This window comes from Streptosporangium sp. NPDC023615, from assembly GCF_040640155.1.
GTDB lineage: Bacteria > Actinomycetota > Actinomycetes > Streptosporangiales > Streptosporangiaceae > Streptosporangium.
In genome coordinates, this window is record NZ_JBFABE010000008.1 from 1 (window position 1) to 115,343 (window position 115,343).

Genomic DNA, 115,343 nt, shown 5'->3' on the forward strand with positions numbered 1-115,343 from the left:
CCCGCTGGTGGTGGCGGCCCGGTGGGACGCGGCCGGGCTGCGGGCCCGCGCCGAGGCCGGCGAACTGCCGCCGATGCTGCGCGGACTGGTCCGCACCCCCCGCCGCACCGCCGGAACCGCCAACGGCACCGTCGCGACGGCCGGACCCGGCGCGCTCGCCGGACGCCTGGCCACGTTGCCCCGGCAGGACGCGCACCGCCTCCTCGTCGACACCGTCCGCGCCCAGGTCGCCTCCGTCCTCGCGCACGGCAGCCCCGACAGCGTCGAACTCGACCGCCCCTTCAACCAGCTCGGCTTCGACTCCCTCACCGCCGTCGAACTGCGCAACCGGCTCAACACCGACAGCGGACTGCGCCTGCCGCCCACCCTGGTCTTCGACCACCCCACCGTCAACGCCCTGGCCTCCTACCTGGCCGGAGTCCTCACCCCCGCGCCACCCTCGGCCGAGGACACGCTGCGCGGGGCGCTGGAACAGATCGACGACCTGCTCCTGAACGCCAACGGCGAGGGGGACGCCGTCCGCGCCCGGCTGGTGCCGATCCTGCAGGGCGCCCTCACCAGGCTCGGCGCCGCCCCCGCGGACGGCGGCGGGGTGATGGACAAGATCGACTCAGCCTCCGACGAGGAGATCTTCGCCCTCATCGACAACGAACTGTGACGACGACATGACCGCGACAGGAAAGGCTCCGCCGATGGGGACCGAGGACAAGCTGCGCGCCTACCTCAAGCGTGTGACCGTCGAACTGGCCCAGACCCGCCGCCACCTCGCCGAGGTGGAGGAGCGACGCGACGAGCCCATCGCCGTCATCGGCATGGCCTGCCGCTACCCCGGCGGCGCGGACACCCCCGAGGGCTTCTGGGACCTGCTCAAGGAAGGCCGGAACGCGGTCCGCGAGGTGCCGGCCACCCGGTGGGACATCGACGACTACTACGACCCCGACCCGGGCGTGCCCGGCGGCATCTACACCCGCTACGGCACCTTCCTGGAGGACGTCGCCGGCTGGGACGCCGAGTTCTTCGGCCTCTCCCCCCGCGAGGCCCTGCGCATGGACCCCCAGCAGCGCATGCTCCTGGAACTCGCCTGGGAGGGCCTGGAGAGCGCCGGACTGTCACCGTCGCGCCTCCGCGGCAGCCGCACCGGCGTCATGGTCGGCTACATGGACACCCTGCAGTACGGCAGGCTCCAGATGGAGTGGCAGGGCCGCGACGCCCTGTCCGACCCCTACCTCGGCCAGGGCGCCATCGCCAGCGTCGCCGCCGGGCGCATCGCCTACCAGCTCGACCTGATCGGACCCACCCTCACCGTCGACACCGCCTGCTCCTCCTCGCTCATCGCCGTCCACCTGGCCGCCGAGAGCCTGCGCAGGGGGGAGTGCGACCTCGCGCTGGCGGCCGGGGCGTCCCTGTCGCTGCACCCCACGCTCTACATCCAGGCGTGCGCCGGGCTCATGATGTGCTCCGACGGCCGGTGCAAGACCTTCGACGAGAACGCCGACGGCTACGTCATGGGCGAGGGCGGCGGCCTCGTCGTGCTCGAACCGCTGTCGAAGGCCCTGGCCAACGGCCGCCGCATCCGCGCCGTGCTGCGCGGCTCGGCCGTCAACCAGGACGGCCGCAGCAACGGGCTCACCGCCCCCAGCCGCAAGGCCCAGACCGACGTGATCACCCGCGCGCTCGCCGCCGCCCGCGTCACGCCCGACGAGATCGACTACGTCGAGGCGCACGGCTCCGGCACCCACCTCGGCGACGCCATCGAGCTGTCCGCGCTGCACGACGTCTTCGGCGGACGCCCCGCGGACCGCCCGCTCCGGGTCGGGGCCGTCAAGACCAACATCGGCCACACCCAGGCCGCCGCCGGGGTCGCCGGGTTGATCAAGACGGTGCTCATCCTGGAGAACGAGCTCATCCCGCCCAACCTCAACCTCACCACGCCGGCCGCCGCCATCCCCGGCGACGGCACCGTGCGGCCCGTCACCGATCCGCTGCCCCTGCCCCGCCGCGACACCCCCAGGCTCGCCGGCGTCAGCTCCTTCGGGCTGTCGGGCACCAACGCCCACCTCGTCGTGCAGGCGCCCCCCGCTCAGGAGAGCCCCGCGAGCCCGGCCCGCCCGGCAGGCGGGATCCCGGCGGCGCCGTACGTGCTGCCGCTGTCGGCGGGCGGCGAGGCGGCGCTGCGCGAGCAGGCGGGCCGGCTCGCCGGCTGGCTCCGGGAGCGGCCCGGCGCCGACCTCGCCGACGTCGCCCACACGCTCCGGGCCGGCCGCGCCGAGCTCGACCACCGCCACGCCGTCGTCTGCGCCGACACCGAGGAGGCCGTGCGGCGCCTGAGCTCCGCCGCCGAGGACGGCGCGGACGGCCGGCGCGTCAGGCGCCGCCCCCGCGTCGCGTTCCTGCTGCCCGGCGTCGGCGACCAGTACGCCGGCCTCGGCAGGGAGCTGTACGCCGCCGAACCCGTCTACGCCGAGGCCGTCGACCGGTGCGTCGAGCTCGTCCGGCGGCGCTCCGGCGTGGACCTGCGCCCCCTGTTCTTCCCCGGCGACGGCACCCCCGCCGCCCGGCCCGCCGCCGACCTGGCCGCCCTCCTCGGCCGCGCCCCCGAGGAGTCCCCCGCCGCCCCCGGCACCCACGACCCGCTCGACCAGGCCGCGATCGCCCACCCCTTCCTGTTCACCGTCGAGTACGCCCTCGCCCGCCTCCTCGCCCACTGGGGCGTCACCCCCGACCTGCTCGTCGGCTACAGCCTCGGCGAGTACGTCGCCGCCTGCCTGGCCGGGGTGTTCACCCTGGAGGACGCCCTGCACGTGGTCGTCGAGCGGGCCCACCTGATCAGCGCCGCGCCCGCCGGGCGCATGGTCGCGGTCGCCGCCCCGGAGGGCCGCGTCCGCGCCGTCCTCGCCGGAAGCGGGACCGACGTGGACGTCGCCGCCCGCAACGGGCCCGCGATGACCGTGCTCAGCGGCCTGCCCGCCGAGATCGACGCCGCGACCGCCGCGCTCGCGGCGGACGGCCTGGCCTGCCGCCCCCTGCGCTCCGCCCACGCCTTCCACTCCTCGCTGCTGCAGCCCGCCCGGGAGAAGCTCGCCGCCGTGCTGGAGGGCGTGACCCGGCGGCCCCCGGCCGTCGCCATCGTGTCCAACCTCACCGGCGGGCGCCTCACCGCCGAGCAGGCCACCAGCACCTCCTACTGGGCCGACCAGCTCGTCGGCACCGTCCGCTTCGCCGACGGCGTGCGGCACTGCCTGGAGCAGGAGGTGTCCGCGTTCGTCGAGCTCGGCCCCGGCCAGACGCTCGGCGGGCTGGTCCGCCAGAACCTCACCGGAAACGCCGGAGGCGGCGACGGCGGAGCCGCCGTCCTGGGCACGCTCGCCCCGCACTGGAACGCGACCGGGGACTCCGACGCCCACGGCGACCTCCTCGCCACCTGCGCCACGCTGTGGGAACTCGGCGCCGGCGTCACCTGGGACCTCGCCAGGCCGGGCGGCGGCCGCGTCCTCGACCTGCCCACCTACCCCTTCCAGCGCGTCCGCTTCTGGCCCGAGCCGACCCGGAGCCTGCCGGAGACGCCCCGGGCCGGGACGGCGGAACCCGCCGACCACCTCTTCACCCCCACCTGGCGGCGCGACCCGGCCGCCCGCGCCACCCCGCCCGCCGCCCGCCCGCTGCCCGGCCCGCTCGTCGTCTTCACCGACCCCGGCGGCACCGGTACGGCGCTCGCCGACCTGGCCGCCGCCTCCGGCACCCCCGTCGTCGAGGTCGTGCCCGGCCCCGGGCCGCGCCGCGACGGCCGCCGCGTCACCATCGACCCGGCCGACCCCGGGCAGTACGCCGAGGTGTTCGCCGGGCTCGGTGACGGGCCCGTGCACGTGGCCCACCTGTGGAGCCTGGCCGTCCCCGGCACGACCGAGGCGGGACCGCCCGGCGACGACGACCTGCGCGCCGCCGTCGAGCACGGCTTCGACAGCCTCATGCTCGCCCTCCAGGCGCTGGGGGAGCGGCCCGCCCGGCTGCTCACCGTGACGCGGGGCGCCGCCGACATCCTCGGCGGCGACGCCGTCGCGCCCCACCAGGCCCTGGCCCACGGGCTGGGCCGGGCGGCCCGGCACGAGTACCCCGGCCTGACCTGGTCCGGCGCCGACCTCGACCCGGGCGACCCGGGCGACCCGCTCGACGGCGCCGCCCGGCAGCTCCTCACCGAACTGCTCGTCGAACCCGGCGCGGGCGACACCCCCGAGTCACCCGACCCGCTCACCGGCTGGCGGCGCGGCCGCCGCTGGGTGCGCGGCTGGAGCCCGGTCCCCACCACGGACCCGGACACGGGAACGGAGCACGCCGGGCAGGACCGGCCCGTCTGGCGCCCCGACGGCGCCTACCTCATCACCGGCGGCACCCGCGGCCTCGGCCTGGCCCTGGCCGGGCACCTCGTCCGCTCGGGCGTCCGCCGCCTCGCCCTCCTGGCCCGTACCGCCCCGGCCGAAGGCGACGAGGGGGTCGCGCGGCTGAAGGCCGCGGGCGCCGAGGTGCTGCTGCTGACCGCCGACGCCGGGGAGCCCGCGCAACTGCGCGCCGCCCTCGGGCGGGCACGGGAGCACTTCGGCCGGCTGCACGGCGTGATCCACGCGGCCGGACTGCCCGCCGGCGGGCTGCTGCTGCGCCGCACTCCCGCCGAGACCGCCCGGGTGCTCGCCCCCAAGGTGCACGCCATGGGCCCGCTCGCCGAACTCGTCGGCCCCGCCACCCCCGAGAGCGAGCGGCCCGAACTGCTCGTCCTGTACTCCTCGGCCGTCACCGCGTTCGGCGGCATCGGCGAGGGTGACTACTGCGCCGCCAACACCCTGCTCGACGCCTACGGCCAGGCCCTGGCCGGCACCGCGCCCTCCACCCGGGTCGTCACCGTCGCCTGGGGACCCTGGCGGCACGACGTCTGGCAGTCGGAACGGCTCAGGACCGCCGGCGGCCTCGCCGACAAGGTCGCCGCCTACCGCGACCGCTTCGGCTTCGCCGACGACGCCGGATGCGCCCTGCTGGACCGGATCGTCGCCGGAGGTCACGGCTGCGTCATGGCCGTCAGGCAGCCGCTCCGCGAGGTGCTCGACGCCTGGACGAACATGCTCGACCTGGGCGGCCTCCTGGAGTCGGCCACGGCCGCGCCGCAGGGCGAGCGCTTCCCCAGGCCGCGCCTGCGCACCGACTACGCCGCCCCCAGGACCGAGGCCGAGACCCGGATGGCCGACCTGTGGGGCGCCTACCTCGGCATCGACCGGGTCGGCGTGCACGACCCGTTCTTCGACCTGGGAGGCAACTCCCTGACCGGCATGGCCATGGTGCTCGCCATCGAGAAGGACCTCGGCCGCCCCGTCGCGCCCGCCGTGCTGTTCGAGCACCCCACCGTCGCCGAGTTCGCCGCCGCCCTGGACGGCGACGACGACCCCGGCGCCCAGGAGGCGCTCGCCGGCAGTTCCGCACGGGGGCAACGGCGCCGCCGGGCCCGTTCCAGCAACCGCAAGTGAGACCGGACATGAGGACGGTAGACGTGATGGACGACATCGAGGGCCCGGGCACCGACATAGCGATCGTCGGCATGTCCGGCCGCTTCCCGGGGGCGTCCGGCGTCGCCGAGCTCTGGTCCGCGATCCGCGGCGGAGCCTCCGGGATCACCCGCTTCACCGACGACGAGCTGCGCGCCGCGGGCGTCCCCGACGACCTTCTCGACGACCCCGCGTACGTCAAGGCCGCGCCGGTCATCGACGGCGTCGAGGAGTTCGACGCGGCCTTCTTCGGGTTCGGCCCGAAGGAGGCCCAGATCCTCGACCCGCAGCACCGGCTGTTCCTGGAGCACAGCTGGGCGGCGCTGGAGGACGCCGGCTGCGACCCCAAGCGGTTCGACGGCTCCATCGGCGTGTTCGGCGGCTGCGCCCACAGCTCCTACATGCAGAACAACCTGCTGCCCAGCGGCATCAGCGCGATCATGGGTGACCTCGCCGTCGGCCTGGCCAACGACAAGGACTCCCTCACCACCCGGGTGGCGCACACGATCGGCCTGTCGGGCCCCAGCTACGGCGTGCAGAGCTACTGCTCCACCTCGCTCGTCGCGGTGTGCGCCGGCGCCTCCAGCCTGGCCGGCTACGAGTGCGACCTGGCCCTGGCCGGCGGCGTCGCGGTCAACGTGCCGCAGCGGGTCGGCTACCTGTACCAGCAGGGCGGCATCGCGCCGCCCGACGGACTGTGCCGCGCCTTCGACGCGCGAGGCCTGGGCAGCCCGCTCGGCAGCGGCGTCGGCGTCGTCGCCCTGCGGCGGCTGGAGGACGCCCTCGCCGACGGCGACCAGATCTACGCCGTCATCCGCGGCTGGGCGGTCAACAACGACGGCGGGCGCAAGGTGGGCTTCACCGCGCCCGGCGTACAGGGCCAGGCCGCCGTCATGGCCGAGGCGCTGGCCAGCGCCGACCTCTCACCGGCCGACATCGACTACGTCGAGGCGCACGGCACCGGCACCGCGCTCGGCGACGCCGCCGAGCTGGCCGCGCTCCAGCAGGTCTACGGCGGGCAGTCGCTGCTGATCGGCTCCGTCAAGCCCAACCTCGGCCACCTGGACCGTGCCGCCGGCGTCACCAACCTGATCAAGGCCGCGCTCTCCCTGCGCCACGACGAGATCCCGCCCACCCTCAACCTGTCGGAGCCCAACCCGCAGCTCGACGCCGGCGAGGCCCGCCTCGACGTGGTCACCCGGCTGCGGAGCTGGCCGCGCGAGGCCGGCCGCATCCGCCGGGCCGGGGTGAGCGCGTTCGGCATCGGCGGCACCAACGCCCACGTGGTGCTGGAGGAGGCGCCGCTGGTCCCCAGGACCGAGGAGACACCGCGCCCCGAACCGCTGATCTGGTCGGCGCGCACGGCCGCGGCGGCCGACGAGATGACCGCCCGCCTCGCCGATCACCTCGCCGGCGACGGCGGCGAGCACCGCCTCGCCGACGTGGCCCACACCCTCCAGGCCGGGCGGCAGCGGTTCGGCCACCGCAGGCTGCTGGTCGCCTCCTCCGCCGCCGAGGCCGCCGGAGCACTGGCCTCCGGGAGCGTGCTCGGCCGCGCCGAGAGCCGCGCCGACCGGCCCGTCGCCTTCCTCATCGCGGGCACCGGCGAGCAGTACCCCGGCATGGCCGCCGAGCTGTACGGGAGCGAGCCGGTCTTCCGCGAGGTGCTCGACGACTGCCGCGCCCGGCTGCGCCGCCTCATGGGCGGCACCGACCCGCTCACCGAGATGCTCGCCCCCCGCACGCCCCCGGCCGGCGGTGCCGACGGCACGCTCGGCGCGCTGCTCGGCCGCGCCCCCGAGCCCGCCGCCGCGACCCCGACCGCCCTCCTGCAACCGGCCCTGTTCGCGGTCGAGTACGCGCTCGCCATGCTCGTCCGGTCGTGGGGGATCCAGCCGGCGATGCTGGCCGGGTACAGCCTCGGCGAGTACGTGGCCGCCTGCCTGGCGGGCGTGCTCTCCCTGGAGTCGGCGCTCGCCCTCGTCGCCCACCGCGCCCGCCTCATCGACGAGCTGCCCGCCGGCGCCATGGCCGCGGTGCCGCTGGCCGCCGAGGACGTGCTGGAGCGCATCGCGCGGGCCGGCATCGCCGGCGTCGGCGTCGGCGCGATCAGCGGCCCCGAGCTCACCGTGCTGTCCGGCGAGCCGGAGGGCATCGCCGCCGTCAGGACGCTCCTGGGGGCCGACGCGGTGCCGTGCCGGCCGCTGGCCACCACCCACGCCTTCCACTCCGCCATGATGGAGCCGATCCGCGAGCGGCTCACCTCCTGGATCGCCGCCAACGTGGAACTGCACGCGCCGGGCGTCCCGTACGTGTCCAACGTCACGGGCGAGCAGGCCACCGCCGCGCAGGTCACCGACCCCGCCTACTGGGCCGAGCACATGTGCGCGCCCGTCCGCTTCCACGACGTGCTGGGTACCCTCCTGCGGCAGGAGGGCGAGCCCGCGCTCCTGGAGATCGGCCCCGGCCGGTCGCTGGGCGCGATGGCGCGCGGCCACGCCGACTGCCCGCCGGAGCGCTGGCCGCTCATCGTTCCGCTCCTGCCCGGCGCGAGCGACCCCGTCCCGGCGCAGGCCGTGCTCGCCGAGGCGGCCGGACGGCTCTGGCTGGCGGGCGTCCCGGTCGACTGGGCCGGCTACCGTCAGGACCGTCCCGTCGCCAAGGTCGGCCTCCCGACGTACCCCTTCCAGCGCGAGCGCTTCTGGGTGAACCCTCCCGCGCCCGGCACGACCTCCCTTCCCGGTGGGCCCGCCTCCTCCCCGAACGGGCGGGGGAACGGCACGTCCCCCGGCGGGACGCTCCCGGACGGCGTGTCCCTCGACGGCACGCCCTCCGCCGGCGGGGCGGCCGGCGACGCCTCACGGGCGGCGCACGTGACGCTGATGACCCCCCGCTGGATCCCCGGCACGCTCGGCGGGACCGGCGCGGCGGGGGAGCGGGCCGCGCGCTGCGTCATCCTGCCCGACGCCGCCGGAGCCGGCGAGGCGCTGGCCCGCACGCTGCGCGCCGAGGGCACCGAGGTGGTCGTCGTCACCGCCGGGGACGCCTTCGCCGAGACGCCGGACGGCTTCACCGTCGACCCCGCCTCGCCCGCCGACCACGCCGCCCTGGCGGGCCGGCTCAGCACCCCCGACGGCGTCACCGTGGTCGACCTGCGCCTCCTCGACCGTCCCGGCGACGGCGGCGACGGCGACGGCAGGGACACGCTGCCCGCCGTGGCGCGGCTGCTCGCCGCCTGGGGCGAGGAGGCCGCCGACTCCGTCCGCGTCATCCTCGTCACCCGGGGAGGCCAGGCCGTGACCGGCGACGAGCGCCCCGACCCCGGCCAGGCCGCCGCCGCGACGCTCCCCATGGTCGCCAACCAGGAGTACCTGAACCTCGACTGCGCCACCGTCGACGTGGCGGCCGGCACCGACGCCGCCGACGCCGCCGACGCCGCCGACGTGGCCCGCGCGCTCGCCACGGAGGTACGCCACCCGTCCGGTGACGTCTTCGTCGCCTACCGGAACGGCGCCCGCCTGACCCGCACCTACACCCCCGCCGACACCGGGACCGACACCGGGACCGACACCGGGACCGGGACCGGAGCCACGCCCGAGCCGGGGACCGCGTCCGGGGCCGAGCCCGGCGGGGGGACCGGGGACGGGGCGCCGATCCGGCAGGGCGGGACCTACCTCGTCACCGGCGGACTCGGGGACGTCGGCCTGCTGCTGGCCGCGCACCTGGCCGACGGCGGCGCCGGAAGACTGATCCTGCTGAGCCGGGGCGGCGTGCCCGACTCCGCCGACGGCGAGGCGCACCCGCGCCGCGCGGCCGTGGACGCGCTGCGCGAGCGGGGCGTCGAGGTGAGCACCCCCCGGGTGGACGTCACCGACGTGGCCGCCCTGCGCGCGCTGCTCGCCGGGGAGAGCCGCCTGGACGGCGTCGTGCACGCCGCCGCCGTGACCACCCCCGACACCTTCGGCCCGCTGCGCGACCTCGACGACGACAGCGTCGCCCGGCACTTCGACGCCAAGGTCACCGGCGCCCTGGCGCTGGAGCGGGCCCTGGCCGGGACGGGCCTCGCGCCGGACTTCTGCGTGCTGTTCTCCTCCACCTCCGCGCTGCTCGGCGGCATCACGTTCGGCAGCTACGCCGCCGCCAACGCCGCGCTGACCGCCGTCGCCCACCGCCACCACGGCGGGCCCGTCCGGTGGACGGCCGCGAGCTGGGACACCTGGTCGGTGACGCTGGAGCGCATCGAGGGCGGGCTGGGCGCGGCCATGGCCGCCCACTCCATGTCCGCCGGCGAGGCCCTGGCCGCCTTCGACCGGCTGCGGACCGGAGGCGACCCGCACGTCGTCGTGGCCGCGGGCGGCCTGGACGACCGGCTCCCCACGGCGGTGCCCGCGTCGCCGGGCACGGGATCCGGCCCCGGCGCCGGGGCCGCAGGCGGCGCCGACCGGTTCCCCCGGCCCGAGCTGCCGCAGCCCTACGCGGCGCCGCTCTCGCGGTCCGAGCGCGACCTCGCCGAGCTCTGGTCGGAGGTGCTCGGCGTCGAGCCCGTCGGCACCCGCGACAACTTCTTCGACCTGGGCGGCAACTCCCTGGTGGCGCTGCAGATGCTGGCGCTGGTGAGGAAGCGGCACGGCGTCGCGGTGCCGACCGTGACCCTGTTCGAGGCGCCGACCGTGCAGACGCTGGCGGCCGTCCTCGACGAGCGGCGCGCCGCCACCGCCCCGGACGCCCTTCCGCGGCACGCCCCCGCCCCGCGTCCCGTCCACCGGGCGCCCGTACGCGTCACCGAGCGGGCGGACGACGACCGGCGGATCGCGATCGTCGGCATGGCCGGCCGTTTCCCCGGCGCGCCCGACGTGTCCGCGTTCTGGCGCAACCTCCGCGACGGCGTCGAGTCGATCACCTTCTTCTCCGAGGAGGAGCTGATCGCCGCCGGGGCCGACCCCGAGCAGGTACGCGACCCCGCCTACGTGCCCGCCAGGCCGGTGCTCGACGACGTCGGCGGCTTCGACGCGTCGTTCTTCGGCATGAGCCCGCGCATGGCCGCGATCACCGACCCGCAGCAGCGGGCCTTCCTGGAGGTCTGCTGGGAGGCCCTGGAGCAGGCCGGTTACGCCGCGCCCGGGAACCGGGGCCGGGTCGGCGTGTTCGGCGGCGCCAACATCAGCACCTACCTGCTCAGGATGACCGACCACCTGCTCGGCGGCGGACAGAAGGACTTCAGCGACTTCGAAGTGATCATGGGCAACGACAAGGACGCCCTGCCCACCACCGTCTCCTACCTGCTCGACCTGCACGGGCCCAGCGTCGCGGTGCAGACGTTCTGCTCCACCTCGCTGGTCGCCGCCCACCTGGCGGTGCAGAGCCTGCGCAACGGCGAGTGCGAGCTCGCCCTGGCCGGCGGCGTCTCCATCCGCGTGCCCGACCGGGTGGGACACCTGTACGGGCCGGGCGGGCAGGAGTCGCCCGACGGGCACGTGCGCACCTTCGACGCCCTGGCCAAGGGCAGCATGTTCGGCGACGGCGCCGCCGCCGTCCTGCTCAAGCGGCTGCCCGACGCGGTACGCGACGGCGACCACATCTGGGCGGTGATCCGCGGTTCGGCCATGAACAACGACGGTGCTCTCAAGGTCGGCTACACCGCGCCGAGCGTCGTGGGCCAGTCCCGCGTGATCTCCGACGCGATGGCCGACGCCGGCGTCACCGGCGAGGACATCAGCTACGTCGAGGCGCACGGCACCGCCACCGAGCTGGGCGACCCGATCGAGGTGGCGGCGCTCGCCCGCGCCTTCGGGCCCACCCGCGACAACCGGTACTGCGCGATCGGCTCGGTCAAGACCAACGTCGGCCACCTCGACCGCGCGGCCGGGGCGAGCGGCCTGATCAAGACCGCCTTCTCGCTGCGCGACGGTGTGATCCCGGCCAGCCTGCACTACACCAGCCCCAACCCGGAGATCGACTTCGAGACCGGGCCCTTCTACGTCAACACCGAGCTGTCGCCGTGGCGGACCCGCGACGGCCGGCCGCGCATCGCCGGACTCAACTCGCTCGGCATGGGGGGCACCAACGTGCACATGGTGATCGAGGAGCCGCCCTCCCGCCCCGACGCGCCGCCGTCCGCCCGCCGCTACCAGGTGCTGCCGGTCTCGGCCCGCGCCGCCGCCGCCGCGGACGAGTCCTGCCGCCGCCTCGGCCGCCACCTGGCCGCCGAACCGGGCACGCGGCTCGCGGACGTGGCCTACACCCTGCAGGCCGGGCGGAAGACGTTCGAGCACCGGCGCGCGCTGGTCGCCGCCGACACCGGCACCGCCGCCGCCGCGCTGGAGGGCGGCACGGGCCTGCTCGGCCGGGTGGAGACCGCCCAGGACCGCAAGGTCGCCTTCCTGCTCGCCGGGGTCGGCGAGCAGTACCCCGGGCTCGCCGGTGACCTGCACCGGCACGAGCCCGCCTTCCGCCAGGCCCTCGACGAGTGCCTGCGCCTGCTGAACGAGACCCTGGACGGTCTCGACGGTGACGGGACCGGCGCGGGCGCCGGTGCCGCCGGTGCCGCCGGTGCCCGGGTGGACGTCGCCGACCTGCTGACCGGCGCCCGCGCCGCGGGCCCCGGCCTGGCGGCCCTGCTGGGACGCGACGGCTCCGCGAACGGCTCGAACGGTTCCGTGAACGGCTCCCGCAACGGTTCCGCGAACGGCTCGAACGCTTCAGCGAACGGTACCCGCGACGAGCGGGCCGCGGCGCTGGCGCGGACCGAGATCGCGCAGCCCGCGCTGTTCGCCGTGGAGTACGCGCTGGCGCGCACCCTCATGGCGTGGGGCCTGCAGCCGGAGATCATGCTCGGCTACAGCCTCGGCGAGTACGTCGCGGCCTGCCTGGCGGGCGTGCTCTCCCTCGGGGACGCCGTCGCCCTGGTCGCGTACCGGGCGCGGCTCATCGCCGCCCTGCCCGCCGGGTCCATGCTCGCCGTCTCGATGCCGGCCGCCACGCTGGGCCGCCGGTTCCGGCTGGAGGAGCGCGGGCTCGACGTCGCCGCGGTCAACGGCCCCCAGGTCACCGTCGTCGCCGGCCCCGCCGGGCCCGTCGCCGCCCTGGCGGCCGAGCTGCGCGAGGACGGGATCCCCTGCCGCCCCCTGGAGACCAGCCACGCCTTCCACTCCCGCATGCTGGAGCCCGCCGCCCACGACCTCACCCAGTGGATCAAGGCCAACGTCACGCTCAACCCGCCCGCCGTCCCGTACGTCTCGAACGTGACCGGCGACGTCGCCGACGCCGAGCTGGTGTGCGACCCCGGCTACTGGGCCCGGCACATGTGCGCGACCGTGCGGTTCGCCGACGGCGCCGACCGGCTGCTGGCCGACCCCGGGTCGGCCGTCGTGGAGATCGGGCCCGGCCAGTCGCTCGGCGCGCTGGTGCGCGGCGGCGGCTGCCCGCCGGAGCGGTGGCCGCTGATCACGCACACCATGCCCGCCGCGGGTGACGCCACGCCCGGCGACGAGACGCTGGCCGGCTGCCTGGCACGGCTGTGGCTGGCCGGCGTCACCCTCGACTGGGACGCCTACCACGGCCGCACCGAGGCCCTCGCCGAAGACCCCGCCGAAGACGCCGCCGAAGACGCCGCCGGCGATTCCGCCGAAGGTCCCGCCGGAGGTCCCGTCGCCGGGCGGCCCGGACGCGTCCCGCTGCCCACCTACCCCTTCCAGCGGCAGCGCCACTGGATCGACCCGCCCGCCCGCCGCGCCACGGTCGCCGCCGAGCCCGAGGACCTGTTCGAGGCCGTCGCGAGCCTGGCCAGGCTGCCCGAGGACGAGTGGCTCTACCTGCCCGTGTGGCGGCAGACCGCGGCCCCCGCGCCCGCCCTCCACGGCCCCGGCTCCTGGCTGGTCCTCACCCGCGACGGCCTCGCCGACGAGGCCGCGCGGCGCCTGACCGTCACCGCCGCCGCCGGTGCCGCCGATGCGACCGTGACCCTGGTGCGGCCGGGCGAGGCCTACGCCGCCACCGCCGACGGGTACACGATCCGGCCCGGCAGCGTCGCCGACGCCTCCGCCCTGCTGCGCGACCTGCGCGCCGCCGGGCGCCCCCTGGAGCGGGTCGTCCACCTGTGGACGCTGGAGCCGGGGCCGCACGACCTCACCGTCGCCCGCGGCCTGCACACGCTCGTCGCGCTCGCCCGCGCCGCCGGCGAGGCGGGCATCGGCGAATGGTCCCTCGACGTGGCCGTCTCCGGCACCCAGCAGGTGCTGGGCGAGGAGGTGACCGACCCCTCGGGCGCCACCCTGACCGGCCCCTGCCTGGTGATCCCGCTGGAGTACCCGGGCGTGACCACCCGCCTGGTCGACCTGCCCGCCGGTCCGGCCGCCGCCGACCTGGACGCGCTGGCCGCCGAGCTGGCCCGCCCGCACGGCGACCGCACCGTGGCGCTGCGCCGGGGCCGACGCTGGCTGCCCGGCCACGACCGGATGCCCGTACCGGCCGTCCCGGAGACGCTGCGCGACGGCGGCGTCTACCTGATCACCGGCGGGCTCGGCGGCATCGCCCTCGGCCTGGCCGGGCAGCTGGCGCGCGAGCGGCGCGCCCGGCTCGTGCTGCTCGCCAGGAACGGCCTGCCGCCCCGCGCCGAATGGCCCGCCGTCCTGGACGGCCGGCAGGCGGTCACCGAGAACACCCGGCGGCGCGTGGCCCAGGTCGCCGCGCTGGTCGAGCTCGGCGCCGAGGTCGAGGTCGTCACCGGCGACGCGGCGCGGGCCGAGGACGTGCGCCGCGCCGTGGAGACGGCCCTGGACCGCTTCGGCGCCCTGCACGGCGTCCTGCACGCCGCCGGCGTGCCCGCCATGGGGCTCATGCAGTTCAAGCGCCCCGAGGAGCTCGACGCGGTGCTCGCCCCCAAGGTCGAGGGCACGCTCGCCGTCGCCGAGGCGCTGCGCATCGGCCGTCCCGACGAGATCGAGCTGGACTTCCTCGTCCTGTTCTCCTCCATCACCTCCGCCACCGGCGGCGGGCCCGGCCAGGTCGACTACTGCGCCGCCAACGCCTACCTGGACGCCTACGCCTGCAAGCTCGCGGCCACCGGCCGCCGGGTGGTCGCCGTCGGCTGGGGCGAGTGGACGTGGAACGCCTGGGAGGCCGGCCTCGAAGGGTACGAGGAGGCGCTGCGCGACTTCTTCCGCGAGAACCGGGCCCGCATCGGCATCGACTTCGCCGACGGCTGGCGCGCCCTGCTGCGCGCCCTGGCCACCGGGGAGCCGCGCGTCGTCGTCTCCACCCAGGACTTCCCCACGCTGGTGGCCGGCAGCGCCCGGTTCACGCTGGAGGCGGTCACCTCGCCGGCGTTGGGCGGGAGCGGCGGCGAGCGGCACCCCCGCCCCGAACTGCTCACCCCCTACCAGGAACCGGCCGGTCCCGCCGAGGAGGCCATCGCCGCGATCTGGCAGGAGTCGCTGCGCCTGGAGCGCGTCGGCGCGTCCGACAACTTCTTCGAGCTGGGCGGCAACTCCCTGCTCGGCGTCTCCATCGTCGCCGCGGTGCGCCGCGCGTTCACGCTGGACGAGCTGCCGCCGCACATCCTCTACGAGTCCCCGACCGTGGCCGCGCTCGCCCGTACCGCCGAGGCCCTCGCCTCCGGTACGGCTCCCGAGGCCGCCGACACCGGGGGCAGCCAGGTCCGCGCCCAACTGCGCAGATCCGGCCTCGAAGCCTCGGCCGCCCGCAGGCGCGGCCGATGACGACCACAACCACCCCTCAAGGAATCCACGATGATCGGAACGGAGCGCACATGAGCGTGATCGGTGTGATCGGCGCCGGTGTGATGGGCGTCGGCGTGGCGCAGAACCTCGCCCAGACGGGCCACGACGTGGTCCTGGTCGACAAGGACGAGCGCGTCCTGCAGGAGGCCCTGAACACGATCGGCCGCAACACCCGGCTGAGCCGCCTCATGGGCGGCCCCGCCCTGGACCCCGGGGAGGTGCTGTCCAGGATCACCACCGCGGTCGGCGTCGCCAACGCCGCCAAGGCCGACCTCGTCATCGAGAACGTGACGGAGAACTGGGACGTCAAGCGGGAGGTGTACGAGACGCTCGACGCCGAGTGCGGTCCCGACACCGTCTTCGTCGTCAACACCTCCGCCATCCCCATCACCAAGGTCGCGGCCGTCACCGGGCGGCCCGACAAGGTGATCGGCGTCCACTTCATGAACCCGGTGCCCGCCAAGCCCGCCGTGGAGCTGATCCCCGGCTTCCACACCTCGCCCGACACCGTCCAGCGCACCCGCGACCTGCTGTCCGCCATGGGCAAGAAGGCCATCGACGTCAAGGACGCGTGCGGGTTCGTCTCCAACCGGGTGCTGATGCTCACCGTCAACGAGGCCGCCTACCTGGTGCACGAGGGCGTGGCCACCGCCGAGTCGGTGGACGAGGTCTTCCGAAGCTGCTTCGGCCACCCGATGGGCCCGCTGGAGACCGCCGACCTCATCGGCGTCGACACCATCCTCTACAGCGTCGAGGTGCTCTACGAGCACTACGCCGACAGCAAGTACCGCCCCTGCCCGCTGCTGAAGCAGATGACCGACGCCGGGCTGCACGGACGCAAGTCCGGCCGCGGCTTCTACACCTACGAGGCGCAGAACTGAACCCCCGGATCCCTCAGCACCCCGGGCACCCCGGGCACCCCGGAACCCACGTAACGCAGAACCGAAGGAGTCACCGCATGTCCACCACCGTCAAGGGCCAGATCCTCGAGTTCATCCGCGGCAGGTACCCGCAGGCGGAGATCGACGAGTCGCAGGACATCTTCGCGCTCGGCTTCGTCAACTCGCTGTTCGCCATGGAGCTGGTGATGTTCGTCGAGAAGACGTTCGAGGTCACCATCCCCAACGAGGAGCTGCGCATCGACAACTTCCGCACCGCCGACTCCATGTCGAAGCTGGTGGCGCGCCTCTCGCCCGACCTGGTCGTCGCGTGACGCTCACCAGCACGGCGCCCGCCACGGCGGCGGGCGCCGTGGCGGGCACCGCGCCCGTGGCCCTCCTGGACGCGGCGCCCGTCGCCCCCGTCGTCGACCGGAGCTCGGCCCGCGCGTTCGTCGACACCCACGTCGTGCCGCACGCGGACGACTACGACAGGAGCGGCCGCGTCCCCGAGGAGCTGCTGCGCCGGGTCGCCGAGGCCGGCCTGTGGGCCCCGTTCCTGCCGCCGGAGTCCGGCGGCGCCGGCATGGACATGGTCACCCTCGGCGAGGTCCACGAGGAGGTGGGCCGGGGCTGCTCGTCGCTGCGCAGCCTGCTCACCGTGCACACCATGCTGTCGTGGACCGTGCAGCGCTGGGGCACCGCCGAGCAGCGCGAGCGGTGGACGCCGGCGCTCGGCCGGGGGGACGCGCTCGGCGCGTTCTGCCTGTCGGAGCCCGGCGCCGGCAGCGACGCCGCCGGCATCGCCACCACCGCCGTCCAGGCGGGCGGCGGCTGGGTGATCAACGGGGTGAAGAAGTGGACGACCGGCGGCCAGCGGGCCGACGTGTTCCTCGTCTTCGCCCGCACCGCCGCCAGCATCGGAGCGTTCCTCGTGCCCAGGGACACCCCCGGGGTGGAGGTACGGCCGATCGACGACATGCTCGGCACCCGCGCCTCCATGCTGGCGGAGATCTCCTTCACCGACGTGGTCCTCGGTCCCGACGCGCTGCTCGGGCCGAGCGGCTTCACCGCCGGCATGGTCCTGACCGGCACCCTCGACCTCGGCCGCTACAGCGTGGCGGCCGGGTCGCTGGGCATCGTCCAGGCGTGCCTGGAGGCCTCCTCCGCCTACGCCGCCAAGCGGGAGGTGGGCGGCAGGCCGCTGGCGGAGCTGCCGCTGATCCAGGCCAAGCTCTCCGACATGGTGACCGACGCGCGGGCGGCCCGGCTGCTGATCGAGCAGGCCGGGCGGCTCAAGGACGCCGGCGAGTCCGCCACGCTCATGGCCACCTGGGTGGCCAAGTACTTCGCCTCCACCGCGGCGGCCCGGCACGCCTCCGAGGCCGTCCAGATCCACGGCGCGAACGGCTGCGCCCCCGGCTCCCCGGTGGCGCGCTTCTACCGCGACGCCAAGGTCATGGAGATCATCGAAGGCAGCAACGAGGTCCAGCGGATCACCATCGCGGGCCAGGCAGAACGGGAGACGACCAGATGACCGTGACCACCGAGCGGGCCGGCGCCCTCCCGGCCAAGCCCGTCCAGGGCCGCATCAAGTGCATCGTGTGGGACCTGGACAACACCGTGTGGGACGGGACGCTGCTGGAGGACGGCGAGGTCACCGTGCGGCCCGTCGTCGTCAAGCTGATCCACGAGCTCGACCGCAAGGGCGTGCTGCACTCCGTCGCCAGCAAGAACGACCGCGACGCGGCCATGGAGAAGCTGCGCGAGTTCGGGCTGGAGGAGATGTTCCTGCACCCGCAGATCAGCTGGAACGCCAAGTCCGACTCGATCAGGAACCTCGCCAAGGCGCTCAACCTCGGCCTGGACGCCTTCGCCTTCGTCGACGACCAGGAGTTCGAGCGGGCCGAGGTGGCCCACCAGGTCCCCGAGGTGACCTGCGTCGACGTCCTGGAGCTGGAGGAGACCCTCGCCCGGCCCGACTTCCACCCCCGGTTCGTCACCGACGAGTCGGCGCAGCGGCGCGCCATGTACCGCGGGCAGCTCGCCAGGGAGGAGCTGGAGCAGGAGTTCGTCGGCACCAACGAGGAGTTCCTGGCCGGCCTCGACATGACGTTCACCATCGCGCCCGCCCGCAGGGAGGACCTGCAGCGGGCCGAGGAGCTCACCGTCCGCACCAACCAGCTCAACTCCACCGGCCGCACGTACTCCTACGACGAGCTCGACGCGCTGCGCGAGTCGCCCGACCACCTTCTCCTCGTCGCCTCCCTCACCGACGTGTTCGGCAGCTACGGCAAGATCGGGCTGGCGCTGGTGGAGAAGGGCGAGGACGCCTGGCGGCTGCGCATGATGCTGATGTCGTGCCGGGTCATGTCGCGCGGCGTGGGGATGGTGCTGCTCAACCACATCATGCGGCTGGCCGGCGAGGCGGGCGCCGTCGTGCGGGCCGACTTCGTGGAGACGGGCCGCAACCGCATGATGCAGATCACCTACGCGTTCGCCGGGTTCAGGGAGGTGAGCAGGGACGGCGCCCACGTGGTGCTGGAGGCCGACCTGGGCGCCGTGCAGCCGCCGCCGGCGTACGTGAAGCTCGAGATCACCGAATGAGGGACCGACCATGACCGTCCATGACCTGACCGACGACGACGTCCTCGTCCGCTGGCTGCCGTTCCGGACGCTGACCGGCGCCGAGCCGGGGGCGCTGCCGCTGTACTGCCTGCCGCACGCCGGTGGCGCCGCGTCGGCGTTCCGCATGTGGCAGCGCAAGCTGCCGGGCGTCGCCGTCCAGCCGGTGCAGCCGCCGGGCAGGGAGGGCCGGCACAGGGAACCGCCCTACCTGCACATGTCCGAGCTGGTCTCGGACCTGGCCGACGTGGTGCTCGTCGACGTGGAGGTGTCCGCGGCCGGCCGCCGCTACGCCCTGTACGGGCACAGCCTGGGCGCCCTGGTGGCGTTCGAGCTGATCCGGGAGATCCGGAGGCGCGGCGGGCCGGAGCCGGTGCACCTGTTCGTCTCCGGCGCCGACGCCCCGCACGTCACCGACGAGCCGGGACCGCCGGTGTCGGGGATGACGCGGGCGGAGGTGGCCGCGCTGCTGCGGCGGCTCGGCGGCACCCCCGAGTGGCTGCTGGCCGACCCGGAGGCGCTGCAGATGATCCTGCCCGCCGTGCAGGCCGACTTCACCGTCAAGGAGACCTACCGCTACCGGCAGGAGGCGCCCCTGGACGTGCCGATCTCCGCGCTCCCGAGCGCCTCGGACCCGCGCGTCGCGCCTGCGAAGGTGGCGCGCTGGCGCGACCAGACCGCGACCGTGTTCGCGCTGCACCCGTTCGACGGCGGCCACTTCGCCGTGTTCGAGCAGGCCGAGCGGACCCACCGGCTGGTCGCCCAGGCGCTCGCGCCGTGGGTGTGAGGAGCCGCCGGAGGCTGTACGGGGGACGGGTGACGCCCGTCCCGCCGTACCCGGCGGGCGGCGCCGGCACCGGAGGGCTCGGGTCGTCCAGGGGCCCCGGGGGCGTGCGGGTGTGGCGGGTGCGGCTGGACGGGGCCGGTGCCCCCCGCGGGTGGCGCCTGCTGTCCGGCGCCGAGCGCGAGCGGGCGCTGGCCCTCGCCGACCCGGCCGAACGGCGCCGGTACGTGGTGGCGCACGCCGCCCTGCGCACCGTGCTGGCCGGGCCGTGCGGCGTGCCCCCCGGACGGCTCGGCTTCGGCCGCGACGACTCGGGCCGCCCGTGCCTGCTGTCCCCGGACGGGCGGCCGGTGCCCGACTTCAACCTCTCGCACTCCGACGCCTGGGCCCTGGTGGCGGTCGCGCCGCCGGGCGCCCGCGTGGGCGTGGACGTCGAGCGGGTCCGCGACGGCTTCGACCACCTGGAGATGGCCCGGCGCTTCTACCAGCCCGAGGAGGTCGCCCGGCTGCCGTCCGCCGGGCCCGAGGGCTTCTTCCGGCTGTGGACCGCCAAGGAGGCCTACATCAAGGCCTCCGGCGCCGGCCTGGCCGGCATGGGCGACGTCCTGGTACGCGAAGGGAGCGCGACGCACGCCACCGTGCTGTCGCGCTCCGCGCGTTTCCCCGAGTGCCGGGTCCGCTGGCTGGACGTCGCCCCCGGCTACACCGCCGCCCTGGTCACGCCACCGGGGTGACGACCGCCCCGGTCACCTCTCACGCGCCCCGGTCACCGATCCTCGGGCCACACCCCTCATGGAAGAACGGCCGCCCCGGTCACGATCACCGGGGCGGCCGTTCCTGTCACGGGGACCCCGTCACGACCGCTTCGAGGTCGGCACCACGTACCGGCTGAACACCAGCTCGCGCAGCACGTCGTCACCGCCCTCCACGATCGAGACGTAGCGCATGTCGCGCAGCAGCTTGCCGATCACGGACTCGTGCGTGTAGCCGAGCCCGCCGAACATCTCCGAGGCCGCCGAGGCGATCCGCCACCCCGTCTGGCCGCAGAACATCTTGGCCGTCAGCGCCTGCTTGAGCGTGCCGACGCGCAGGAACTCCTCGCCCGCGTCCGGCCGGGCCGCGATCGCGTCGTAGGCGCGCGCCGCGGCCAGGCACTGGCCGGCCATGACGTCGATCTCCATCTCGAACTGGCCCAGCCTGCCGGCGAACACCGCGTTGCCGGTCAGCGGGGCGCCCTTCACCGTCTTGGACGCCCCGTACTCCATGCACACGTCGCGCACGCGGCGGGCGATGCCGAGCGCGGTCGCGGCGATCAGGATGCGGCTGGCGTTCAGTCCCACCTCCAGCAGGCGCAGCCCGTTGCCGCGCAGCACGTTCCCCGCGGGGACGCGCACGCCCGACAGCGACACCTGGTAGGTCGCCGACGAGCGCAGCCCGATCACGTCCCACCGCTTGTCCACGGTGACGCCCGGCGTGTCGCGCGGCACCAGCACGGCCAGGTACCCGGAAGGGTCGTCCTGGGCGCGCGCCACCACCACGAGGAACCGGGCGAATTCGGTGTTGGTGGAGAACGCCTTGCGCCCGTCGAGGACGATCGTGTCGCCCTCGGCGCGCGCGGTCGTCGTGATCCTGGCCAGCTCGCTGCCGGCCTCGTGCTCGCTGCCCAGCGTGGCGCAGAAGCCGTTGCCGGCCACGAGGTCGCCCAGGTGGCGCTCCTTGAGCTCCTCGCTGCCGTACCACGTCACCATGCTCGTGGTCAGCACCGGGATGAACAGGGTGAACGCCACCCCGGCGTCGGCGTAGGCCAGCTCGGCGGCGATGCGCACGCTCTCCTCCAGGCCGAGACCCGGACCGCCGATCTCCTTGGGCAGCCACCAGTTGGCCAGGCCCGTGCCGGCGAACCGCTCGTAGAGGGGGAGCGGCGCGTCGGCGAGCGAGTCCAGGTAGGCGTCCTTGCCCGCCAGCTCGCGACGGGCGAACCCCTGCACGGACCGCAGGTACGCGGGCTGCTTCATCGCCGCCTCACCCCTCCTCGTCGTCGCGCGCGTCGAGCAGCTCGGCGAGCTGGCGCACCGTCGGGCACTCCAGCAGGCCGGTCACCGGCACCGACGCGTTCAGCGACCTGCGGATCCGGGTGGTGAGCTCGATGGCGAGCAGCGAGTGGCCGCCCAGCTCGAAGAAGTTGTCCAGGGCGCCGATCGGCTCGATGCCCAGCACCCGCGACCAGATCGAGGCCAGGGTGGCCTCGGTGCCCTCGCGCGGCTCCACGTAGGCGTTGTTCAGCTCGGGACGGGGGTGCCGCTCCCGGTCGTCGTCATCGTCGTCGCCGGTCTCGTGGATGTCGCCGGTGACCCACTGCGCGATCCGGGCGTCCAGCGAGCCCGTCGAGATGACGAGGTGACCGGCGCGGTCGGCGGCCGACAGCGCCCGCTCCAGCACGTCCACGCCCTCGGCCGGGGTCATCGCGAAGTCGACGACGGCGCCGCTGTGGCCCGCCACCCGGTCGGGGTCGATGTTCCAGGTGTCCCAGTCCACCGTGACCCACCGCCCGGCGCCCCGGGTGCGGGCGACACGGACGTAGGCGTCCAGGGCGGCGTTGGCGGCCGCGTACGGGCCCAGCGTCATGCCGCCGAGCACGGCGGCGATGGACGACAGAGTGACGCGCCGATCCGGGCAGTGGTCGCCGAGGACCTTCTGCAGGACGTGGAAGCCGCCGACCTTGGCGGCCAGGTGGGCGTCGCACTGCGGCCGGTCCATCAGGTGGGCGAAGTTGAAGTAGGCGCCGTCCTGCACGCCCGCGCCGTGAACCACCACGTCGATGCCGCCGAACCGGGCGACCGCCTCCGCCACGACGGCGGCCATCCGCTCCTCGTCGGCCACGTCGGCCGACAGGGCGAGCACGGTGGCGCCGCGTTCCTCCAGGTCGCGGATGTTGCGGATGTGCCGGGCGGTGCGCTCGCCGCCGGGCGGCACGTCCGCCAGGTGGGCGTCCCACTCCTGCCGGGGCGGCAGGGGGGAGCGGCCGGTCAGCACCAGGCGGCAGCCGTAGGTGTCGGCCAGGTGGCGCGCCAGGACCAGGCCGACGTCGCCGAGCCCGCCGGTGATGAGGACCGTGTCGCCGTCGCGGAACGGCCGCTCCCCCGGGCCGAGGTCGGCGATCGGGTAGGGCTCGTAGTGGCGCAGCCACGTCTCGCCCGCGCGGACCGCCATCGGGCCCTCGTGCGCGCAGACCGACGCCGCCAGCACCGCCTCCGCCAGCGCCTCCAGGCCGGGAGCGCCACCGGCGTCCGCGGTGCCGCCGGCTCCGGCACCGGAGCCGGCGGGGGCGTCGAGGTCGACGTGGCGGCAGCGCAGGCGCGGGTTCTCCTGCTGCAGGCTGGGCGCGAGCGCCGCCAGCGTGGCGTGCTCGGGGTGGCGCAGTTCGGCCCCGGCGACGTTCACCGCCAGGGAGGTGAGCAGGACCAGCTCGGCCCGGGGCGCCGAGCCGGTGTTGTCGACCAGCTCGCGGGCCAGCTCCATCGCCGAGTAGAGACCGCGGTCCTGCTCCGCGGCGAAGTGCGCCGCCGGGTCGCCGCCGGGCCCGGCCTCGGCGGAGGCGAGGCTGAAGCCGTGCACGATCGCGCGGGGGCCCACCACCAGCGAGTACATCAGCTCGGCCATGTCGCCCGCCCTGCCGGAGCGGATCGTGAAGGAGCCGTCGTCGTGCTGGGCGAACCGGTCGCCGTCGCGTACCGCGGTCACCTCGGCGCCGGCCCGCTCCAGCCGCGCGACCAGCGCCTCGCCGCGCTCGTCGGCGGTGAACACCAGCCAGGGGCCGGCCTCGCGCAGCCGTTCGTCCAGCCCGGCGACGGGCAGCGGGCGCTGCTTCCAGGACGGCAGGTGCGTCCACTGCGACCGGTCGAAGTTCTTGCCCTCTACGGCCTGCGGGCGCGCGGTGTCGGCGGGGGGATCGACCCAGAACCTGCGCCGCTGGAACGGGTAGGTCGGCAGCTCGACGCGGTGCCCGGCGCCGCCGTGCAGCTTCGCCCAGTCCAGGACGCTGCCCGCCAGCCACAGCCGCGCCAGCGTGGACAGCAGCCACGCGGCGGCGTCGGCGCCCTCCTCGGGCGCGACCGGCACCTCCTCGGCCTGCGTGTCGTCGTCGCCCACCAGCTGGACGCCGATCCCGGTCAGGCCGTCGGCCAGCGCGGCCAGCGCCTCCCTCCGGCCCACCGCCCCGGGCGCCGTCCCGGAGACCGTCGCGCCGGGGCGCAGCACCGCGTGGACGGCCGCGTGCAGCTCCGCCCACCAGGAGTCCGGCACCGCGCCGGCCCCCGCGGCGGCGGTCCCGCCGTCGTCCGCGGGCATGACGTCCGCCGGTACGGCCAGCCGCAGGCGGGGGTTGCGCCGCTGGGTCTTGCCGTCGATCCAGCGTGACGGGTCGGCCAGCGCGGCCACCGCGTCGTCGCGGTCGGCGCAGACGACCGCCCGGCGCAGCGCGAAGGCGCCCCGCGACATCTGCAGGGTGAACGCCACGTCCGCCAGGTCGGCGGAGCGCTCCTCGCCCAGGTGACGGCGGAGCCGCCCGGTCAGGTCGGTCAGGGCCTGCTCGTCGCCGGCGGAGAACACCAGCAGGTGCGGGCCGGGCCGGGCGGGCCGCGCCGGACGGGCCGGCGCCTGCTCCATCACCACGTGCGCGTTGGTGCCGCCGAGCCCGAAGGAGCTCACCCCGGCCCGCCGGGGGTGCGGGCCCGCCTTCCACGGCCGGTTCTCGGTCAGCACGGTGAACCGGTCGCGCGCCGTCGCCAGCGCCGGGTTGGGCGTCTCGTAGCCGGGCGTGCCCGGCAGCAGCTCGTGCTTGAGGACGAGCGCGGCACGCATCAGCCCGGTGACGCCGGAGGCGCGGTCGAGGTGGCCGAGACTCGGCTTGACCGACCCCAGCACGCACGGCGTCTCCGTGGCCTGGGTGAAGACCCGGCTCATGGCCGCCAGCTCGATCGAGTCGCCCAGCATGGTGCCGGTCGCGTGGCACTCGACGTAGCCGACGGTCTCGGGCTTGACCCCGGCCACGCCCAGCGCCGACTCGATCACCTCGGCCTGGCCGTCCACGCCGGGCGCGGTGTAGCCGGCGCGCAGGCGGCCGTCGTTGTTGGACGCCGACCCCAGGATGACCGCGTGGATGACGTCCCCGTCGGCGATCGCGTCGGACATGCGCTTGAGCGCCACCACCCCGGCGCCGCTGCCCATCACCGTGCCGCCCGCCTCGGCGTCGAAGCTGCGCACCCGGCCGTCGGGCGACATGATGCCGCCCTGCTCGTACAGGTAGCCCGACCCCTGGGGGAGGGGGGTGAAGGCGCCGCCGGCCACGGCCACGTCGCACTCGTAGGTGAGCAGGCTCTGGCAGGCCAGGTGGACCGAGACCAGCGAGGTCGAGCAGAACGTCTGCACCGACACCGACGGCCCGCGCAGCCCCAGCTTGTAGGAGACCAGCGAGGCCAGGGAGTCGCGCTCGTTGCCGATGGCCATCAGCATGGCGCCGCCCGGCTGGGAGGTGAGGTGCTGGATGTTCTGCACGATGTAGTCGGGGAAGCCGCAGCCGCCGAACACGGCGACCTGGCCGGGCACGTCCGTGGGGCAGTAGCCGGCGCTCTCCAGCGCCTCCCACGAGCACTCCAGGAACAGCCGGTGCTGCGGGTCCATCATCTCGGCCTCGCGCGGGTTGATGCCGAACACGCCGGCGTCGAACCGGTCGATGTCCTCCAGCGGGCCGCTGACGCGGACGTAGCGGGGGTCGGCCAGCGTGCCGGGGTTCACCCCGGCCTCGCGCAGCTCGTCCTCGGTCATCGTGCGCAGGCCCTTGACGCCCGCGAGCAGGTTGTCCCACAGCTCGGTGACGCCGCCGGCGCCCGGGAAGCGCCCGGACATGCCGATCAGCGCGACCGCGGACTCGTAGTCGGTTCCGGTCATGACGTCCTTCCGCTCCTGAGCATGTTGCGCCGCTGCGCGATCCTGGACCGCTGCTGCTCCCTGGCCTCGGCGGGCTGCCCGCCGGACTCCTGGTCGGCCGTGGCCGCCTCGGCCAGCGAGGCGATCGTCGGGGCCTGGTAGAGGATGTGCGGCGGCAGGTAGGACAACTCCAGCGCCTTCCTGACCTCGGCGATGATCTCCATGCCGAGCAGCGAGTTGCCGCCGAGTTCGAAGAAGTTGTCGTGCACGCCGACCTGTTCCAGGCCGAGCGCCTCGGTCCACACCCCGGCGATGGTCTCCTCGGTGGGCGACTGCGGCTCGACGTAGGCGGTCGACAGGTCGGGCCTGGGGTGGCGGCCGAAGGCGTCGCGGATCTTCTTCACCACCGCCTGGTGGCTCTCGATGGACGAGCGGCGGCTCATCGCCACCATCGGCGCGAAGTCCTGGGTGGAGGCCACCACGTGCGGCTCGCCGCTGGCCAGCACCCGCAGCAGCGTCTGCCAGCCCTGGTCGAAGGTGAGGCCGAAGTTCTCCCGGTACCACTCGAAGTACTGCCGGGAGCCCTCGTCGTAGTTGTCGAGCCCGTCGGTCCAGCCGTTCCACGTCCACTCGCACCAGTCGATGGAGGTGACGGTCACGCCGGGCAGCGGGTCGCTGAGCGCGAACGAGTCGAGGAAGGCGTTGGCCGCGCAGTAGTCGACCTGGCCCGCGCCGCCGCCCGTCGCCGACGTCGTGGACGAGAACAGCGCCAGGAAGTCGACCGGCCTCTCGCGCAGCACCTCGGCCAGCGCCAGCGTGCCGGCCACCTTGGGCGCCAGTACGCGGTCCATGTCGGCGACGGTCTTGAACTGCATCAGGCCCACCGCGGGCACGCCCGCGCAGTGCAGCACGCCGTGCAGCTCGCCGAAGTTCTCGATCGCGGCGTCCACGGCGCGCCGCACGTCCTCGACGCGGGAGACGTCCCCGGCGACGGTGACCACGCCGGAGCCGGCCGCCTCCAGGCGGCGCAGTCCCTCCAGCCGCCGCAGGACCTCGCCGGCGGCGTTCCCGCCGGCCAGGATCGACGCCCACTCCTCGCGGGGCGGGACCGGCGTGCGGCCCAGCAGGACCAGCCGCGCCCGGTACCGCTCGGCCAGCCTCTCGGCCATGGCCAGCCCGATGCCGCCGAGCCCGCCGGTCACCAGGTAGACGCCGCCCTCGCGGACCCGCGCCGCGGGCGGGGCCTGCTCGATGACGCCCGCGTCGAGCGTCTCGTAGTCGGGGATCCAGCGGCGGCCGCCGCGCAGCGCCACGACCTGGTCGGCGGGCTCGGCGCGCAGCTCGGCGAGCAGCGCCCCGGCCCCGATGCCGGTGCCGATGCCGGTGCCGAGGTCGATCAGCCGGGTACGCGTCCTGGGGTACTCGACGGGGATGAGCCGGGTGGGGCCGAGCAGGGTGCCGGCGGCGGCGTTCACGCGGTCGCCCGGGTGCACGCGGTGGGCGCCGCCGGTGACGATGTCGAGGGTCCAGCCGTGCAGCCCCAGGTCGCCGCAGGCGCGGGCGAACGCGACCAGCGTGTGCAGGCCGCGCCGCAGGGACTCGTCCATGGGCTCGTCGCCGGCGGCGTTCCACAGGTGCACGATCCGCTCGGGCACCCAGTCGCGGCCGGTCAGCTCGCGCAGCGCCGCGCCGGCGTCCTCGGGCGAGCCGGGCCGCACCCGCAGGCCGTCGGGGCCGCTGGAGAACTCCTCGCCCGGCCGTACCAGCACCGCCTGGCGGCCGGTGGCCTCCAGGTGCGCCAGCAGCGGCGCGGCCAGCTCGTCGGCGAGCCCTGTGTCGGTGTAGACCAGCCAGCGGTCCGCCTCCTGCGGCAGCGGCGCCCGCGGGGTGGTCTCGCGCCAGGTCGGCGCGTGGATCCAGGCGGTGTCGGGCAGCCGGGGGTAGGCCTTGGCGATGCTCTTGGGATCGCTCTCGTCGAACGCGGGCGTGCCGGCGCCGCCCAGCGCGGACGGGTCGATCTCCAGCCAGTACTTCTGGTGCTCGAACGGGTAGGAGGGCAGCGGGACACGGCCCGGCCTCCAGCCGTCGCCGTCGTCGTGCAGTGCGTCCCAGTCCACCGGCACGCCGGTCAGCCAGAGCTTGGCCACGGCCGTCGCCAGCGCGGCGCCCGCGTCCTGCTGTTCGCCGGCGGCGGGCAGCGTCGTCACGATGAGCGGCCAGCGCCCGCGCTCGCAGGCCTGGTGGCCGCGGGTCAGGGCGCCCAGCGACTGGCCGGGGCCGATCTCGGCGAGGGCCAGCTCGGGGATGCCCAGCACGTGGTCGAGGCCGGCGCCGAACTCGACGGTCTCGCACATGTGCCGCGCCCAGTACCCGGGGTCGGTGACGAGCTCGGCGGTGGCGGGCGCACCGGTCACGTTGCTCAGGTACGGCAGGACCGGCGGGTTCAGGGTGATGTTGTCGGTGATCCACGCGGTCAGCTCGCCGGCGACCGGCGCGAGCATCCGCGAGTGGAAGGCGTGCGTGGTCTCCAGCCGCCGGTGGCCGATCCTGGCCTCCAGCAGCCGGGCCGCCGCCACCTCGACCGCGGCCTCCGGCCCGGCGAGCACCACCTGGGCGCCCGCCCGGATCGCCACGTCCAGGTCGCGGGTGCCCTCCTCGCCGAGCACCGCGGTCAGGCGCCGCTCGTTGGCCGAGACGGCGAGCATCGCGCCCTCGGGCTGGGAGGTGATGAGCTTGGCCCGGTAGGCGACCAGCCGCAGCGCGTCGGGCAGCGACAGCACGCCCGCCAGGCAGGCCGCGACGTACTCGCCCAGGCTGTAACCGATCATGACCTCGGGGCGCAGGCCCCACCGCATGAGGCTGCGCGCCAGCGCGTACTCGGCGACGAAGACCGCGGGCTGCACCAGGTGGGCCTCGGTGGCCGAGAGCGGCGCCTGCCCGGCGCCGGCCCGGCCCAGCAGCCTGGCCAGGTCGCCCGCGCCGCCGGCGCCGTTCGAGGCGTTCGAGCCGTTCGAGGCGTCGGCGGCCGGCCCGGCGGGCGTGAACACGTCGGAGAGCTGCCCGGGTTCGGTGAGCCCGAGAACGGTCAGGCACTCGTCGACGTCCGCCCGGAAGCCCGGGTCCTCGGCGTAGAGCGCGGCCACCATGCCCGGGTACTGCTCGCCGACCCCGGCGAGCAGGAAGCCGACCTGGCGTCCCACGGTGGCGTCGTTGCGGCCCAGCGGCCCCGCCGGGTCGGCGAGCAGGGCCGCGGCCCTGCCGGTCGAGTCGGCGACGACGACCTTGCGGTGGTTGAACACCTTGCGCCCGGCCTGCAGCGTGTAGGCGACGTCCCCGAGGTCGGCGGCGGAGCCGGCGACGCCGAGGGAGGCGGTGGGGTCGGCGGTGCCCTCCAGGTGCTCGGCGAGCCGCGCGCAGGAGCGCTCGGCGGCCGCCGCCGAGCGGGCCGACACGGGCAGGATCTGCCAGCGGCGCGAGCGGGCCGGGCGCTCGGCGGGCAGCGGCGCCTCGGTGACGATCGCGTGCGCGTTCGTGCCGCCCATGCCCAGGGAGCTGATGCCCGCGATGCGGGGCCGGTCGCCGGTACGCGGCCACGGTGTCGGCTCGGCGGTGACACGGAACGGGCTGGCCTCGAAGTCGATCTCCGGGTTGGGGGAGCGGTAGTGCAGCGTGCCCGGGATCAGCTCGTGGCGCAGCGACTGCACCACCTTGATCAGCCCGGTCGCGCCGGAGGCCCTGTCGAGGTGGCCGACGTTCGGCTTGATCGAGCCGAGCACGCAGTACTGCCTGCGCTCGGTCGCGCCGAAGGCGCGGGTCAGCGCGGCCACCTCCATCGGGTCGCCGACCTCGGTGGCGGTGCCGTGCGCCTCGACGTAGGAGACGTCGGCCGGGTCGACGCCCGCGCGGGCGAGGGCCGCCGACACGCAGCGGCGCTGGCCGTCGATGCTGGGCGCCAGGTAGCTGAACTTCATCGCGCCGTCGTTGTTGATCGCCGAGGCGCGGATCACGGCGAACACGGTGTCGCGGTCGGCGACCGCGTCCGGCAGGCGCTTGAGCGTCACCACGGCGGCACCGTCGCCGAACATGCTGCCACGGCCCTCGGCGTCGAAGGTGCGCACGTGCCCGTCGGGCGACTCCTGGCCGCCCTCCTCCCACAGGTAGCCGATCCGGTCCGGGATGCGCACCGACACGCCGCCGGCCAGGGCCATGTCGCACTCGCCCCGGCGCAGGCTCTCGCTCGCCAGGTGCACCGCGACCAGCGACGTGGAGCAGAACGTCTGCACCGACAGGCTGGGCCCGTTCAGGTCGAGGCGGAAGGAGACGTTCGTGGCCAGCGAGTCCTTGTCGTTGCCGATCATCAGGGCGGAGGTGTCGACGCCCATCTGGAACGCCATGAGCCGGGTCAGCAGGTAGCCGCTGATGTTCATCCCGGCGAACACGCCCACGCTGCCCCGGCCCTGGGGGGCCGCGTAGCCGGCGATCTCCAGGGCCTCCCACATGCACTCCAGGAAGATGCGCTGCTGCGGGTCGGCGAGCGTGGCCTCGCGCGGGTTGTAGCCGAAGAACCCGGCGTCGAACCCCCGGATGTCCTCCAGGATCGGCCGCGACCTGACGTAGTTCGGCTGCTGGAACGTGGCCGGGTCGACGCCCGCGGCGATCAGTTCGTCGTCGGAGAAGCGCGTGAACGACTCGACGCCGGTGCTGATGTTGCGCCAGAACGTCCCGATGTCGGTCGCGCCGGGGAACCGACCGGCCATCCCGATGATCGCGATGTCGGTGTCGCCCGGTGGATGTCCGTGATCCATCAACCTGCCTCAATTCACTGGAGTTGGCTTGCGGTGCTCACCGCGGCGCGCACGAGGCGCTCGGGACGTCAGCGTCGGTGCTCACGTCAGGGGCTCACGCCGGTGTTCACGTCGGTGCTCATGTCGGTGTTCACGTCGGTGCTCACGTCAGGGGCTCACGTCGGGGGCTCACATCAGCCCGCCGCGGCCCCAGCCGCGCGCGAGCCTGCGGGCGGCGAACGTGCCCGCCAGGAGGCCGATCACCAGCAGCACGGCCGCCGGGCGCAGCGTGCCCGCCACGTTCCCGGAGACCGCCGACTGCATCAGGTTCAGGGCCCAGTAACCGGGCGACGCGGGCGCGACCGCCTGCGCCCACGCGGGCATGAGGCTCAGCGGCACCAGCGCCCCGCCCAGCGAGCTGAGCGTGAGCGCGCCCACGTCGGTGATGACGCTGAGCTCGCCGTGGCTGCGCACGAGCGTGGCCAGGGCCGCCCCGATCGCCAGCAGCGCGAACGCCCAGATCAGGATCGACGCGAACACGAGGAAGGGGTTGGGCGGGACGGGCAGCCCGATCGCCAGGCAGCCGTACACGAGCAGGATCGACTGCTGGGTGACCATCACCCCGAACAACGGCAGGGTCTTGCCGACGAGCAGCTCGGCCGCGGGGGCGCGGCTCACCCGCAGCCGGTCCCAGGTGCGCCAGGTGCGCTCGGACAGGATCGCGTTGCCCGCCAGGGAGATCGCGAAGACGGAGAACATGACCATCAGGCCGGTGGCCACCTGGGTGGCGCCGGCGTCCAGCGCCCTGACGTACAGGGGCCGCAGCACCAGCATGAGCACCATCGGCATGGCCACGTAACTGATCATCTGGCCGGGGTCGCGCAGCCGGAGGATCAGGTTGTGCCGGGCCAGGGCGGCGATCCGGTGCGCGGAGCCGAGCAGGTCCAGACCGGGCCGCGGGGCGTCAAGGAGCATCGTGGACCGCCAGGGATCGGTAGAGGTCGTCCAGGGACGGGTTGCGCACGTCCACCGAGCTGATCGGGCGCTTGGTGGTGTGCAGGAGGTCGATGAGCGTCGCCGCCGGGTCCGGGGTGGAGATCTTGATCTCCTCCTCGCCCTCCAGCGTCACCCGCACCTCGCCCGGCAGGTCCCTGGCCAGCTCCTCGTAGGAGCCGCGGGCGATGACCCGGCCGCCGCGCGCCACCGCGATCGTGGCCTGCAACTCGGTGAGCTCGGGCAGGTAGTGGGTGGTGTAGACGACGGCGGCGCCCTCGCCGGCGCGCTGCTTGACGACGTCGAGCATCGCCTGCCGGGTCTCCAGGTCCGCGCCCGCGGTGGGTTCGTCGAGGAGCAGCAGGCCCGGCCGGTGCACGAGCGCGGTCGCGGCCTGGGCGCGGCGCTGCTGGCCGCCCGAGAGCTTGCCGGCCCGCCTCTCCATGAGCTCGGTGAGCCGCAGCACGACCGACAGGTCCTCGATCTCCGAGCGCAGCGCCGCCCCGCGGAGCCCCGAGAGCCTGCCGTACAGCTCCAGATGCTCGCGCACGGTCGCCGACGGGTACAGGGCGATGTGCTGGGGAGCCACACCGATCCGGCCGCGCACGGCGGCGGGCGGCCTGCCGTCGATGGTCACCCTGCCGCCGTCCGGGCGGATCAGGTTCGACACGATCTCGACGAAGGTCGTCTTGCCCGCGCCGTTGTGCCCCAGGAGGCCGACGATCTCTCCGGCCGCCACGCTCAGAGTGAATCCGTCGAGGGCCTGGATGTCGCCATAACGCTTGACGAGATCGGTTGCTACCAGCAACGTGTCACCTCCCCATAATTAATGGAATAAACAGGTGAGCGGGGAATGAATCCATGTTCGACTCACGGTAGCGACAAATATCGCCTCTTCCGCTGGCAGGTAGTTACCGCCGGAAACGGTCACCGCATTGACGTATCGACGGATCGGCTTTACCGCCTAACCTGACTGGCATGCAGGTTGGATCGTTGATCGTCTCCGGCTACGACTGTGAGATCTTCGAGGCGGGACCCGGCCGGGTCGTCCGCCGCTCGCGTGACGGCCGCAGCCTCGAACGCGAGGCCGCGGTGATGCGGCACGTCCGGCGGCACGGCTTCCCCGCCCCGGAGATCTTCGACGCCGACGGGCCCGACATCCTCATGGAGCACGTGGACGGGCCGAGCCTCATCCAGGAGGCGGTCCGCGCCCCCCGGCGGGCGGCCGAGTACGGCGCGCTCCTGGCCGGCCTGCTGCGGACGCTGTCCGCCGTGCGGTCGCCCGGCTGGCTGCAGGCCGCCTTCGGCCGCCCCGGGAACCGGCTGCTCCACCTGGACCTGCACCCGGGCAACGTGCTCCTCACCGACGACGGCCCGCGCGTCATCGACTGGGCCAACGCCGCCAGGGGCACGCCCGCCGTGGACGTCGCGTGCACCTGGCTCATCCTGGCCACCGCCACCATCGCGGACCCGCCGCTGGCCGCCGAGCGGGCCGACCTGCTCGGCGCCTTCCTCGACGGCGTCGACCCGGTGACGGCCCGCCCCCACCTGAGGGCGGCGGCGGAGCGCCGGCGCGCGGAACGCGACCTCCCGGCCGAGGAACTGGCCGAGATCGACCGTTTCCTGGCCCGCGAGGCCGGAGAGACATCCCTGTAGCCCCCACAGGAGGTAGAGATGGCCGAGCACGGCGACGTACGGGCGTCGGACGACGACCGCGAGGCCGCCACCCGGCGGCTGCGGCTGGCCGTCGAGGAGGGCTGTCTCGACATGCCGGAGTTCGACGACCGGGTGGGCCGGGCCCTGTCCGCCACCACCCGCGGCGAGCTGGCCGTGCTGCTCGCCGACCTGCCCGCCGAACGACGGCAGGGCCCGCCACCGGTCCGCCGGGACGTGTCCCGGTGGCTGAGGATCCTGTGGGTCGTCTGGGGGGCGATCCTGGCGCTCAACGTCGTGGCCTGGGGCGTGGCCAGCGTGGTGGAGGCGTGCCCGCTGGAGTTCTGGCCCAAGGACATGCTCGGTCCCGCCGCCGTGCTGGCCGTGGTCACGGCGGTCCACGTGGCCCGCACCCGCTCCCTCCCGCCGGAGGGCCGGTCATGACCCTTCCCTCGAGCGGGCCCGCGGCCCTCGCGGGGGACGGGCGGCGGGCGGGGATGGACCTCCTGCGCGTGGCGGTGGTGGTCGGGCTGGTGCTCTTCCACTCGGCTCTGGTGTTCGACGCCCGCGACGACTTCTACGTCAAGAACGCCGAGACCACCGGCCTCACGATGGTCATCAGCGTGCTGGGCGTGCTGTGGGCGATGCCGCTGCTCTTCTACCTCGCCGGCCTGGCCGCGCGCCACTCGCTGGGCCGGCGCGGCCCGGCCGGCTACGCCGCGGAGCGCCTGCGCAGGATCGCCGTGCCGCTGGTGTTCGCCACGGTGGCCATCGTCCCGGTGCCGCAGTGGCTGCGCCTGCGCGCCGATCCCGCCTACCGGGAGTCGTACCCGGAGTTCCTGCCCCGGTTCTTCCACGTGGAGCTCGACCTCGCCGAGTTCCCGTTCGTGCTGCAGGGCGAGCACTTCGAGACGGGCCACCTGTGGTTCCTCGTCCTGCTGCTGACGTTCTCGCTGCTGCTGTCGCTCGCGGTCCGGTGGCCGCCGTCACCGGGGCTGGGCGAGCGGATCGCCGGGCTCGCCCGCGTGCGCGGCGCGATGCTGCTGCCCGCCCTGCCGCTCGTCCTGATCAGCATGGTCCTCGGGCTGGAGGAGGAGTACGCCGGGTGGAGCCGGTGGGCGTACCTGGTCTTCTTCTGCTGCGGGTTCGCGTTCGCCGCCGACGAGCGCTTCCGCCGGGCGGTGCGCCGCGACCTGCGCGTGGTCGCCGCGTGCGGGCTGGCGCTGTTCGCGGCCGGGGTGCCGGTGCTCCTGTCGGCGGGGGACGACGCCTTCACCTCCTCGGCGCCGCTGGCCGTCCTCGGCCGGGCACTGTACGGCGCCGCGGGGTGGTGCTGGATGCTGACGATCGTCGGCCTCCTCGACCGCGTCCCCGCGCGTTCCGGCACGGGTCCCTCCGGTACTCGTCCCGATGCCGCCTCCGAGGCCCGTCCCCCCGGGGACCCGCCCGATGTCCGGTACGCGGATCCGGCCGCTCGTCCCGACGCCCACCCCGGCGTCAGCCCGGACGCCCACCCCGGCGTCCGTCCGGCCGTCGGCTCCCGGAGGGGGGACGGCGGTCTGCGCGGGTACCTGGCCGAGGCCGTGCTGCCCCTGTACGTGCTGCACCAGCCCATCGTGGTCGCGGTCGCCTACCAGGTGGTGCGCTGGCAGGCGCCGATCGCGGTCAAGTACGTCGTCATCGTGGCGTGCTCGCTCGTCCTGATGGTCCTGGCCTACGACCTGCTGGTGCGGCGGACCCGCCTCACCCGCTTCCTGTTCGGGATGCGGCCCCGGAAGCCCGGCGCGCCGAATCGCGCGCCGGCCGCGGGAACGTCCCGTTCGCGGGGTGCGGAATGATTCACCACCGTCATCGGCGGGTCGCGTTCGCCCCGGTGAAATCCGATGGCCGCGAATGACTGCCGACGGTCGCCGATGAGGATTAACGCCGACCAATGGTTAATGCCACGAATGGTCGAACGGGATGTTCTCTCTCCGCCGTTCCGCCGTTCTTTCGCGGGCCGTCCGTGCCGGGAGAGGTGACGGGACGTGAGGACATGAGCCCGGGGACACGGGGTAGCTTCGGCCCGTGCCGCCTCACGAGACCTCCGATCCCTCTCACGTGCCCCCCGGCTCCCCTCGCAGGAGCCCCGGCCCGCCCGGCGCGGGCCCGCCCGGCGAGAACCCTCCCCGCGAGCACCCTCCCCGGGAGAGCCCGCCCCACGCGACCTCATCCCGCGAGGACCCGCTCCACCGCGGCCCGCTCCCCCGGGACCCGTCCCGGGGGAGCACGGGCTCGCGGGTCCGGCGTCCCAGTCCTGCCGACCTGGAGGCCGCCTCCGACAGGACGATCGAGGACGTGCTCGGCCCCCACCTGGACGTGCTCTTCTGCGGCATCAACCCCGGCCTGTACTCCGCCGCCACCGGCCTGCACTTCGCCCGTCCGGGCAACCGCTTCTGGCCCGCGCTGCACCGCTCCGGCTTCACGCCCCGGCTGCTCTCCCCGGCCGAGCAGGACCTGCTTCCCTCGTACGGGCTGGGCATCACCAACGTGGTGCGGCGCGCCACGGCGCAGGCGGCGGAGCTGTCCGCCGAGGAGTTCCGCGAGGGCGGGAGGAGGCTGGCGGCGCTGGTCGCCGAGGTCGGGCCGAAGGTGCTGGCGGTGGCGGGGGTGACCGCCTACCGGCAGGCGTTCGGCGCGCCCAAGGCGGTGATCGGGCCGCAGCGGTCCCGGATCGGGGGCGCCGCGGTCTGGGTCCTGCCCAACCCGAGCGGCCTGAACGCGCACTGGACGCTGGACGGCATCGCGGGGGAGATGCGGCGCATCCGCGACTTCCTCTCCGGCGGCCCGTGGCCCGGCCATTGCCCCGGTGCCGAACCGGATGCACTCTGGTGACGGATGATCAAGACGTGAGCGGCCGGAGGGGACGAGGATGCCACAGGTGACGGTCAGTACGGTGATCGGCGCGTCCGCCGACGAGGTGTGGGCGCTGCTGAGGGACTTCGAGCGCATGGACGCCTGGTTCGAGGGGATGCCCCCGTCCGTCATCGAGGACGGCCTGGCCTCGACCCAGGTCGGCTGCGTGCGCAGGATCGAGGTCGACGGCCAGGTGATGGCCCGCGAGCGGCTCGTCGCCCTGGACGACGCCGCCCGCAGGCAGGTGTACGCGGTCGTGGAGTCCGTCTTCGGCCTGAACGGCTACACCGGGACGATCACCGTCACCCCCGTCACCGACGGCGACCGGGCCCTCGTCGAGTGGACGGGCGTCTTCGAGGCCGACGCCGCCGACGCGGAGGCGACCGCCGCGATGCTCCGCGACTCCATCTACCTGCCCGGTCTGGAGTCGCTCAGAAAGCACCTGGAGGACTGAGGCGGGCGCGTCCTCCAGGGTGCTCCCGGTGCTCCCTGTGTGCCCGGTGCTCCCGCCTCCGGTGGACGAGGCTCACCACGGTCGCCACCAGCGCGATCGCCAGGAGGACCTTCAGCACCCCGAACCCGGTGAACGCCACCCCGGCCACCAGCAGCACGATCAGCGGCGGCGGGATCGGGGGCCCGCCCCGCCCCTTCCGGCCCCGGTACCCGGCGTCCCCGCGGTGACGCCTCCAGGCGTCGGGGTGGTGGCCGCCCCAGGGGTGCGCGTGCGCCCCGGGCCACCGGCCCTCCGGCCGCTCGAAGCCGTGCCCGCCCGGGCCCCGGCCGTGTCCCCGCGGTCCGGCGGCGTGCGCCCACGGCCCCGCGTACTCCCACGGAGCCCCGGCCCCGCCGGCGCGCCCGGCGTCCTCCGCGCTCCCGCCTCCGGAGGTGTGCGGGCCGGGCAGATCGGCGCCCACCAGGGCCAGCTCGCCGCTCGTCCGCGCGGACAGGGCCACTTCGAGCCGCTCGTCGAGCTCCTCGCGGGTCAGGCGGCCCTCGGCGTAGTGCTCGCGCAGGAACTCCATCGCCGCGTCACGCTCGGCGTCTCCGATGCGAAGTCCTTCTCGGGGCGTCATGGCAGGGTCACTCCTCGCCGTTGTCGCCGTCGGCCAGGATCTGGTAGAGCTTGCGGCGCGTCTCGACCAGCGCCTGCTTGGCCTCCCGGATCTGGGCGTCGCTGCCGGTCTGCAGGATCTGGAGCATGGCGAACCCCGACTGGCGGGTGATGTCCATCAGCTCCCAGGTGCTGTCGTCGACGTCGGGGGTCATCTCCTCCCACGGGGCGCGCACCTCCTCGGGGTGCTCGGCCACGTAGGCGCGCCCGGCGTCGGTGAGGCTGAAGGTCTTGCGGCCCTCGTTCTCCTCGGCCCGGACCAGGCCCTCGTCGGTGAGCTGCTGAAGCGCCGGGTAGACCGCACCCGGACTGGGCTTCCAGCCGCCCTCGCTGCGCCGCTCGATCTCCTGGATGATCTGGTAGCCGTTGCAGGAGGCCTCGGTCAGCAGGGCGAGGATCGCCGCGCGGACGTCGCCGCGCTTCGCCTTGCGCCCGCGGCCGAACGGCGGCCCGCCCCCGCCGAAGGGACCCCTGCGCCCCCAGCCGCCCCGGGGGAGGTCCCACGGGAACGCGCCGCCGGGGAAGGGGCCGCGGTGGCCGCGCCGGCGGTGCTCGCGCGGCCCGCCCTCGGCGTGCTCGTGCGGGTGGTGGTGTGCGTGGTGGTGCGAGTCGCGGCGCGACCCGCTCTCCTGCCAGCCCGCGGCCGCCTGCCGCCAGGCCTCCTTGGCCGCGCGCTTCATCTCGCGCCTGATCTCGTCGGGGCCGAAGCCCGCCCACGGGCCGCCCGATGCCGCTGATGTCATCTCTACCTCCATGTGACGATCGTCTTTCGATCGTTCTCGATGCTTCAAAGATATATCGAGAACATTCTGAGAGCAACCCTATGTCATGAAACGAGGTGATGAGCGAACGCGAACGGGGACGGGCCGGGCGGGTCAGGACAAGGCGATCTCCCCGGCCCGGTCCACGAAACGCCCGGAGCCCGCGCCGGGCCTCTCGGTCGCCAGGCCGACGGTCGCGTCCGTGCCCTCGGTGACGGTCTGGGGGCCGCTGTCGCCGTTGAGGTCCGTCGCGGTGTACCCGGGATCGACGGCGTTGACGCGGACGTCCGGCAGCGCCCTGGCGTACTGGGTGGTCAGCATCGTGAGCGCGGCCTTCGAGGCGGTGTAGAGCGGCGCGATCACCGAGGACTCGACCCGCGACGGGTCGTGGGTGAAGGCGAGCGAGCCCATCCCGCTGCTGACGTTGACGATGACCGGATCGGCCGACCGGCGCAGCAGCGGCAGGAAGGCGGTGGTCGTCCGGACCACGCCGACGAGGTTGACGTCGAGGACCCCGAGGGCGTCGGCGCCGGTCAGGGTCGCGGGATCGGCGGCGGGACCGGTGATGCCGGCGTTGTTGATCAGAACGTCGACCGAGCCCTCGTGGTCGGCGACGTCCGCGGCCGCGGCGGCGACGGAGGCGTCGTCGGTCACGTCGATACGGACGAACCGCGCGCCGAGCTCGGCGGCGGCCCGCGCGCCCCGCTCGGGGTCGCGGGCTCCGACGAGCACGGTGTGGCCGAGCCCGACGAGACGGCGGGCGGTCTCGCGGCCGAGACCCTTGTTGGCTCCGGTGATGAAGGTGACTGTCATGTACTCAGTGTCGCTCCACCTGCGAAAACACGACAAAGCAGGCTCGGTTGGGGAGGGGGCCTGGCCGTCGGCCTCGTGTTCGACGATCGCCGGAAAACGATCGACGACGGGTCCTCGCATGCGTAGGATGCAACCACCAAAGTGAGATAGGTGGTGTTGCATGCGGCGGAACGAGATCGTGCTCGTGGGGTTCACGGTGGCCACCAACCTGGCCGACGGAGTGGCGAAGATCACGCTTCCCCTGCTGGCGGTCGGCCTGACCGCCTCGCCGGGCCTGGTCGCGGGGGTCGGCTTCACCCTGACGCTGCCCTGGCTGCTGGCCTCGCTCCACGTCGGCGTGCTCGTCGACCGGGGAGACCGCAGAAAACTGGCGGCCTGGGCCAATCTGGTCAGGCTCGCCGCCGCGCTGGCCCTGCTGGCGGCCTTCGGCGCGGACGCGCTGTCGCTGCCCCTGATCTACCTCGCGGGCCTGACCATCGGGATCGCCGAGGTGGTGGCCAACTCCTCGGTCGGCGCCATGATCCCCGCCGCCGTGTCACGGGACCGGCTGGGGCGTGTCAACGCGTGGATCGCCGGGAGCGAGACCGTCGCCAACGAGTTCGCCGGCCCGGCCGTCGGGGGTCTGCTCGTCGGGGTGGGAACGGCCCTGGCGCTGGGCTCGTCGGCCGTGGCCTTCGCCCTGGGGGCGGCGCTGCTGGCCCTGCTGGCCGGCCGCTTCCGGGCGGCGGGGCCCCGGGTCGTCCCGGACGCCGGCGGTGACGCCGCCCTGCGGCCCCGGGGCGGGTCGCGCGGCACGGACACCCGCGGCGGGGACGCCGGGGACGCCGGGGACGCCGGGGACGTCATGGACGCCGGTGCCGCGGGCGCCGGGCACCGGGACGGCGGGGCGCCCGCGCGCGAGCCGGGACGGGTCCGGGCGGAGATGGTCGAGGGACTGGCCTTCCTCTGGAACCACCGCCTGCTCCGCACCCTGACGCTGACCATCGCCGTGCTGTCGGCCTGCTGGAGCGCCTGGCTCGCGCTGCTGCCCTCCTACGCGGCACAGGTGCTCCATCTCGACGCGTCCGGGTACGGCCTGCTGATCAGTTCGATCGGCCTGGGCGGCCTGCTCGGCGCGGTGGCGGTCGGTCTGGTCAACCGCCTGCTGGGAGTCCGCCGGGCACTCTTCACCGACATCGTCTTCACCGTCGTCATGATGATCGTCCCGGCGGTGTTCCCGGCCGCGTGGGCGGTGGGCGCGGCCGCGTTCCTCGGCGGCCTGGGCGGGACGCTCTGGACGGTGAACAGCCGCACCCTGGGCCAGATGGTCGTCCCGGACCGGCTGCTGGGCCGCTACGGCGCCGCGAGCCGCCTGCTGAGCTGGGGGACCCTGCCGGTGGGGGCCGCGCTGGCCGGGGTGATCGCCGAGATCACCAGTCTGACCTGGGCTTTCGGGGTCTTCGCCGCCCTTGCCGTGCTGCCGCTCGTCCCGTTCCTGAGGGTCGTCACCGACGGTGAGATCGAGAGTGCCCAGCGTATAAGTGAGGCAGATCACGGAATTCTTGCCGGATTTCGGAACAAGCACTGAGACCGGCACGTTACAAAGGACGTAGACGGGATCCGTTCCGTGCCGGAAGGGCTGGGGGGTGCTTTCGGTGCGGAACGGTCCCGTCTGTTATTTGTCCAGGTGAGGGCCATGGCCGCCCACGTTTCGCCTGTCTCGTCCGGATCTGTTTGATCTGTCTGGGTCTGCATGGTCTCCGCCTGCCGGTGATGTCCGCCCGGCCCCCGGATCCGGCCTCGTGACCCCCGGTCCCCGCGATCCGCTCCCGCCCCGGACTACCGGCGACGCCCCTCCGCGTACCCGGCCCGGTTTCCGGCACCAATAGCGCGTTCCATCCGTTCTCCGTTCATAGGAAGATGCCAGGGGCAGGCACATCTCGTGAAGGGACGGGGAGATCGAAGCGGACGATCGTCGCCCTCGGGCGGCAGGGGAATCGGACGGAAACGATCGGCACCCGCGTGTCAGGGCCATCCCGCCCGTGCGACACGCCGGGGACACGGCACGCCATGGTCCTCCACCCGGGGCGCATCCTGACGTACGGTCGCTCGGGATGATCTCCATGGTGGTGTCCGGGCGATGATGGGGCACACGCACGCCCTGACGGGGGCGATCGTCTGGCTGGGCGTGGCACCCGCGCTGGCCGCGTTCCCGCTGCTGACCGAGACCTCCCGGTTCATCGAGACCGGGGTCATGGTCAACGCGCTCGATCCGGCCGAGCTGGTCGCCGGGACCATCATCTGCGCCGGTGCCGCGATGCTGCCCGACCTCGACCACCCGAGCGCGACGATCGCGCAGACGTTCGGGCCGGTCACCTGGGCGCTGAGCAAGGCGGTGTCCTGGCTGGCCGGGGGGCACCGCAACATCACCCACTCGCTGGCGTTCGCGGTCGCCGCGGGCTTCGGCGCGCACCACCTGGCCAACACCTACCCGCTCGGCCGCGACATCATGGTGATCCTGCTCATCGGCCTGTCGCTGCGGGCCGTGGGGATCGCCATCCCGGGCAAGAAGTTCGCCTCGGCGATGCTCAACATCGGCATGACGGGCGGGCTGTTCGTCGTGTTCCGCAGCGACAACGTGGGATACGCCTGGCTGGGGCTGGCGGTGGCGATCGGGTGCCTGACCCATGTCGCGGGCGACTGCTGCACGGAGCGGGGCTGCCCGGTGCTGTGGCCGATCCGCAGGAAATGGCTGCTGCCCTGGAAGATCGGGATCAAGACGGGCCGCGCCTTCGAGCAGAAGTTCCTCGGTCCGGCGCTCTCGGTCGTCGTTCTCGGGCTGCTGTACCTCCGGCTCGCCCCGCTCTGACCGTACCGGGTAGTAACTTGATGTCGAGATATCCGAGGGATATCTTGATATCGAGACAACCGCTGCAACCGGTCGGTGACCAGGAAGTTAGGCCTACCTAACAGTCATGGGCACTCAGGCGGTGCGGCAGGATTCAATTGCGCCTTATGTGCCGGCGCGCCAGACATCAGGGTGATGAGGAGGCGAACCGTGTCCGCGAACAGCTTCGGCAGCCGTGACACGCTCCGCGTCGGTGACGCGGGATACGAGATCTACCGGCTGGACGCCGTGGAGGGGTCGGGCCGTCTCCCGTACAGTCTGAAGATCCTCCTGGAGAATCTGCTCCGGACGGAGGACGGCGCGAACATCACCGCCGACCACATCCGGGCGATCGCCGGATGGGATCCGTCCGCCACGCCGAACGTGGAGATCCAGTTCACGCCGGCCCGCGTGATCATGCAGGACTTCACCGGCGTCCCGTGCGTCGTCGACCTGGCGACCATGCGCGAGGCCGTCCGCGACCTCGGCGGCGACCCCGCGAGGATCAACCCGCTCGCACCGGCCGAGATGGTCATCGACCACTCGGTCATCGTCGACTTCTTCGGAGGGGCCGACTCCTTCCGCCGCAACGTCGAGCGGGAGTACGAGCGCAACCGCGAGCGCTACCAGTTCCTGCGCTGGGGCCAGACGGCCTTCGACGAGTTCAAGGTCGTCCCCCCGGGCACCGGCATCGTGCACCAGGTCAACATCGAGCACCTGGCCCGCGTGGTGATGACGCGCGACGTCGAGCGGGACGGCGAGACCGTCCTGACCGCCTACCCCGACACCTGCGTGGGCACCGACTCGCACACCACCATGGAGAACGGCATCGGCGTCCTGGGCTGGGGCGTCGGCGGCATCGAGGCCGAGGCCGCGATGCTCGGCCAGCCGATCTCCATGCTGATCCCGCGCGTGGTCGGCTTCAAGCTGACCGGCAAGCTCCCGGCCGGCGCCACCGCGACCGACCTGGTGCTCACGATCACCGAGATGCTGCGCCAGCACGGCGTCGTCGGCAAGTTCGTGGAGTTCTACGGCGAGGGCGTCTCCAGCGTGCCGCTGGCCAACCGGGCCACGATCGGCAACATGAGCCCCGAGTTCGGCTCGACCTGCGCGATCTTCCCGATCGACGGCCAGACCATCGACTACCTCACGCTGACCGGCCGCCCCGCCCAGCAGGTCGCCCTGGTCGAGGCCTACGCCAAGGCCCAGGGCATGTGGCTGGACCCCTCCGCCGAGGAGCCGGTCTTCTCCGAGTACATCGAGCTGGACCTGTCCACGGTCGTCCCCTCGATCGCCGGCCCCAAGCGTCCCCAGGACCGCATCGCGCTCGCCGAGGCCAAGCGCGCCTGGCGCGCCGCCGTCAAGGACTACGTCTCCAGCGTGCAGGGCCCGCTGGACGAGGCCTCCGGCGAGTCCTTCCCCGCCTCCGACCCGCCGGCCGTCTCCCGGCAGAGCAACGGCGACAGGCCCAACGAGGCCGACCTCGACGGCGACCGCCCGCACAGGGTCGTGCCGGTCACGCTGGCCGACGGCACCACCTTCGAGATCGACCACGGCGTGGTGACCATCGCCGCGATCACGAGCTGCACCAACACCTCCAACCCGTACGTCATGATGGGCGCCGCGCTGCTGGCCAGGAACGCGGTCGAGAAGGGCCTGACCCGCAAGCCGTGGGTCAAGACCTCCCTGGCCCCGGGCTCGCAGGTGGTCACCGGCTACTTCGACCGCTCGGGCCTGCAGCCGTACCTGGACAAGATCGGTTTCAACCTGGTCGGCTACGGCTGCACCACCTGCATCGGCAACTCCGGCCCGCTGCAGGAGGAGATCTCCGCCGCCATCCAGGAGAACGACCTCGCGGTCACCGCGGTGCTGTCGGGCAACCGCAACTTCGAGGGCCGCATCAACCCCGACGTCAAGATGAACTACCTGGCCTCGCCGCCGCTGGTCGTCGCCTACGCCCTCGCGGGCACCATGGACATCGACCTGAACAACGAGCCGCTGGGCACCGGCTCGGACGGCGAGCCGGTGTTCCTGGCCGACATCTGGCCGGCGCCCGAGGAGATCGCGCAGGTCGTGGCCTCCTCGATCGACCAGCAGATGTTCCTGAACGACTACGCCGACGTGTTCAAGGGCGACGAGACCTGGCGCTCGCTGCCGATCCCGACCGGCAACACCTTCGAGTGGGACCCGGCCTCGACCTACGTCCGCAAGGCCCCCTACTTCGACGGCATGCCGCCGGAGCCGGAGCCGGTGACCGACATCTCCGGGGCACGGGTGCTCGCCAAGCTGGGCGACTCGGTCACCACCGACCACATCTCCCCGGCGGGCGCCATCAAGGTCGGCACCCCGGCCGCCGACTACCTGAAGGAGAACGGCGTCGAGGTCAAGGACTTCAACTCCTACGGCTCGCGCCGGGGCAACCACGAGGTCATGATCCGCGGCACCTTCGCCAACATCCGGCTGAGGAACCTGCTGCTCGACGGCGTGGAGGGCGGCTACACCCGCGACTTCACCGTCGAGGGCGGGCCGCAGTCCTTCATCTACGACGCCTCGGCCAACTACCAGGCCGCCGGGATCCCGCTCGTCGTCCTGGCGGGCAAGGAGTACGGTTCGGGCTCCTCGCGCGACTGGGCCGCCAAGGGCACCGCGCTCCTCGGCGTCCGGGCCGTCATCGCCGAGTCCTACGAGCGCATCCACCGCTCCAACCTGATCGGCATGGGCGTGCTGCCGCTGCAGTTCCCCGAGGGGGAGACCGCGGCGTCGCTGGGCCTGACCGGTGAGGAGACCTTCGACATCACCGGCGTCGAGGCCCTCAACACCGGCGGCGTCCCGTCCACCGTGACGGTCAGGGCCGGCGACAAGGAGTTCCAGGCCGTCGTGCGCATCGACACCCCCGGCGAGGCCGACTACTACCGGCACGGGGGCATCATGCAGTACGTGCTGCGCTCGCTGCTCGCCAGGCGCTGAGCCCGGTGGCGCGTCCTCCTGGCGCCGGGCCCGGGTAGCGCGTTCTCCTGACGAAGCCGCCCGGCGGGACACCGTCCCGCCGGGCGGCTTCGTGTCGTCGTGCCCCGGCGTCCTGGGCGGCGCCCGTGCCGTCCGGGCCCGGACGGCACGGGCGCCGTCACCCCCTGGGGCCGTAGAGGTTGCCGAGGATGTGCCCGGCGACGAGGACGACGATCCACACCATGGCGCGCCTGCTCGGGGGAGGGCCGCCGCGCAGCAGGGAGACGCCCAGGGGGATCAGCGCGACGCACAGGCCGCCCACGGCGACGAAGGACTGCGGTTCGGTGCCCTTGAGCGTCCCCAGCGCGAGCGCCGACATCAGGCCGAGCGCGATGGAGCGGCCCGGTCCCAGGGCGCCGGAACGGTAGGCGCCGACGGCCAGCACGACCCAGCCGAGGAAGGCCGGCCCGGACAGCGCCCTGAACGGGTGCCAGCGCGTGTCCCGCCACGCCACGTAGTAGTCGTCGACGGCGCCGAGCATCGTCTGCAGCCCGAGGCTGTCGGTCATGTGGAAGGCCAGGTGGTCGGTGCCGAACTGGAAGGTCCGGGTGAACAGGCCCAGGATCACCAGGCAGCCGCCCCAGATCCCCCACAGCGGGCTGGTGGCGGCGATCCGCTGCGCCAGCGTCACGATCGCCGGGAACAGCAGGATGAACCCGCAGGCGAAACAGACGTAGGCGGCGGTGACGAGTTCGGGGTGACGGGCGTAGGCGGCGAGCTGGTGAGGGACGAAGTAGTGGAACGGGGAGCGCAGGACGGTCCCGGTCATGATCAGGAGAGGGCCGCCGATCAGCCCGGCGGCGCTCACCCACCGTCCCGGGAACGGCGGCTGCCGCTCCAGGGCGGCCGCGGCGTTGGCGGCCCGCCGGTCGGCGCCGGCCCGCCGCCATCGGATGATCCGCCCGCGAATCCCAGTACCCATCTCTTCCCGCCCGTCTCGTCGGTTCCGGCGCGCTCCGGCTCGGTCCGCCGGGCGCTTCGCCATCGTGACGGGCGGTGCCGCGGGGGCGCGTCCGGCTCGGGTCGGATCCTGCGGGTACGCACGGGCCGGGGGTACGACCCAGGGCAGAGGCGAACATCCGACCGTGGGCAGACGCGGGGAGGCCGGTGGGGGCGATACCTTCCTCCCATGAATCGGGCATGGAGGCGATTCGGCGGAAGGGACGTCGCCGACGCGGCGGCGGCGGTGGCCGTGGCGCTGCTCGTCGGGTACGCCGTCGTCGACCCGCCGGGGCCGTCGCCGTCGTGGCCCGCCTGGTCGGCGTGGCCGGTGGCGGTCGTGCTGAGCCTCCCGGTCGCGCTGCGGCGGCACCGGCCGCGGGTCGTGCTCGCCTGGGCGTGCGCCGCGGGCGTGCTGGTCACCGTGGCCGGCGCCGTCGCGGCGGGCGCGATCTGGCTGTCCTTCACACCGGTCGTGCTCGTGCTGTACGTGGTGGCCACCACCGTCCCGGCCGCGTGGTCGGCGGCGGCCGCCGCGGGATGCGCGTCCGCCGCGACGTCCGCGATCCTGCTCTTCTACGACCGGGTGTTCCCCGGCCTGGCGCCCGCGGCCTCGCCCAGCGAGATGCCGCCGTACTGGCCGATTGAGATCGGGGTGACCTGCGTGCTGCTGGCCGTGGCCTGGGCCGTCGGGGCGGTCGTGCGCTGGAGGCGGGACACGACCGCCCGCCTCGTCCACCATCTCGCCGAGGCCGCGGTGGCCGACGAGCGCAGGCGCATCGCCCGGGAACTGCACGACGTCATCGGCCACGGCATGAGCCTGATCGCGGTCAAGGCCACCGTGGCCAACCACGTCGCCGACGCCCGCCCGCAGGAGGTGCGCGCCGCGCTGGCCGTCATCGAGCGGACCAGCCGGAGCACGCTCGCCGAGATCCACCGGGTGCTCGGCCTGCTGCGCTCCGACGACGACCTGCGGGAGGCCCCCGCGCCCGTTCCCGGCATGGCGGACCTGTCCGAGCTGGCCGCGCACGCCCGCTCGGCCGGGGTCGAGGTGGAGCTGTCCGTCCGCGAGGACGGCGCGTCACCCGCCGGGGTCGCGCTGTCGGTGTACCGGATCGTGCAACAGGCCCTGACCAACGTCGTCACCCACGCCGGGCCCACCCGTTGCGCGGTCACCGTGGACGTCGACGGGCGGGCGGCCGTGATCGAGGTCGTCGACGAGGGCCCCCGCCACGGCGTGCCGCCCCGGGCGGACCACGGCCGGCGGGGAGGACACGGTCTGATCGGCATGCGCGAACGGGCCAGGATGTACGGGGGCACGTTCAGCGCGGGCCCCCGGCCCGAAGGAGGTTTCCGCGTGGCGGCTCGACTGCCCTACGACCCGAACGGCACCCCGGCATGACCACCGGCGCCGCCCCCCGGGATCCGTCCTCACGCGACCCGCTCCCAGGTCACCCGCTCCCGGGTGAGTCGTCTCCGCACGAGCCGTCCGTGCATGAGCCGTCCGTGCACGAGCCGGCCCCCATCCGGGTCCTGCTCGTCGAGGACGAGGTCCTGTTACGCGACAGCCTCAAGGTCCTCATCGACACCGCACCGGGGATGGTCACCGTGGGCGAGGCGGGCACCGGCTCCGAGGCCGTGTTCCTGACCCGCCTGCGGCGGCCCCACGTCGTCCTCATGGACGTGCGGATGCCGGACATGGACGGCATCGAGGCGACCAGGCGTATCTGTGCCGACCCGGCCGCCGCCGGCGCCCGCGTGCTGATCCTCACCACGTTCGACCAGGACGACTACGTGTACGCCTCGCTCAGGGCCGGTGCGAGCGGATTCCTCGTCAAGAGCGCGACCGCGACCGAGCTCCTTGCCGCCGTCCGGGTCGTCGCCTCCGGCGAGGCGCTGCTCGCGCCCACCGTCACCCGGCGGCTCATCGCCGACTTCCTGAGGCAGCCCCACCCCGCCCCGCCCCGGCGGTCCCTCGACGACATCACCCAGCGCGAGCAGGACGTCCTCACCCTCATCGGCGCGGGGATGTCCAACTCCGAGATCGCGGAGCACCTCCACCTCACCGTCGGCACGGTCAAGACCCACATCGGCCGCCTGCTGGCCAAGCTGCGCGCCCGCGACCGGGCCCAGCTCGTCATCGCGGCCTACGAGGGCGGGCTCGTCCCCACCCCGCCCCCGTGACGGCCCACGGGGCCGGGCGCCGCGCACGACCGGGCGTGAGGGACGCCGGCGGGTGGTACGCCCCCGCCCTTGGCCTCGGTCCACGCTCCAGCTCCCGTCCCGGTCCCGAGCGCGGTCATGCCGGATACCGGGCACCGCTCGCCGTCAGGTCTCGAGCCACACGGGGACCGCGGTGCGCAGGGCGGCGGTGACGGTGGCGACGGCGGGGTGCGCGCCGGCCCCGGCCCGGTGGGCGGTCATGGTCCGCCTGCGGATCGGCAGCCGGGTCAGCGCCACGCCGGGGGGCGGGTCCACCGCGCCGAGCCGCGGCACCAGCGCGACCCCCTGCCCGGCGGCGACCAGGGCCAGCACGGTGGCGAACTCGTCGACGTGGTGCCGGACGCGAGGGGTGAAACCGGCGGCCTGGCAGGCCCGGACGGTCATCGTGTGGCAGGCCGTGCCAGGGATCGCCGCGATCCAGGGCAGGTCCGCGCAGTCGGCGATCGCCCGGCCGTCGGGGGCCGCCGTCGGGGAGGCCGACGCCAGGTAGACCGGTTCGACGCACAGCGGGTGGGTGGCCAGGCCCGGTTCGACGGGCTGCGGGACGAAGTCGTAGTCGTGGATCAAAGCGAGGTCCAGGTCGCCGGCGCGCAGCGCGTCGGCGACGCCGGCCGGATCGATCTCCGAGACCATCGGCTCGAGGCCGGGATGCTCGCGCGCCAGGACGGTCAGGGCGGACGGGAGGATCGCGCGCGCCGCCGTCGGGAAGGTGCCGATGCGCAGTGGACCGGCCAGGCCGTGACGGGCGTCGACGAGCTCGCCCGCGGCCTGTTCCAGGTGCTGCAGGATCACCTCGGCGTGACGGGCCAGATTCCGGCCGGCGGGGGTCAGGCAGACCCGCCGTCCCGTCCGTTCCAGCAGCGGCACGCCCGCCTCGCGTTCCAGGACGGCCAGTTGCTGGGAGACCGCCGAGGGGCTGAAGGAGAGCGCCTGGGCGACGGCGGCGATGGTGCCGCGCAGGGCGAGCTCGCGCAGCAGGCGCAGGCGGCGAACATCGAGCATCGGCTCAGCTTACGCTCGAACCCGAAAACGTGAACTGGACCCGTGCAAGACGGCTGGGACACCCTGGTGGCCATGACCTCGTCCATGACCTCGTCCATGACCTCGACCACCGCCTTCCGCGGGATCCACGTGCCACTGATCACGCCGCTGACGACCGACGGGCGGATCGCGACGGACGCCCTGGAGCGGCTCGCCCACGACGTCCTGGCCGCGGGCGCCGCAGGGATCGTCGCCCTGGGGACGACCGCCGAGACCGCCACCCTCGACGAGTCCGAGAAGCTCGCGGTCGTCGACGTGTGCGCCCGCGTCTGCCGTGAGCGGGCGGCGACCCTGATCGTCGGCGCGGGCGGCAACGACACGCGGGCGGACGCGGCGGCCCTCGCGCGGCTCGCGGCGTGGCCGGAGGTGACGGCCGCGCTGGTGCCCGTGCCGTACTTCACCCGGCCGGGCCACCCCGGCGTGCTGGCGCACTTCACCCACCTGGCCGCCGGCAGCCCCGTGCCGTTGATCGTCTACCACGTGCCGTGCCGCACCGGGCAGCACCTCGACGCGGCCTGCCTGCGCGCGCTGGGCCTGCTGCCCGGGATCGCCGGGGTCAAGTACGCGGCCGGCGGCGTCGGCGCGGACGCGGTGGAACTGCTCGGCGACCTTCCCCCGGACTTCGCCGTCCTGGCCGGTGACGACCCGTTCGTGTCACCGCTCATGGCGCTCGGCGCCGTCGGCGGCGTCGTGGCCTCCGCCCACCTGGCCACCGGACGGTTCGCCGAACTGGCCGCCGCCTGGCTGGACGGGAACCTCCCGAGGGCCCGGCGCCTCGGGCACGGCCTGTCCGCCCTGGCGGCCGCCGTGTTCGCCGAACCCAACCCCACCGTGATCAAGGGCGTCCTGCACGCCCAGGGGCGCATCCCCGCACCGGACGTACGGCTGCCGCTGCTGCCCGCCGGGCGGGAGGCGATCGACCGGACGCTCCGGCGGCTCGACGGCCTCCGGAACGCGTAGGCCTGGCCGACGGCCTCGGGAACGCGCGGACCGGGACGCGCCCGGCCGGTTGCCCATGGTCGTTAAGCTGGCGTTTCTGGATTGTTACCGGCCACAACAAACTTTACCTCTGGAGGGTCTGGCGCTCTGGCCAACGGCGGAATACGTTGCCGCAAACAACATTCAACGGAACGGTGAGCCGAGATCCGGCGGAGCCGGACCCGCGAATTCGGCATGCCGCACCTCCGTACCCCCCACTTTCGAAGAAAGGACCCGTGCACCATGCGCAAGGGGATCCTCAGCATGACCACCGCCGCCGCGGTGATGACCCTCGGTCTCGCCGCCTGCGGGAGCGAAGAGCCCACCACCGCCGCCCCGAGCGGCGACCCCTCCGCGGCGAGCTCGGCCGCCGCCACCGGCAAGGTCGGTGTCATCCTCCCCGACAGCAAGTCCTCCGCCCGCTGGGAGACCGCTGACCGCAAGTACCTGGAGGAGGCCTTCAAGGCCGCGGGCGTCGCCTACGACATCCAGAACGCCCAGGGTGACAAGACGCAGTTCCAGACCATCGCCGACCAGATGATCACCAACGGCGCCACGGTCCTGATGATCGTCAACCTGGACAGCGGCACCGGCAAGGCCGTCCTCGACAAGGCCAAGGCCCAGGGCGTGGCGACCATCGACTACGACCGCCTCACCCTGAACGGCGGCGCCTCCTACTACGTCAGCTTCGACAACACCAAGGTCGGCACCCTGCAGGGCGAGGGCCTGGTGAAGTGCCTGACCGACAAGAAGGCCGAGAAGCCGATCGTCGCCGAGCTCAACGGCTCGCCGACCGACAACAACGCCACGCTGTTCAAGAACGGCTACGACGGCGTGCTCAAGCCCAAGTACGACTCCAAGGAGTACGTCAAGGGCCCGGACCAGTCGGTTCCGGACTGGGACAACGCCCAGGCCGGCACCATCTTCGAGCAGATGCTCACCGAGCAGCCGAAGATCGCCGGCGTCCTGGCCGCCAACGACGGTCTCGGCAACGCCGCCATCACCGTGCTCAAGAAGAACAACCTGAACGGCAAGGTCCCGGTCACCGGCCAGGACGCCACCGTGCAGGGCCTGCAGAACATCCTCGCCGGCGACCAGTGCATGACGGTCTACAAGGCGATCAAGAAGGAGGCCGACGCGGCCGCCGAGCTCGCCATCGGCCTGGCCAAGGGCGAGAAGCCCGCGGCGTCCGGCACGGTCAAGGACACCGAGAGCGGCGCCGACGTGCCCGCCGTCCTGCTCGACCCCCAGCCGATCTTCTTCGACAGCGTCAAGGACGTCGTCGCCGACGGCTTCGTGACCAAGGAGGAGCTGTGCACCGGTGACTTCGCCAAGAAGTGCACCGAGGCCGGAATCGAGTAACACGCGGGAGGGCGCGGCCGGCCCCGGCGGCCGGCCGCGCCCCCACGCCCGATCGTGGCGCATCCGCACTGTGACACCGGGGTACGCGGCAGGTGAGCGTCTCCCGTACGGCAGGGCAGGACACCGCCTGCAGGCGCCCCAGCCGCGCGAGTCTCACCGCGCGAAATGAACACAGGGAGCACAACCCCATGACCCCCGCACTGGAACTTCGCGGGATCGACAAGAGTTTCGGTCCCGTACAGGTCCTGCACGACGTCTCCCTCTCCGCCTATCCCGGAGAGGTGACCGCGCTGGTCGGTGACAACGGCGCGGGTAAGTCCACCCTCGTCAAGTGCGTCGGCGGCATCCACTCCATCGACTCCGGCGAGTACTTCTTCGACGGCAAGGCCGTCCAGATCGGCAGCCCGCGCGACGCGGCCGACCTGGGCATCGAGATCGTCTACCAGGACCTGGCGCTCTGCGACAACCTCGACATCGTCCAGAACATGTTCCTCGGCCGCGAGCACAAGCGCGGCATCGTCCTCGACGAGGACACCATGGAGGAGATGGCCGCCAGGACCCTGGAGAGCCTCTCGGTCAGGACCGTCAAGTCCATCCGGCAGCTCGTCGCCAGCCTGTCCGGCGGCCAGCGCCAGACCGTGGCCATCGCCAAGGCCGTGCTGTGGAACAGCAAGGTCGTCATCCTCGACGAGCCGACCGCGGCGCTGGGCGTCGCCCAGACGGCGCAGGTGCTGGAACTGGTCCGCCGCCTCGCCGACCAGGGGCTGGCCGTCGTGCTGATCTCGCACAACATGAACGACGTGTTCGCCGTCTCGGACCGGATCGCGACCCTCTACCTCGGCCGGATGGCGGCCCAGGTCAAGACCTCGGACGTCACCCACGCGCAGGTCGTCGAACTCATCACCTCCGGCCGCAGCGGGGACCTCGGCCTCACCAACGGAGTCACCGTATGACCGCCACCATCACCCCGAAGACCGTGCAGGAGTCACCCTCCATCACGGCGAACGCCCGCGGCTACGTCGAGCGGGTACGCGGCGGGGACATGGGCGCGCTGCCGGCGGTGTTCGGCCTCGTGGTGCTCTGCACGGTCTTCGCGATCCTGCGCCCCGCCTTCCTGACGTCGGGCAACTTCGCCAACCTGCTCACCCAGGGCGCCGCGGTCACCGTGATCGCCATGGGCCTGGTCTTCGTCCTGCTCCTCGGCGAGATCGACCTGTCGGCGGGCTTCGCCAGCGGCGTCTGCGCCGCGATCCTCGCGATCATGCTCAGCGGCCAGGGCCTGCCCTGGTACGTCGCGGTCGGCGCGGCCATCCTCGCCGGCGTGGTGATCGGCACCACGATCGGGTCCATCGTCGCGAAACTCGGCATCCCGTCCTTCGTGGTGACGCTCGCGGCCTTCCTGGCCTTCCAGGGGCTCGTGCTGCTGCTCGTCAAGGGCGGCACCATCATCGCCATCCGCGACGAGACGATCCTGTCGATCTCCAACAAGAACCTGCCCCCGACGCTGGGCTGGATCCTGCTGGCCGTCGGCGTCGCCGCCTACGCCGGTCTCCAGCTGACGCGCGCCCGCAAGCGCGCCTCCCGGGGACTGACCTCCGACCCGATCTCGCTGATCGCGGTCAGGGTGGGCGCCCTCGCCCTGTTCGGCGGGATCGCCATGTACTTCCTCAACATCGAGCGCAGCCGCAACGCCGCGGTCGTCTCCCTGGCCGGCGTGCCGCTGGTGGTGCCCGTCATCGTGGTGCTGCTGCTGATCCTGACGTTCCTGCTCCGGCGCACGGCGTACGGACGTCACCTGTACGCGGTCGGCGGCAACGCCGAGGCCGCGCGCCGGGCGGGCATCAACGTCGACCGGATGAAGATCAGCGCGTTCGTGATCTGTTCCTCCATGGCCGCCATCGGCGGCATCATCGCCGCCTCCCGCGCCAGCTCCGTCGACCCCAACACCGGCGGCAGCAACGTGCTGCTCTACGCGGTCGGCGCCGCCGTCATCGGCGGCACCAGCCTCTTCGGCGGCAAGGGCCGGGTGCTGGACGCCATCCTCGGCGGCGCGGTGGTCGCGGTCATCGAGAACGGCATGGGCCTGATGGGCTACAGCTCCGGCGTGAAGTACATGGTGACCGGATCGGTCCTGCTGCTGGCCGCCATGGTGGACGCCCTGTCCCGCAAGCGGGCGGCCGCCACCGGGCTAAGGTGATCATCGACTCCGATCCACCGAAGGAAGCCAAGGCCATGCGGGCAGGTCCCTCCCAAGAGGAGATCAGGCGTCACAACCTCGGGGCCCTCCTGCGCCACGTGCACCTGAGCGGCCCCACCTCCCGCGCGGAACTCACCAACCGGATGGGGCTCAACCGAAGCACCATCATGGCCCTCACCGCCGACCTGACCGCCGCCGGCCTGGTCAGGGAGGAGCTCCCCCGGGAGACGGGGCGGGCCGGGCGCCCGTCCCTGGTGGTCCGCCCGGAGTCGGCGCGGGTCTACGTGTTCGCCTTCGACGTGGGCGTCGACCGCATGGTCGCCGCCCGCGTCGGCCTGGGCGGCACCGTCCTCGACCGGCGCGAGACGGTACGGCGGCGCGGGCCCTTCTCCCTGGAGGAGATCGTCGGCCCGCTCGCCGCCTTCGCCCGGCAGATGCACCGCAGGACCAGGCCCGACACGGTCTGCGTGGGGGTCGCCGCGGCCTTCCCCGGGGGAGTGGGCCGCAGCGACGGGATCATCAGGTTCGGGCCCAACATGGTCACCGTGGAGGACGTGCCGTTCGCCGAGGAGATGACCCGGCGGCTGGCCTTCGGCCTGCCGGTCGCCGTCGGCAACGACGCCAACCTCGCCGCCCTGGCCGAGCAGACCCGGGGGGTGGGCGTCGGCTGCCGCGACCTGGTCTACCTGCACGGGGACGTCGGCATCGGCGGGGGCGTCATCGTCAACGGCCAGTTGCTCGGCGGTCACCTGGGCTTCGGCGGCGAGGTCGGCCACATGATCGTCAACCCCGGCCGGGGGCGCCTGTGCTCGTGCGGGTCGCTGGGCTGCCTGGAGGCCGAGGTGGGGGAGCGCGCCCTGCTGGAGGCCGCGGGGCGCTTCGGCCCCCGGGTCGGGGCCGACGCCGTCCGTGCCGTGGTCGACGCCGCCGACCGCGGGGACGTCGTCGCGCAGGCCGCCCTGAGCAGGGTCGGCGACTGGCTCGGGCTGGGCGTCGCCAACCTCGTCAACCTCTTCAACCCGGAGATGATCGTGTTCGGGGGCATGCTCCGGGAGATCTACCTGGGCTCCGCCGCCCAGGTCCGCAGCCGTCTCGCCGTCGACGCCCTGCCGCCGTCCCGCGAGCACCTGCGCCTGCGCACCTCTGCCCTCGGCGATGACGCCACCCTCGTGGGCGCCGCCGAGCTGGCCTTCTCCCAGGTCCTGGCCGACCCGCTGGAGGTCCTCGCCAGGGCCGGTTCCTGATCCGGTCGCGTCGTACGTCTCGTTCGCCGCCCGATCTCCACGCCGTGCGTCGTTCATGCGGTGTGTCGTTCGCGTCGCCGTGCTCGTCGCCCGTGCCGCGCCTCGGCACCCTGGGGCCCTGGGTGCCGGCGCGGGCTCCTACCTGACGAGACCGGCGACCACGTTACGCAGCTCCAGGTGACCGGACTTCAGGTCGGCGACGTCACCCTCGAGGCGCTTCATCGAGAGCTCCAGGTTGCCGACGGAGCGCTTGACCACGGAGAGGTCCTCGCGCAGTTCGGCGTAACCCGTTCGCATCTCGGTCCGCATCTCGGCCATCTCGGCTCGAAGCTGGTCCTGGCCGACCCGTAGCTGGCTCACCTCGACCTGTAGGTCGTTCACCTCGGTGCGGAGGGCGGTCACCTCGGTGCGGAGGGCGGTCACCTCGGTGTTCAGGTTCGAGGTGACCGCGCTCAGGTCGCGCAGGACCTCGAACATGCCCGAGACGATCGCCCTGTTCTCGTCGCTCTGCGCGCGCAGCGCGAGGACGTCGGTCTCCAGCACCCGCAGGCGCATCTCTGTCGTGCTCACTCGTGCCCTTCTCCCTGTCTCGACCGGCGGGGGGCCGGTACCGGCCGTTCCTTGGCGCGAGAGACGCTCGCGTCTCGTGCGCCCGACCGACGTCGTCACACTACTCACGGTCACGCTCTGATCGCCATTCGTGGTCGAGGCCGGGAAACGCGTCAGGCCGCGTGCGGGAGGAGAATCCTCATCCCGGCACGGCGGCCGGTATGAGATTCCTCATACCGGGGGTACGAGAAAGACCACCCGTCGCGCGGCTGTGGGGCGGCGACGGGTGGTCGGGTGGATCAGGTCGGCCGATGGATCGCGGGTCTGCGCGATGCTCGCGGCGACGGTCAGGCGAGGCGGCCGGCGGGCGCCTTCCAGGTGTTGCAGCCGGAGGGGGAACCCGCGTCGAAGCCGCGCTCCATCCAGTACGCCTGGCTGCGGCCCTTGCCGTGGTCGTTCTTGGGCCAGTTCTTGTGCCCGTTCTCGCCGACCCAGGAGACCATGGCGTCCCACTGCGCCTGGTCGACCGGCAGGGTGTCGGCGATCTGGCGCAGGAAGGCCGCGCCCAGGCAGTCGGCCTGCAGTTCCAGGCGGCGGGAGTAGGCCAGCTTGGCGGCGGGCCTGGCACGCCAGACGCTGTTGGCGTAGTAGGTCAGGATGCCCGAGAGCTGCTGCACGTGGTGGCCGTACTCGTGGGCGATGAACTGGGCGTGGCTGGCGGGGTGGGGGTTCTTCAGCACCGACCGCGAGATGCCGATGTAGATGGTGCGGTTGCTGGAGCAGTACATGCCGCCGGCGCTGGTGGGCCACCGCCCGCAGGGGGTGGTCACCTTGACCGTGGAGAAGCGGAGTCTGGGCTGGGCGAAGGCCATGTCGGTCTTCCTGAACTGGGTCTTCCAGCCCAGGTTCAGGCAGCGCACGACCCTGGTCACGAAGGTCCGGTAGGAGGCCGCGCTCCCCGCGCGGATCCCGCCGGGACGGCAGTTGACGCTGGGCAGGGTGCCGGTGCGGTACAGGGGGTTGGCCGTGGCGGCGGCGCGCCCGCGCGGAGGAGCCTGCGTGAGGGCGGCCGGGGCGCCCGCCGCGGGTACGGCGGTGACCGCCGCCGGTGAGGGGGCGGTGAGAGCCGTGGCGGCCGGAGGGGCTGACGCGTTGGCCACATCCAGGCTTGTTACCAGGGCAAACAGCGACGAGACGGCAACGAGTGACGATAGTTGCCTAAAGGGGAGAGTTTTCATGGTGGGGCAAAGGTTATTGCAAGTGTGGATAAAACGTGCAGAGTCCCGGCTCTTGGGGGCGGCGTGCCGCATCCGAACTAGACTCGTCGTGACGTTGACTGGACAGAGGAGATGATTCCGTGAGCGAGCGGACCGGGCAGCCTGGAAGTCTTCTGGAGTCGGTCAAGGGGCCGCGGGACCTGAAGCTGCTGGCGCCGGACGAGCTGCCAGGGCTCGCCGCGGAGATCAGGGACCTGCTGATCGCCTCCACGGCCCGCATCGGCGGGCACCTCGGACCGAACCTGGGCGTGGTGGAGCTGACGATCGCGCTGCACCGGGTCTTCGACTCACCGTACGACCGCGTCCTGTGGGACACCGGGCACCAGGCCTACGTGCACAAGATGCTCACCGGCAGGGCCGGGCGCTTCGACACCCTCCGACAGGAGGGCGGCCTGTCGGGGTACCCGAGCCAGGCCGAGTCCGAGCACGACATCATCGAGAACTCGCACGCCTCCACCGCGCTCTCGTACGCCGACGGCCTGGCCAAGGCCTACCGGCTGCGCGGCGAGAGCGACCGCACGGTCGTCGCGGTGATCGGGGACGGCGCGCTCACCGGCGGCATGGCCTGGGAGGCGCTCAACAACATCGCCGGGCGCAAGGACCTGCCGTTGATCATCGTGGTCAACGACAACGGCCGCTCCTACTCGCCGACCATCGGCGGGCTCGCCTCCCACCTGGCCTCGCTGCGCACCGACCAGCGCTACGAGGACGTGCTCGAATTCGTCAAGGACGGCCTGCACCGGGTCCCGCTGGTCGGCGCCCCGGTCTACGACGCCCTGCACGGCGTCAAGAAGGGCATCAAGGACGTCCTGGCCCCGCAGGTCATGTTCGAGGACCTCGGCCTGAAGTACATCGGGCTGGTCGACGGCCACGACGAGCAGGCCGTGGAGGCCGCGCTGCGCAGGGCCCGCGGCTTCCGCCGCCCGGTCATCGTGCACGTGCTCACCAAGAAGGGCTTCGGCTACTCCCCGGCGGAGAACCACGACGAGGACTGCTTCCACTCGCCGGGCGTCTTCGACCCGCTGACCGGCGAGGAGAAGCCCAAGCCGCACGGCTGGACCAACGTCTTCGGCCAGGAGATGGTCCGGCTGGGCGCCGAGCGCCAGGACATCGTGGCGATCACCGCCGCGATGCTCGGCCCGACCGGCCTCATCCCCTTCTCCCGGGCCTACCCCGACCGCCTCTACGACGTCGGCATCGCCGAACAGCACGCGCTGACCAGCGCCGCCGGGCTCGCGCTCGGCGGCCTGCACCCGGTGGTGGCCCTGTACTCCACCTTCCTCAACCGGGCCTTCGACCAGCTCCTGATGGACGTGGCCCTGCACCGCCTGCCCGTCACGGTCGTGCTGGACCGCGCGGGCGTCACCGGGGACGACGGCGCCAGCCACAACGGCATGTGGGACCTGTCGATCCTGCAGGTCGTCCCGGGCCTGTCGATCGCGGTCCCCCGGGACGAGCCGCGCCTTCGGGAGCTGCTGGCCGAGGCCGTGGAGGTCGACGACGGCCCGACCGTGCTGCGCTACCCCAAGGGGGCCGTGACGGCCGAGGTCGAGGCGGTCGGCCGACTCGGCGGGATGGACGTGCTGCGCGCGGGCGACCCCGACGTGCTGCTCGTCTCCGTGGGCCCGATGGCCGAGATCTGCCTGGGGGCCGCCGACCTGCTCGACGCCCAGGGCATCTCCGCGACGGTGGTCGACCCGCGCTGGGTCAAGCCGCTGGACGAGGCCCTGGTGGCCGCCGCCCGCCTGCACAAGCTGGTCGTGGTGGTCGAGGACAGCGGACGGGTGGGCGGGGTCGGGGACGCGGTCGCCCGCCTGCTGCGCGACGCGGACGTGGACGTCCCGGTCCGCACGTACGGCATCCCGCAGCGCTTCCTCGACCACGCCAAGCGGCCGAAGATCCTCGGCGAGATCGGCCTGACCTCCCAGGACATCGCCCGCCAGATCACCGAGGCGGTCGCCAAGCGCTCCCCGGTGCTGGAGAACGACCCGGCCCGCTGACACCGCGCGGCGGGCCGCGCGCTCTCCCGCGGCGCGTCCTCCACCCTTCCCGCGGTGGTCGTCGCGCCGGGGAGGGAGAGGCCGCCGTGGCGGGACGGGCGTCGCGGGGGAACGGGCGTCGCGGGGGAACGGGCGTCGTGCGGGGACAGGCGTCGTGCGGGGACGGATGCCGTGACGGGCGGGTGCCGGATTTTTCCCCAAAGAACCCGGTGTCCGCCGTTCGGCCGGTGATCCGCTGGGCATGACCTGATGCGTCGGGGGATCATCACCGCCGATCGAGGAGGGTCCATGAGCGTCTTGCGCGTCAAGTCGGTGGAACAGTCGATCTCGGATACCGAGGCACCGGAACATCGGTTGAGCAGGGACCTCAGCGCGCTCGACCTCACCGTCTTCGGTATCGGCGTCATCGTGGGAACCGGCATCTTCGTGCTCACCGGCCGGGTCGCCAGGGAGATGGCCGGCCCCTCGGTGGCCCTCTCCTTCGTGATCGCCGGGATCGTCTGCGCGTTGGCGGCGCTCTGCTACGCCGAGTTCGCCTCCACCGTCCCGGCGGCGGGTTCCGCCTACACGTTCGCCTTCGCCACCCTCGGCGAGTTCCCCGCCTGGATCATCGGCTGGGACCTGATGCTGGAGATGATGCTCGGCGCCGCGGTCGTCGCGGTCGGCTGGTCGGGGTACCTCACCTCGCTGCTGGAATCCCTGGGGATCGTCCTGCCGGAGGCCATCGCGGGGGAGGCGGCGACGTTCAACCTGCCCGCCGCGCTGATCGTGCTGATCCTCACCGCCATCCTGGTCATGGGCATCAAACTGTCCTCCCGGTTCAACCTGATCATCGTCGCGGTCAAGGTCACCGTGGTGATGCTGGTCATCGTGGCGGGACTGTTCTTCGTCAGGGCCGCCAACTACGCGCCGTTCATCCCGCCGTCCAAGGAGACCCCGGCGGTGGAGGGACTCTCCGCCCCGCTCATCCAGGTGCTCTTCGGTATCACCCCGGTCGCGTTCGGGGTGATGGGCATCTTCGGTGCCGCGGCGATCGTGTTCTTCGCCTACATCGGCTTCGACGTCGTCGCCACCGCGGCCGAGGAGACCCGCAACCCGCAGCGGGACCTGCCCATCGGCATCCTGTCCTCGCTCGGCGTCTGCACCGTGCTCTACGTCGCGGTCTCGCTCGTCGTGGTCGGCATGCAGCGCTACGACCGGTTGAGCGAGGCGGCGCCGCTGGCGGACGCCTTCAAGGCGGTCGGCCAGACATGGGCGGCCTCGGTGATCAGCATCGGCGCGCTGGCGGGCCTGACGACGGTCGTGATGATCCTCATGCTGGGCATGTCGCGAGTGATGTTCGCCATGTGCCGCGACAACCTGCTGCCGAGCGGGCTGGGCAGGGTCCACCCGAAGTACCGCACGCCGTACCTCATCACGATTCTGATGGGCGTCGTGGTGGCGGCGCTGGCCGGTCTGGTGCCGCTGTCCACGATCGCCGAGCTGGTCAACATCGGCACGCTCTTCGCGTTCGTGGTGGTGTCGATCGCGGTGGTCATCCTGCGCCGCACCCGCCCGGACCTGCCGCGGTCCTTCCGCACCCCGCTGGTGCCGCTGGTGCCGATCCTGTCGGTGCTCGCCTGCCTGTACCTGATGCTCAACCTGCCGGTGGAGACCTGGCTCAGGTTCCTGGCGTGGATGCTCCTCGGGGTGGTGATCTACTTCGGGTACGGCTACCGGCACAGCAGGCTCTCGGAGCGTCACACGGGGCGGTAGGCGGCGCCGCGGCCCGGGCGTCGCATGCGGCCGGTCATCCTCCCGGCCCGTCATGTGCCCGGTTCGTTCACGGAATCGGCCCGTCACGGCCACGGCGGGCCGGCGGTCGCGGGTCGCTCACACGCCCGTCACGGTCACGGCGGGTCCGATGGTCTCACGACGGGTCGGGCGGCCGCAGGTCGTTCAGCGCGCTCTGGGCGTCTCGGTTGGTCTCGGCCTTCAGGACCGTCTCGACCCGCCGGGCGTGATCCTCCTGGTCGATCCGGCCGAGGGCGAACGCCTCGTCGAGGAAGTTGAGCGCGAGCTGCCGCTCGGCGTCGGTGGGGCGGAGGTCGAACCACCGCTCGAGGACCACCCGGTTGCGGTCGGCCGCCGCCAGCGCCCGCCTGCGGCCCGCCGCGCGCACCCGTCCGACGACCACCACGAGGACCGCGACGGCGATGACCGCCAGCAGTCCCGACACGATGAGAACCTTGCCCATGCACACCCCCGAGCGTGTGGATGAGTGCACCGTACTGCGACGGGAGCGGCCGGTTCCGCCATACCGGGGAGGAGGCCCGGGACCGCATACGGCCAGGTCGGAGCCTTGTTGGCTTTTCCGGTCTTTCTATCTGGTTCGTACCGCGACCCCGATCCGCGGCGGACGACCCGCGGCGGACGACCCGCGACCCACGACCGGCGGCCCGCAACAGGTGACCCGCGGTCGGCCACCGGCCCCCGGCGACCGGCCGTCCACGACCGGCCGTCCACGACCGAGGCCGGTCGGCGGGGAGGGACGAGGAAGGGGGCGCGCTCCGCCGAGCGCGCCCCCCGGCCGAAGCCTTCCGGTCAGATCACCGGCCGGGAACCGAGGCCACGCCCGCCGGCAGGAAGCGGGGTTCGGCGATGCCGGCCCGGTCCAGGTAGGGGGTGATACCGCCCAGGTGGAACGGCCAGCCGGCCCCCAGGATCATGCACAGGTCGATGTCCTGCGCGGCCGAGACCACGCCCTCCGCGAGCATCAGGCGGATCTCCTCGGCCAGCGCCCGCAGGGCCCGCAGCCGGACCTCCTCGGCGGTCGAGGGGGAGGTGCCGCCCGAGAAGAGGGCCACCGCCTCGGGGTCCAGCGAGAAGTCCGGCGCGTACACGCCGGGCTTGCCCGAGGCGACCAGCCGGGCGAGGTTCTCCGAGACGCCGTAGCGGTCCGGGAAGGCCTCGTGCATGGTCTCGGCGACGTGCAGCGCCACGGCCGGGCCGACGAGCTGCAGCAGCGCGAACGGCGTCATCGGCAGGCCGAGCCCGTCCAGCGCGTGGTCGGCGACCTCCAGCGGGGTGCCCTCGTCCACGGCGCCGATGACCTCGCCCATGAAGCGCGTCAGCAGGCGGTTGACCACGAACGCGGGCGCGTCCTTGACCAGCACGGACGACTTCCTCAGCGAGCGGCCGACGGCGAAGGCCGTGGCGAGCGCCGCGTCGTCGGTCCCGGCGCCCCGGACGATCTCCAGCAGCGGCATCACCGCGACCGGGTTGAAGAAGTGGAAGCCCACGACGCGCTCGGGACGACGCAGTCCGGAGGCCAGCTCGGTGAGCGAGAGCGAGGAGGTGTTGGTGGCCAGCACGCACCCGTCGGAGACGACCCGCTCCACCTCGGCGAAGACCTGCTTCTTGACCTTCATGTCCTCGAACACCGCCTCGATGACGAAGTCGGCGTCGGCGAACGCGTCCTTGGTCAGCGAGCCGGTCACCAGGGCCTTGAGCCGGTTGGCCTCGTCGGCGGAGACGCGGCCCCTGCCGAGCAGCCTGTCGACCTCGGCGTGGACGTGGCCGACGCCCCGGTCCAGGCGCTCGCGGTCCAGGTCGGTGAGCACGACCGGCACCTGCAGGCGCCGGGCGAACAGCAGCGCCATCTGCGAGGCCATCAGGCCCGCGCCGACGACGCCGACCTTGGTCACCGGGCGGGCCAGGGCAGCGTCCGGGGCCCCGGCGGGCTTCTTGGCCCGCCGCTGCACCAGGTCGAAGGAGTACAGGCCGGCGCGCAGCTCGTCGCCCATGAGCAGGTCGGCCAGCGCGCGGTCCTCGGCGGCGAAGCCCTCGTCGCGGGAGGCGGTGCGGGCCGCCTCGACGAGTTCCAGCGCCCGGTACGGGGCCGGGGAGGCGCCGTGCAGCCGGGCGTCGAGCAGGAAGCGGGCGTCGGCGACCGCCGCCGACCAGTCGGTCCCGGTGTGATCGGCCCGGGAGACCGTCTCCTCGCCCCGGAGCACCCGGGCGGCCCAGCGCAGCGACTCCTCCAGGAAGTCGGCGGGCTCGAACATCGCGTCGGCCAGGCCGAGCGAGAACGCCTCCGCGCCCTTGATCGTGCGGTTCTGCGCGAGCGGGTTCTCCACGATGAGCCTGACGGCGGTGGCCGGGCCCGCCAGGCGGGGGAGCAGCCAGGTGCCGCCCCAGCCGGGGATCAGGCCGAGGAAGCACTCCGGCAGCGCCACCGCGGGCACCCCCGCGGAGATCGTCCGGTACGTGCAGTGCAGCGCGACCTCCAGGCCGCCGCCCATGGCCGCGCCGTTGACGAACGCGAACGACGGCACGTCCAGCTCGCCGAGGCGGCGGAACACCTCGTGGCCCAGCCGGCCGATCGCCAGCGCCTGCTCCCGCTCGGAGATGAGCGCGGCGCCCTTGAGGTCGGCGCCGACGGCGAAGACGAACGGCTTGCCGACGACGCCCACGGCCGCGAGGTCGCCGCGACCGGCGACGGCGTCCAGGGCCTCGCCCAGCGAGGCCAGCCCGGCGGGACCGAAGGTGGACGGCCTGGTGTGGTCGAAGCCGTTGTCCAGCGTGATCAGCGCCATGGTGCCGGCGCCGTGCGGCAGCTCCACGTCGCGGACGGTCGCGCGGGTGACGACCTCGTCGGTGAACAGGTCCTTGATGTCGCTCACTTCTCGCCCTCCCGGCCGAGGTTCTCCCAGACGACCGTTCCGCCCATGCCGAGGCCGACGCACATCGTGGTCACGCCGTAGCGGACGTCGGGACGCTCGCCGAACTCGCGGGCGAGCTGCGTCATCAGGCGTACCCCCGAGGAGGCCAGCGGGTGGCCGAAGGCGATGGCGCCGCCGCAGGGGTTCACGCGGGGGTCGTCGTCGGCGATGCCGAAGTGCTCCAGGAACGCCAGCACCTGCACGGCGAACGCCTCGTTGATCTCGAACAGCCCGATGTCGGAGACCGACAGGCCGGCCAGCCGCAGGGCCCGCTCGGTGGAGGGGATCGGCCCGACGCCCATGACCTCGGGGTCCACGCCGGCGAAGGCGTACGAGACCAGGCGCATCCGCGCGGTCAGGCCGAGCTCGGCGGCGACGTCGGCGGCGGCCACGATGCAGCCGGTGGCGCCGTCGTTGACGCCGGAGGCGTTGCCCGCGGTGACCCTGCCGTGCGAGCGGAACGGGGTCTTCAGGCCGGCCAGGCCCTCCAGCGTGGTGCCGGGGCGGGGAGCCTCGTCGGCGGTGGCCAGGCCCCAGCCCCTCTCGGCCGACCTGACCGCCACCGGGACCAGGTCCCGCTGGATCCTGCCGTCGGCGTAGGCCTTGGCCACCCTCTCCTGGGAGGCGAGCGCGAAGGCGTCGGCGCGCTCCTTGGTGATGGAGGGGTAGCGGTCGTGCAGGTTCTCGGCGGTCATGCCCATGACGAGCGCGGAGGTGTCCACCAGGCGCTCGGCCAGGAAGCGGGGGTTGGGGTCGACGCCCTCGCCCATGGGGTGGCGGCCCATGTGCTCGACGCCGCCGGCGATGGCGACGTCGTAGGCGCCGAAGGCGATGCCCCCGGCGACCGACGTCACCGCGGTCATCGCGCCGGCGCACATGCGGTCGATCGAGTAGCCGGGCACGCTCTTGGGCAGCCCGGCCAGGATCGCGGCCGAACGGCCGAGGGTCAGGCCCTGGTCGCCGATCTGCGTGGTGGCCGCGATGGCGACCTCGTCGACGCGCTCGGGGGGCAGGTTCGGGTTACGCCGGATCAGCTCGCGGATGACGCGGATCACCAGGTCGTCGGCGCGCGTCTCGGCGTACAGGCCCTTGGGGCCCGACCTGCCGAAGGGCGTGCGCACGCCGTCGACGAATACGACGTCACGAGACGAAGGCACGGGGTTCGCTCCTCGCTGCTGGATGGATTCCCCCACATGCTACTGGTCGGTAACAACGCTTGGCGCGGCCGGGCCGGGGCCCGGTGGGTAGGTTGTCCCCGAGGATGCGCGCCGCTCCTCGGCTCCGTCTCGCCGGAATGTCCGGGATGCGAGACGGACGCAGCTCTGGCAGACTTGGAAAACGTTTTCCTGGAGGTCGTCGGTGGTCACGCTTGAGGATGTCGCCCGGCACGCGGGCGTTTCGCTCGCCACGGCGTCGCGGGTGCTCAACGGCAGCACCCGCCAGGTGGGTGCGTCCCTGCGGGCCAAGGTGGAACTGTCCGCCTCCGAGCTCGGGTACCGCACCAACGTGGCCGCGCAGACCCTCGCCCGGGGGGCCAGCAACGTGATCGGCCTGGTCGTGCACGACCTCATCGACCCCTACTTCGCCGCCATCGCCGACGGGGCCATGCGGGTGGCCGAGGGCCAGGGACTCATGGTCATGATCGGCACCACGCACCGCGACCCGAGCCGGGAGATCGCCTACGTCTCGACGCTGAACGCCCAGCGGGTCCGCGCGGTGCTGCTCGTCGGCTCCCGGGTCGCCGACCCCGAGCCGACCCGCAGGCTCCGCGAGGAGCTCGACCGCTACCGGGAGACCGGCGGCCGGGTGGCCTGTGTGGGACAGGACCTGCTCGGCACCGACACGGTGGTCCCGGACAACCGCGCGGGCGCCGCCGCGCTGGCCAGGGCCCTGGCCGGGCTGGGACACCGCAACTTCGCCGTCCTCGCCGGCCCCGACTGGCTGCTCTCGCCCCGGGACAGGGTCACCGGCTTCGTCGGCGCGCTCAGGGAGCTCGGCCTGCCCGAGCCGCTCGTGCTGTACGGCTCCTTCGACCGGGAGGGCGGCTACGCCGCCGCCACCCAGGTGACCGGTGTCACCTGTGTCTTCGCGGTCACCGACGTGATGGCGGTGGGCGCCCTGGCCTCCTTCAGGGACCGCGGCATCCGCGTGCCCGAGGACGTCTCCGTGGCCGGCTTCGACGACATCTTCACCCTGCGGGACCTGGTTCCCGCGCTGTCCACCGTGCGGCTGCCGCTCCCGGACATGGGGGTCCGCGCGGTCGAGCTGGCCATGGACACCACGGGGGACGGCAGGGCGGAGGTCGTGGCGGGCGAGGTCATCCTCCGCGAGAGCACCCGCGGCCTGGACTGAGGGCCGGTGCCGCGGCCGGTCCGCCGAGCCGGGCGGGACCCGTGCCGCTCTTCCGCCGGCCCGCGCGTCACGGTGATCGGCCCGGTTCCCTGGCGGGTGGTCCGGGCCGGTCGTGCCGTCGGGAGGTGAAGGGGCGGGAACGGGCGGTCAGCGCATGCCGGCGATCGGGTTTCCCTGCTCGTTGACCGGCGGGACGGTGATCTGCCCGCGCAGCCAGCGGATCGTCCGGATGACCCCGTCGCCGTACCCGGGGGAGTGCTGGCGGCCCCGGCCGAGCTGGCGGGACACGTCCTCGGCCGCGGTCTCCTCCATGCCGAGGTTGAGCCCGGTCGGCCCGTGGATGGGACGGGGCGTGTTGCGGACCGGGGACTTGCGGCGCGTGCCGAGGACCCACTCGCACACGGCGACGGTCCCCGAGCACCACTCCTTCTCCCACTCGCCCGCCGCTCCGGGCATTCCCGCCCGGGCCAGCTCGGCGATCCGGCTGATCTCGGCCTCGGTGCGCAGGATGACCCCGCGCCCGCCGACCAGGTGTCCGTGCCCCTCCGAGGAGCGGCGGCCGGGGATCGGCAGGCCGTCCTTGGCGCCGATCAGCCAGTTCAGGGTGCTGATGACCCCGTCGGCCGGGACGACCCGGCCCTCACGGGGCACCCGCTCGGCGGCGTCGATCTCCGCGCGGGCGTCGGCGAGGGTGGGCGGGCCGGAGCTGGGCCGTCCACTGATGGGCGCCTGCTCGCGCTTGCCCAGGGCCCAGAGGATCGCCTCTCCCTGTCCGGAGGGGGCCGAGTCGGGATTGGCCGCCTCCCACTCCATGATGGCCTCCAACACGGCCAGTACGTGCTCCGGCGGCCGCTGTACGGCGGGGCTGGCTTCGCTCTCTGCGGTCGTCATACCCCTACCGTACGAGTACCTGCCTCGTCACTCCAACGTGAAGCCCCGATCCGGGCCCGGCGAACCCGTTTTCCCCGCCCCCTGGAACGGTCCGCGCCGCTGGCCGCCCACGGGAACCGCCGCCGCGCCCGTACGGGCAACGGCGGCGGGCAGGGGCGTCTCAGAGGCCGATCAGCTCGCCGAAGGCGGACTTCACCCTGGTCAGGACCTCGTCGGGGTCGGCGGCCCACACGTCGGCGTTGAAGATCTCCACCTCGACGTCCCCGGTGTAGCCCGCCGCGGCCACCGCCGCGGTCAGCGGGGCGAAATCGATCACCCCGTCGCCCATGACCCCCCGGCCGAGCAGCGCGTCGGCCGGGAGCGGCGACAGGAAGTCGCACACCTGATAGCTCGCGATCCGGCCCGCGGCCCTGGAGATCTGCTCGACGACCTGCGGGTCCCACCAGACGTGGAAGGTGTCGACGACCACGCCCACCTGCTCGGCCGGGTGCCGCTCGGCCAGGTCGAGGGCCTGGCCCAGGGTGGACAGCACGGCCCGGTCGGCGCAGTACATCGGGTGCAGCGGCTCCAGGGCCAGCCGCACCCCCCGTTCGCCCGCGTACGGCGCCAGCTCGGCCAGCGCCTCGGCGACCCGTTCCCGGGCGGCGGGCAGGTCGCGCGAGAAGGTCCCCAGCGGCTCGCCCGGCACCACGCCGGGCAGGCCGCCGACCACCATGACCAGGCAGGCGGCGCCCAGCTCGGCGGCCTCGTCGATCGCCCGGCGGTTGTCGTCCAGGGCCTCGGGGGAACCGGTGGTCAGGAAGCCGCCCCGGCAGAGCGACGACACCCGCAGGCCCGCGTCCGCGACGAGCTTGACGCTCATCGCCAGCCCCTGCGCGGCCACGTCCTGCCGCCACAGGCCGACGGCCTCGACGCCGTGCCGCGCGCACCCGTCGACCACCTCGGCCACCGACCACCGCTTCGTGGTCCACTGGTTGATCGAGAAACGGCTCATCGCCACGCTCCCGGCCCCGGGGGCGGGGTGGACGCCCCGGGTGCGGCACCCGCCGCCGAGGCCCTCACGATCCGTTCACCGCCAGCAGGGAGCGCATCCGCGCGACCGCCAGCTCGGGGTCGGCCAGCAGCCCGGCCCGGTCGGCCAGGCGGAACACCTCGGCCAGGTGGGGCAGCGAGCGGGCGGCCTGGGCGCCGTTGACCATGCAGAAGGCGTCCTGGTGGCCGTTGAGCCAGGCCAGGAAGACGATGCCGGTCTTGTAGTTGTACGTGGGAGCCTCGAAGATCTTCCGCGAGAGCGGGACCGTGGGCTCCATGATCTCGTCGTAGCGGTCCAGGTCACCGGCGTCGAGCGCCTCCAGGGCCGCGGCGGCGGCCGGGGCGATCGCGTCGAAGATCCCCAGCAGCGCGTGGCTGCCGGACTTGATCAGCGAGGGGTAGTTGAAGTCGTCGCCGGTGTAGAGCCTGACGCCCTCGGGAAGGGCGGCGCGCAGCGCGACCTCGTGCTCGGCGTCCAGCAGCGAGACCTTCACCCCCTCCACCTTGGCGGCGTGCTCGCCGATCAGCGCGAGGAACGACGCGGTGGCCTCGGCCACGTCCTTCGAACCCCAGTAGCCCGCCAGGTTCGGGTCGAACATCTCGCCCAGCCAGTGCAGGATCACCGGCCGGTCGGCCCGGGAGAGCAGCTCGCCGTAGACCCGGTGGTAGTCCTCGGCGTCCCTGGCCACCGCGGCGAGCTGCCGGCTCGCCATGACGATGACCCCGGCACCCGCCTCCCGGACGGTCTCGATCTGCTCGGTGTAGGCGGCGGTGATCTCCTCCAGGGTCCTGGCGTGCGGGGCCTGGTCGGTGCCGGCGCCGCAGGCGACCAGCGTCGCCGGGTCGCCGAGATCGCCGAACGCCTTGGCCTCGACGGCGCTGCGCCGGATCAGCTCCCGGGTGGCGGGCCAGTCCAGGCCCATGTTGCGCTGGGCGGTGTCCATGGCGTCGGCCACCCGCAGGCCGTGCGACCACAGGTGGTGGCGGAACCGCAGGGTGGCGTCCCAGTCGACGGCGGCCGGGGAGCCGGGGGTGTTGTCGCCGAGCGGGTCGGCGACCACGTGCGCGGCGGCGTAGACGACGCGCGAGACGGCGGGGCCGGCGGGCCTGGCCCAGGTCACCGGCTCGCGCAGGACGTGCGTCCCGCCGGGGAGCGCGATCCTCATCAGGGCTCCACCGCCAGGCGGCGGCCCTCGGCCGAGGAGCGCAGGCCGAGTTCGGCGAGGCGGACGCCGCGCGCGCCCGAGGCGAAGTCGTAGGGGAAGGGCGCGTCCTCGACCACGTGGCGCACGAACCGCTCCCACTGGATCTTGAAGCCGTTGTCGAACTCCGCGTTGTCGGGCACCTCCTGCCAGTCGTCCCTGAAGCGGGCGGTGACCGGCAGGTCGGGGTTCCAGACCGGCTTGGGGGTCGTGGCCCGGTGCTGGACGCGGCAGTTCCGCAGGCCCGCGATGGCGCTGCCGTGCGTGCCGTCCACCTGGAACTCCACCAGCTCGTCGCGGTTCACCCGGACGCTCCAGGAGGAGTTGATCTGCGCGACGATCCCGCCCTCCAGCTCGAAGATCCCGTAGGCGGCGTCGTCGGCGGTGGCGCGGTAGGCCTCACCCTCCTCGTCCACCCGCTCGGGGATGTGGGTGGCCGCCTGGGCGTAGACCGACGTGACCCGCCCGAACAGGTTCTCCAGCACGTACGCCCAGTGCGGGAACATGTCCAGGACGATCCCGCCTCCGTCGGCGGTGCGGTAGTTCCACGAGGGGCGCTGGGCACTCTGCCAGTCGCCCTCGAACACCCAGTAGCCGAACTCGCCGCGCACCGACAGGACGCGGCCGAAGAAGCCGCCGTCGATCAGGCGCCTGAGCTTGAGCAGGCCCGGCAGGAAGAGCTTGTCCTGCACGACGCCGTTCTTCACGCCCCTGGCGGCGGCGGCCTCGGCCAGGGCCAGGGCGTCCTCGGAGGTCTCGGCGGTCGGCTTCTCCGCGTAGACGTGCTTGCCCGCCTCGATCGCCCTGAGCACGGCCTTCACCCTGGCCTGGGTGACCTGGGCGTCGAAGTAGATCAGGTTGGAGTCGTCGGCGAGGGCCGCCTCGAGGTCGGTGGTCCAGTCGGCGATGTCGTGGTCCTTGGACAGCCGCTCGAGTTTCTCCGCGTTCCGGCCCACCAGCACCGGCCTGAGCAGAACCCGTCCGCCGTCGGACAGCGGCACGCCGCCCTGCTCGTTGATCGCCAGGACCGATCGCACCAGATGCTGTCGATAACCCATGCGACCGGTGACGCCGTTCATCACGACGCCGATGCTTTGCGGGGACATCTTCTCCGGACCTCCTATGGAAAGCGCTTTCCAAACCACCGTACGGCAGGTGACGGGGTCGCTGCAAGCGTTCGACAGGGGAGTGGGGTGTGATGTTCCTAACCATCGATCCACGTCATGACGTGGTGTTCCATGTCTCGGGACAACCGGGGTCGACGTTTTCCGGAACGGAAGGCGTCCGGCGAAAGGGGTTTTCCGTCGGCGTTTCGCCGTTCACCTGATTTTCACGGTGCCTTCTCCTGGAAAAGGCGCGGGAAGGCGCCCGTCGTCGGCCCGGCCGCGCGATGTCGCCGCAGATCACGGCGTCACGTGAGCCGACACGCGACAGGATCCGACCAATCGCCTCCTGACTGCTCGTCAAACCATGACATTTGCTCATTTGTCATGACTTGAGACGTTCCGTCTGTCCTCCCCTTGCCCTGCCCAGACCCCCCGACTGGCCGAGGTGGAGCGACAGAAGGGGCAACTCGTGAAACGAGTCGTCACCGCGGCCTCGGCCGCCCTGGCCGCCGTCGTCCTGACCCTCTCCCTGACCCCGGGGACGGCGGGTGCGACCCCGCCCAACATCCCCTCGGCGGCCACCGCCGCCGGCCGCCTGGCCACGCTCACCGTGGCGCCGGAGAGCAACCAGTCCTCCTACGACCGCTCCCTGTTCCCCCACTGGACGACGATCAGCGGCGCCTGCAACACCCGCGAGACCGTGCTCAAGCGGGACGGTACGGGAGTCGTCGTCAACTCCAGCTGCGCGGCCACCTCCGGCAGGTGGTACTCCCCGTTCGACGGCGCCACCTGGACCGCCGCGAGCGACGTCGACATCGACCACATGGTGCCGCTCTCCGAGGCCTGGCGCTCCGGCGCCCACGCCTGGACCACCGCGCAGCGGCAGTCCTTCGCCAACGACCTCGGCGGGCCCGAGCTGTGGGCGGTGACCGACAACGTCAACCAGGCCAAGGGCGACCAGGACCCCTCGACGTGGCAGCCGCCTCTGGGCACCTTCCGCTGCACCTACGCCAGGGCGTGGATCCAGGTGAAGTTCCACTGGAAGCTGACCCTGCAGGGCTCGGAGAAGACCGCCCTGCAGAACATGCTCGCGACCTGCTGACCTGCTGACCTGCTGACCCGGCGGCCTGGCGATCCGACCCGCCGGTCCGCCGCTCTCCCGACGGCCGTTCCGCCCCCTCTCCGAGGCAGGGGGCGGGGCGGCCGTTCCCGTGCGCCCCTCACCGGCGACCGGCGACCGGGTCGTGTCGCGCCCGATCGGCGGCCCGCCCGCGCCACGCGAAAGGCGCGCGGAAACGCCTCCGCTACGTGTCGGGACGGACGCGCAGGGTAGTCGTCCCGGTAGGGATTCCCGGCGGGGACGGCCACGAAGGCGGCGAGTCATGAGATCCAGGTGGGGGCTTCGAGCATGGAACAGAGAAAGCTCGCAGAGATGTTCCTCGACAACACTCATGAATCGGTACGGCAGGCACGCCACGAGACGCGCGAGGCCCTCGGCGCGGACCACTGCCTGCTGGCGGACGTCGTCCAGGTGGTCTCCGAACTGCTGGCCAACGCCGTCGAGCACTCCGACCGCGGCCCGGTGGACGACCTGATCGGGCTCACCCTCACCGACAGCGCCGACTCCGTCCAGGTGGAGGTCTCCGACGGCGGTTCCGCCACCCGGGCGCCGCACATCCCGCACGACCGGCCCGCGGGAGCGGGGCGCGGCCGTGGCCTGCTCATCGTGGACCGGATCTCGGGCGGGCGGTGGGGGACGCGCGAGCACGGCCGCGGCCTGGGCCGGACCGTGTGGTGCGCCGTTCCCTACGCGCGGCCGTCGCCCCCGGGCGCCGAGACCGCGGGGGCGGGGCACCGCCTGCCGGGGGCACTCCCGGCGGGCCGAGCGGCCGGGCCCGGCCCTGTGGTGTCCGGCCCTGTCGTGTGCGGCTCCCTCACGCCCGGCCCTTTCGCGCCGGCCCCTCTCACGACCGTCCCCTTCACGCCTGCCCCTTGATCTCCAGACGGAGCAGGGCCTTGGCGATCGGGTGGGCGGTCAGCGATATCTGCCACTCGCGGGCGCCCAGCTCACGCAGCCGGGCGGCGACGGTCGCGTCGTCGACGACCTCGGGAGGCTCCCACGTCAGGCGGCGTACCGCATCGGGCTGGATCAGGTTCTCCGCGGGCATGTGGTGCTCGTCGGCGAGGGCGGCGACCACGGTCCTGGCGGCGGCCAGCCGGCGGGCGGCGACCGGGTCGCGGTCCATCCACCGGTTGGCCGGAGGCGGCCCGTCGCCCTGCACGCTGGGCTGGGGCAGCTCCGAGTCGGGCAGCGCGCGGGCAGCGGAGATGGCGGCCAGCCAGTCGCGCAGGTGCCGCCGGGCGCTGCGGCCGGTGAACGGGGCGATGTCGGTGAGGGCCTTGGTGGTGCGCGGCAGCTCCAGGGCGGCGGTGACGATCGCCGCGTCCGGCAGCACCCTGCCGGGCGCCACGTCGGACTCGCGGGCCAGCTCGTCGCGGAGCGTCCACAGCTCCCGCACCACGGCCAGGCCGCGCAGCGAGCGGACCCGGTGGATGCCGGAGGTGCGCCGCCAGGGGTCGGAGCGCGGTGCCGGGGTCCGGTGCGCCAGCACCGCGGCGAACTCCTCGCGCGCCCAGGCCAGCTTGCCGGTGGCCTCCAGCTCCCCGTGCAGGACGTCGCGCAGCTCGATCAGGACCTCGACGTCGAGCGCGGCGTAGCGCAGCCAGTCCTCCGGCAGCGGACGGGTGGACCAGTCGGCGGCGGAGTGGCCCTTCTCCAGCCGCAGGCCCAGGACGTTCTCCACCATCAGGCCGAGCCCCACCCGCTCGTAGCCGAGCAGCCGGCCGGCCAGCTCGGTGTCGAACAGCTCGCGCGGGTGGAAGCCCACCTCGGCCAGGCACGGCAGGTCCTGGGAGGCCGCGTGCAGCACCACCTCCGCACCGGCCAGGGCCGCGTCGAGCCCGGAGAGGTCGGGGCAGCGGATGGGGTCGATCAGGGCGCTGCCCGCACCGGCCCGGCGTAGCTGGACCAGGTACGCCCGGCCGCTGTAGCGGTAACCGGAGGCGCGCTCGGCGTCCACGGCGACGGGGCCTGTGCCCTCGGCGAAGGCGCGCACCACGCGGGCGAGGGCCGCCTGGTCCTCGATGACGGGCGGGATCCCCTCGCGGGGCTCCAGCAGCGGAACTACGGTCGTCTCGTCGGTCACGTTCTGAAGGGCTCCGGATCCTCGCGACGGCGCGGCGGCAGTGCCGCCACGTCGGGTGGCAGGGGTGGTATGCCCGCGGCGAGGCACATGAGGTCGCACCAGGCGGCGACGTGGCCGGAGAGGTCCTCCTGGAGCGGTGACCAGGACGCGCGCAGCTCCAGCTCGGTGGTCACCGGGTCCTCGGCCTTGTTGCCGAAGCCCTCGGAGACCGCCTTGGTGACGGTGCCTCCCGCGGCGGCGTAGCCGGCGTCGTGGGCGTCGAGCGACTCGGTGAGCCAGCTCCACGCGACCGGGCCGAGCAGCGGGTCCTCGGTGATCTCGGGCTCCATGTCGGCCCGCACGTAGGCGACGAGGCGGAACTGGCCGTCCCAGCCGCGCTGGCCGTCCGGGTCGAAGAGCACGATGAGGCGCCCGATCGCGAGCTCGTCGTCATCGCGATAGACCGAGGCGCCGATCGCCGCCGAGTACGGGGCCAGGCGCTGCGGTGCCGGGATGTCCTCCAGCTCGATCTCGGGTCTGACCTCCGCGGGGCGCATGCTCGCCACCGCGCGCCTGAAGGCGGCGGGAGCGGGCGGCGCGTCACCGACGGTCATATCGGAAGCGTAGGTCGAAACTGATCGCATGGGGACCACTGGGGTGTGTGTAGGAGCCATCGGAACCGATCAAGCCGCTGTCGGCGGCCTGTGCGGGGCGGGTGCGACCCCGCCGCGGGGAACTCCCGGGACGGGCGCGCCGTCGCGTCCGGCGCCGTCCCGCCCGGTGCCGCGGGGGCGGGATCGTTGCTCGACGACCCGCCGGCGGGCGCAGGAGGCACGGTGCTCACCGCGACGTTCGGGTGAACTCCACATGGTGGACATCGCACGGGCCTTTCGTCGGGTCGTGGTCCGACGTTGGCACGTCGCGCCGACATTTCCGCGCAGCGTGCTCGGCGTGTCCCCAAAGTGGTGCAGGAATCGATGCCGCGCGGTGACTTGGCGAACATTTGGACCAGCCGGGGGCCGGGCCAGGATCACCGATGAGAGGAACTGTACCCGGAAACATGATCGCTCCGTCCCGCCCGGCCCGTGAGGGGCGCGATGACATCAGATCCAAGAGGACGAAAACCCCCAAACCGGTAATACGCGATTATTATCATCATTTAAAAATATCCAGGCATTCTCAGGTACAAACGAAGCGAATATCCGGTGATTTCCCGGCGGACGCACCGCCCCGTGACCTGCGGAACCGACCGGTCCCCCGTCGTGGGACCCTGGGAGGGTGACTTCCGAGCCTGCCGACTCCGCCTTCCTCCGCGCCTGCCGACGCGGGCCCGTCCCCCACACGCCGGTGTGGTTCATGCGCCAGGCCGGTCGCTCGCTGCCCGAGTACCGGGCGATCCGCGAGGGGGTGCCGATGCTCACCGCCTGCGCGACCCCCGACCTGGTCACCGAGATCACGATGCAGCCGGTACGCCGGTACGGGGTGGACGCGGCCATCCTCTTCAGCGACATCGTCGTCCCGCTGCGGGCGATCGGCGTCGACCTGGACATCAAGCCCGGCGTCGGCCCGGTGGTCGCCGAGCCGATCAGGGACGCCCGGGCGGCCCGCGCGCTGCGCCCGATCGAGCCGGACGACGTCTCCTACGTCACCGAGGCCGTCCAGGCACTGACCAAGGAGCTGGGCGCGACCCCCCTCATCGGTTTCGCGGGCGCCCCGTTCACGCTGGCGTCCTACCTGATCGAGGGCGGCCCCTCCAAGAACCACGACCACACCAAGGCCATGATGTACGGCGAGCCGGAGCTCTGGCACGCTCTCATGGACCGGCTGACCGAGATCACGCTGGGCTTCCTGCGCGTCCAGCTCGCCGCGGGCGTCTCCGCCGTCCAGCTCTTCGACTCCTGGGTCGGCGCGGTCTCGCCCGACGACTACCGCGAGTTCGTCCTGCCCTACACGAGCCGGATCTTCGGCGGGCTGGCGGGGCTGGACGCCCCGCGCATCCACTTCGGGGTCGGCACCGGCGAGCTGCTGGGCCTGCTCGGCGAGGCCGGGGCCGACGTGGTCGGCGTCGACTGGCGGGTCCCGCTGGACGAGGCCGCCCGGCGGGTGGGGCCGGGCAGGGCGCTGCAGGGCAACCTGGACCCGGCCGTCCTGCTCGCCCCCTGGGAGGTCGTCGAGCGGCGGGCGGGCGAGATCCTCGCCCGCGCCGCGGGGCTCGAGGGCCACGTGTTCAACCTGGGCCACGGGGTGCTGCCCGGCACCGACCCCGACCAGCTCGCCCGCCTCACCGCGTTCGTGCAGGAGGCCTCGGCCCGCTGACCGCCCCGGCGGGCGGGCGCGGTCGCGTCCCCGTCCCGGCGAGCGCCCGGCCGGACCCTCGTTCCCGGCCGGGAGCTCGCCGGCGGTCAGGCGGAGGCCGGGCCGGCCGGCCTCCCCGGGTCCGGCCCTCCGGCGTCCGCGGGACGTGCCGCCCCCGGCACGGCCGGTGCCGGTTCGGGTGCTCCGGTCCCGTCGTGCCCCTCGCCGGCCCCCTCCTCCTTCTCCTCCTCCTCCGTACGGTCGTCGTCCGGACCGGGGGAGGGCCGCCCGGCCGGGGCGGACGCGGGGCCGCCGCGCCTCCCGCGGCGGAGCAGGAAGGCCACGACCAGCCAGACCAGGGCGATCACGACCAGCCAGGGAAGCAGCACGCCCAGCAGGGTCAGGCCGATCCCGACGGCGGTGACGAAGGAGCTCCAGCCCTCCCTCAGGCCCTCCAGGAAGCCGGACGGCCCGTCGTCCTTCCGCTCCACCACCGCGGCCGGGCCGACCAGGTTCAGGGTCAGCGTCGCCACGCTCGTCCGCGAGGCGAGCGACTTCTGCCGTGCCTGCAGGGACTCCAGCTCGCTCTCGCGGTTGGAGAGCTCCCGCTCCACCTGGAGCACCTCGCCGATCGTGTTGGCCCGCTTCAGCAGGGCGCGCAGCGAGTCGAGAGCCGCCTTGGCCGACTTCAGGCGGCTCTCCACGTCGGCCACCTCCTCGGTGACGTCCTCGGTGTTCTGCTGCAGCGACTCGCGGGTGCCCAGCTCCCTGCCGAGGCGATCGAGCGTGCCGGTGTAGTTCCCCGGCGGGATCTTGAAGACCAGCGTCGCGCTGCCCTTGCCCCGGGAGCGGGAGTTCGACCTCTCCATCGCCAGGTAGCCGCCCGAGGCGGTGACGATCCGGCGGGCGGCCTCCGCCGCGGCGGTAACGTCCTTGGCCCGCACCGTCATCTCGGCCGTGTAGACGATGGACCTGTCCTGGGGGACGACCTCCACCCGATCGGTCCGCGCGTAACCGTCTCCCGTCGCGGGGACCTTCCCGGGCGCCTCACCCCCGGCCTCCTCGGCCTGTCCGGGCGCCCGCACGAGGGGCGCCCGCGCCTGGGTCTCCCCGCGGGCGTCGGCCCTGGAGGCGGCGGCGGCGGGGGCGGCGGGGGAGCTGTCGAGGGTGGAGGACTCCCCGCCGCAGGCGGTCGCCAGCAACGCCAGGCCCGCGAGGGAGACGGCCAGGTGCCGGCCGTACCGGAATCTGTTCATGACCTGATGACGAGGGGAGCGGCGGCGGGGTTCGGGGCGCGACGGTCACGATGGCGTCACGTTCCGCGCCGGACCGGCACGGGCAGGCGCGCGGGCGCGGGGCGGGAGAGGGACCCGCGGTGCCGGAGCGATACGGTCGGGAGTCATGGAAGGCAACCGGAGGCACGTGGTGGTCGTCGGCGGCGGGATCGCCGGGCTGGCCGCCGCGTGGTACCTGCGACGGGGCGACGAGCACCTGCGGATCACCGTTCTGGACGGCGCCCCGCGGATCGGCGGCAAGCTGCACGCCGCCGAGGTGGCGGGCGTCGCCGTGGACACGGGGGCCGAGGCGATGCTCGCCCGGCGTCCCGAGGGCAAGGACCTGGCCGGCGCGGTCGGGCTGGGCGAGGAGCTGCGGCTTCCCGGCACCACCCGGGCGGGCATCCTGAGCCGGGGGACGCTGCGGCCCATGCCGAAGGGGCACGTCATGGGCGTGCCGTCCGACCTCGTGGCGCTGGCCAGGTCGGGCGTCCTGTCGCCGGGCGGCCTGGCGCGGGCGGGGCTGGAGGCCGTCCTGCCGGCCACGCGCATCGGCACCGACGTCTCGGTGGCGGCGTACGTCCGGGCCCGGATGGGGGGCGAGGTGGTCGACCGGCTCGTCGAGCCGCTGCTCGGCGGCGTCTACGCGGGCAGGGCCGAACGGCTCTCGCTGGACGCGACCATGCCCAGGATCGCCGCCGCGGCCCGGTCGGAGCGGTCGCTGCTCGCCGCCGCCCGGCACATCTCCGCCGACGCGCCCAAGGACGCCGGACCGGTCTTCACCACGCTGCGCCGGGGCATGGGCAGCCTCCCCGAGGCCGTCGCCGCGGCCTCGGGGGCGGAGATCAGGACCGGGGTCACCGTACGCGAGCTGCGCCGGACCCAGGCGGGCTGGCTGCTGGTGACCGGCCCGGTCCCCGCGCCCGAGACCGTCGAGGCGGACGCGGTGATCCTCGCCGTGCCGGCCCCCGCGGCGAGCCGGCTGCTCGCCGGGCAGGCCCCCTCGGCCGCCGCCGAGCTGGGCCGGATCGAGTACGCGAGCATGGCCGTCGTCACGCTGGCCTACCCGCGCGAGGCGTTCCCCCGGCCGCCGGACGGCAGCGGCTACCTGGTGCCGGCCGTGGACGGGCGGACGGTCAAGGCCGTCACGTTCAGCTCGGTCAAGTGGCCGCACCTGACCGAGACCGGCCCCGGCCTGATCCTGCTGCGCTGCTCGATCGGCCGGATCGGCGAGGAGGCGACGCTCCAGCGCGACGACGCCGAGCTCGTCGCGGCGGCGACGGCCGAGATGGCCGAGGTGATGGGCGTGCGCGGGGAGCCCCGCGACTCACGGGTGACCCGATGGGGCGGCTCCCTGCCGCAGTACGAGGTGGGCCACCTCGACCGGGTGGCCCGCATCCGCTCGGCCGCCGCGGGCCTGCCGGGGCTGGCCCTGTGCGGCGCCGCCTACGACGGCCTGGGCATCCCCGCCTGCGTCTCGACCGCCCGCGCCGCGGCGGCCCGGATCCTGGACCACCTGGATCCGGCGGGAGAATGGCAGAGCAGGACCGATTCGCTGACGAAGGGGTGAGGACGACGGACGTGAACCCGCGGCCCAAGGCGCGCGACCTGAACGAGGTGATCCGTTACACGATGTGGTCGGTGTTCAGGGTGAGCGAGCGCTGTCCCGGGCACCGTGAGGGCATCGCCGACGAGGTCGACGACCTGATGGCCCAGATGGAGCGGAAGGACGTGGTCACCCGCGGCCTGTACGACGTGGCCGGTTTCCGCGCCGACGCCGACTTCATGTTCTGGTGGCACGCCCCGACGGCCGAGGACCTGCAGGAGACCTACTCCCGCTTCCGCCGGACCGGCCTGGGACGGCTCTCGGAGCCGGTGTGGTCGGCCATGGCGCTGCACCGCCCGGCCGAGTTCAACAAGTCGCACATCCCGGCCTTCCTGGCCGAGGAGGAGCCGCGCGCGTACGTGAGCGTCTACCCGTTCGTGCGTTCCCTGGAGTGGTACCTCCTGGACGACGCCGACCGCCGCAGGATGCTCGCCGAGCACGGCAGGATGGCCCGCGACTACCCGGACGTGCGCGCCAACACCGTCTCCTGCTTCGCGCTGAACGACTACGAGTGGATGCTGGCCTTCGAGGCCGACGAGCTGCACCGGATCGTCGACCTGATGCGCACCCTGCGCGGTGCCGAGGCCCGGCGTCACACCCGTGAGGAGATCCCCTTCTACACCGGCGTCCGCAAGCCGGCCGGCGAGCTGATCGCGGCGCTGCCGTAATCGGTGTCCCGCGCGGCCCCGGCGGCGCCGTAACCGGTGTGCGGCCCCGGCCCCGGCCCCGGCGCCGCCGTGGCCGGGTGCCGCCGTGGCCGGGGTGCCGCCGTGACCGGTGGCGCCTCGCGCTCCCGTCCCGGCGGCACGGTCGGCGGGACGGCAGGGACGCCGGGGGGAGAACGTGTCCCCTGTGGCGACCGGATGAAAATAATCTCGTGAGAGTCTCTTTACCGCCCCCTGGATTTGCCATACTCGGTGAAAATCACCTGTCGATGTGAGGCCAAGGGTGAAAAGGGGCGAAGCTCTGGCACGATCCAGGCGGCGTGCTCGGGGGCGCCGGAGAAAACAGTCGCGTTCGCACGTTCTCGACGTCTCGGCGGGCATCGCCGCGCTGGCGGTGGGCGCCCTCGCGATCGGCGGGGTGTGGTTCCCCGACGAGGCGGCTCCCCGGAACGGGGTGGCCCGGGCGGCGGCTCCGGGCGGTCCCGCCCCCGCGGCGGCCCGGCCCGCGGCACCGGCGGGCGGCACCGTGGTCGCCGCCGAGGTGGACGGTGAGAACGCCGGGAGCGGGAAGAAGGACGCCCAGGAGCGGGCCAGGGCCGAGAAGAAGCGGCAGAGGGCCATGGAGGCCGAGGCCTCGGGGCCGTCCAAGCACACCGACAAGGACGCGGTGGCCTACTTCGAGGGCCGTAAGGTGAGCAAGAGGGTCAAGGACGTCCGAATGGTCGGCGGCTATCTACGGATATACACCGACCTGCCGGAGTCGGCGGACAACTCCAAGCAGGCCGTCAAGCTGTGCGAGGCGGGGGTGGACTACCTCGTGGGAGAGCTCGGCACGCCCAGCCCGGTGGTCTTCGTCCAGGCCGAGTTCGGGGAGAACGGCAATCCGGTCCTGGCCAACATGCTCGGCCCGGACGATCCCGACTGCCGCCTGACCTATCCGCGACCGGGGAAGTAGCCCGCGCCGCGCCGTGCGGAGGTCACCCGGACCCTGGTCCTGCCGCAGATCGCGCAGCGCTGGGTGATCACCTGGCCGATGGTCTCGACGACCTCCCACCTGTGGCGGAGATGCACGGGGGCTCCTTAGGGAGACACACTGCGGAGACCTTCGAATACTACGCGTGATGTGGCCCGTCCTCTCCGGGACGGGACGGGCCTCCCCGGAGGCCGACGGCCCGCCGGGCCGCCCGCCGCCGGTGGGTCCCGGCGGGCGAGCGGCGGTGGTTCACCCGGCCGGTTCCAGCCTCAGGGAGATCGAGTTGATGCAGTAGCGGTCGTCGGTGGGCGTGCCGTAGCCCTCGCCGTGGAAGACGTGCCCGAGGTGCGAGTCACAGGTCGCGCAGCGGACCTCGACACGGGTCATGCCCATCGAGCGGTCCTCGATCAGCGTCACCGCCTCCGACTTCGACGGCTCGTAGAAGCTCGGCCAGCCGCAGTGACTGTCGAACTTGGTGTCGGACCTGAACAGCTCGGTGCCGCAGGCCCGGCAGCTGTAGACGCCCACGGTCTTGGTGTCAACGTACTCCCCGGTGTGGGGGCGCTCGGTCCCGGCCTGGCGGAGTACGCGGAATTCCTCGGGAGAGAGCTGGACGCGCCACTCGTCGTCGCTTTTCAGCACCTTGTCCATGCCACCAGCCTATGTGGTGCGCCGGATGCCCGGCGGCGCCAGGGGGGCACGAGGCGCGGGGAGACGACCCGGGACGGGGCGCCGGAAAATCTTGGTGGGTGAGGCATCCTTTGGTGGCCGTTTCCGCGTCTTCCCCTATGGGGAGGTGTATCACCTTCCCGTTGAGGGGTCAGACCATCTGTCCGGTGGCCCGCGCTCTGCGGACCGGCCGGAATGCCGCCGTCCGGATGGCGCGCCAGCGCCTGGGCCCGGCGAGCAACAGGTGGCCGTGCGGTCCGTCCCGTCGAGTGCCCGGTCCCGCCGCCGTGGCGGCTCCGGGGCGGACCTACCCGTCTCCCGTCATCCCGGGCCGTCCGCCCTCTCGCCGGGGGCCCGGCCGCCCTCACCCCGCATCGGGGGGACCGCCGGGACGGCCGGGAATGATGTCGGCTCATGACACGCTTGTGAACCCATGCGGTAATAGAGTGCTCGTGCACCTTTTGATCTTGAGTCGTATCCGGGAGGAACGGATGACCATGCCTGACGGCCGCTCCGGGCGGACGGGTAACCCCGAGGTGGACCGGCTGGTCGAGGGATTCGACGCCCTCTCGCTCCAGTACGAGGGAATGCTCAAGGAGCTGGGCGACCTGCGGGCCCGGGGAGAGGCGGCCGACGGGCTGGTCAGCGTGGAGGTCGCCCCGGGCGGGGCCCTGCTGGGCGTGGACATCAACCCCAGGGCCATGCGGCTGGGCTCGGAGGCGCTCTCGGAGGCCATCATGGAGGCCGTGACCGCGGCCTCACAGGTGGCGGCCACCCGCCTGGACGAGGTGCTCACCCCCCTGCTCGGCGGCATGGAGGGTTTCAGCGAGTCGCTGCAGGGACGGCTTCCCGATCTGGACGGGGGAGTCGGGCTCTCCGCCGACCCGGGGCTCAGCGAGGCCCTGCGAAACCTCCGGGAGATGCGGACCAGGTACGAGGGCTGATCCGGACCGGTCCTCCGGGGTGCCGGGGGCCGGCACCCCGGAGGGCGCGATCAGCCGTAGGACCAGCCTTCGGGTGACCTGGACACGCTCCTGCGAGTGATGTCGCCGAAGTCCGTCCTGCCGTCCGTGCCGTCGCTGTCGAGGTTGGCCTGGGCCATCGGGAACTGGTTCTTTACGCTCATCAGCGCGGTCAGGTTGCCCATGCTGAAGATCAGGGCCGCGAGCATGCCGCCGATCGCGTTGATCGTCGCACTCATCAGGATGAGCCCGGCCGACGCCTGGGTGGCCTTGGCGGCGGCCTCGATCACCTTGCCCTGCGCCGCCAGCACCGGCGCGAGCGGCCCCGCGGCGGCGGCCGCGACCTGCATCTTCTTGCCGATCAACTGGGCGATCTCCGAGGCGATGATGATGGCGAGGAGGCCGTTGACCACCACCCCGGCGGTATTGACGATCTTGTGAATCTCGGACTGGGCGCCCTGTATCGCGTTGGCCATCTGCAGGGCGGCCATCTCCAGCTGCTGCACCTCCTGATGGACCACCCCCATGAACCGGTCGAAGGCCTGGCGATCGCTTCCCTCGGGCCAGGCGTCCTGGATCTTCTTGAGCTTGGTGTCCCACTCCCTGGTCCGCAGGTGTGTGAGCTTCAGGTTGACGGTACGCCAGTCGTTGAAGGCCTTGCTGATCGCGTCGTCGTCCCAGGGCCGGGCCAGCAGCCAGACGGCGGCCGCACCGGCCGCGGGCTTGGCCAGCTTCCCGGCCAGCTCGATCTTCGCCAGGCTGGCGGCCCACGAGGGGCCGTAACTTCCCAGCAGCTTCATCCCGGCCAGGACGGCGCCTTCGACGGCGGCCCCGGTGAAAACCTCTTCGCCCGCCATGGGGCATCCCCTCCTCGGGTCAGTCGGTCGGCCCGAGGGCCCTGTCCCTCGTCGCCCCGTCCAGGGCCGACCTGTCGGCCGCGACGGTGGACCGCAGGTCGAGCATCTTCCCGGTGTCGTTCGCCGCGGTCGCGGTGGCCAGCTCGGTCTCCCGGTAGTGCAGCACCACGCTGAGCAGTCCCGCGTTGACGCCGTTGAGGCACTTGACGAAGTCCTCGGCCTGCCTGGTCTGGTACTCCCGGGCGGGCTCGTACTTCTCGGACACCACAGCCGCGCCCAGGGGACCCCACTGGGCGAAGTTGAGCCGGGTGTCCCCGGCCAGGGTCGCGACCTGTTCGGCGATCGGCAGAAGGGTGTCGATCAGGTCGCGTGTCGCGGCCCTGAGGGCATTGGTATTGACGTCGACCACGGCGTACCGACCTCCCGGATGTCGCGCGTGCCGCACCCCCGTGGCGCGCCGCAGGATTTCCCGTGCATGAACGAGGAGTAAAGCAGGGGTGGAGTCGATATGACAGTCATCTGGCGCTTTTGTGAGGAAGATCCAAAAAATGCTGAGGAGGAGTCACGTGTCAGGTCTGGATGATCGCGGCCTTCTCCCTGGTGTACTCCAGCACGGCGTCGTGCCCGTACCCGGAGTCCTTGACGCCGCCGAACGGCAGGCCCGGGGGCATCTGGCGGAAGGTGTTCACCCAGACCGTGCCGGTCCGCAGTTCGCGGACGAACCGGTGGGCGCGGCCCAGGTCGCGGGTCCACACCCCCGCCGCGAGCCCGTACGGGGAGTCGTTGGCGATGGCCAGGGCCTCGTCCTCGGTGTCGAAGGGGAGGACCACGGCCACCGGGCCGAAGATCTCCTCCTGGCAGACGCGCAGCCGGTTGTCCGAGGTCGAGAGCAGCGTGGGTGAGACCCAGTAGCCGCCGGGCATCGACGGGACCACGTCGGCCCCGGTCAGGCCGCCGAACACCTGCTCGGCGCCCTCCTTCTCGGCGATCTCCAGGTAGGAGACGACCCGCTCGTACTGGTCGGCGGAGACGATCGGGCCCATCGTGGTGGCCATGTCCATCGGGTCGCCCAGCCGGACGTCCGAGGCGATCTCGGTGATCCGCCCGATCATCTCCTCCCAGATCGGCCGGTGGACGAGGATGCGGGACCCGGCCACGCAGACCTGCCCGGCGTTGCCGGTGTAGACCGAGTCGACCGTCACCCCCCGGGCGGCGGCGTCCAGGTCGGCGTCGGAGAAGACGATGTTCGGCGACTTGCCGCCGAGCTCGAACGTCAGCGGCTTGAGGTTGTCGGCCGAGGCCCGGGTGATCGCCTGCCCGGTCCGGGTGGAACCGGTCAGGCTGATCCTGTCGACCCCGCGATGCCGCACCAGCGGGTCGCCGACCTCCTCGCCGAGGCCGCTGACGATGTTGAGCGTGCCGGGCGGGAGCACCTCGGCCAGCAGTTCCCCGAGCCGCAGCACCGAGGCGCAGGCCTGCTCGGCGGGCTTGACGATCACGGTGTTCCCCGCCGCCAGCGCGTAGGCGGCCTTGGCGGAGAACGTCGAGATCGGGGAGTTCCACGGGATGACGCAGAGTGCCACCCCGTACGGCTCGCGCCGGGTGAGCCCCAGGCTGTTCGGGCCCAGGATCACGGTCTCGCCCTTGACCGCGTCGAGGGCCTGGCCGGCCGCGATCTGCCACAGGTGGGTCATGCCGGGAAGGTCCCTCTTCAGGGTGTCCCGCAGGATGCGCCCGTTGTCCCTGGTCTCGATCCTGGCCAGCTCCTCGGCGTGCCGGGCGAAGACCTCCGACACCTGGCGCAGGTGGTGCGCCCGCCGCAGCGCGGGCAGTGCCGACCAGGCCGGGAACGCCTCCCGGGCCGCGGCGACGGCGGCCTCGGCGTCGGCCCTGCCGCTCGCCGGGACACGGGCCCAGACCTCACCGGTGGCCGGGTCGACCGAGTCCAGCGTGCGGCCGTCGGCCGCGGCGACCAGCCGGCCGCCGATCAGGTTGCGGTACTCGTTCACTCATCACTCCCGCGTCAGCCGTACCGGAAACTCTCCCAAGCGTACGCTTGCTCAATGAGTGGGCGGAAGCTCGGCGGAGGCCGGGGGGCGAACGGGCGCGGGGGTGGGGGCGGCGGGGGAGGGGCGGTCAGCCCCGGCGGCGGCCGAGGACGAACGACATGTTCACGGCGATGATCCCGGCCCACAGGAGCACCAGGATGAACGCGAGGAGCGACTCGCCCAGATCGGAGTAGGTGATCCCGATCGTGGCCGGCACGCCGGCCACCAGGGAGACGATGGCCAGCGACAGCCGCTGTCCGGCGTCCACCGACGGGGAGACCGCCGGGGCCTTCGCGGGCGCGCGCGTGGCGAGCCGCTCGTCCACCCGCCTGTCGATCTCCTGGTCCATCTTCTCCAGGAAACCCTCCACGAGGGAGTCTTCGTAGTCCGGGCCGAGATCCCGGCGGGCCGCGAGCGAGGCGCGCAGTTCGTCGCCGGAGGAGGATGATGAGCGTGCCATGATCGAGATATATCGCTTCTGCAGGGATATGTCCAGCCGGAACCGGTCCGGCGCGACGGTCGTCCGTCCGGCTTCGCCGGCCCCGGTTCCTCAGGGCGGGCGCGGACCGCTCGTCAGCGCGTCGCGTTGCGCGGGGCTCAGACGGTCAGGTCTCGGGACGACGGCGTACGCGCCGCCCCCGGCCCGCTCCACGGCGAGCGGGTCGGCGAGACCCGGACGGCGGCCGATCGCGTCCAGGGCGTCGGCCACCCGCCGGGCGGGCCAGTCCAGGGCCGTGGCGAGGTCGTCCGCGGTGAGGGGGCGGGCGGCGTGCACCAGCGCGGCCAGCAGCGTCAGTGCGTCGCGCACGGCGGCGTCGGTGAGGCCGCTGCCGTTCATCTGCTCGCCGATCCAGGCGAAGAACCGGGCCATCCGCTCCAGCCGGGTGCCGGCGGTCGTGCCGGAGCCGAAGATCTCGATCCCCTGCCGCGCGGCCGCCGCGACCTCGAGATGTGCCCCGGTGTCGGTCTTGAACGCCTGGAGCCAGACGTCGTCGTCGACGACGTAGCGCTCGCGGCGGCCGGAGTCCCGCACGCGCCTGACCAGCCCGATCGCCTCGAGGTGGCCGACGGCCTTGGACACCGACGCCGGGCTGACCCGCAGCCGGCCCACGAGCTCGGCGGACGTCAGGCTCCCGGGGTCGGAGGTGAGCAGGCAGGCGAACACGCGGGCGGGCATCCGGGGGAAGCCGGTCCCGGCCAGCAGCGTCGCGAACCGCTCCACGAAACCGTGTACGGACTCGGACGGCCGTCCGTCGGCCGACGACCCCGTGGGCCGGGCCGGTCCGGGGCGGCGGGCGCGCCGGGCGGCGGCCTGCTGGGCGCGGTCGGCCAGGTAGCCGCCGGACGCGCCGTTGCGCGCCACCTCGCGGCTGATCGTGGACGTGGGCCTGCCCAGCCGCCGGGCGATCTCGGCGTATCCCAGCCCCTCGTCCAGCCAGATCGCGATCTGCCGGCGGTTCTCGTGGGTCAGCCTGCCTCCGGGCATCGGCCCGCCCTCCTGCCGGTCCGGGTCCGCGGGTGCGTTCACCAACAGTACATTGCAACGGCCGATCGCATGAATTGCGTTCACCGACAGAGCTGATGCAACGATTATCGGAAAACCCCAGGAAAAAGCGTGCTTCTTCGAGGTTTTTGTTGAATATTCTTAAAACGCAACGTAGCCTTTTTCTCCTGTGAAAGATTCGTGCGAAACGGGGGACCCCTGTGTCAAGAGCGTTGGACGTGGACCGGATCCGAGCCCGTGTCTCCGGGCTGCTCGCGGAGTACCGGATCCCGAGCGCCGCGATCGGCGTCCTCCACGACGGAGAGGTCACCGACCTCGCCGTCGGCGTCAAGGACGTCTCCACGCGGGAGCCCGCGAGGACCGACACCGTCTACCAGTGCGGCTCCGTGACCAAGACGTGGACCGCCCTCGCCCTCATGCGGTTCGTCGACGAGGGGAAGGTCGCCCTGGACGAGCCGGTGCGGACGTACCTGCCCGGCTTCCGGGTCGCCGACCCCGACGCCGGCGCCGGGATCACACCTCGCCACCTCCTCAACCACACCGGCGGCATCGAGGAGGACTACGGGGATCCCGGCGAGGACGACGACGTCTACGAGCGCATGGTGGAGAACATCGCCGGCGCGCGCCAGGTCCACCCCCCGGGCCACACCCACGGCTACAGCCCGGCCCTGGGGTACGCGATCCTCGCCCGCGTCATGGAGGTGGCCGACGGCGGGCGGTGGGACGACATCATGAGGAACCGCCTGTTCGACCCCCTGGGGCTGACCTCGACGAGCAGCCGGCGCGAGCACGTGCCCCAGGACCGGGCCGCGACCGGATACCTGGTCCGATCCCTCGAGGAGGGGCCCGTCCCCTCACCGCTGGGTCACCTGCCACGCTGCTTCGGCCCCGGAGGCAACATCAGCACGACGGCCCGGGAACTGCTCACACCGGCGCGCGTCCTCCTGGACGGGGGAAAGGCGCCGGACGGCACGAGAATCGTCTCACCCGGCATCGTCCGCGAGATGACGCAGTCGCGCGTCCCCGTACCCGACCCGTACATGTTCGGGCCGGAATGGGCGCTCGGCCTCGTCGTGTGCGACTGGCACGGCCGGACCGTCTACGCCCATGACGGCAGCACGATCGGCCAGAGCGCCCGGCTGAGGATCCTGCCGGAGTCGAACATCGCCATCTCCATGCTGACGAACGCCGGGCCGCGTGACGGCTTCTACCGGAAGGTGTTCGACGAGATCCTGGCCGACCTCGGTGCGGGCACGATCCCCGGCCCGCCGGAGCCCGACCCGTCCCTCTCCCTGGACCCGTCCAGGTACGAGGGCTCCTACGGGCGCCCCGGCGCCCGCTACGAGGTGGCGGCCGAAGGCGGGAGGCTCCACCTCACGTTCACCCTGAACCCCGTGGAGGCGCGGCTCCTCGGCACACCCGAGCGGCTCGACCACGAACTGCTCCCGATCAGCGAGACCCACTTCCTGATCCCGCCGGACGATCCGCTCGAAGAGCCTCGGACCGTCGCGATCTACGACTTCGACGACGGTTCCGCGCGCTATCTGCACACCGACTGCCGGGTGAACCCGAGACTCGACGACGAGGAGGCCACGATGCACGTCATGGCTGTTTCCGTGATCTCCGACAACGACGGTTTCTGGGACTCCGTGAAGAGGGCGCACGGCCGCCTTCCCGCGGGGGCCAGGTGGACGCTGGCGGTGGCGAGCGCCGACGGGACCAGGGCGGTGAACGTCATCGTCCACGACTCGCTCGACGGCGTCCGGGGCTTCTTCGAGGACCACGCCGGCGCCTTCGCCGCGACGGAGTACTTCGAGGTCGACGCGGCCAACGCGGTCGGTCTCCCGTGAGGTGGCCGCTCCCCGCGCCGCCCGGGCGCGCGGCCCCGACCGCCCGGGGGCACGCGCGGGACTACCCGCCCTCCCGGACGTAGCGGATGAAGAGGAACCCCTCGTCCTGCAGGACGTGCGCCGGCCGCAGCCGGGCGCGCAGGGAGGGGCCGTCGAGGACGCGGGCGGAGTCACCGCCGATCAGCATCGGGCTCACCGTCAGGCAGAGCTCGTCGACCAGGTCCGCGGCGGCCAGTTGCGCGTTGATCCTGGCACCTCCCTCGCAGAGCATCCGCCCCAGCCCGCGCCCGACGAGTTCCCGGACGGCCAGCGCGGGATCCACCCGGTCGCCCCCGGCCAGGATCACCTCGGCGTGCCGGGCCGCCTCGCGCCGCCGCTCCCGGGGCGCGGCCTCGCAGGTGACGACGATCGTCCGGGAGCCGGGAGCCGCCTCGGTGAAGAGCGGGCTCGACAGGTCCAGGTCGAGGCTCCGGGTGACCACCGCGACCGGCGGGGCGTCCGGCCGGCCCTCGCGCAGCTCCCGCCACGAGGGCTTCGGCCGGGCCGGGCCGTACCCTTCGGTCCGTACGGTCGCCGCCCCGGCCACGATCACGTCGGCCAGGCCGCGCAACACGTGGAAGACCCTGCGGTCGCCACTGCCGGACAGCTCGCCGGAGCGTCCCTCGACCCAGGTCCCGCCGTCGGCGCTGGCGACCATGTTGAGCCGCAGGCACGGGCCGGCCGGATAGGCGTAGGCGCGGGCGAGGTCGATCTCGGCCGGTGGTCCGGGATGGATGAGGCGCATCCTCCTAGCTTCGCACGGGGGTGGGTGGTGAGTTCTCCCGGCGCGGGCGATACCGGATGTGATGGCCGGTAGTGACTTCGGGCGCCGGAAGATACATGATTCCTCCACGGAGACACGGGAGGAATGCGTGGGGCTGGTCGCGATCGTGACGTGGTTGATCACCGCGATGGTCGGCATCTATCTGCTGTACGTGTGGCTCTCCGGGGGAGGGCTCCGACAACAGGCGACCAAGGTCACCCGCTTCCCCACGTTGCTGATCTTCACTCATCCGGTCCTGGCGGTCTCCGCCCTGGCCTGCTGGGTGGTCTACGTGCTCACCCTGGAGCGGATCTTCGCCTGGCTCTCGTTCGGGGTGCTCACGGCCTCCGCGCTGCTGGGGTTCACCATGTTCACCCGCTGGCTGGGCGGTGGCCGGCACGCCCGCGGCGCCGAGCAGCGCTTCCCGATCATCGCCGTCGTGCTGCACGGCGTGGCCGGGGTGACGACGTTCGTCCTCGTCCTGCTCACAGCCGCGGTCGCGTCCGGGGCCTGAGCCGCCCGGCCGCGTACGGGACCCGGGTCACGGGATCACGTGCGGGGCCCGGGCGACGGGATCACGTGCGGGAGCCGAACCAGGTGGCCCAGGCGGTGGCGAGCGTGTCGGCGGGCTGCGGGTCGGCGGTGGTGGAGACCCAGGCGGTGTGCCCGTCGGGGCGGAGCAGCAGCCCTTCGAGCCCGGGGTGTTCGGGGCAGCGGGCGTGATGGGTGTCCACGCCGCCGTCCACGCCGCCGTCCACGCCGCCGTCCACGCCGCCGTCCACGCCGACCGGCAGGACATGGTCGCCGGACCGGACGTGGTCGCCGAGCCGGTCGTGGTCGCCGAACCGGAGGAAGACCGGACGCGCGGGCCGGAGCAGTTCGGCGACGCCGGTGTGCCTTCCGCCCACGGTCAGCCTCAGGTTCGGCGCGAGCCTGCCCAGCCACGGGTGCTCGCCGGGGATCCGAGGGTCGTACCGGGTGCTCACCCCGTAGCTCGGCTCCGCCAGGTGGGTGCCGACCCCCGGCAGGCCGGTGAGCTCGCCGAACAGCTCCCGGACCGGTTCGAGCTCCGGGGCACGCCGCCCCAGGATCGCCTGCGCGCGGGTGAGGAGCAGCACGCGCGCCCCGGCCTCGTGCCGCTCCCGGTGATAGGTGTCCAGCAGGCCGTCCGGCGCGCGGCCGAGCACCTCGTCCAGCACCCCCTGGAAGTGGGCGGGCGACACCGGCTCGTCGCGGTCGGCGGGCGGCGCCGGCTCGTCGAGCACGATCCGCACGTAACCGGGCCTCGGGATGACGAACACCGTGCCGCGGGCGCCCTCGGTCATCCCGAAGGGCAGGGCGCCGGGATCGGCCGGCTCGACGTCGGCGAGCAGGCTGAACGTGGTGGCCGCGGTGCCGGGGAAGCCGATCCCGGCGAGTCTGCGCACGACGCTGCGGCTGCCGTCGCAGCCGGCGAGGCGTTCGACCCGCCGGCGACGGTCCCGGCCGCCGGCCCGGACGGTCACCTCGACCCCGTCCTCGTCCGGGGAGAGACCGACCACCTCGTGCCCCCAGGACACCTCGACTCCCAGCTCGGCCAGCCACCGCTCCAGGAGCTCCTCGACCCGGGTCTGCGCGATGCCGAGCACGTACGGGTGATCGGTGTCCATGGCGGTCAGGTCCAGCGGCCGGCTCGGGTCGGCGAACATGACGTAGGGCACGGTCGGGCCCTCCGCCAGGAAGCGGTCGACGATGCCGCGCCGGTCCAGCAGTGCCAGGCTGCGGGCGTTGAGGACGAAGCCCCGGCAGAACGGCGACCGCCGGACGATCACTGTCAAGAGGGACCTCGACGACGAGGGGCGGCGCTCGCGGGAAGCGCGTACCGAGACGGCTGAGGAGGGAACGGCGCTCAGGGGGAGCGCGTGCCGGGCCGCTGGACGCGCTCCTGCCGGGTCACGTCCGCGCGCAGCTCAGGATCTGCACCGAGCGGGAGGTCACCTTGACCGAGCTCTCGGCCGGCCAGGACTCCTCCGAGGCCTGCGGACCCTGCGGCGAGCCGCCGGCGGCACCGGTGGCGCCGACGACGCCGGTGGCGGTGCCGGCGGTGCCGGCGGTGTTCTGGACGTCCCAGGCGTCCTGGGCGTCCTGGGTGTCGTCGGCGGTGTCCAGCACGCGCCGCCACCGCCGGCCGTACCTCTCCTGGGGCAGGGCGAAGACCATGTCCTCGTGGTGGGCGTTGATCAGCAGCAGGAACGAGTCGTCCACGATCCGCTCGCCGCGCGTCCCCGGCTCGGTGATGGCGTCGCCGTTCAGGAAGACGGTCAGCGACTTGGCGTACCCGGTGTGCCAGTCACCGGCCGACATCTCCTCGCCGGCGGGGGTGAACCACACGATGTCGCGGGTGCCGTCGGCGGCCTTGTGCCCGTGGAAGAAGCGGCGCCGCTGGAACACCGGGTGCTCGCGCCGCAGCGCGGACAGGCGCCTGACGAAACCGAGGAGGTCCCCCTCCCGCTCGGCCAGCGACCAGTCGATCCAGGAGATCTCGTTGTCCTGGCAGTAGGCGTTGTTGTTGCCGTGCTGGGTCCGGCCGAACTCGTCGCCGGCCAGCAGCATGGGCACGCCCTGGGAGACGAACAGGGTGACCAGCAGGTTGCGGCGCTGGCGGCGGCGCAGGCTCATGATCTGCGCGTCGCCCGTCGGCCCCTCGGTCCCGCAGTTCCACGACCGGTTGTCGTCGGTGCCGTCCCGGTTGTCCTCGCCGTTGTCGTCGTTGTGCTTGTGGTCGTAGGAGACGAGGTCGGTCAGGGTGAACCCGTCGTGGCAGGTGACGAAGTTGATCGAGGCCACGGGACGGCGGCCGGAGATGGCGTAGAGGTCGGCGGACCCGGTGAGCCGGGAGGCGAACTCGGGGAGCGCGGACCCGCTCCCGCGCCAGAAGTCGCGAACGCTGTCGCGGTACTTGCCGTTCCACTCCATCCACAGCGGCGGGAAGTTGCCGACCTGGTAGCCGCCCGGCCCCACGTCCCACGGCTCGGCGATCAGCTTGACCTGGGAGATCACCGGGTCCTGCTGGATCAGGTCGAAGAAGGCGCTCAGCCGGTCGACGTCGTGCAGCTCCCGGGCCAGGGCGGAGGCCAGGTCGAACCGGAAGCCGTCCACGTGCATCTCCAGGACCCAGTAGCGCAGTGAGTCCATGATCAGTTGCAGGGCGTGCGGGGAACGGACGTTGAGGGAGTTGCCGCACCCGGTGTAGTCGAGGTAGTAGCGCCGGTCGCCGTCGTGCAGCCGGTAGTAGGCGTTGTTGTCGATGCCGCGGAACCCCAGGGTGGGCCCCATGTGGTCACCCTCGGCGGTGTGGTTGTAGACCACGTCCAGGATGACCTCGATGCCGGCCTCGTGCAGCGCCCGCACCATCGCCTTGAACTCCTGCACCTGCTCGCCGCGCTGGCCCGAGCCGGAGTAGCCGGCGTGCGGGGCCAGGTAGGCGATCGTGTTGTAGCCCCAGTAGTTGGTCAGCCCCCGGGCGACCATCGCGTGCTCGGGCACCGACTGGTGCACCGGCATCAGCTCCACCGCGGTGACGCCCAGGCTCAGCAGATGCTCGATCACCGCCGGGTGGCCCAGCCCCGCGTACGTGCCGCGCCGGTTCTCCGGGACCGCGGGGTGGCGCATGGTCAGCCCGCGCACGTGCGCCTCGTAGATCACGGTCTGGTGGTACGGGGTGCGGGGCGAGCGGTCGTCGCCCCACTCGAAGAAGGGGTTGATCACCACGTTCTTCGGCATGAAGGGCGCGGTGTCCTCGTCGTTGCGGCTGCCCGGATCGGTGAACCGGTAGGAGAACATCGCCTCGTTCCAGACGACGTCGCCCTCGACGGCCTTGGCGTAGGGGTCCAGCAGCAGCTTGGAGGGGTTGCACCGGTGCCCCTGCGAGGGGTTGTACGGACCGTGGACGCGGTAGCCGTACCGCTGGCCGGGCTGGATGCCCGGAAGGTAGCCGTGCCAGACGAACGCGTCCACCTCGGTCAGCTCGACCCGCTCCTCGGGGCCGCCGTCCGGGAAGAGGCAGAGCTCGACCCGCTCGGCCACTTCGGAGAAGAGGGAGAAGTTGGTTCCCACGCCGTCCCAGGTGCTGCCGAGTGGATAGGACTGTCCCGGCCAGACTTCGCGCATCGTGAACCTATTCTCCTCTGATCCGCCCCTCGTACGAGGGGTGTTCTTGCTCCTGTCACTTTAAGGCGGCAATGAGGAGTTTTGTCCGAGTATTTAGGTAGGTTCTTCGTGACCTCGCCGGACCGCCCGTATCCTCGCCGGACACGGGCGGCCGTACGAACGCCGTGATCGGACCGCGCTCGACCCGGCCGGCTCACGACGGGGCGCGCCGGACCGGCCGGATCGGCCGGACCGGGCCGGCCACGGGCGGCGGGGCCGGTCTCAGCCCAGCAGCTCGGCGTTGAGGGTGATCGTCGTGCCCGTCAGGGCCTTGCTCACGGGGCAGTTCGTCTTGGCGGTCTCGGCCGCCTCCTGGAACTGCTCGGCGGTCAGGCCGTCGACCTGGGCGCGGACCGAGATGACGATCCCGGTGATGCCCTCGCCCGGCTGGAAGGTCACGTCGGCCCTGGTCTCCACCGTCTGGGGCGGCGTGCCGGCCTGGGCCAGCCCGTGGGAGAGGGCCATCGAGAAGCACGAGGAGTGCGCGGCGGCGATGAGCTCCTCGGGGGAGGTCTTGCCGTTCGCCTCCTCGGAGCGCGAGGCCCAGGTCACGTCGAACGTGCCCACCCCGGAGGTGTCGAGGGAGACGTTGCCCGATCCGTCGAGCAGCGCGCCCTTCCACTGGGTCGTCGCGGTACGTGTCGTCGCCATGGCGATTGTCCTTTCGATCATGAGGCGTTGGCCATGACGACCTTACCGCCGGGCCGTCCGGAGCCGTCGGCCGGTCAGGGCGCGCCCGGCGGTCCCGGCGGTCTTGGCGGCCTCGGTTGATCCGGTGGTCCCGGTGGTCCCGGTGGTCCCGGGGTCAGAAGACCGCGCGCCCGATGAGCGTGTCCAGGTCCAGGCCGGCCGGGAGCGTGCCGAAGGCGTGGCCGCCCTCGCCGGACAGCCGGGAGACGCAGAACGCGTCCGCGACGGCCGCCGGGGCCAGCCGCACCAGCAGCGAGCCCTGCAGCACCAGTGCCATGTCCTCGGCGACGCGCCGGGCGCGGACCTCCAGGTCGGTGGGGTCGTCCAGCGCCTTGCGCAGGCGGTCGGCGGCGGCGTCCAGGTGCCGGTCGGCCCCGGCCGCGAGCGAGACCTCGTCGAAGAACGCCTCCCGCGCCTCGGGCTCGCGGCCCAGGGCGCGCAGCACGTCCAGCGCCGCGACGTTCCCCGAGCCCTCCCAGATGCCGTTGAGCGGGGAGTCGCGGAACAGCCGGGGCATCTGCGACTCCTCGACGTAGCCGTTGCCGCCCAGGCACTCCAGCGCCTCGGCCGCGTGCACGGGGGCGCGCTTGCAGATCCAGTACTTGCTCACGGCCAGCGCGGTGCGGCGCAGCGCGGCCTCGGCCCGGTCACCGGCGATCGCCCGGTCGGTGGACCCGGCCAGCCTCGTCATCAGCACCGTCGCGGCCTCCGACTCCAGCGCCAGGTCGGCCAGGACGTTGCGCATCAGCGGCTGGTCGACCAGGTCCTTGCCGAACGCCCGGCGGTGACGGGCGTGGTGGACCGCCTGCGTCACGCCGTACCGCATGCCGGCCGCCGAGCCGATCACGCAGTCCAGCCGGGTCATGTTGACCATCTCCAGGATGGTCCGCACGCCCCGGCCCTCCTCGCCCACCAGCCAGGCCGTCGCGCCGTGGTACTCCACCTCGGCGCTGGCGTTGGACCGGTTGCCCAGCTTGTCCTTCAGCCGCATCAGGTGCACGGCGTTGCGGGTGCCGTCCGGCAGCACCCGGGGCAGCAGGAAGCACGACAGCCCGCCGGGCGCCTGGGCCAGGACCAGGAACACGTCGCACATCGGGGCGGAGTTGAACCACTTGTGGCCGGTCAGGACGTAGCTCCCGTCCCCGGCGGGCTCGGCGCGGGTGGTGCCGGCCCGCACGTCGGAGCCGCCCTGCTTCTCGGTCATCGCCATCCCGGCGAGCACGCCGCGCTTGCCGAGCGGCGGGCGCAGCCCGAAGTCGTAGCTGCGCGAGGCCAGCAGCGGCTCCCACTCGGCCGCCAGCGCCGGGCTGTGGCGCAGGGCCGCGATCGAGGCGTACGTCATCGAGATCGGGCAGCCGTGCCCGGCCTCGACCTGGCCCCAGACGTAGAACTTGGCGGCGCGGGCCACGTGCGCGCCCGGCCGGGGACTCGCCCACGGGGTGGCGTGCATGCCGGCCTCGACCGCCACGGTCATCAGCTCGTGCCAGGCGGGGTGGTACTCCACCTCGTCGATCCGGCGGCCGTACCGGTCGTGGGTCCGCAGCGCGGGAGGGTGCTCGTTGGCCAGCCGTCCCCACTCCTGGGCCTGCTCGGAGCCGGCCTGCAGGCCGAGCCGGCGCAGCTCCCCGGTGGCCCAGTCCGCGCCCTCGCGGATCACCCCGTCCATCAGCGCGGCGTCGGCGGACACGTCGTGCCCGGCGAGCGGGCAGGCCTGGTTGAAGACGTCATGGGTCACGTTCGGCCTCCGCTGAACTCGTCCGGCGCTTCACCGGTCTCTCCCTATCTCAACATCCTTTCGTAGGACCTCCGTACGTGGTTGTGGTGATGTGTCCCATTCGGTGTGGGAGGGCGGGCGGGAGCCGTCCACGGGGCTCGTCCCGCCCGGCACCGCCCGTTCCGCGCCCGGCGCCGCCGCCCGATCCGGCGGCGGCGACCGGATCAGAGGTTCTTCACCAGGTCACGGGCGTAGTCGTCGTCCTCGTCGCTCTCGGCGAGCACGCGCTCCACGCCCCGCCGGGCACGCTCGTCGCCCCGGGTGGCCAGGCCGCGGGTGGCCTCGGCGACAGTGTTCAGATCCTCGTCCTCCAGCCGGGCGGCCAGCGCCTCGCGGATCTCCTCGCCGTCCTCGGCCAGCCCCGCCAGGCCCATGGTCGCCCAGTCGCGCACCTCGGGGTCGGAATCGCGCGTCATCGAGACGAGCAGCGCCAGCCCCTCGGCGTGCCCCGGCGGCAGCACGGCGGCCAGCGCGGCCGGGTCGGCCTGGGTGCGGGCCCAGCCCCCGGCGGTGATGATCTCCAGCACCTCGGGCAGGGCACGCGGGTCGGCGTGGTGGCCCAGGGCGCCGAGCACCGAGCGCAGCACCCGCTCGTCGCCCTCGGTGGCCGCCATGCGCCGCAGCACCGGCAGGGTCTCCTCCAGGTAGGGCTTGTCGTCCTCGGTGAAGCCGAACTCGGCGAGCACGTCGACGGCGAACTCCCGCTTGCGCGGGTCCTCGCTCGCGCACAGCCGCACGGCCGCCTCGAAGGTCTCGGCGTCACCGCGCCGGCTCAGCGAGCCGGCCACGGCCCACCAGGTCTCGGCCTCCTCGTCGAGGTCCCGGTACGGCATCGCCCGCTCCACCAGGTCATCGAAGGGGAGCCGCTCGCCGGTGGCGTCCTCCAGCAGGGTCGCGACGGCCGCGTGCCCGCGCTGGCAGGTGAGCTCGGCCGCCCGGGTGCCGTCCGGCCCCACCGCCGCGACGGTGACCAGGTCGGTGCCGTCCTTGGCGCGGCTGCGCCCCACCACGAACTGCGAGCCCTCCGGGGCCTGCTCGGTGAGCTGTTCCAGCAGCGCGTTCTCGAGCTGGGTGCCGAGCCAGTCGTAGGCGATGGACAGCGGGGTGTCGCCGTCCCCGTCGGGCCGGTCGGCCTCGACGCCGTGCTCCAGCAGCACCCGCACCACGCCGAGCGCACCACGCCGGGTGGCCAGGGTGAGCGCGGTCTCGCCGCTGTCGTTGGCCTCCTCCGGGCTCGCACCGGCCGCGAGCAGCACCCGCGCCGCGTCGGCCCTGCCGTTGGCGGCCGCCCAGAGCAGCGCCGTCCAGCCCCCGGCCTCCCGGCCGGACACGTCGGCACCGGCGGCCAGCAGGACCGTGACGACCTCGTCGTGGTCCCAGGCGGAGGCCACGCAGAGCGGCAGGCCCTCCTCCTCGCCGCCGCTGATCCGGTTGGGGTCGGCCCCGTGGACCAGCAGCGCGCGCACGACGTCGACGCCGCCCCGGTTCGACGCCAGGTACAGCGCGGTGGGCTCTTCGGCGCCCTCGGGATCAGGGCTCGTCCCGCCCTGCAGCAGCAGCTCGGCCCGCTCGGCGTCGTCGGCCGCCACCGCGTCCAGGAGTTCTCGGTACATGCCTCCGGATCATAGGGCGTGTCCCGGCACCACGGCCGTACGCCCGGCCCGGTGGGGGGAGGAGGCCGGTGTCCGTCGACCGGTCCACCGAGCTTCATCCGTTCGGAGGATCCTTTATCGAGACAACTCGCGATATGTTGTGAGTTATGAATGATTCCGGGGAGATGCGGGTCTCGGACGCCGAGCGGGAGTCCGCCGTCGAGTGGCTGCGGGTCGCCTCCGTCGAGGGACGGCTGACCCTCGGTGAGCTGACCGAGCGCACCGAGGCCGCCTACACCGCGCGTACCCAGGCCGAGCTCGCCGTGGTCACCTCGGATCTGCCCGGCGTCCGTCCCGCCGCGCCGGCCTCGCCGCCGGCCCCGCGGCCGGCCGGCCAGGCGCGCCGCTGGTTCGTGGCGGTGATGGGCAGCTCCAAGCAGCGCGGCACCTGGCGCGTCGACAAGCCGATCGGCGCCGTCGCGCTGATGGGCGACGTCGTGGTGGACCTGCGCCAGGCCGAGGTCCGCACCGGCGCGGTGGAGATCATGGCCACCGCGGTCATGGGCAACGTGAAGATCATCGTTCCGGACGGCGTGGACGTCGAGCTCGACGGCGTCGCCATCATGGGGGAAAAGAAGGTCCAGGTCATCGAGGCCCCTCCGGGGACGCAGGCGCCCGTCGTGCGGGTCACCGCCTACGCCGTCATGGGGGACGTCAAGGTGGTCGGCGACTCGCGGACCAAGCCCATCAAGAAGGCCTGGGCCGCCTGGCGGGAGCAGTGGGAGGAGATGCGCGGGGAGCTCACCGGCGAGCCCCACCACCGCCCGATCCGGCCGCCCAACCCCGCCGGCCCGGGACACCACTCCCCGCACTCCTCCTGGCACACCGCCGGGCCGCAGCACCCGCCGCAGCACCCGCCGCAGTCCGGGCCCGCCCGTTGAGCCCCCGGAGGGGGCGGCGGTGACAGGCCCGGTCAGCCCCGTCCCGCCAGGGGGACGGTCGTGCGGAGCGCGCCGTCGTGGCTGCGCGCGCCGGAGAACGCCCCGGTGGCCTCGGCCAGTCCCTCCAGTACCGTGACCGCCCGCGCCCTGGTCGCGGCGTCCAGGTTGCGGGCGAGCGTCACATGCGGGAGCCACCGTCCCGGCGCGTGCAGCGGGTTGCCGCCGCAGGAGCCGCCCAGCACCCGCCACACCTTCGCGTGTACGGCCACCAGCCGGGCCTCCGGCACCACGCCCCAGGCGAGCACCCGCGCCCGGCCGGCGAACAGCAGCAGCGGCCCCAGCCTGACCGGCACCGGCAGGTCACCGAAGGCCTCGGCGAACGCGGCCGGCGCGCCGGGCGGCAGCCGTTCGCAGACCGCCAGCGTCAGATGGGGGCGGTTGCTCGGGTGCGGGTGCCGGGCCTGGCTGGGAAGTCCCTCGGCCGCCAGCCGGTCCCAGGCCGCGCGCACCGCCGAGTCGAGCGTGTCGTCACAGGTCAGCTCGATGGTGTGCATCCGGCAACGGTAACGGGCGCGCTGTGCCCGGCCGCGGATCTCTTCGCCGTGGGCGCGAACCTTTTGCGTGGAACGCCTGCGCACCGTGCACGGGACCGGAGTACGGAGGCGGAGAAGTCACCACGGCGGGTACGGGGCGGACGATGAATCGCATGGCGAAGACGGCGGGGGAAGGTACCGCCACCGGCAGCCGGTCCGGGCCCGGTGGAGGATCGCGTCGATGACCCCCCGCGTCGCGTAACACCCCCGATGCCCGCTGACCGAGGGGTGCCGGGTCCTCCACGCCGTGACGACCGGCTCGATCAGCGCCCGCCGCTCGTCGGACGGATCGCTGGGGTACGGCTTACGCCCGCCCGTGCCGCCGGCCCATCGGGTTCACCCCGAGCGTCGGCCTCCATCACGGGACCCTCACCTCCGAGAGAACCCATGTGGAAGAATCCCTCACGAGACTCCCCCTCAGGCCGTGGCGAGCACCCTGGGCCGGTGCGCCGCCAGGTCGTAGCGTTCCAGCAGCACGGCCGCGACCTCGGGGGCCGCCCCCAGCACCTCGGCGACGACCTCGGCGCCCGCCGCCAGCGTCTCGCGGCGGATCCTGTCGGCGAAGTACCCCGGGGCCAGCAGGTAGGGGGCGACGACGACCCGCGCGGCCCCCGACCGGCGCAGGCCCAGCACCGCCTCCTCGGGGGCCGGTCCCGCCGCCGAGGCGTAGGCGGCGGTCACCGACCGCCAGCCGCGCCGCGCCTCCCACTCCCGGGCGATCCCGGCCACCGTCTCGTTGGCCCGCCGGTCACCGGACCCGGCCGAGACCAGCACCACCGCGGTACCGGGCTCGCCCGGGCGCACCCCCGCCTCGGCCAGGCGCCGCTCCAGGGCGTCGACGAGCAGCGGATGCGGGCCCAGCGTGGGGCCGGTACGCACCCGCAGCAGCGGGCGCCGGGCCGTCACCGCGGCCAGCGCGCCCGGGATGTCGACCCGGCTGTGGTAGGCCTCGGTGAGCAGCAGCGGCAGCACCACCGCCTCGGTCAGGCCCGAGAGCGCGGCCGGGAGCGTGGGGGAGGCGTGGTCGAGGTAGGCGGTGCGCACCGGCAGGTCCGGCCGCGCCCGCCGTACCAGGTCGAGCAGCTCCTGCACGGTCGCGGCGGCACGCGGGTCGCGGGACCCGTGCGCCACCGCGACCAGCGGGACCGGCGGCGACACGGCGGCGGCGCGGGGGCGCCAGGTCATACGTGCAGCCCGCACTCGGTCTTGCCCATGCCGGCCCACCGGCCGCTGCGGGGGTCCTCGCCCGGCGCGACCTGGCGGGTGCAGGGGGCGCAGCCGATCGAGGGGTAGTCGTCGTAGTGCAGCGGGTTGACCAGCACCCCGTTGTCGGCCATGTAGTTGTCGACGTCCTCCTGCGTCCACCGGGCGATCGGGTTGATCTTGACCATCTGACGCTTGGCGTCCCACTCGACGACCTTGACGCCCGCCCGGGTGACGGCCTCGTCGCGGCGGATGCCGGAGACCCAGGCGAGGTAGGGCTCCAGGGCGCGGTTGAGCGGCTCGACCTTGCGCAGGTAGCAGCACAGGTCGGGGTTGCGCCCGAACAGCCGCGGGCCCAGGTCGCGCTCCTGCTCGCCGACCGTGCGGGAGGGCTTCACGTCGATCACGTTGACGTCGTAGACCTGCTGGACGGCGTCCCGGGTGCCGATCGTCTCGGCGAAGTGGTAGCCGGTGTCGATGAACAGCACGTCCACGCCGGGCTTGACGCGGCTGACCAGGTCGATCAGCAGGGCGTCGCTCATGGAGGCGGTCAGGCAGAGCCGGTCGCCGAACGTCGCCGCCGCCCAGCGGATGATCTCCAGGGCCGAGGCGTCCTCCAGGAACCGCGCCGCCGACTCGACGATGTCCTGCATGTCGAGCGCGCCGCGCCGCTGACGTGACCCGACCTCGACGTCCACCACTGTCATCGCTCGCTCACCCGATCCTCGTCCGCCGCGTGGGCCGTTCCCGCCCCGCGTGCCGTGTCCGCCGTACGGGCCGGTGCGGCCGCGCGGGTCGTCGTGTCGATCACCTCGGAACGGTCGCGCCTCATGAGCGCACCCCGATCCCGAGGAACTTCAGCTTGAAGGCGCGGATGCACGACCGGCAGTACCAGCCGCCGTCGCCCTCGTAGGGCTCCAGGTCCTCCTCGCCGCAGTAGGGGCAGTGGAAGGGGACCGCTCGCTCGCTCATCGCTTCCTCCCCGTCCCGCCGCGCGCCCGGCGCCGGGCGGCGGACCCGTCCGGCCCGCTCACTTCAGGTCCGCGTCGTCGGCGCGCTGCACCCAGTCGGAGAAGCTCTCCTCGTCGTCCTTCTGCTTCTCGAAGTTGCGCAGCACCCGCTCCACGTAGTCGGGCAGCTCCTCGGAGGTGGTCTTCAGGCCGCGCACCTTGCGGCCGAACCCCGGGTTGACGCCGAGGGAGCCGCCCAGGTGGACCTGGAAGCCCTCGACCTGCTCGCCCTTGTCGTTGACGACGAGCTGGCCCTTGAGGCCGATGTCGGCGACCTGGATCCGCGCGCAGGAGTTGGGGCAGCCGTTGACGTTGATGGTCAGCGGGCTGGAGAAGTCGGGAAGCCGCTGCTCCAGCTCGTCGATCAGGTCCGAGGCCAGGGCCTTGGTCTCCACGATGGCCAGCTTGCAGAACTCGATCCCGGTGCACGCCATGGTCTGGCGGCGGAAGGTCGAGGGGGTGACCTGAAGGTCACCGGCCTCCAGCTCGGCGACCAGGCTCTCGACCCGGTCTGGCGCCACGTCGAGGATGACCATCTTCTGCTCGACCGTGGTGTGCACCCGGTTCGATCCGTGCCGCTCGGCGATGTCGGCGATCAGGTGCAGCCTGTCGCCGTCGAGGCGGCCGACCTTCGGGGCGAAGCCGACGTAGAAGTTGCCGTCCTTCTGCGGGAAGACGCCCACGTGGTCCCTGCGGCCGCCGCGCGGCGCCTCGGGGGCGGGGCCGTCGGGCAGCGTGTACCCGAGGTACTCCTTCTCCAGCATGTCGCGGAACTTCTCGACGCCCCAGTCGTTGATCAGGAACTTGATCCGCGCCCGGTGCCGCAGGCGGCGGTAGCCGTAGTCGCGGAAGATGCCGATCACGCCGCCGTAGGCCGGGGCGACCTGCTCGGGGGTCAGGAAGACGCCCAGCCGCTTGCCGAGCATCGGGTTGGTGGACAGGCCGCCGCCCACCCACAGGTCGAAGCCGCGCTCGCCGCTCTCGTTCACGACGCCCACGAACGCCACGTCGTTGATCTCGTGCACGGTGCAGTGCGCCGGGCACCCGCTGACCGCGGACTTGAACTTGCGCGGCAGGTTGGAGAAGGCCGGGTCGCCGATGTAGGTGTCGTGGATCTCCTGGACCAGCGCCGAGCCGTCGATGACCTCCTCGGTGTCGATCCCGGCCAGCGGGCAGCCCATGATGACGCGCGGGGTGTCGCCGCAGGCCTCGGTGGTCGACAGGCCCACCGACTCCAGGCGCTCCCAGATGTCGGGGACGGCCTCGATCTCGATCCAGTGGAGCTGGATGTTCTGCCGGTCGGTGACGTCGGCGGTGCCGCGGCCGTAGAGGTTGGAGATGTCGGCGATGACCCGGAGCTGCGCCAGGTCGAGCCGGCCGCCGTCGATCCTGACCCGGAGCATGAAGTAGCGGTCGTCGAGCTCCTCCGGCTCCAGGACGGCGGTCTTGCCGCCGTCGATCCCGGGCTTGCGCTGGGTGTAGAGCCCGTACCAGCGCATCCGGCCGCGCAGGTCGGCGGGGTCGATGGAGTCGAAACCCTGCTTGGAGTAGACGTCGATGATCCGCCGGCGGACGTTGAGCCCGTCGTCGTTCTTCTTGTTCTCCTCGTTCTTGTTCAGGGGTTCGCGGTAGCCGAGAGCCCACTGACCTTCGCCGCGCGGGCGCTTGTGGTGCCGGTTGACCGGCTTGGCCGGGGTCGTCATTGCGCGTCCTCGTTGTGGCTCGATGAAAGGATTTCCGGACGCGCACCGGTGGCACCTCCCGCCTCATCGTCGAGTACGGGGGTCGGTCACTCAGAGGAGGACGCCGGTTACGCGGCCGAGCTGGAAGAGATCAGCAGGGGGCGACGATCAACGGACGTCACAACAGATGGCACTGCGGACACGCAGGAGGTCGACGTGGCGTCGCACGACGAGCAACGGGTCCGCTGGCATGTCTCCGACGATACCCCGGCGACCGTGGATGTCCAATGTCGGGTCCACGATCTGGACAGGCGGGCAAGATCCGGGCCCGTGCCGGCCCAGGTTCGCCGCCCTCGGGTCGCGGGCCGCCGCCCTCAGGTGGCGGGCTCGGGGTCGCCGGTCCCGGAGCGCGGGGCCCGGGGCCGGTAGGCCTCCCGGCTGGCCTCGATGTGCGGGATGTGCTCGATGGCCCAGCCGGCGAGGGCCAGCGCGGGCGGGATGAGGCTCTTGCCGGTCGGGGTCAGCGCGTACTCGACCCGTGGCGGGACCTCGGCGTGCACCGTGCGGGAGACCAGGCCGTCGCGTTCGAGGTTGCGGAGCGTCAGGGTCAGCATGCGCTGGGAGATCCCGGTGACCTGCCGGTGCAGGTCGGTGAAGCGCAGGCTCCCCCGATCGAGGGTGGCCACGACCAGCAACGTCCACTTGTTGCAGATGCGGTCGAGGATGGCGCGGATCGCCCGTCCCCCGTCTCCCCGGATCATGCAGGTGTGCTCATACTCCGACATGACAGGCCCCTGTGTGTAACGCACATGTGTGTGCCTTTTGTACGGTTTTCAATAGTGACGCATCATGGGGCTCCTTACGAGTGGTAACCATCGTGGCCTGCGCCACTTCCGAGCTTCCGAGGTGCCCTTTCATGGAGATCTCCTACTGGATCGTCGCGGCGCTCCTGGCCGTCCTCTACCTCTACGCGGGAGGCAGGAAGATCCTCCAGAGCCAGGAGCGGCTCCAGCCGATGATGGGCTGGGTCGACACCGTCCCCATGCCGCTCGTCCGCTTGATCGGGGTCCTGGAGGTCCTCGGCGCCGCCGGCCTGATCCTGCCGCCGCTGACCGGGATCGCGCCCCCGCTCGCCGTCGCCGCGGCGATCGGCCTCGTCCTGATCCAGGTCGGCGGCATCGTGGTCCACCTGCGCCGGGAGGAGGGTCGGCTGATCGGCCTCAACATCGTCCTCCTGGTCGCCGCCGCGGCGGCCGCCTGGCTCGGCGCGGTCCGGCTCTGACCCTCGCCGCCGACCGGGCGTCACCCGCCTCCCGCCGGAGCACCGTCCCGTTCTGGAGCGCGCGAGGGAGCTGTGTCTCAGCCACCGGTACACCGAGGAGACCTGGGGCGAGGAACTGGGGGCGCGGGTACGCCCGCATGTGGAGCGGGTACTCGCCGAGATCGACCGGTCGTCGGGAGAGGCGGCCTCCGGGGCGTCGTGAGCCCCCTCCGGGGGGAGGTGGCCGATCGTCGTCGCGGGTGCCCGTACGTCATCCCTCTCCCAGCCAGTTCATGTGCGGTTCTGCGGGCTCCCGCGAAGGGGGGCCGGAACCGCCGTCGTCGTCCTCCCGTGCCCTCGCCTGGTGCTGGCAGTCGCACCAGGAGCCTCCGCGGCACTCCTCGTGCCGCCGTTCCCTGCAGTTCTCACAGATCATGCGACCATTCTGCGACCGTGTCCCCCGGCGGCGTCGCCCAGGTGCCCGTGGCCGGGCCGAACAGGCCGGCGTCACGCCCCGGACGGGTCGCCGGGCCTCCCCGGCACCGCCGTGCCCCGGCCGGGCCGCCGGACCTTCCGGGCGGTGCCGACTCGTGATCAAGCGCGGCGGGGCATACCGTTGTGTGGCATGACGTCCACTGATGCCCCGGCCCAGCGGCCTGGGCCGGAGCGCCGGCCACGGCGCGGTCCCCGGGCACGATGGCGTGCCGGGCTCGCGTGGGTCCGCGGCAGGGGCGTCCTCGCGCGGCTGCGGGCGCTGCTCACCTGGATCCGCGGGACCGACTTCTGGATCCTCGTCGCCGCCACCACGAACGCGGGCGTCACCTACCGCGTCACCGGCCTGGCCGGGGAGGCCGCCTTCTTCGCGCTGCTGTCGCTGCCGCCGTTCATGCTCGGCCTCATCGGCGTGCTCGGCCAGCTCACCCGCGTCTTCGGCCCGGAGACCGTCCAGGACGTCAGCGACTGGATCGACCAGCAGGCCCACCTGCTGTTCACCGACAGCGCCGTGGACAGCGTCGTCACCCCCCTCATCGAGGACGTGCTGAACCCCGCCAACCAGGCCTCGCTGATCTCCCTGGGCTTCCTGCTCGCGCTCTGGTCGGGCTCGCGGGCGCTCTTCGTCTACGTGGACCTGATCTCGGTCGCCTACGGCCTGGGCGAGGAGCGCGGCATCATCCGTACCCGGCTGATGTCGTTCGGGTTCTACCTGGCGGGCCTGCTGATCGGCCTGGTGGTGATGCCCGTGCTCGTCCTGGGCCCGGCCGCGCTGCGCGGCGCCCTGCCCGCCGACTACGCCGTCCTGGTCGACGTCCTGTACTGGCCGGTCGTCGTCATCGGCTCTGTGATCTTCCTTACCCTGCTCTACCACGTGAGCGTCCCGGTCCGCACCCGCTGGTGGCGCGAGCTGCCCGGGGCGCTGCTCGCGCTGCTGATCTGGATCGCCTGCGCCGCCGTGCTGCGCGCGGTGCTGGCCGCCTGGTTCTCGCCGGTGTCGATCTACGGCTCGCTCGCCGCCCCCATCGCGGTGCTGCTGTGGCTCTACATCACCGCGCTGGCCGTGCTGATCGGAGCCACGCTCAACGCCGAGGTCGACCGGCTGTGGCCGCGGAGCGGAACGGGCCGCCTCGGCAGGGCCGGTCCGTCCGCTATCGTCTAAGCCGTGACTGGCGCGTAGGGTGGGAGCGACCACCGGGGAGCTGAAGTGCGAGAAGGCCGAGCGCCTGGGTCTTCGCGCGATGTCGACGATGACAGGGGAGTGAAGGCGCATGAGCGCTCTTTCCAGCGTGGATCCGCAGATCGCCGAGCTCGTACAGGCCGAGGAGCGGCGTCAGGCCGACACCGTCAAACTCATCGCCTCGGAGAACTACGTCTCCAGGGCCGTCCTCGAGGCCACCGGCACCATCCTCACCAACAAGTACTCCGAGGGCTACGCCGGCAAGCGGTACTACGAGGGCCAGCAGGTGATCGACCAGATCGAGACCCTCGCGATCGACAGGGCCAAGGCCCTGTTCGGGGTGAACCACGCCAACGTCCAGCCCTACTCGGGCTCGCCCGCCAACCTGGCGATCTACCTGGCGTTCCTGAAGCCCGGTGAGACCGTGATGGGCATGGGCCTGCCGTTCGGCGGCCACCTGACCCACGGCTGGTCGGTCTCGGCCACCGGCAAGTGGTTCAACCCGGTCCGCTACGGGGTACGCCGGGACACCGGCCGCGTCGACATGGACGAGGTGCGTGAGATCGCCCTCCGCGAGCGGCCCAAGCTCATCTTCTGCGGCGGCACCGCCGTCCCGCGCACGATCGACTTCCCGGCCTTCGCCGAGATCGCCCGCGAGGTCGGGGCCGTGCTCGCCGCCGACATCGCGCACATCGCCGGCCTGGTCGCCGGCGGGGCCCACCCGTCGCCGGTCGGCCACGCGGACGTCATCTCCACCACCACGCACAAGACCCTGCGCGGCCCCCGGGGCGCCATGCTGATGGCCTCCTCCGACGAGCACGCCACCGCCCTGAACAAGGCGGTCTTCCCCGGCCTGCAGGGCGGGCCGCACAACAACATCACCGCGGCCATCGCGGTGGCGCTCAAGGAGGCGTCGACCGACGACTTCAGGGGCTACGCCCGCCAGGTCGTGCTGAACTCCCAGGCGCTGGCCGAGGAACTGCTCGCCCGGGGCTTCGACCTGGTCTCCGGCGGCACGGACAACCACCTGATCCTGTTCGACCTGACGCCCAAGGGCATCGGCGGCAAGCCCGCCGCCCAGGCCCTGGACAAGGCCGGGCTGGAGACCAACTACAACAGCGTCCCGTTCGACCCGCGCAAGCCGTTCGACCCGTCCGGCATCCGGATCGGCACCGCGGGTGTGACCACCCGAGGCATGGGCGAGGCCGAGATGCGGCAGATCGGCGCCTGGATCGACGAGGTCGTGACCGCGCTGGCCAAGGGCGAGGACGAGGCCACGCACGTCATCGCCCGCGTGCACGGCGAGGTCAAGGAGCTCACCTCCCGCTTCCCCGCCCCCGGGCTGTAGAACGCGACGAGGGCCCCGGGACGCCACCGCGTCCCGGGGCCCTCGTCGCGTCGTCTCCCTGACGGCCCCTGACGGCCCCTGACGGTTCACGGCGAGCCCGTGGCGCGCCGGTAAATGCGGTTGCCCTCATCGGCGGGTGATGCGTTAAAGTTCTCCCGGAGACGCCGTCCCGGAGGGGGCGGCCGCGAGGCACAGGAGGTGAGGACCATGCGGGTTGTTCTGACGAGCCTGCCGTCCATCAACCTCCGGGTGCCCGCCTGATCGATCTCACGACGGGGCACCCGCCTTCACCAAAGGTGTGACCACGTTGTCCTCGTCTTCACCGTCTTCACCGTTCACGTCTTCTTCCTCGTCCCTGCCCGCCTTTCTCGCCTCGCTCGGCTGGGACGGCTCGCTGGCCGCCGAGCTGCCCGACGGGTTGCTCCCCGCCAGGGTCTCCCGCGTCGACCGCGGTGCCGCCGAGGTGCTGGCCGCCGCCGGTCATCTCCGCGCCGACTACGGGGCCCGGGTGCGCAGGGCCGCCGCCGCCGACCCGGTGGCGCTGCCCTGCGTCGGCGACTGGGCGGGGATCCGCCGCCTGGCCGAGGGCCGCTTCGAGCTGGAGGCGCTCCTGCCCCGGCGTACCGCCTTCGTCCGCGGAGGGGTCTCCCGCGTCTCCAGGGGCGGCCTGTCCGGCGACTCCCAGGGGCAGGTGCTCGCCGCCAACGTCGACGTCGTCTTCGTCGCCGAACCCGCCCTGCACGCCACCGACACCGCCGACCTGGGCCGGATCGAGCGGTTGCTCGCGCTCGCCTGGGAGAGCGGGGCCCGGCCCGTGGTGCTCATCACCAAGTCCGACCTGATCGGCGAGAGCCTCGGGTTCCTCCTGGACGAGGTCGCCACCGCGGCACCGGGGGTGGACGTGCACCCGGTCTGCTCCGTCAGCGGCGAGGGCGTCGACGTCGTCCGCGGCTACCTGGAGGGCAGTCGCACCGCGGTGGTCCTCGGCGCCTCGGGTGCGGGGAAGTCGACGCTGGTCAACGCCCTGGCCGGACAGGACGTCATGGAGACCCAGCACGTCAGGGCCGGAGACGGCCGGGGCCGCCACACCACCGTGCACCGCGAGCTCATCCCGCTCGCCGGGGGCGGGCTCGTCATCGACACCCCCGGCATCCGCCGCATCGGCCTGTACGACATGGGCGAGGGCGTCGACATGGTCTTCTCGGACCTGGAGGAACTCGCCGCGCGGTGCCGGTTCGGCGACTGCCGCCACGACACCGAGCCGGGCTGCGCCGTGATCGCCGCGATCGAGGACGGCACACTACCGGAGCGGCGGCTGGAGAGCTGGAACAAGCTTCAACGGGAGGCGGCGTGGATGGCGTCCCGGAGCGACGCCCGGCTCCGCAAGGAGATGCACAACAAGTGGAAGATCATCACCAAGGAGATGCGCAAGGCGGGCCGCAACAGGCCCTGAGAGCGTGAGACGCCCCCGCCGTGCGGCCGCCCGTTCCGGGTGCCGCACGCGCGGGGCCCCGACATGAAAACGTGTGATCTCGCGACGGGGGTGAGCGAGATCACACGTATGGGGGAAGCCGGGTGGAGGGGCTGCTCAGGCGACGGCACTGATGCCGGCGCTGGCCGCGCGGCGCATGCGACGACGACGCTCGGAGGCGCGCTCGTCCTCGTTCAGGCCGCCCCAGGTGCCGTACTTCTCCGGACGGGAGAGCGCGTAGTCCAGGCACTCGGCGCGAACCGGGCACTGGGCGCAGATCGCCTTGGCCTTACGCTCGCGAATGTCACGCTCGGGCTGACGCTCACCGTCGGGACCGAAGAAGAGCACGAGGTCCTCGCCCCGGCACGCGGCGTCATCCTGCCAGCCCCAGCTGGGCCGAGGCCGGGCGGTCTGCCGACGTACCTGAGACATGAGAAAACCACCTTATAGTGAGAGGTATTTCGGGTTTTATGCCGCATCGGACGCTTGTGACGTCCCTGGATCCAACGCCTGGATCGGCCGTGATGTTCCCTCAGGTCAAGTCAGCGCGGACGTGGCATACAGCACAGGGGTTACCCTGTCCAGCGTGACCAGCCGATAGGTCGTGATCGTGTCGGCACAAGCCGTACCACATGGCGTTGTCAGCGTCATGGGTTCAACCACTACCCGAAAACGAGCGCCATTACCGCGCACAACTGCCTCGGTGACGGCGCCGTCCAACCTGGAGGATTCCACGGCCACTCCGCCGACCGAAAGTTCACCCGTATGGACGCGGACGAAATGTTCGGCGGCCTGCAGTGGCTCAGGGATGCCCGCGCGTCCCCGGAAACGGTCGAGGATGACCTCGCCGGACCGGTACGCGTCGGCTGCCGCGATCGCAGCAGCCTGAGACATGCTGCCGTAGTAGAGGCCGTGTGGCAAGCACACAAGGTTGGCGGCGTAGAGATCGCCACCAACATGTGATGTTTCCCATACTGTGTCCGGCAAATTCTTTGCCAAGGACCGAGCTACGGGTAGTCCAATGCGGGCGCAGCACGCGTTGCGCTTGGCATGCGTGCAGACCAGAAAAACCGGCTCACTCACAAGTATGCAGGACTCCGGGACCACTCCGGCCACCAGCTTGTCAAGGGCAAGATCGTCCGGACCTGCGACGATGCCCTCGGCGATCCAGGGCTCGGCGGCGGTGGAGTCCGCGACCATGACGTGGATGCCGTCGCCCGCGGGGTTCCTGCGGTCGGGACGGCGGATGAGCTGGGCCCGCACGCCGAGGCGGCCGGCCCGTTTGATGAGGGTGTGGACGTCCTCGGGCAGGACGCAGTTCTCCAGGCGGTCGGCCCAGGGGCCGGAGTGCTCGATGAGCAACCAGAAGCGGGCCCCGACCGTGGCGCTGGCGAGGACGGGCACCTCGCCCGTGTGGCAGCCGGGAGGGTGCGCGCATCCCTTGCCCGGTATGCCCGCCCTGTACGCGCCGTTCCCCGTGCCCACGCTCTCCTCCTCGACTTAGGTAAGACTAACCTAACGCTTTGATGAGGGTGGTGGAGGGGGAAACGATGTCAGGCCGGTAAAGCCGGACACCCGCCCAGGCCGGCCGCGCGAGAACGGTCCTTCGAGGAACCCTTTGCGGGAGGGCCCGGCCGGACCCGCCCCTTCCCGGACCCGGCGCCCCTTCTGCCCGTGATCATCCCGGCCATGCCTCCGGCGGGGGATTCGTCGCGGGCGCGCCCGACCAGGGGGTCGCCCACGGGGGCGTCACCGAGGTCGCCCACGGGGGCGTCACCGGGGGCGTCACCGGGGGCGTCACCGGGGGCGTCACCGGGGGCGTCACCGGGGCGTCGCCGTCGCCCGGACGGCTCGGGGACCCGGCGGGTTCCGGCGAGGCGAGCCTCCAGCGGGGCTCGGAAGGGTTCGGCGGTCCCGGGCGCGTGCGTCGTCGCGCGGACGGCTCGGGGACCCGACGGCTCGGGGACCCGACGGTTCAGGGGCCCGGCGGCTTCCGGCGGGGCCCGGCGGGTTCCGGGCATCGGCGGGACCTGGTGGGACTCGGCGGGTCCCGGCGGGGGCCGGAAGGCTTCAGTGATCGCCGTGCATGCCGCCGGTGCGGCCCTCCGACGTGGGAGGGCCGCACCGGTCATTTCGTGGCCGGACCCCGGGGGCCGGTCACGTGTCGTCGTCCGCCGGTCAGGCCACGGTGCAGGGGATGCCGTTGAGGGTGAAGGCGGTCGGTTCGGCGGTGTTGCCGTTGTGCGTGGCCTGGAAGCCGATGTCGATGGTGGCCCCGGGGGCGATCGTGGCGTTGTGGCCGATGTTGCGGGCGCTCACCTGGCCGCCTGAGGAGGTGTAGGTGGCGTTCCAGCCCGAGGTGAGTGACTGGCCGGAGGGCAGGGCGAAGGCCAGCGTCCAGCCCTCGATCGCCGTGGTCCCGGTGTTGGTGATGCTGATGCCGGCGGTGAAGCCGTTGTTCCAGGAGCTCATCGTGTAGACGACCCGGGGTCCCGTGCCGGGGGTGGGCGTCGGGGTGGGTGTGGGGGTCGGGGTGGGCGTGGGGGTGGGCGTGGGGCCGTCGCCCAGGTCGGCCACGAAGGTCGTCACGCTCCGGGCGGGAAGCGTGACGACGAGGGAGCCGTTCGAGACGTTCGCCGCTCCCTGGGGGGCGACGTTCCTGCTCGCGTCGGTCAGCCAGGACGAGGCGGCGGACACCCTGCTGTTCGCCACGGTGAACTGCTGGCTCACCGCGGAGGTCCCCTTGTTGACGGCGACGATGACGACCCTGGAGTCACCGCCCCTGTACGCCGAGACGTAGACGTTCGACGCCGGGTTCGCCGTCGCGTCGATCCGTACGTACCCGGGGCGGACGAACCTGGCGAAGTGCGCCATCATGGCGCCGCGTTTGCTGATCTGGCCGTCCTCCCGCATGGGGCTGTAGCCGCGCCGGATGTACCACCAGACGTACGTCTGGAACTCGGCGTCCACCATGGCGCGGTGGATGTGCTCGCCCACGTCGAGCGCCTGGGGCCACAGGTCCGCCGAATCGCTGCTGTTGGGGTGGTAGACCTCGGTCATCCACAGCTCTTTGCCCGCCCCCTTCTGCTTGAAGAGGGGATAGGGGAAGTTCGAGAACGGCGTGCCGTAGAGGTGGGCCCCGATGATGTCCACGTTGGCGAGCGCCGCGGGGTCGTTGAGGATAGGGTCCGAGATGTTCTTCAGGTACTGGAAGGACTCGGGCGCGATGACCCTGGTGCTGATCGAGCCGGCGTTCTCGCGCAGGAACCGGAGGATCTCGGCGGGGGTCCACCACGTCCACTCGTGGGCGTAGTCGGGCTCGTTCTGTATCGATATGGCGTACAGGTTCACCCCGTTGTTCCGCATGTACGCGGTGAAGTCGTTCAGGTGCTGGGCATAGGCGCCGTACGCGTTGTACCTCAGGCGCTTCGCGTTGGTCTGGCTGCCGCGGGTGAAGGTCTCGACCATGCTCGCGGGGGGATTCCACGGCGAGGCGAAGACGATCGCCCCGAGCTCGATCGCGCGCTTCGCCGTCGCCACGTCACGGCCCCAGTCCGCCTGGTTCTCGGGGACGGGGATCCTCAGCACGGAGAATCCCAGCCGGCCCTCTCCGGTGCCGAACGCCGTGTCCCGCTGCGCGGGCGTCAGGTCGCCGATCCAGGCGGCGAAGGTCATGCCGCCGAAGCCGCGGATCGTCTGCCGCCGCGCCGACGGATCGATGACCGCCGTGGCGGCCGCGGCCTCCGAGGCGCCGAGGATCGAGGCCGTGGCCGCGAGGACCGGCAGGGCCCCCATCGTCGTCAGGACGGTCCTCCGGTTCAGCGACCTTCGCTCGCCGCTCACGGGCTCGTTCTGATCCTGGGTCATGCCTGCTCCTCACAACTGGTGGCGCTCGTCCGCACCTTTTCGGCCCTCTGGGCGGGTCAGGCGCCGATCTCCGGTGCCGCCGCCAGGACGGGCCCTGATTTTGTTAGCGTTGACTTTCCCTCGGCGGGTCGGCGCGCCGATATGACGGAGACGCGGATCGCTCACGTGCTCGCGTGCTCACGTGCTCACGTGCTCACGGAAGGGTGGCGCTCCGGCGGAGTCTGCTTCGGCCGTCGGCCGGGGGCAAGCGCGAGGCGGGCCGGTTCGCGGCGAGCTGTGGAAACCTTCGGCCAGGTAGTGAAACTTTCAATCTCGAGGTCCGCGGTCTCCCAGGGGCGCCGCCGCCCCGGAGCGGCCGTGGACCCACGCCGGTGCCCGGGAGGCTCACGCGGTGACGCCGCGCCGCCGCTCACGCGACACGTCGGCGGGCAGGGGAGCGGGTGCCGTGTTCGTCGGCAGGCCGGGTCCGCCGGTGCCGCGTTCTCAGTAGGTCAGGGCCGCCCGTGCCGCGGGCAGCGCGGCCTCGCGGTCGGCGGGGACGAGACCGATCCTGGTCCTGCGGTCGAGGAGGTCGTCCACGTCCAGGGCGCCCTCGTGCCTGACCGCCCAGACCAGCTCGGCCCCGGTCACCCCTGTCGGCCCGGCCTCCGCCAGCCAGGGCTCCTCCGCCATCAGGGCCCGTACCGCGCCCGCCTCGCTGCCGTAGCGCTCCAGCAGCCGGTCCGCGACCCCGCCGTTCCGGCCGCCCGCGGTGGTCCCGCCCTCCGGGCCGCGCCCGTCGCGCCCGTCGCGCCCGTCACGTCCGCGGCGCGTGCCGCGCCCACGGCCGCCGTGACCGTCGTGACGGCCGTCACCGCCGTCACCGCCGTCACCCCCGGCTCGGACCGCGCCGGCGGCGCCGACGGCGCCGGCGGCGCCGACGAGGGGCAGCGCCGCCGTGCGGCTCCGCCCGGCGTCGATCCGGCTCAGGGACACGGCCAGGTCGACCGCGTCCTCGGCCATCCGCCGGTACGTGGTCAGCTTGCCGCCCACGACCGTCACCAGGCCGTCGCGCGTGGTCAGCAGCGCGTGGCGCCTGGACAGGTCGGCGGTGCGGCCCTCCCCGGCCAGCAGCGGGCGCAGCCCCGCGTAGGTACCGGCCACCTCCTCGCGCCGTACCGGCTCCTCCAACACGGAGTTCAGCACCGACAGCAGGAAGGTGACGTCCTCCTCGGGGGCGTGCGGGACGTCCGGGACGGGTCCGTCCACCGGTTCGTCGGTGAGCCCGACGTGGATCCGCCCGTCGGGCTGGGGGAGCACCAGCGCGAACCGGTTGCTCTCGCCCGGGATCGGCACGTGCAGACCCGCGGTCAGGCCCGGCAGCGTCTCGGGCCGCAGCACCAGGTGGGTGCCGCGCGAGGGACGCATCCGGATGCCCGGGTGCAGCCCGGCGGCCCAGACGCCGGTGGCGTTGACCACGGCCCTGGCCCGGACGGTGAAGGTCTCCCCGGCCAGCTCGTCGCGGACCAGCGCGCCGTCGCCGGAGACCTCCAGCGCCCGGCAGCGCGTCAGCACCCGCGCGCCGTGGGCGGCGGCCGTCCTGGCCACGGAGAGCACCAGGCGGGCGTCGTCCACCAGGCGCCCGTCCCACGACAGCAGGGCGCCGCGCAGCCCGCGCGAGCCCAGCGGCGAGGCGAGGGCGAGCGCCTGCTGGGCGGAGATCCACGAGGGGCCCGGAAGGAGGTGACGCGGGGTGCGCGCCGCCGCCCGCAGGCCGTCGCCGAGCCGGTAGCCGGTCATCACCAGCGTCGCGTGCCGGCGGGAGACCTCCGGGACCAGCGGCAGCAGGTACGGCTGCGCCCGCACCAGGTGCGGGGCGGTGCGCCCGAGCAGCAGGCCGCGCTCCACCGCGCTCTCGTACGCCACCCCGATCTGCCCCTTGGCCAGGTAGCGGAGCCCGCCGTGGATCATCTTGGAGCTCCAGCGGGAGGTGCCGAACGCCAGGTCGTGCGCCTCGATCGCGGCGACCGACAGGCCGCGCGAGGCCGCGTCCAGCGCCACGCCCGCGCCGGTGGCCCCCAGCCCCACCACCAGCACGTCGACCACGAGGTCGCGCGTCTCGGCGAGCTCGCGGGCCCGGCGGGCGGCGTTCAGAGAGGAGTTCACGGTCGCAGGTACCTTTCCAGAAGGGCGGTCAGCTCGGCGTCCAGGTCGTCCTCGGTGAGCGGGCCGAGCATGGTGGCACCGGAGAGCAGGAACGACTGCGCGGTCAGCAGCACGGCCGCCGACAGCCTCGCGGCCTCACCCGCGCGCACGGTGCCGGCCCCCTGGCCCCGGACGATCGCCGACTCGACCAGGGCGAGCATCGCCTCGTGGCTGGCGCCCCGCCGCCGCAGCAGGTACGGCAGGAGCAGTTCCGGGTCCACCTCGACGATCTTCCGCCAGAGCGGGTGGCGGCGGAGCGCCCCCACGGTCGCCACCGCCGCGGTCACCGGGTCCTCGGTGGCGAAGCCGTCGGCGACGCGGACCCACTCGCGGGTCATCAGGTCGGCGACCAGGCCGCGCACGTCGGGCCAGCGGCGGTAGATCGTCATCCGGGAGAGCCCGGCCCTGCGGGCCACGTCGGTCAGCGTGGTGCGCCGCACCCCGACCGCGAGGATCACCTCGCGGGCGGCGTCGAGGACCGGGTCGCCCGCGACGACCGAATTGTGACGAATGGACGTCATGTGTCACAGTGTAGACGTGGAAAATCAGACAGCCGACGCGGATCCCATGCTCTGGTCCGGCTGGGGCGATCCCGCCAAGGCCGCCGACCTGCCGGAACCGATCCGCACGCTGCTCGGCGACCTGCTGGGGGTGCGCCCGCCCCGGTCGGAGGCGGCCACCCTCGGCGAGGTGCGGCTCCCGCCCGTCGCGCTCCCCGCGCCGGTCGTCGACGAGCTGCGCGGCCTGGTCGGCGCTGACCACGTACGGCTCGACGACGAGACCCGCGTCCGGCACACCCGTGGAAAGTCCACCCCCGACCTGCTGCGGATGCGGGCCGGCGACGGCTCCGACGCGCCCGACGCGGTCGTGCTGCCCGCCTGCCACGACGAGGTGCTGGCCGTGCTGGCGGCCTGCGCCGCGCACCGGGTCGCGGTGGTCCCCTTCGGCGGCGGCACGTCCGTGGTCGGCGGCCTGGTCGCCTCCCGGCGGGGCTTCGCCGGGGTGATCGCACTGGACCTGGCCCGGCTCGACCGGCTCGTCTCCGTGGACGCCGAGTCGATGGTCGCCGAGCTGGAGCCGGGGATGCGCGCCCCCCGGGCCGAACGGCTGCTGGCCGCGCACGGCTTCACGCTAGGGCACTTCCCCCAGTCGTTCGAGTACGCCACGCTGGGCGGTTTCGCCGCCGCCCGCTCCAGCGGCCAGGCATCGGCGGGCCACGGCCGCTTCGACGACATGGTGGTCGGCATGACCGTGGCCACCCCGCGCGGCACCCTCGACCTCGGCCGGGCGCCCCGCTCGGCCGCCGGCCCCGACCTGCGCCAGGTGATGCTCGGCTCCGAGGGGGCCTTCGGGGTGATCACCTCGCTCCGGCTGCGGGTCCGGCCCGTCCCCGCCGAGCGCGTCTACGAGGGGTGGCGGTTCGCGTCGTTCACCGAGGGCTCGGCCGCGCTGCGGACCCTGGCCCAGCGGGACGCCGCGCCCACCGTGCTGCGCCTGTCCGACGAGACCGAGACGATGATCGGCCTGGCCAGGCCCGGGGAGATCGGCGCGTCGCCGGGAGGGGCGGGCTGCCTGGCCATAACCGGCTACGAAGGCACCTCGGCCGAGGTGTCCGCCAGGCGCGAGCGCGCCACGGCCCTGCTCTCCGAGCTCGGCGGCGTCCCGGCGGGCACGGAGCCCGGCCGGGCGTGGGAGCACGGGCGCTACTCCGCCCCCTACCTGCGC

The 115,343-nt window shown here is 73.1% G+C and carries 89 protein-coding genes and 1 pseudogene (1 of these 90 running past the window's edge); 42 read left to right on the top strand and 48 right to left on the bottom strand.

Features of this window, described 5'->3' with window-relative positions; all coding sequences use genetic code 11:
- The 9 genes from AB0G16_RS08770 to AB0G16_RS08810 all read left to right on the top strand — a co-directional run.
- A partial coding sequence (locus AB0G16_RS08770) for a phosphopantetheine-binding protein (protein WP_362800878.1) occupies window positions 1-658 on the top strand: 658 nt, incomplete at its 5' end.
- 7 nt (window positions 659-665) lie between these two features.
- The gene (locus AB0G16_RS08775) at window positions 666-5,507 is read left to right on the top strand and encodes an SDR family NAD(P)-dependent oxidoreductase (protein WP_362800881.1); all 4,842 of its coding nucleotides are present in this window, start codon (window positions 666-668) and stop codon (window positions 5,505-5,507) included.
- A gap of 8 nt (window positions 5,508-5,515) precedes the next feature.
- Window positions 5,516-15,241, top strand: a complete 9,726-nt coding sequence (locus AB0G16_RS08780; protein WP_362800884.1) for an SDR family oxidoreductase — start codon at window positions 5,516-5,518, stop codon at window positions 15,239-15,241.
- Window positions 15,242-15,291: 50 nt separating this feature from the next.
- Window positions 15,292-16,143 (top strand): FAD-dependent oxidoreductase, encoded by an 852-nt coding sequence (locus tag AB0G16_RS08785; protein WP_362800887.1) that lies wholly within the window; start codon window positions 15,292-15,294, stop codon window positions 16,141-16,143.
- 77 nt (window positions 16,144-16,220) lie between these two features.
- Window positions 16,221-16,475 (top strand): phosphopantetheine-binding protein, encoded by a 255-nt coding sequence (locus AB0G16_RS08790; RefSeq protein ID WP_362800889.1) that lies wholly within the window; start codon window positions 16,221-16,223, stop codon window positions 16,473-16,475.
- On the top strand, window positions 16,472-17,677 hold the full coding sequence (locus tag AB0G16_RS08795; protein ID WP_362800891.1) for an acyl-CoA dehydrogenase family protein: 1,206 nt from the start codon (window positions 16,472-16,474) through the stop codon (window positions 17,675-17,677). The genes AB0G16_RS08790 and AB0G16_RS08795 overlap by 4 nt, the downstream gene beginning before the upstream one ends.
- Window positions 17,674-18,747, top strand: a complete 1,074-nt coding sequence (locus tag AB0G16_RS08800) for an HAD-IIIC family phosphatase (RefSeq protein WP_362800893.1) — start codon at window positions 17,674-17,676, stop codon at window positions 18,745-18,747. Before AB0G16_RS08795 ends, AB0G16_RS08800 begins: the two co-directional genes overlap by 4 nt.
- Before the next feature lie 10 nt (window positions 18,748-18,757).
- Window positions 18,758-19,552 carry a thioesterase domain-containing protein gene (locus AB0G16_RS08805; RefSeq protein ID WP_362800895.1) on the top strand — a complete coding sequence of 265 codons (795 nt, stop codon included), beginning with the start codon at window positions 18,758-18,760 and terminating at the stop codon, window positions 19,550-19,552.
- A gap of 29 nt (window positions 19,553-19,581) precedes the next feature.
- Window positions 19,582-20,283 (top strand): 4'-phosphopantetheinyl transferase superfamily protein, encoded by a 702-nt coding sequence (locus AB0G16_RS08810; protein WP_362800897.1) that lies wholly within the window; start codon window positions 19,582-19,584, stop codon window positions 20,281-20,283.
- A gap of 120 nt (window positions 20,284-20,403) precedes the next feature.
- Here AB0G16_RS08810 and AB0G16_RS08815 read toward each other — a convergent pair whose 3' ends face one another.
- The 5 genes from AB0G16_RS08815 to AB0G16_RS08835 all read right to left on the bottom strand — a co-directional run bounded on the left by AB0G16_RS08815 (window position 20,404) and on the right by AB0G16_RS08835 (window position 32,059).
- Window positions 20,404-21,564 carry an acyl-CoA dehydrogenase family protein gene (locus AB0G16_RS08815; protein ID WP_362800899.1) on the bottom strand — a complete coding sequence of 387 codons (1,161 nt, stop codon included), beginning with the start codon at window positions 21,562-21,564 and terminating at the stop codon, window positions 20,404-20,406.
- A gap of 7 nt (window positions 21,565-21,571) precedes the next feature.
- The gene (locus tag AB0G16_RS08820) at window positions 21,572-25,495 is read right to left on the bottom strand and encodes an SDR family NAD(P)-dependent oxidoreductase (RefSeq protein WP_362800902.1); all 3,924 of its coding nucleotides are present in this window, start codon (window positions 25,493-25,495) and stop codon (window positions 21,572-21,574) included.
- Window positions 25,492-30,279, bottom strand: a complete 4,788-nt coding sequence (locus AB0G16_RS08825; RefSeq protein WP_362800905.1) for an SDR family NAD(P)-dependent oxidoreductase — start codon at window positions 30,277-30,279, stop codon at window positions 25,492-25,494. The genes AB0G16_RS08820 and AB0G16_RS08825 overlap by 4 nt, the downstream gene beginning before the upstream one ends.
- Before the next feature lie 168 nt (window positions 30,280-30,447).
- On the bottom strand, window positions 30,448-31,233 hold the full coding sequence (locus AB0G16_RS08830; protein ID WP_362800908.1) for an ABC transporter permease: 786 nt from the start codon (window positions 31,231-31,233) through the stop codon (window positions 30,448-30,450).
- On the bottom strand, window positions 31,223-32,059 hold the full coding sequence (locus AB0G16_RS08835; RefSeq protein ID WP_362800911.1) for an ABC transporter ATP-binding protein: 837 nt from the start codon (window positions 32,057-32,059) through the stop codon (window positions 31,223-31,225). Before AB0G16_RS08835 ends, AB0G16_RS08830 begins: the two co-directional genes overlap by 11 nt.
- A 170-nt stretch (window positions 32,060-32,229) precedes the next feature.
- Between AB0G16_RS08835 and AB0G16_RS08840 the strand changes: the two genes are divergently transcribed.
- The 5 genes from AB0G16_RS08840 to AB0G16_RS08860 all read left to right on the top strand — a co-directional run bounded on the left by AB0G16_RS08840 (window position 32,230) and on the right by AB0G16_RS08860 (window position 36,253).
- On the top strand, window positions 32,230-32,907 hold the full coding sequence (locus tag AB0G16_RS08840) for a phosphotransferase (protein ID WP_362800914.1): 678 nt from the start codon (window positions 32,230-32,232) through the stop codon (window positions 32,905-32,907).
- A gap of 18 nt (window positions 32,908-32,925) precedes the next feature.
- Entirely contained in the window at window positions 32,926-33,348 is a 423-nt protein-coding gene (locus tag AB0G16_RS08845; protein WP_362800917.1) for a DUF1707 domain-containing protein, read from the top strand.
- Window positions 33,345-34,742 carry an acyltransferase gene (locus AB0G16_RS08850; RefSeq protein ID WP_362800920.1) on the top strand — a complete coding sequence of 466 codons (1,398 nt, stop codon included), beginning with the start codon at window positions 33,345-33,347 and terminating at the stop codon, window positions 34,740-34,742. The genes AB0G16_RS08845 and AB0G16_RS08850 overlap by 4 nt, the downstream gene beginning before the upstream one ends.
- A gap of 466 nt (window positions 34,743-35,208) precedes the next feature.
- Entirely contained in the window at window positions 35,209-35,778 is a 570-nt protein-coding gene (gene mug, locus AB0G16_RS08855; protein WP_362801301.1) for a G/U mismatch-specific DNA glycosylase, read from the top strand.
- 46 nt (window positions 35,779-35,824) lie between these two features.
- Window positions 35,825-36,253 carry an SRPBCC family protein gene (locus AB0G16_RS08860; protein ID WP_362800923.1) on the top strand — a complete coding sequence of 143 codons (429 nt, stop codon included), beginning with the start codon at window positions 35,825-35,827 and terminating at the stop codon, window positions 36,251-36,253.
- On the opposite strand, the gene AB0G16_RS08865 is transcribed toward AB0G16_RS08860, so the two are convergent.
- From AB0G16_RS08865 to AB0G16_RS08875, 3 genes are all read right to left on the bottom strand, one after another.
- Window positions 36,231-36,872, bottom strand: coding sequence for a DUF1707 domain-containing protein (locus AB0G16_RS08865; RefSeq protein ID WP_362800926.1), 642 nt, complete (start codon window positions 36,870-36,872; stop codon window positions 36,231-36,233). The two genes, AB0G16_RS08860 and AB0G16_RS08865, sit on opposite strands and share 23 nt — an antisense overlap.
- Before the next feature lie 7 nt (window positions 36,873-36,879).
- The gene (locus AB0G16_RS08870) at window positions 36,880-37,653 is read right to left on the bottom strand and encodes a PadR family transcriptional regulator (protein ID WP_362800929.1); all 774 of its coding nucleotides are present in this window, start codon (window positions 37,651-37,653) and stop codon (window positions 36,880-36,882) included.
- Between the two features lie 132 nt (window positions 37,654-37,785).
- Complete coding sequence (locus AB0G16_RS08875; RefSeq protein WP_362800932.1) at window positions 37,786-38,484, bottom strand: SDR family NAD(P)-dependent oxidoreductase; 699 nt, start codon at window positions 38,482-38,484, stop codon at window positions 37,786-37,788.
- Window positions 38,485-38,644: 160 nt separating this feature from the next.
- On the opposite strand from AB0G16_RS08875, the gene AB0G16_RS08880 reads away from it, so the two are divergent.
- The 3 genes from AB0G16_RS08880 to acnA all read left to right on the top strand — a co-directional run bounded on the left by AB0G16_RS08880 (window position 38,645) and on the right by acnA (window position 44,317).
- A complete protein-coding gene (locus tag AB0G16_RS08880) occupies window positions 38,645-40,051 on the top strand; it encodes an MFS transporter (RefSeq protein ID WP_362800934.1) in 1,407 nt (468 codons plus the stop codon).
- A gap of 552 nt (window positions 40,052-40,603) precedes the next feature.
- A complete protein-coding gene (locus tag AB0G16_RS08885; RefSeq protein ID WP_362800937.1) occupies window positions 40,604-41,332 on the top strand; it encodes a metal-dependent hydrolase in 729 nt (242 codons plus the stop codon).
- 189 nt (window positions 41,333-41,521) lie between these two features.
- Window positions 41,522-44,317: an aconitate hydratase AcnA gene (acnA, locus tag AB0G16_RS08890; protein WP_362800941.1), complete on the top strand. Its 2,796-nt coding sequence runs from the start codon at window positions 41,522-41,524 to the stop codon at window positions 44,315-44,317.
- A 157-nt stretch (window positions 44,318-44,474) separates the two neighbouring features.
- Here acnA and AB0G16_RS08895 read toward each other — a convergent pair whose 3' ends face one another.
- Window positions 44,475-45,278, bottom strand: a complete 804-nt coding sequence (locus AB0G16_RS08895; RefSeq protein ID WP_362800944.1) for a hypothetical protein — start codon at window positions 45,276-45,278, stop codon at window positions 44,475-44,477.
- Between the two features lie 207 nt (window positions 45,279-45,485).
- On the opposite strand from AB0G16_RS08895, the gene AB0G16_RS08900 reads away from it, so the two are divergent.
- Window positions 45,486-46,697, top strand: coding sequence for a sensor histidine kinase (locus AB0G16_RS08900; RefSeq protein WP_362800947.1), 1,212 nt, complete (start codon window positions 45,486-45,488; stop codon window positions 46,695-46,697).
- An 89-nt stretch (window positions 46,698-46,786) separates the two neighbouring features.
- Window positions 46,787-47,479, top strand: coding sequence for a response regulator transcription factor (locus AB0G16_RS08905; protein ID WP_362800949.1), 693 nt, complete (start codon window positions 46,787-46,789; stop codon window positions 47,477-47,479).
- A 144-nt stretch (window positions 47,480-47,623) separates the two neighbouring features.
- Here the strand turns inward: AB0G16_RS08905 and AB0G16_RS08910 are convergent, their stop codons facing one another.
- Window positions 47,624-48,520 (bottom strand): LysR substrate-binding domain-containing protein, encoded by an 897-nt coding sequence (locus AB0G16_RS08910; RefSeq protein ID WP_362800952.1) that lies wholly within the window; start codon window positions 48,518-48,520, stop codon window positions 47,624-47,626.
- 42 nt (window positions 48,521-48,562) lie between these two features.
- Between AB0G16_RS08910 and AB0G16_RS08915 the strand changes: the two genes are divergently transcribed.
- The 5 genes from AB0G16_RS08915 (at window position 48,563) to AB0G16_RS08935 (ending at window position 54,340) form a co-directional block, all read left to right on the top strand.
- Complete coding sequence (locus tag AB0G16_RS08915; RefSeq protein ID WP_362800955.1) at window positions 48,563-49,519, top strand: dihydrodipicolinate synthase family protein; 957 nt, start codon at window positions 48,563-48,565, stop codon at window positions 49,517-49,519.
- A 261-nt stretch (window positions 49,520-49,780) separates the two neighbouring features.
- Window positions 49,781-50,899, top strand: a complete 1,119-nt coding sequence (locus AB0G16_RS08920) for a substrate-binding domain-containing protein (protein ID WP_362800958.1) — start codon at window positions 49,781-49,783, stop codon at window positions 50,897-50,899.
- A gap of 188 nt (window positions 50,900-51,087) precedes the next feature.
- Window positions 51,088-51,852, top strand: a complete 765-nt coding sequence (locus AB0G16_RS08925; RefSeq protein WP_344901022.1) for an ATP-binding cassette domain-containing protein — start codon at window positions 51,088-51,090, stop codon at window positions 51,850-51,852.
- Window positions 51,849-53,096, top strand: coding sequence for an ABC transporter permease (locus tag AB0G16_RS08930; protein ID WP_362800962.1), 1,248 nt, complete (start codon window positions 51,849-51,851; stop codon window positions 53,094-53,096). Before AB0G16_RS08925 ends, AB0G16_RS08930 begins: the two co-directional genes overlap by 4 nt.
- A gap of 35 nt (window positions 53,097-53,131) precedes the next feature.
- Complete coding sequence (locus AB0G16_RS08935) at window positions 53,132-54,340, top strand: ROK family transcriptional regulator (protein WP_362800965.1); 1,209 nt, start codon at window positions 53,132-53,134, stop codon at window positions 54,338-54,340.
- A gap of 138 nt (window positions 54,341-54,478) precedes the next feature.
- On the opposite strand, the gene AB0G16_RS08940 is transcribed toward AB0G16_RS08935, so the two are convergent.
- Together AB0G16_RS08940 and AB0G16_RS08945 are read right to left on the bottom strand one after the other, a co-directional pair.
- A complete protein-coding gene (locus AB0G16_RS08940) occupies window positions 54,479-54,910 on the bottom strand; it encodes a hypothetical protein (RefSeq protein WP_362800968.1) in 432 nt (143 codons plus the stop codon).
- A gap of 326 nt (window positions 54,911-55,236) precedes the next feature.
- Window positions 55,237-56,049, bottom strand: a complete 813-nt coding sequence (locus AB0G16_RS08945; RefSeq protein ID WP_362800971.1) for a neutral zinc metallopeptidase — start codon at window positions 56,047-56,049, stop codon at window positions 55,237-55,239.
- A 197-nt stretch (window positions 56,050-56,246) separates the two neighbouring features.
- On the opposite strand from AB0G16_RS08945, the gene dxs reads away from it, so the two are divergent.
- Both dxs and AB0G16_RS08955 read left to right on the top strand, forming a co-directional pair.
- Window positions 56,247-58,166 (top strand): 1-deoxy-D-xylulose-5-phosphate synthase, encoded by a 1,920-nt coding sequence (gene dxs, locus AB0G16_RS08950; RefSeq protein WP_362800974.1) that lies wholly within the window; start codon window positions 56,247-56,249, stop codon window positions 58,164-58,166.
- A 288-nt stretch (window positions 58,167-58,454) separates the two neighbouring features.
- Entirely contained in the window at window positions 58,455-59,921 is a 1,467-nt protein-coding gene (locus tag AB0G16_RS08955; protein WP_362800977.1) for an amino acid permease, read from the top strand.
- A 154-nt stretch (window positions 59,922-60,075) separates the two neighbouring features.
- On the opposite strand, the gene AB0G16_RS08960 is transcribed toward AB0G16_RS08955, so the two are convergent.
- The 3 genes from AB0G16_RS08960 to AB0G16_RS08970 form a co-directional block, all read right to left on the bottom strand.
- On the bottom strand, window positions 60,076-60,402 hold the full coding sequence (locus tag AB0G16_RS08960) for a DUF1707 domain-containing protein (RefSeq protein ID WP_362800981.1): 327 nt from the start codon (window positions 60,400-60,402) through the stop codon (window positions 60,076-60,078).
- Window positions 60,403-60,754: 352 nt separating this feature from the next.
- Window positions 60,755-62,830: a 3-hydroxyacyl-CoA dehydrogenase NAD-binding domain-containing protein gene (locus AB0G16_RS08965; RefSeq protein WP_362800984.1), complete on the bottom strand. Its 2,076-nt coding sequence runs from the start codon at window positions 62,828-62,830 to the stop codon at window positions 60,755-60,757.
- Window positions 62,827-64,026, bottom strand: coding sequence for a thiolase family protein (locus AB0G16_RS08970; RefSeq protein WP_362800988.1), 1,200 nt, complete (start codon window positions 64,024-64,026; stop codon window positions 62,827-62,829). Before AB0G16_RS08970 ends, AB0G16_RS08965 begins: the two co-directional genes overlap by 4 nt.
- Window positions 64,027-64,228: 202 nt before the next feature.
- On the opposite strand from AB0G16_RS08970, the gene AB0G16_RS08975 reads away from it, so the two are divergent.
- Window positions 64,229-65,221: a LacI family DNA-binding transcriptional regulator gene (locus tag AB0G16_RS08975; protein ID WP_362800991.1), complete on the top strand. Its 993-nt coding sequence runs from the start codon at window positions 64,229-64,231 to the stop codon at window positions 65,219-65,221.
- A 147-nt stretch (window positions 65,222-65,368) separates the two neighbouring features.
- On the opposite strand, the gene AB0G16_RS08980 is transcribed toward AB0G16_RS08975, so the two are convergent.
- The 4 genes from AB0G16_RS08980 to AB0G16_RS08995 form a co-directional block, all read right to left on the bottom strand.
- Complete coding sequence (locus AB0G16_RS08980) at window positions 65,369-66,112, bottom strand: hypothetical protein (RefSeq protein WP_362800994.1); 744 nt, start codon at window positions 66,110-66,112, stop codon at window positions 65,369-65,371.
- A gap of 160 nt (window positions 66,113-66,272) precedes the next feature.
- Complete coding sequence (locus AB0G16_RS08985) at window positions 66,273-67,106, bottom strand: sugar phosphate isomerase/epimerase (protein ID WP_362800997.1); 834 nt, start codon at window positions 67,104-67,106, stop codon at window positions 66,273-66,275.
- 64 nt (window positions 67,107-67,170) lie between these two features.
- The gene (locus AB0G16_RS08990; RefSeq protein ID WP_362801000.1) at window positions 67,171-68,310 is read right to left on the bottom strand and encodes a dihydrodipicolinate synthase family protein; all 1,140 of its coding nucleotides are present in this window, start codon (window positions 68,308-68,310) and stop codon (window positions 67,171-67,173) included.
- The gene (locus tag AB0G16_RS08995) at window positions 68,310-69,452 is read right to left on the bottom strand and encodes a Gfo/Idh/MocA family oxidoreductase (protein ID WP_362801004.1); all 1,143 of its coding nucleotides are present in this window, start codon (window positions 69,450-69,452) and stop codon (window positions 68,310-68,312) included. Before AB0G16_RS08995 ends, AB0G16_RS08990 begins: the two co-directional genes overlap by 1 nt.
- A gap of 469 nt (window positions 69,453-69,921) precedes the next feature.
- Here AB0G16_RS08995 and AB0G16_RS09000 point away from each other — a divergent pair, with 469 nt between their 5' ends.
- Together AB0G16_RS09000 and AB0G16_RS09005 are read left to right on the top strand one after the other, a co-directional pair.
- Complete coding sequence (locus AB0G16_RS09000; protein ID WP_362801007.1) at window positions 69,922-70,554, top strand: HNH endonuclease family protein; 633 nt, start codon at window positions 69,922-69,924, stop codon at window positions 70,552-70,554.
- A gap of 306 nt (window positions 70,555-70,860) precedes the next feature.
- Window positions 70,861-71,448 (top strand): ATP-binding protein, encoded by a 588-nt coding sequence (locus AB0G16_RS09005; protein ID WP_362801010.1) that lies wholly within the window; start codon window positions 70,861-70,863, stop codon window positions 71,446-71,448.
- Here the strand turns inward: AB0G16_RS09005 and AB0G16_RS09010 are convergent.
- Together AB0G16_RS09010 and AB0G16_RS09015 are read right to left on the bottom strand one after the other, a co-directional pair.
- Window positions 71,432-72,658 carry a ribonuclease D gene (locus AB0G16_RS09010; protein ID WP_362801013.1) on the bottom strand — a complete coding sequence of 409 codons (1,227 nt, stop codon included), beginning with the start codon at window positions 72,656-72,658 and terminating at the stop codon, window positions 71,432-71,434. The two genes, AB0G16_RS09005 and AB0G16_RS09010, sit on opposite strands and share 17 nt — an antisense overlap.
- Entirely contained in the window at window positions 72,655-73,251 is a 597-nt protein-coding gene (locus AB0G16_RS09015; RefSeq protein WP_362801016.1) for a DUF3000 domain-containing protein, read from the bottom strand. Before AB0G16_RS09015 ends, AB0G16_RS09010 begins: the two co-directional genes overlap by 4 nt.
- 664 nt (window positions 73,252-73,915) lie before the next feature.
- Between AB0G16_RS09015 and hemE the strand changes: the two genes are divergently transcribed.
- The gene (hemE, locus tag AB0G16_RS09020) at window positions 73,916-74,953 is read left to right on the top strand and encodes a uroporphyrinogen decarboxylase (RefSeq protein WP_362801019.1); all 1,038 of its coding nucleotides are present in this window, start codon (window positions 73,916-73,918) and stop codon (window positions 74,951-74,953) included.
- Between the two features lie 86 nt (window positions 74,954-75,039).
- On the opposite strand, the gene AB0G16_RS09025 is transcribed toward hemE, so the two are convergent.
- Window positions 75,040-76,188, bottom strand: coding sequence for a DUF4349 domain-containing protein (locus tag AB0G16_RS09025; protein ID WP_362801022.1), 1,149 nt, complete (start codon window positions 76,186-76,188; stop codon window positions 75,040-75,042).
- Between the two features lie 145 nt (window positions 76,189-76,333).
- Between AB0G16_RS09025 and hemG the strand changes: the two genes are divergently transcribed.
- The 3 genes from hemG to AB0G16_RS09040 all read left to right on the top strand — a co-directional run bounded on the left by hemG (window position 76,334) and on the right by AB0G16_RS09040 (window position 79,432).
- Window positions 76,334-77,776, top strand: coding sequence for a protoporphyrinogen oxidase (gene hemG, locus AB0G16_RS09030; protein WP_362801025.1), 1,443 nt, complete (start codon window positions 76,334-76,336; stop codon window positions 77,774-77,776).
- Between the two features lie 62 nt (window positions 77,777-77,838).
- Window positions 77,839-78,480 (top strand): hydrogen peroxide-dependent heme synthase, encoded by a 642-nt coding sequence (hemQ, locus tag AB0G16_RS09035; protein ID WP_362801304.1) that lies wholly within the window; start codon window positions 77,839-77,841, stop codon window positions 78,478-78,480.
- Between the two features lie 391 nt (window positions 78,481-78,871).
- Complete coding sequence (locus AB0G16_RS09040) at window positions 78,872-79,432, top strand: hypothetical protein (protein WP_362801028.1); 561 nt, start codon at window positions 78,872-78,874, stop codon at window positions 79,430-79,432.
- Here the strand turns inward: AB0G16_RS09040 and AB0G16_RS09045 are convergent.
- Together AB0G16_RS09045 and msrB are read right to left on the bottom strand one after the other, a co-directional pair.
- Window positions 79,411-79,548, bottom strand: coding sequence for a hypothetical protein (locus tag AB0G16_RS09045; RefSeq protein ID WP_362801031.1), 138 nt, complete (start codon window positions 79,546-79,548; stop codon window positions 79,411-79,413). The genes AB0G16_RS09040 and AB0G16_RS09045 overlap by 22 nt on opposite strands.
- A 151-nt stretch (window positions 79,549-79,699) precedes the next feature.
- Window positions 79,700-80,101, bottom strand: a complete 402-nt coding sequence (gene msrB, locus AB0G16_RS09050; RefSeq protein WP_362801034.1) for a peptide-methionine (R)-S-oxide reductase MsrB — start codon at window positions 80,099-80,101, stop codon at window positions 79,700-79,702.
- 509 nt (window positions 80,102-80,610) lie between these two features.
- Here msrB and AB0G16_RS09055 point away from each other — a divergent pair.
- Entirely contained in the window at window positions 80,611-81,063 is a 453-nt protein-coding gene (locus tag AB0G16_RS09055; protein WP_362801036.1) for a YbaB/EbfC family nucleoid-associated protein, read from the top strand.
- Window positions 81,064-81,113: 50 nt separating this feature from the next.
- Here the strand turns inward: AB0G16_RS09055 and AB0G16_RS09060 are convergent, their stop codons facing one another.
- From AB0G16_RS09060 to AB0G16_RS09080, 5 genes are all read right to left on the bottom strand, one after another.
- Window positions 81,114-81,938 (bottom strand): hypothetical protein, encoded by an 825-nt coding sequence (locus AB0G16_RS09060; protein WP_362801039.1) that lies wholly within the window; start codon window positions 81,936-81,938, stop codon window positions 81,114-81,116.
- Window positions 81,939-81,957: 19 nt separating this feature from the next.
- Window positions 81,958-82,347: a hypothetical protein gene (locus tag AB0G16_RS09065; RefSeq protein ID WP_362801042.1), complete on the bottom strand. Its 390-nt coding sequence runs from the start codon at window positions 82,345-82,347 to the stop codon at window positions 81,958-81,960.
- Between the two features lie 160 nt (window positions 82,348-82,507).
- Complete coding sequence (locus AB0G16_RS09070; RefSeq protein WP_362801044.1) at window positions 82,508-83,947, bottom strand: aldehyde dehydrogenase family protein; 1,440 nt, start codon at window positions 83,945-83,947, stop codon at window positions 82,508-82,510.
- A gap of 127 nt (window positions 83,948-84,074) precedes the next feature.
- Window positions 84,075-84,446 carry a hypothetical protein gene (locus tag AB0G16_RS09075; RefSeq protein WP_362801047.1) on the bottom strand — a complete coding sequence of 124 codons (372 nt, stop codon included), beginning with the start codon at window positions 84,444-84,446 and terminating at the stop codon, window positions 84,075-84,077.
- A gap of 90 nt (window positions 84,447-84,536) precedes the next feature.
- Entirely contained in the window at window positions 84,537-85,514 is a 978-nt protein-coding gene (locus AB0G16_RS09080; protein WP_362801049.1) for a helix-turn-helix domain-containing protein, read from the bottom strand.
- Window positions 85,515-85,708: 194 nt separating this feature from the next.
- Between AB0G16_RS09080 and AB0G16_RS09085 the strand changes: the two genes are divergently transcribed.
- Window positions 85,709-87,340: a serine hydrolase gene (locus AB0G16_RS09085; protein WP_362801052.1), complete on the top strand. Its 1,632-nt coding sequence runs from the start codon at window positions 85,709-85,711 to the stop codon at window positions 87,338-87,340.
- A gap of 61 nt (window positions 87,341-87,401) precedes the next feature.
- Here AB0G16_RS09085 and AB0G16_RS09090 read toward each other — a convergent pair whose 3' ends face one another.
- Window positions 87,402-88,124: a pyrimidine reductase family protein gene (locus AB0G16_RS09090; RefSeq protein WP_362801055.1), complete on the bottom strand. Its 723-nt coding sequence runs from the start codon at window positions 88,122-88,124 to the stop codon at window positions 87,402-87,404.
- Between the two features lie 127 nt (window positions 88,125-88,251).
- Here AB0G16_RS09090 and AB0G16_RS09095 point away from each other — a divergent pair, with 127 nt between their 5' ends.
- A complete protein-coding gene (locus tag AB0G16_RS09095) occupies window positions 88,252-88,656 on the top strand; it encodes a hypothetical protein (RefSeq protein WP_362801057.1) in 405 nt (134 codons plus the stop codon).
- A gap of 61 nt (window positions 88,657-88,717) precedes the next feature.
- Here AB0G16_RS09095 and AB0G16_RS09100 read toward each other — a convergent pair whose 3' ends face one another.
- The 5 genes from AB0G16_RS09100 to AB0G16_RS09120 all read right to left on the bottom strand — a co-directional run bounded on the left by AB0G16_RS09100 (window position 88,718) and on the right by AB0G16_RS09120 (window position 96,407).
- Window positions 88,718-89,953 carry an FAD-dependent monooxygenase gene (locus AB0G16_RS09100; protein ID WP_362801306.1) on the bottom strand — a complete coding sequence of 412 codons (1,236 nt, stop codon included), beginning with the start codon at window positions 89,951-89,953 and terminating at the stop codon, window positions 88,718-88,720.
- Window positions 89,954-90,074: 121 nt separating this feature from the next.
- Window positions 90,075-92,291 carry a glycogen debranching protein GlgX gene (gene glgX / locus AB0G16_RS09105; RefSeq protein WP_362801060.1) on the bottom strand — a complete coding sequence of 739 codons (2,217 nt, stop codon included), beginning with the start codon at window positions 92,289-92,291 and terminating at the stop codon, window positions 90,075-90,077.
- Between the two features lie 261 nt (window positions 92,292-92,552).
- Entirely contained in the window at window positions 92,553-92,981 is a 429-nt protein-coding gene (locus AB0G16_RS09110) for an OsmC family peroxiredoxin (protein ID WP_362801063.1), read from the bottom strand.
- A 154-nt stretch (window positions 92,982-93,135) separates the two neighbouring features.
- On the bottom strand, window positions 93,136-94,755 hold the full coding sequence (locus AB0G16_RS09115) for an isovaleryl-CoA dehydrogenase (protein ID WP_362801066.1): 1,620 nt from the start codon (window positions 94,753-94,755) through the stop codon (window positions 93,136-93,138).
- Between the two features lie 203 nt (window positions 94,756-94,958).
- Entirely contained in the window at window positions 94,959-96,407 is a 1,449-nt protein-coding gene (locus AB0G16_RS09120) for an ankyrin repeat domain-containing protein (RefSeq protein ID WP_362801069.1), read from the bottom strand.
- 146 nt (window positions 96,408-96,553) lie between these two features.
- Between AB0G16_RS09120 and AB0G16_RS09125 the strand changes: the two genes are divergently transcribed.
- Window positions 96,554-97,327 (top strand): DUF1707 domain-containing protein, encoded by a 774-nt coding sequence (locus AB0G16_RS09125; RefSeq protein WP_362801072.1) that lies wholly within the window; start codon window positions 96,554-96,556, stop codon window positions 97,325-97,327.
- 32 nt (window positions 97,328-97,359) lie between these two features.
- Here the strand turns inward: AB0G16_RS09125 and AB0G16_RS09130 are convergent, their stop codons facing one another.
- From AB0G16_RS09130 to AB0G16_RS09160, 7 genes and pseudogenes are all read right to left on the bottom strand, one after another.
- Window positions 97,360-97,881: a 2'-5' RNA ligase family protein gene (locus AB0G16_RS09130; RefSeq protein WP_362801075.1), complete on the bottom strand. Its 522-nt coding sequence runs from the start codon at window positions 97,879-97,881 to the stop codon at window positions 97,360-97,362.
- A gap of 117 nt (window positions 97,882-97,998) precedes the next feature.
- A pseudogene (locus AB0G16_RS09135) lies at window positions 97,999-98,193 on the bottom strand (transposase); the annotation flags it as partial.
- A 144-nt stretch (window positions 98,194-98,337) separates the two neighbouring features.
- Window positions 98,338-99,105 (bottom strand): sirohydrochlorin chelatase, encoded by a 768-nt coding sequence (locus AB0G16_RS09140; RefSeq protein ID WP_362801078.1) that lies wholly within the window; start codon window positions 99,103-99,105, stop codon window positions 98,338-98,340.
- Window positions 99,102-99,830, bottom strand: coding sequence for a phosphoadenylyl-sulfate reductase (locus AB0G16_RS09145; RefSeq protein WP_362801081.1), 729 nt, complete (start codon window positions 99,828-99,830; stop codon window positions 99,102-99,104). The genes AB0G16_RS09140 and AB0G16_RS09145 overlap by 4 nt, the downstream gene beginning before the upstream one ends.
- Before the next feature lie 121 nt (window positions 99,831-99,951).
- Window positions 99,952-100,095 (bottom strand): Insertion element protein, encoded by a 144-nt coding sequence (locus tag AB0G16_RS09150; protein ID WP_344900914.1) that lies wholly within the window; start codon window positions 100,093-100,095, stop codon window positions 99,952-99,954.
- Between the two features lie 58 nt (window positions 100,096-100,153).
- On the bottom strand, window positions 100,154-101,836 hold the full coding sequence (locus tag AB0G16_RS09155) for a nitrite/sulfite reductase (RefSeq protein WP_362801084.1): 1,683 nt from the start codon (window positions 101,834-101,836) through the stop codon (window positions 100,154-100,156).
- 353 nt (window positions 101,837-102,189) lie between these two features.
- The gene (locus AB0G16_RS09160; protein WP_362801087.1) at window positions 102,190-102,600 is read right to left on the bottom strand and encodes a helix-turn-helix domain-containing protein; all 411 of its coding nucleotides are present in this window, start codon (window positions 102,598-102,600) and stop codon (window positions 102,190-102,192) included.
- Window positions 102,601-102,731: 131 nt separating this feature from the next.
- On the opposite strand from AB0G16_RS09160, the gene AB0G16_RS09165 reads away from it, so the two are divergent.
- Window positions 102,732-103,097 carry a DoxX family protein gene (locus AB0G16_RS09165; RefSeq protein ID WP_362801090.1) on the top strand — a complete coding sequence of 122 codons (366 nt, stop codon included), beginning with the start codon at window positions 102,732-102,734 and terminating at the stop codon, window positions 103,095-103,097.
- Window positions 103,098-103,347: 250 nt separating this feature from the next.
- Here AB0G16_RS09165 and AB0G16_RS09170 read toward each other — a convergent pair whose 3' ends face one another.
- Window positions 103,348-103,512, bottom strand: coding sequence for a hypothetical protein (locus AB0G16_RS09170; protein ID WP_362801093.1), 165 nt, complete (start codon window positions 103,510-103,512; stop codon window positions 103,348-103,350).
- 189 nt (window positions 103,513-103,701) lie between these two features.
- Here AB0G16_RS09170 and AB0G16_RS09175 point away from each other — a divergent pair, with 189 nt between their 5' ends.
- The 3 genes from AB0G16_RS09175 (at window position 103,702) to rsgA (ending at window position 107,549) form a co-directional block, all read left to right on the top strand.
- Window positions 103,702-104,730, top strand: a complete 1,029-nt coding sequence (locus AB0G16_RS09175) for a YihY/virulence factor BrkB family protein (RefSeq protein ID WP_362801096.1) — start codon at window positions 103,702-103,704, stop codon at window positions 104,728-104,730.
- A gap of 109 nt (window positions 104,731-104,839) precedes the next feature.
- Entirely contained in the window at window positions 104,840-106,096 is a 1,257-nt protein-coding gene (gene glyA, locus AB0G16_RS09180) for a serine hydroxymethyltransferase (protein ID WP_362801099.1), read from the top strand.
- A 307-nt stretch (window positions 106,097-106,403) separates the two neighbouring features.
- Window positions 106,404-107,549, top strand: a complete 1,146-nt coding sequence (gene rsgA, locus AB0G16_RS09185) for a ribosome small subunit-dependent GTPase A (protein ID WP_362801102.1) — start codon at window positions 106,404-106,406, stop codon at window positions 107,547-107,549.
- Between the two features lie 135 nt (window positions 107,550-107,684).
- Here the strand turns inward: rsgA and AB0G16_RS09190 are convergent, their stop codons facing one another.
- The 5 genes from AB0G16_RS09190 to AB0G16_RS09210 all read right to left on the bottom strand — a co-directional run bounded on the left by AB0G16_RS09190 (window position 107,685) and on the right by AB0G16_RS09210 (window position 114,139).
- A complete protein-coding gene (locus AB0G16_RS09190; protein ID WP_012893126.1) occupies window positions 107,685-107,999 on the bottom strand; it encodes a WhiB family transcriptional regulator in 315 nt (104 codons plus the stop codon).
- 105 nt (window positions 108,000-108,104) lie between these two features.
- Complete coding sequence (locus AB0G16_RS09195) at window positions 108,105-108,971, bottom strand: sucrase ferredoxin (RefSeq protein ID WP_362801105.1); 867 nt, start codon at window positions 108,969-108,971, stop codon at window positions 108,105-108,107.
- Between the two features lie 774 nt (window positions 108,972-109,745).
- A complete protein-coding gene (locus tag AB0G16_RS09200; protein ID WP_362801108.1) occupies window positions 109,746-111,434 on the bottom strand; it encodes a cellulose binding domain-containing protein in 1,689 nt (562 codons plus the stop codon).
- Between the two features lie 483 nt (window positions 111,435-111,917).
- The gene (locus tag AB0G16_RS09205) at window positions 111,918-113,579 is read right to left on the bottom strand and encodes a glycerol-3-phosphate dehydrogenase/oxidase (protein ID WP_362801111.1); all 1,662 of its coding nucleotides are present in this window, start codon (window positions 113,577-113,579) and stop codon (window positions 111,918-111,920) included.
- Window positions 113,576-114,139 carry a helix-turn-helix domain-containing protein gene (locus AB0G16_RS09210; RefSeq protein ID WP_362801114.1) on the bottom strand — a complete coding sequence of 188 codons (564 nt, stop codon included), beginning with the start codon at window positions 114,137-114,139 and terminating at the stop codon, window positions 113,576-113,578. Before AB0G16_RS09210 ends, AB0G16_RS09205 begins: the two co-directional genes overlap by 4 nt.
- A 46-nt stretch (window positions 114,140-114,185) precedes the next feature.
- On the opposite strand from AB0G16_RS09210, the gene AB0G16_RS09215 reads away from it, so the two are divergent.
- Window positions 114,186-115,343: the 5' portion of an FAD-binding oxidoreductase gene (locus tag AB0G16_RS09215; RefSeq protein ID WP_362801309.1), read on the top strand. 429 nt of this gene lie beyond the right edge of the window; 1,158 of the gene's 1,587 nt are visible here — the first part of the coding sequence; its start codon is at window positions 114,186-114,188; its stop codon lies beyond the right edge, outside the window.

Excerpts from the sequence above, each read along its gene's own strand:
- AB0G16_RS08925 (WP_344901022.1), top strand. The coding sequence starts at position 51,088 with ATGACCCCCGCACTGGAACTTCGCGGGATCGACAAGAGTTTCGGTCCC.
- AB0G16_RS08910 (WP_362800952.1), bottom strand. The coding sequence starts at position 48,520 with ATGCTCGATGTTCGCCGCCTGCGCCTGCTGCGCGAGCTCGCCCTGCGC.
- AB0G16_RS08920 (WP_362800958.1), top strand. The coding sequence starts at position 49,781 with ATGCGCAAGGGGATCCTCAGCATGACCACCGCCGCCGCGGTGATGACC.
- AB0G16_RS09190 (WP_012893126.1), bottom strand. The coding sequence starts at position 107,999 with ATGTCTCAGGTACGTCGGCAGACCGCCCGGCCTCGGCCCAGCTGGGGC.
- AB0G16_RS08805 (WP_362800895.1), top strand. The coding sequence starts at position 18,758 with ATGACCGTCCATGACCTGACCGACGACGACGTCCTCGTCCGCTGGCTG.
- AB0G16_RS09200 (WP_362801108.1), bottom strand. The coding sequence starts at position 111,434 with ATGACCCAGGATCAGAACGAGCCCGTGAGCGGCGAGCGAAGGTCGCTG.
- AB0G16_RS09155 (WP_362801084.1), bottom strand. The coding sequence starts at position 101,836 with ATGACGACCCCGGCCAAGCCGGTCAACCGGCACCACAAGCGCCCGCGC.
- AB0G16_RS08985 (WP_362800997.1), bottom strand. The coding sequence starts at position 67,106 with ATGAGCCGTTTCTCGATCAACCAGTGGACCACGAAGCGGTGGTCGGTG.
- AB0G16_RS09055 (WP_362801036.1), top strand. The coding sequence starts at position 80,611 with ATGACCATGCCTGACGGCCGCTCCGGGCGGACGGGTAACCCCGAGGTG.
- AB0G16_RS08850 (WP_362800920.1), top strand. The coding sequence starts at position 33,345 with ATGACCCTTCCCTCGAGCGGGCCCGCGGCCCTCGCGGGGGACGGGCGG.
- AB0G16_RS09175 (WP_362801096.1), top strand. The coding sequence starts at position 103,702 with ATGACGTCCACTGATGCCCCGGCCCAGCGGCCTGGGCCGGAGCGCCGG.
- AB0G16_RS09160 (WP_362801087.1), bottom strand. The coding sequence starts at position 102,600 with ATGTCGGAGTATGAGCACACCTGCATGATCCGGGGAGACGGGGGACGG.
- hemG (WP_362801025.1), top strand. The coding sequence starts at position 76,334 with ATGGAAGGCAACCGGAGGCACGTGGTGGTCGTCGGCGGCGGGATCGCC.
- AB0G16_RS08830 (WP_362800908.1), bottom strand. The coding sequence starts at position 31,233 with ATGCTCCTTGACGCCCCGCGGCCCGGTCTGGACCTGCTCGGCTCCGCG.
- AB0G16_RS08895 (WP_362800944.1), bottom strand. The coding sequence starts at position 45,278 with ATGGGTACTGGGATTCGCGGGCGGATCATCCGATGGCGGCGGGCCGGC.
- AB0G16_RS08865 (WP_362800926.1), bottom strand. The coding sequence starts at position 36,872 with ATGACGCCCCGAGAAGGACTTCGCATCGGAGACGCCGAGCGTGACGCG.
- AB0G16_RS08845 (WP_362800917.1), top strand. The coding sequence starts at position 32,926 with ATGGCCGAGCACGGCGACGTACGGGCGTCGGACGACGACCGCGAGGCC.
- AB0G16_RS09140 (WP_362801078.1), bottom strand. The coding sequence starts at position 99,105 with ATGACCTGGCGCCCCCGCGCCGCCGCCGTGTCGCCGCCGGTCCCGCTG.
- AB0G16_RS09210 (WP_362801114.1), bottom strand. The coding sequence starts at position 114,139 with ATGACGTCCATTCGTCACAATTCGGTCGTCGCGGGCGACCCGGTCCTC.
- glyA (WP_362801099.1), top strand. The coding sequence starts at position 104,840 with ATGAGCGCTCTTTCCAGCGTGGATCCGCAGATCGCCGAGCTCGTACAG.
- AB0G16_RS08820 (WP_362800902.1), bottom strand. The coding sequence starts at position 25,495 with ATGACCGGAACCGACTACGAGTCCGCGGTCGCGCTGATCGGCATGTCC.
- AB0G16_RS08995 (WP_362801004.1), bottom strand. The coding sequence starts at position 69,452 with ATGTCCCCGCAAAGCATCGGCGTCGTGATGAACGGCGTCACCGGTCGC.
- AB0G16_RS08875 (WP_362800932.1), bottom strand. The coding sequence starts at position 38,484 with ATGACAGTCACCTTCATCACCGGAGCCAACAAGGGTCTCGGCCGCGAG.
- AB0G16_RS09075 (WP_362801047.1), bottom strand. The coding sequence starts at position 84,446 with ATGGCACGCTCATCATCCTCCTCCGGCGACGAACTGCGCGCCTCGCTC.
- AB0G16_RS09025 (WP_362801022.1), bottom strand. The coding sequence starts at position 76,188 with ATGAACAGATTCCGGTACGGCCGGCACCTGGCCGTCTCCCTCGCGGGC.
- AB0G16_RS08880 (WP_362800934.1), top strand. The coding sequence starts at position 38,645 with ATGCGGCGGAACGAGATCGTGCTCGTGGGGTTCACGGTGGCCACCAAC.
- AB0G16_RS08800 (WP_362800893.1), top strand. The coding sequence starts at position 17,674 with ATGACCGTGACCACCGAGCGGGCCGGCGCCCTCCCGGCCAAGCCCGTC.
- AB0G16_RS08900 (WP_362800947.1), top strand. The coding sequence starts at position 45,486 with ATGAATCGGGCATGGAGGCGATTCGGCGGAAGGGACGTCGCCGACGCG.
- AB0G16_RS08790 (WP_362800889.1), top strand. The coding sequence starts at position 16,221 with ATGTCCACCACCGTCAAGGGCCAGATCCTCGAGTTCATCCGCGGCAGG.
- AB0G16_RS09125 (WP_362801072.1), top strand. The coding sequence starts at position 96,554 with ATGAATGATTCCGGGGAGATGCGGGTCTCGGACGCCGAGCGGGAGTCC.
- AB0G16_RS08815 (WP_362800899.1), bottom strand. The coding sequence starts at position 21,564 with ATGAAGCAGCCCGCGTACCTGCGGTCCGTGCAGGGGTTCGCCCGTCGC.
- AB0G16_RS08825 (WP_362800905.1), bottom strand. The coding sequence starts at position 30,279 with ATGGATCACGGACATCCACCGGGCGACACCGACATCGCGATCATCGGG.
- AB0G16_RS08990 (WP_362801000.1), bottom strand. The coding sequence starts at position 68,310 with ATGAGGATCGCGCTCCCCGGCGGGACGCACGTCCTGCGCGAGCCGGTG.
- AB0G16_RS08780 (WP_362800884.1), top strand. The coding sequence starts at position 5,516 with ATGAGGACGGTAGACGTGATGGACGACATCGAGGGCCCGGGCACCGAC.
- AB0G16_RS08935 (WP_362800965.1), top strand. The coding sequence starts at position 53,132 with ATGCGGGCAGGTCCCTCCCAAGAGGAGATCAGGCGTCACAACCTCGGG.
- glgX (WP_362801060.1), bottom strand. The coding sequence starts at position 92,291 with ATGCGCGAAGTCTGGCCGGGACAGTCCTATCCACTCGGCAGCACCTGG.
- AB0G16_RS08885 (WP_362800937.1), top strand. The coding sequence starts at position 40,604 with ATGATGGGGCACACGCACGCCCTGACGGGGGCGATCGTCTGGCTGGGC.
- AB0G16_RS08960 (WP_362800981.1), bottom strand. The coding sequence starts at position 60,402 with ATGGGCAAGGTTCTCATCGTGTCGGGACTGCTGGCGGTCATCGCCGTC.
- AB0G16_RS09165 (WP_362801090.1), top strand. The coding sequence starts at position 102,732 with ATGGAGATCTCCTACTGGATCGTCGCGGCGCTCCTGGCCGTCCTCTAC.
- AB0G16_RS09060 (WP_362801039.1), bottom strand. The coding sequence starts at position 81,938 with ATGGCGGGCGAAGAGGTTTTCACCGGGGCCGCCGTCGAAGGCGCCGTC.
- AB0G16_RS08785 (WP_362800887.1), top strand. The coding sequence starts at position 15,292 with ATGAGCGTGATCGGTGTGATCGGCGCCGGTGTGATGGGCGTCGGCGTG.
- hemQ (WP_362801304.1), top strand. The coding sequence starts at position 77,839 with ATGTGGTCGGTGTTCAGGGTGAGCGAGCGCTGTCCCGGGCACCGTGAG.
- AB0G16_RS09120 (WP_362801069.1), bottom strand. The coding sequence starts at position 96,407 with ATGTACCGAGAACTCCTGGACGCGGTGGCGGCCGACGACGCCGAGCGG.
- msrB (WP_362801034.1), bottom strand. The coding sequence starts at position 80,101 with ATGGACAAGGTGCTGAAAAGCGACGACGAGTGGCGCGTCCAGCTCTCT.
- AB0G16_RS09150 (WP_344900914.1), bottom strand. The coding sequence starts at position 100,095 with ATGAGCGAGCGAGCGGTCCCCTTCCACTGCCCCTACTGCGGCGAGGAG.
- AB0G16_RS08930 (WP_362800962.1), top strand. The coding sequence starts at position 51,849 with ATGACCGCCACCATCACCCCGAAGACCGTGCAGGAGTCACCCTCCATC.
- AB0G16_RS09005 (WP_362801010.1), top strand. The coding sequence starts at position 70,861 with ATGGAACAGAGAAAGCTCGCAGAGATGTTCCTCGACAACACTCATGAA.
- AB0G16_RS08775 (WP_362800881.1), top strand. The coding sequence starts at position 666 with ATGACCGCGACAGGAAAGGCTCCGCCGATGGGGACCGAGGACAAGCTG.
- AB0G16_RS08870 (WP_362800929.1), bottom strand. The coding sequence starts at position 37,653 with ATGACATCAGCGGCATCGGGCGGCCCGTGGGCGGGCTTCGGCCCCGAC.
- AB0G16_RS09090 (WP_362801055.1), bottom strand. The coding sequence starts at position 88,124 with ATGCGCCTCATCCATCCCGGACCACCGGCCGAGATCGACCTCGCCCGC.
- AB0G16_RS09145 (WP_362801081.1), bottom strand. The coding sequence starts at position 99,830 with ATGACAGTGGTGGACGTCGAGGTCGGGTCACGTCAGCGGCGCGGCGCG.
- AB0G16_RS08955 (WP_362800977.1), top strand. The coding sequence starts at position 58,455 with ATGAGCGTCTTGCGCGTCAAGTCGGTGGAACAGTCGATCTCGGATACC.
- AB0G16_RS08980 (WP_362800994.1), bottom strand. The coding sequence starts at position 66,112 with ATGACGACCGCAGAGAGCGAAGCCAGCCCCGCCGTACAGCGGCCGCCG.
- AB0G16_RS09110 (WP_362801063.1), bottom strand. The coding sequence starts at position 92,981 with ATGGCGACGACACGTACCGCGACGACCCAGTGGAAGGGCGCGCTGCTC.
- AB0G16_RS09170 (WP_362801093.1), bottom strand. The coding sequence starts at position 103,512 with ATGATCTGTGAGAACTGCAGGGAACGGCGGCACGAGGAGTGCCGCGGA.
- AB0G16_RS09130 (WP_362801075.1), bottom strand. The coding sequence starts at position 97,881 with ATGCACACCATCGAGCTGACCTGTGACGACACGCTCGACTCGGCGGTG.
- AB0G16_RS08840 (WP_362800914.1), top strand. The coding sequence starts at position 32,230 with ATGCAGGTTGGATCGTTGATCGTCTCCGGCTACGACTGTGAGATCTTC.
- AB0G16_RS09015 (WP_362801016.1), bottom strand. The coding sequence starts at position 73,251 with ATGACCGTCGGTGACGCGCCGCCCGCTCCCGCCGCCTTCAGGCGCGCG.